The sequence below is a fragment of the Herbaspirillum sp. alder98 genome, from assembly GCF_020179755.1.
Taxonomy (GTDB): domain Bacteria; phylum Pseudomonadota; class Gammaproteobacteria; order Burkholderiales; family Burkholderiaceae_D; genus Herbaspirillum.
In genome coordinates this window covers 628,926-743,726 of record NZ_JAIUCY010000001.1, presented here as the reverse complement: position 1 = coordinate 743,726, position 114,801 = coordinate 628,926, and the positions used below count along the sequence as shown (strand labels likewise).

General features: G+C 62.7%; 101 protein-coding genes (2 of these 101 running past the window's edge). 64 read left to right on the top strand and 37 right to left on the bottom strand.

Features of this window, described 5'->3' with window-relative positions; translation table 11 throughout:
- A protein-coding gene (locus LBW87_RS03510) for a calcium-binding protein (protein ID WP_225200033.1) crosses the window boundary here: on the top strand, window positions 1–723 show its 3' portion. It extends 213 nt beyond the left edge of the window; the window shows 723 of its 936 coding nt (coding positions 214–936); its start codon lies beyond the left edge, outside the window; it ends in the stop codon at window positions 721–723.
- Between the two features lie 125 nt (window positions 724–848).
- Here the strand turns inward: LBW87_RS03510 and LBW87_RS03505 are convergent, their stop codons facing one another.
- The 7 genes from LBW87_RS03505 to LBW87_RS03475 form a co-directional block, all read right to left on the bottom strand.
- A complete protein-coding gene (locus tag LBW87_RS03505) occupies window positions 849–1,730 on the bottom strand; it encodes a carbohydrate ABC transporter permease (RefSeq protein ID WP_225200032.1) in 882 nt (293 codons plus the stop codon).
- Window positions 1,730–2,629 (bottom strand): carbohydrate ABC transporter permease, encoded by a 900-nt coding sequence (locus LBW87_RS03500; protein ID WP_225200031.1) that lies wholly within the window; start codon window positions 2,627–2,629, stop codon window positions 1,730–1,732. The genes LBW87_RS03505 and LBW87_RS03500 overlap by 1 nt, the downstream gene beginning before the upstream one ends.
- A gap of 201 nt (window positions 2,630–2,830) precedes the next feature.
- Window positions 2,831–4,162 carry an ABC transporter substrate-binding protein gene (locus tag LBW87_RS03495; RefSeq protein ID WP_225200030.1) on the bottom strand — a complete coding sequence of 444 codons (1,332 nt, stop codon included), beginning with the start codon at window positions 4,160–4,162 and terminating at the stop codon, window positions 2,831–2,833.
- 98 nt (window positions 4,163–4,260) lie between these two features.
- Window positions 4,261–5,346, bottom strand: a complete 1,086-nt coding sequence (locus tag LBW87_RS03490; RefSeq protein WP_225200029.1) for an ABC transporter ATP-binding protein — start codon at window positions 5,344–5,346, stop codon at window positions 4,261–4,263.
- Between the two features lie 202 nt (window positions 5,347–5,548).
- A complete protein-coding gene (locus LBW87_RS03485; RefSeq protein ID WP_225200028.1) occupies window positions 5,549–6,508 on the bottom strand; it encodes a C-terminal binding protein in 960 nt (319 codons plus the stop codon).
- A 115-nt stretch (window positions 6,509–6,623) separates the two neighbouring features.
- Window positions 6,624–8,354, bottom strand: coding sequence for an IlvD/Edd family dehydratase (locus LBW87_RS03480; RefSeq protein ID WP_225200027.1), 1,731 nt, complete (start codon window positions 8,352–8,354; stop codon window positions 6,624–6,626).
- A 159-nt stretch (window positions 8,355–8,513) separates the two neighbouring features.
- The gene (locus LBW87_RS03475; protein WP_225200026.1) at window positions 8,514–8,705 is read right to left on the bottom strand and encodes a hypothetical protein; all 192 of its coding nucleotides are present in this window, start codon (window positions 8,703–8,705) and stop codon (window positions 8,514–8,516) included.
- A gap of 371 nt (window positions 8,706–9,076) precedes the next feature.
- Between LBW87_RS03475 and LBW87_RS03470 the strand changes: the two genes are divergently transcribed.
- From LBW87_RS03470 to LBW87_RS03445, 6 genes are all read left to right on the top strand, one after another.
- Complete coding sequence (locus LBW87_RS03470; RefSeq protein ID WP_225200025.1) at window positions 9,077–9,313, top strand: hypothetical protein; 237 nt, start codon at window positions 9,077–9,079, stop codon at window positions 9,311–9,313.
- Between the two features lie 13 nt (window positions 9,314–9,326).
- Window positions 9,327–10,310 carry a Bug family tripartite tricarboxylate transporter substrate binding protein gene (locus tag LBW87_RS03465; RefSeq protein WP_225200024.1) on the top strand — a complete coding sequence of 328 codons (984 nt, stop codon included), beginning with the start codon at window positions 9,327–9,329 and terminating at the stop codon, window positions 10,308–10,310.
- A gap of 107 nt (window positions 10,311–10,417) precedes the next feature.
- Window positions 10,418–10,948: a tripartite tricarboxylate transporter TctB family protein gene (locus tag LBW87_RS03460; protein ID WP_225200023.1), complete on the top strand. Its 531-nt coding sequence runs from the start codon at window positions 10,418–10,420 to the stop codon at window positions 10,946–10,948.
- A gap of 10 nt (window positions 10,949–10,958) precedes the next feature.
- On the top strand, window positions 10,959–12,455 hold the full coding sequence (locus LBW87_RS03455; RefSeq protein WP_225200022.1) for a tripartite tricarboxylate transporter permease: 1,497 nt from the start codon (window positions 10,959–10,961) through the stop codon (window positions 12,453–12,455).
- 42 nt (window positions 12,456–12,497) lie between these two features.
- Entirely contained in the window at window positions 12,498–13,562 is a 1,065-nt protein-coding gene (locus LBW87_RS03450; protein WP_225200021.1) for an Ldh family oxidoreductase, read from the top strand.
- A 65-nt stretch (window positions 13,563–13,627) separates the two neighbouring features.
- Window positions 13,628–14,524, top strand: coding sequence for a FadR/GntR family transcriptional regulator (locus LBW87_RS03445; protein WP_225200020.1), 897 nt, complete (start codon window positions 13,628–13,630; stop codon window positions 14,522–14,524).
- On the opposite strand, the gene LBW87_RS03440 is transcribed toward LBW87_RS03445, so the two are convergent.
- From LBW87_RS03440 to LBW87_RS03430, 3 genes are all read right to left on the bottom strand, one after another.
- Window positions 14,521–15,066, bottom strand: coding sequence for a C40 family peptidase (locus LBW87_RS03440; protein ID WP_225200019.1), 546 nt, complete (start codon window positions 15,064–15,066; stop codon window positions 14,521–14,523). The two genes, LBW87_RS03445 and LBW87_RS03440, sit on opposite strands and share 4 nt — an antisense overlap.
- A 4-nt stretch (window positions 15,067–15,070) precedes the next feature.
- Entirely contained in the window at window positions 15,071–16,273 is a 1,203-nt protein-coding gene (locus LBW87_RS03435) for an acetylornithine transaminase (protein WP_225200018.1), read from the bottom strand.
- 355 nt (window positions 16,274–16,628) lie between these two features.
- The gene (locus LBW87_RS03430; RefSeq protein WP_225200017.1) at window positions 16,629–17,672 is read right to left on the bottom strand and encodes a CDP-6-deoxy-delta-3,4-glucoseen reductase; all 1,044 of its coding nucleotides are present in this window, start codon (window positions 17,670–17,672) and stop codon (window positions 16,629–16,631) included.
- Window positions 17,673–17,708: 36 nt separating this feature from the next.
- Here LBW87_RS03430 and LBW87_RS03425 point away from each other — a divergent pair, with 36 nt between their 5' ends.
- The 6 genes from LBW87_RS03425 to LBW87_RS03400 all read left to right on the top strand — a co-directional run bounded on the left by LBW87_RS03425 (window position 17,709) and on the right by LBW87_RS03400 (window position 22,978).
- Window positions 17,709–18,593, top strand: coding sequence for an NAD-dependent epimerase/dehydratase family protein (locus LBW87_RS03425; RefSeq protein WP_225200016.1), 885 nt, complete (start codon window positions 17,709–17,711; stop codon window positions 18,591–18,593).
- Between the two features lie 280 nt (window positions 18,594–18,873).
- A complete protein-coding gene (locus LBW87_RS03420; RefSeq protein WP_225200015.1) occupies window positions 18,874–19,647 on the top strand; it encodes an ABC transporter ATP-binding protein in 774 nt (257 codons plus the stop codon).
- Entirely contained in the window at window positions 19,644–20,645 is a 1,002-nt protein-coding gene (locus tag LBW87_RS03415; protein WP_225200014.1) for an ABC transporter substrate-binding protein, read from the top strand. Before LBW87_RS03420 ends, LBW87_RS03415 begins: the two co-directional genes overlap by 4 nt.
- A gap of 268 nt (window positions 20,646–20,913) precedes the next feature.
- Window positions 20,914–21,687: an ABC transporter permease gene (locus LBW87_RS03410; protein ID WP_225200013.1), complete on the top strand. Its 774-nt coding sequence runs from the start codon at window positions 20,914–20,916 to the stop codon at window positions 21,685–21,687.
- 18 nt (window positions 21,688–21,705) lie between these two features.
- The gene (locus LBW87_RS03405) at window positions 21,706–22,494 is read left to right on the top strand and encodes a transporter substrate-binding domain-containing protein (protein WP_225200012.1); all 789 of its coding nucleotides are present in this window, start codon (window positions 21,706–21,708) and stop codon (window positions 22,492–22,494) included.
- A gap of 217 nt (window positions 22,495–22,711) precedes the next feature.
- Window positions 22,712–22,978 (top strand): hypothetical protein, encoded by a 267-nt coding sequence (locus LBW87_RS03400; protein WP_225200011.1) that lies wholly within the window; start codon window positions 22,712–22,714, stop codon window positions 22,976–22,978.
- A gap of 77 nt (window positions 22,979–23,055) precedes the next feature.
- On the opposite strand, the gene LBW87_RS23960 is transcribed toward LBW87_RS03400, so the two are convergent.
- The 6 genes from LBW87_RS23960 to LBW87_RS03360 form a co-directional block, all read right to left on the bottom strand.
- Window positions 23,056–27,426, bottom strand: a complete 4,371-nt coding sequence (locus LBW87_RS23960; protein WP_320442707.1) for a calcium-binding protein — start codon at window positions 27,424–27,426, stop codon at window positions 23,056–23,058.
- Between the two features lie 116 nt (window positions 27,427–27,542).
- Window positions 27,543–28,100, bottom strand: a complete 558-nt coding sequence (locus tag LBW87_RS03380; protein ID WP_225200010.1) for a DUF5625 family protein — start codon at window positions 28,098–28,100, stop codon at window positions 27,543–27,545.
- A 587-nt stretch (window positions 28,101–28,687) separates the two neighbouring features.
- Window positions 28,688–30,037, bottom strand: a complete 1,350-nt coding sequence (locus tag LBW87_RS03375; RefSeq protein ID WP_225200009.1) for an MFS transporter — start codon at window positions 30,035–30,037, stop codon at window positions 28,688–28,690.
- A gap of 36 nt (window positions 30,038–30,073) precedes the next feature.
- Window positions 30,074–30,838: an aldolase gene (locus LBW87_RS03370; RefSeq protein WP_225200008.1), complete on the bottom strand. Its 765-nt coding sequence runs from the start codon at window positions 30,836–30,838 to the stop codon at window positions 30,074–30,076.
- Between the two features lie 123 nt (window positions 30,839–30,961).
- Window positions 30,962–31,951 (bottom strand): AraC family transcriptional regulator, encoded by a 990-nt coding sequence (locus tag LBW87_RS03365; RefSeq protein WP_225200007.1) that lies wholly within the window; start codon window positions 31,949–31,951, stop codon window positions 30,962–30,964.
- Between the two features lie 97 nt (window positions 31,952–32,048).
- Window positions 32,049–33,722 (bottom strand): Na+/H+ antiporter, encoded by a 1,674-nt coding sequence (locus LBW87_RS03360; RefSeq protein WP_225200006.1) that lies wholly within the window; start codon window positions 33,720–33,722, stop codon window positions 32,049–32,051.
- Between the two features lie 164 nt (window positions 33,723–33,886).
- On the opposite strand from LBW87_RS03360, the gene LBW87_RS03355 reads away from it, so the two are divergent.
- Window positions 33,887–34,840, top strand: coding sequence for an aldo/keto reductase (locus LBW87_RS03355; RefSeq protein WP_225200005.1), 954 nt, complete (start codon window positions 33,887–33,889; stop codon window positions 34,838–34,840).
- 72 nt (window positions 34,841–34,912) lie between these two features.
- On the opposite strand, the gene oxlT is transcribed toward LBW87_RS03355, so the two are convergent.
- From oxlT to LBW87_RS03340, 3 genes are all read right to left on the bottom strand, one after another.
- Window positions 34,913–36,190 carry an oxalate/formate MFS antiporter gene (gene oxlT, locus LBW87_RS03350; protein WP_225200004.1) on the bottom strand — a complete coding sequence of 426 codons (1,278 nt, stop codon included), beginning with the start codon at window positions 36,188–36,190 and terminating at the stop codon, window positions 34,913–34,915.
- Between the two features lie 240 nt (window positions 36,191–36,430).
- The gene (locus tag LBW87_RS03345) at window positions 36,431–37,204 is read right to left on the bottom strand and encodes a GntR family transcriptional regulator (RefSeq protein ID WP_225200003.1); all 774 of its coding nucleotides are present in this window, start codon (window positions 37,202–37,204) and stop codon (window positions 36,431–36,433) included.
- Between the two features lie 76 nt (window positions 37,205–37,280).
- Window positions 37,281–38,270, bottom strand: a complete 990-nt coding sequence (locus LBW87_RS03340; protein WP_225200002.1) for a LysR family transcriptional regulator — start codon at window positions 38,268–38,270, stop codon at window positions 37,281–37,283.
- 314 nt (window positions 38,271–38,584) lie between these two features.
- On the opposite strand from LBW87_RS03340, the gene LBW87_RS03335 reads away from it, so the two are divergent.
- The 5 genes from LBW87_RS03335 to LBW87_RS03315 all read left to right on the top strand — a co-directional run bounded on the left by LBW87_RS03335 (window position 38,585) and on the right by LBW87_RS03315 (window position 44,107).
- A complete protein-coding gene (locus LBW87_RS03335) occupies window positions 38,585–39,799 on the top strand; it encodes a M20 aminoacylase family protein (RefSeq protein WP_225200001.1) in 1,215 nt (404 codons plus the stop codon).
- Window positions 39,800–39,833: 34 nt separating this feature from the next.
- Entirely contained in the window at window positions 39,834–41,156 is a 1,323-nt protein-coding gene (locus tag LBW87_RS03330; RefSeq protein WP_225200000.1) for an MFS transporter, read from the top strand.
- Between the two features lie 125 nt (window positions 41,157–41,281).
- Window positions 41,282–42,349, top strand: coding sequence for a porin (locus LBW87_RS03325; protein ID WP_225199999.1), 1,068 nt, complete (start codon window positions 41,282–41,284; stop codon window positions 42,347–42,349).
- A 219-nt stretch (window positions 42,350–42,568) separates the two neighbouring features.
- Complete coding sequence (locus LBW87_RS03320) at window positions 42,569–43,288, top strand: FadR/GntR family transcriptional regulator (RefSeq protein WP_225199998.1); 720 nt, start codon at window positions 42,569–42,571, stop codon at window positions 43,286–43,288.
- A 57-nt stretch (window positions 43,289–43,345) separates the two neighbouring features.
- Window positions 43,346–44,107, top strand: a complete 762-nt coding sequence (locus LBW87_RS03315) for an SDR family NAD(P)-dependent oxidoreductase (RefSeq protein ID WP_225199997.1) — start codon at window positions 43,346–43,348, stop codon at window positions 44,105–44,107.
- Window positions 44,108–44,167: 60 nt separating this feature from the next.
- Here LBW87_RS03315 and LBW87_RS03310 read toward each other — a convergent pair whose 3' ends face one another.
- Both LBW87_RS03310 and LBW87_RS03305 read right to left on the bottom strand, forming a co-directional pair.
- Window positions 44,168–45,508, bottom strand: coding sequence for a type II toxin-antitoxin system HipA family toxin (locus LBW87_RS03310; protein WP_225199996.1), 1,341 nt, complete (start codon window positions 45,506–45,508; stop codon window positions 44,168–44,170).
- The gene (locus LBW87_RS03305; RefSeq protein WP_225199995.1) at window positions 45,502–45,804 is read right to left on the bottom strand and encodes a helix-turn-helix transcriptional regulator; all 303 of its coding nucleotides are present in this window, start codon (window positions 45,802–45,804) and stop codon (window positions 45,502–45,504) included. The genes LBW87_RS03310 and LBW87_RS03305 overlap by 7 nt, the downstream gene beginning before the upstream one ends.
- 188 nt (window positions 45,805–45,992) lie before the next feature.
- On the opposite strand from LBW87_RS03305, the gene LBW87_RS03300 reads away from it, so the two are divergent.
- The 8 genes from LBW87_RS03300 to LBW87_RS03265 all read left to right on the top strand — a co-directional run bounded on the left by LBW87_RS03300 (window position 45,993) and on the right by LBW87_RS03265 (window position 53,559).
- Window positions 45,993–47,165 carry a PAS domain S-box protein gene (locus LBW87_RS03300; RefSeq protein WP_225200336.1) on the top strand — a complete coding sequence of 391 codons (1,173 nt, stop codon included), beginning with the start codon at window positions 45,993–45,995 and terminating at the stop codon, window positions 47,163–47,165.
- The gene (locus LBW87_RS03295) at window positions 47,162–47,815 is read left to right on the top strand and encodes a response regulator transcription factor (RefSeq protein WP_225199994.1); all 654 of its coding nucleotides are present in this window, start codon (window positions 47,162–47,164) and stop codon (window positions 47,813–47,815) included. The genes LBW87_RS03300 and LBW87_RS03295 overlap by 4 nt, the downstream gene beginning before the upstream one ends.
- Before the next feature lie 242 nt (window positions 47,816–48,057).
- Window positions 48,058–49,455: a CmpA/NrtA family ABC transporter substrate-binding protein gene (locus LBW87_RS03290; protein WP_225199993.1), complete on the top strand. Its 1,398-nt coding sequence runs from the start codon at window positions 48,058–48,060 to the stop codon at window positions 49,453–49,455.
- A complete protein-coding gene (ntrB, locus tag LBW87_RS03285; RefSeq protein WP_225199992.1) occupies window positions 49,455–50,303 on the top strand; it encodes a nitrate ABC transporter permease in 849 nt (282 codons plus the stop codon). The genes LBW87_RS03290 and ntrB overlap by 1 nt, the downstream gene beginning before the upstream one ends.
- Window positions 50,304–50,316: 13 nt before the next feature.
- Entirely contained in the window at window positions 50,317–51,192 is an 876-nt protein-coding gene (locus tag LBW87_RS03280; protein WP_225199991.1) for an ABC transporter ATP-binding protein, read from the top strand.
- A 49-nt stretch (window positions 51,193–51,241) separates the two neighbouring features.
- Window positions 51,242–51,685 (top strand): cyanase, encoded by a 444-nt coding sequence (gene cynS, locus LBW87_RS03275; RefSeq protein WP_225199990.1) that lies wholly within the window; start codon window positions 51,242–51,244, stop codon window positions 51,683–51,685.
- A gap of 120 nt (window positions 51,686–51,805) precedes the next feature.
- Window positions 51,806–53,200 (top strand): TAXI family TRAP transporter solute-binding subunit, encoded by a 1,395-nt coding sequence (locus LBW87_RS03270; RefSeq protein WP_225199989.1) that lies wholly within the window; start codon window positions 51,806–51,808, stop codon window positions 53,198–53,200.
- 128 nt (window positions 53,201–53,328) lie between these two features.
- Window positions 53,329–53,559: a hypothetical protein gene (locus tag LBW87_RS03265; RefSeq protein WP_225200335.1), complete on the top strand. Its 231-nt coding sequence runs from the start codon at window positions 53,329–53,331 to the stop codon at window positions 53,557–53,559.
- 170 nt (window positions 53,560–53,729) lie between these two features.
- On the opposite strand, the gene LBW87_RS03260 is transcribed toward LBW87_RS03265, so the two are convergent.
- On the bottom strand, window positions 53,730–54,803 hold the full coding sequence (locus LBW87_RS03260; protein ID WP_225199988.1) for an ABC transporter ATP-binding protein: 1,074 nt from the start codon (window positions 54,801–54,803) through the stop codon (window positions 53,730–53,732).
- Window positions 54,804–54,885: 82 nt separating this feature from the next.
- Between LBW87_RS03260 and LBW87_RS03255 the strand changes: the two genes are divergently transcribed.
- Together LBW87_RS03255 and gorA are read left to right on the top strand one after the other, a co-directional pair.
- Window positions 54,886–56,505, top strand: a complete 1,620-nt coding sequence (locus LBW87_RS03255; RefSeq protein ID WP_225199987.1) for an ABC transporter permease — start codon at window positions 54,886–54,888, stop codon at window positions 56,503–56,505.
- 58 nt (window positions 56,506–56,563) lie between these two features.
- The gene (gene gorA, locus LBW87_RS03250; protein WP_225199986.1) at window positions 56,564–57,931 is read left to right on the top strand and encodes a glutathione-disulfide reductase; all 1,368 of its coding nucleotides are present in this window, start codon (window positions 56,564–56,566) and stop codon (window positions 57,929–57,931) included.
- A gap of 78 nt (window positions 57,932–58,009) precedes the next feature.
- On the opposite strand, the gene LBW87_RS03245 is transcribed toward gorA, so the two are convergent.
- Window positions 58,010–59,326 (bottom strand): phospholipase A, encoded by a 1,317-nt coding sequence (locus LBW87_RS03245; protein WP_225199985.1) that lies wholly within the window; start codon window positions 59,324–59,326, stop codon window positions 58,010–58,012.
- Between the two features lie 373 nt (window positions 59,327–59,699).
- Here LBW87_RS03245 and LBW87_RS03240 point away from each other — a divergent pair, with 373 nt between their 5' ends.
- Both LBW87_RS03240 and LBW87_RS03235 read left to right on the top strand, forming a co-directional pair.
- Entirely contained in the window at window positions 59,700–61,817 is a 2,118-nt protein-coding gene (locus LBW87_RS03240) for a putative bifunctional diguanylate cyclase/phosphodiesterase (protein ID WP_225200334.1), read from the top strand.
- A 240-nt stretch (window positions 61,818–62,057) separates the two neighbouring features.
- Complete coding sequence (locus LBW87_RS03235) at window positions 62,058–63,611, top strand: methyl-accepting chemotaxis protein (RefSeq protein ID WP_413927607.1); 1,554 nt, start codon at window positions 62,058–62,060, stop codon at window positions 63,609–63,611.
- Window positions 63,612–63,674: 63 nt separating this feature from the next.
- Here LBW87_RS03235 and LBW87_RS03230 read toward each other — a convergent pair whose 3' ends face one another.
- Genes LBW87_RS03230 through wrbA form a run of 3 tightly spaced genes read right to left on the bottom strand, consistent with a single transcriptional unit; the run spans window position 63,675 to window position 66,148 of the window.
- Window positions 63,675–65,105, bottom strand: coding sequence for an FAD-binding oxidoreductase (locus tag LBW87_RS03230; protein ID WP_225199984.1), 1,431 nt, complete (start codon window positions 65,103–65,105; stop codon window positions 63,675–63,677).
- A gap of 15 nt (window positions 65,106–65,120) precedes the next feature.
- A complete protein-coding gene (locus LBW87_RS03225) occupies window positions 65,121–65,516 on the bottom strand; it encodes a DUF2069 domain-containing protein (RefSeq protein WP_225199983.1) in 396 nt (131 codons plus the stop codon).
- Window positions 65,513–66,148: an NAD(P)H:quinone oxidoreductase gene (gene wrbA, locus LBW87_RS03220; RefSeq protein ID WP_225199982.1), complete on the bottom strand. Its 636-nt coding sequence runs from the start codon at window positions 66,146–66,148 to the stop codon at window positions 65,513–65,515. Before wrbA ends, LBW87_RS03225 begins: the two co-directional genes overlap by 4 nt.
- Before the next feature lie 364 nt (window positions 66,149–66,512).
- Between wrbA and LBW87_RS03215 the strand changes: the two genes are divergently transcribed.
- On the top strand, window positions 66,513–67,859 hold the full coding sequence (locus tag LBW87_RS03215) for a YihY family inner membrane protein (protein WP_225199981.1): 1,347 nt from the start codon (window positions 66,513–66,515) through the stop codon (window positions 67,857–67,859).
- Here LBW87_RS03215 and LBW87_RS03210 read toward each other — a convergent pair.
- Window positions 67,851–68,177, bottom strand: a complete 327-nt coding sequence (locus LBW87_RS03210; RefSeq protein ID WP_265112838.1) for a DUF962 domain-containing protein — start codon at window positions 68,175–68,177, stop codon at window positions 67,851–67,853. The two genes, LBW87_RS03215 and LBW87_RS03210, sit on opposite strands and share 9 nt — an antisense overlap.
- A gap of 196 nt (window positions 68,178–68,373) precedes the next feature.
- On the opposite strand from LBW87_RS03210, the gene LBW87_RS03205 reads away from it, so the two are divergent.
- From LBW87_RS03205 to trpA, 14 genes are all read left to right on the top strand, one after another.
- Complete coding sequence (locus LBW87_RS03205; RefSeq protein ID WP_225199979.1) at window positions 68,374–68,826, top strand: CBS domain-containing protein; 453 nt, start codon at window positions 68,374–68,376, stop codon at window positions 68,824–68,826.
- A 95-nt stretch (window positions 68,827–68,921) separates the two neighbouring features.
- On the top strand, window positions 68,922–70,811 hold the full coding sequence (locus tag LBW87_RS03200) for an MFS transporter (RefSeq protein ID WP_225199978.1): 1,890 nt from the start codon (window positions 68,922–68,924) through the stop codon (window positions 70,809–70,811).
- Between the two features lie 75 nt (window positions 70,812–70,886).
- Entirely contained in the window at window positions 70,887–71,975 is a 1,089-nt protein-coding gene (aroC, locus tag LBW87_RS03195) for a chorismate synthase (protein WP_225199977.1), read from the top strand.
- Between the two features lie 186 nt (window positions 71,976–72,161).
- Entirely contained in the window at window positions 72,162–72,986 is an 825-nt protein-coding gene (locus LBW87_RS03190; protein WP_225199976.1) for a M48 family metallopeptidase, read from the top strand.
- Window positions 72,987–73,176: 190 nt separating this feature from the next.
- On the top strand, window positions 73,177–74,577 hold the full coding sequence (leuC, locus tag LBW87_RS03185; RefSeq protein ID WP_225199975.1) for a 3-isopropylmalate dehydratase large subunit: 1,401 nt from the start codon (window positions 73,177–73,179) through the stop codon (window positions 74,575–74,577).
- A gap of 21 nt (window positions 74,578–74,598) precedes the next feature.
- On the top strand, window positions 74,599–74,730 hold the full coding sequence (locus tag LBW87_RS03180) for an entericidin A/B family lipoprotein (protein ID WP_225199974.1): 132 nt from the start codon (window positions 74,599–74,601) through the stop codon (window positions 74,728–74,730).
- A 105-nt stretch (window positions 74,731–74,835) separates the two neighbouring features.
- Window positions 74,836–75,483, top strand: a complete 648-nt coding sequence (leuD, locus tag LBW87_RS03175) for a 3-isopropylmalate dehydratase small subunit (RefSeq protein ID WP_225199973.1) — start codon at window positions 74,836–74,838, stop codon at window positions 75,481–75,483.
- A 75-nt stretch (window positions 75,484–75,558) separates the two neighbouring features.
- A complete protein-coding gene (leuB, locus tag LBW87_RS03170) occupies window positions 75,559–76,626 on the top strand; it encodes a 3-isopropylmalate dehydrogenase (RefSeq protein ID WP_225199972.1) in 1,068 nt (355 codons plus the stop codon).
- A 73-nt stretch (window positions 76,627–76,699) separates the two neighbouring features.
- Window positions 76,700–77,812 carry an aspartate-semialdehyde dehydrogenase gene (gene asd, locus LBW87_RS03165; protein WP_225199971.1) on the top strand — a complete coding sequence of 371 codons (1,113 nt, stop codon included), beginning with the start codon at window positions 76,700–76,702 and terminating at the stop codon, window positions 77,810–77,812.
- A 424-nt stretch (window positions 77,813–78,236) separates the two neighbouring features.
- Window positions 78,237–81,002, top strand: a complete 2,766-nt coding sequence (locus tag LBW87_RS03160) for a FimV/HubP family polar landmark protein (protein WP_225199970.1) — start codon at window positions 78,237–78,239, stop codon at window positions 81,000–81,002.
- A gap of 110 nt (window positions 81,003–81,112) precedes the next feature.
- Entirely contained in the window at window positions 81,113–82,030 is a 918-nt protein-coding gene (locus tag LBW87_RS03155; protein ID WP_225199969.1) for a tRNA pseudouridine synthase A, read from the top strand.
- A 4-nt stretch (window positions 82,031–82,034) separates the two neighbouring features.
- Window positions 82,035–82,757, top strand: a complete 723-nt coding sequence (locus tag LBW87_RS03150) for a phosphoribosylanthranilate isomerase (protein ID WP_413927606.1) — start codon at window positions 82,035–82,037, stop codon at window positions 82,755–82,757.
- A gap of 14 nt (window positions 82,758–82,771) precedes the next feature.
- Window positions 82,772–83,995 carry a tryptophan synthase subunit beta gene (gene trpB / locus LBW87_RS03145; protein ID WP_225199967.1) on the top strand — a complete coding sequence of 408 codons (1,224 nt, stop codon included), beginning with the start codon at window positions 82,772–82,774 and terminating at the stop codon, window positions 83,993–83,995.
- A gap of 21 nt (window positions 83,996–84,016) precedes the next feature.
- Window positions 84,017–84,814, top strand: coding sequence for a tryptophan synthase subunit alpha (trpA, locus tag LBW87_RS03140; protein ID WP_225199966.1), 798 nt, complete (start codon window positions 84,017–84,019; stop codon window positions 84,812–84,814).
- A gap of 82 nt (window positions 84,815–84,896) precedes the next feature.
- Here the strand turns inward: trpA and LBW87_RS03135 are convergent, their stop codons facing one another.
- Window positions 84,897–85,310, bottom strand: coding sequence for a NirD/YgiW/YdeI family stress tolerance protein (locus LBW87_RS03135; RefSeq protein ID WP_225199965.1), 414 nt, complete (start codon window positions 85,308–85,310; stop codon window positions 84,897–84,899).
- 108 nt (window positions 85,311–85,418) lie between these two features.
- Between LBW87_RS03135 and accD the strand changes: the two genes are divergently transcribed.
- The 6 genes from accD to LBW87_RS03105 all read left to right on the top strand — a co-directional run bounded on the left by accD (window position 85,419) and on the right by LBW87_RS03105 (window position 92,216).
- Window positions 85,419–86,291: an acetyl-CoA carboxylase, carboxyltransferase subunit beta gene (accD, locus tag LBW87_RS03130; RefSeq protein ID WP_225199964.1), complete on the top strand. Its 873-nt coding sequence runs from the start codon at window positions 85,419–85,421 to the stop codon at window positions 86,289–86,291.
- 79 nt (window positions 86,292–86,370) lie between these two features.
- Window positions 86,371–87,684 (top strand): bifunctional tetrahydrofolate synthase/dihydrofolate synthase, encoded by a 1,314-nt coding sequence (gene folC, locus LBW87_RS03125; RefSeq protein ID WP_225199963.1) that lies wholly within the window; start codon window positions 86,371–86,373, stop codon window positions 87,682–87,684.
- A gap of 101 nt (window positions 87,685–87,785) precedes the next feature.
- The gene (locus LBW87_RS03120) at window positions 87,786–88,748 is read left to right on the top strand and encodes an SPOR domain-containing protein (RefSeq protein WP_225199962.1); all 963 of its coding nucleotides are present in this window, start codon (window positions 87,786–87,788) and stop codon (window positions 88,746–88,748) included.
- Window positions 88,749–88,782: 34 nt separating this feature from the next.
- Window positions 88,783–89,283, top strand: coding sequence for a CvpA family protein (locus LBW87_RS03115; RefSeq protein WP_225199961.1), 501 nt, complete (start codon window positions 88,783–88,785; stop codon window positions 89,281–89,283).
- A gap of 80 nt (window positions 89,284–89,363) precedes the next feature.
- Window positions 89,364–90,881, top strand: a complete 1,518-nt coding sequence (gene purF / locus LBW87_RS03110) for an amidophosphoribosyltransferase (RefSeq protein WP_225199960.1) — start codon at window positions 89,364–89,366, stop codon at window positions 90,879–90,881.
- 93 nt (window positions 90,882–90,974) lie between these two features.
- Window positions 90,975–92,216: a cystathionine gamma-synthase family protein gene (locus tag LBW87_RS03105; protein ID WP_225199959.1), complete on the top strand. Its 1,242-nt coding sequence runs from the start codon at window positions 90,975–90,977 to the stop codon at window positions 92,214–92,216.
- A gap of 216 nt (window positions 92,217–92,432) precedes the next feature.
- Here the strand turns inward: LBW87_RS03105 and LBW87_RS03100 are convergent, their stop codons facing one another.
- The gene (locus tag LBW87_RS03100) at window positions 92,433–93,029 is read right to left on the bottom strand and encodes a TIGR00730 family Rossman fold protein (RefSeq protein ID WP_225199958.1); all 597 of its coding nucleotides are present in this window, start codon (window positions 93,027–93,029) and stop codon (window positions 92,433–92,435) included.
- Between the two features lie 219 nt (window positions 93,030–93,248).
- Between LBW87_RS03100 and LBW87_RS03095 the strand changes: the two genes are divergently transcribed.
- The 10 genes from LBW87_RS03095 (at window position 93,249) to LBW87_RS03050 (ending at window position 102,825) form a co-directional block, all read left to right on the top strand.
- Window positions 93,249–94,268, top strand: a complete 1,020-nt coding sequence (locus LBW87_RS03095) for a patatin-like phospholipase family protein (protein ID WP_225199957.1) — start codon at window positions 93,249–93,251, stop codon at window positions 94,266–94,268.
- Window positions 94,269–94,340: 72 nt separating this feature from the next.
- Complete coding sequence (locus LBW87_RS03090; RefSeq protein ID WP_225199956.1) at window positions 94,341–95,228, top strand: alpha/beta fold hydrolase; 888 nt, start codon at window positions 94,341–94,343, stop codon at window positions 95,226–95,228.
- 70 nt (window positions 95,229–95,298) lie between these two features.
- Complete coding sequence (locus LBW87_RS03085; RefSeq protein WP_225199955.1) at window positions 95,299–96,141, top strand: 3',5'-nucleoside bisphosphate phosphatase; 843 nt, start codon at window positions 95,299–95,301, stop codon at window positions 96,139–96,141.
- Between the two features lie 81 nt (window positions 96,142–96,222).
- Window positions 96,223–97,098, top strand: a complete 876-nt coding sequence (gene htpX / locus LBW87_RS03080; RefSeq protein WP_225199954.1) for a protease HtpX — start codon at window positions 96,223–96,225, stop codon at window positions 97,096–97,098.
- A gap of 86 nt (window positions 97,099–97,184) precedes the next feature.
- The gene (locus LBW87_RS03075; RefSeq protein ID WP_225199953.1) at window positions 97,185–97,820 is read left to right on the top strand and encodes an L-threonylcarbamoyladenylate synthase; all 636 of its coding nucleotides are present in this window, start codon (window positions 97,185–97,187) and stop codon (window positions 97,818–97,820) included.
- 30 nt (window positions 97,821–97,850) lie between these two features.
- Entirely contained in the window at window positions 97,851–98,513 is a 663-nt protein-coding gene (locus LBW87_RS03070; RefSeq protein ID WP_225199952.1) for a site-2 protease family protein, read from the top strand.
- A 22-nt stretch (window positions 98,514–98,535) separates the two neighbouring features.
- Window positions 98,536–99,735 carry a tryptophan--tRNA ligase gene (locus tag LBW87_RS03065; RefSeq protein ID WP_225199951.1) on the top strand — a complete coding sequence of 400 codons (1,200 nt, stop codon included), beginning with the start codon at window positions 98,536–98,538 and terminating at the stop codon, window positions 99,733–99,735.
- A gap of 151 nt (window positions 99,736–99,886) precedes the next feature.
- Window positions 99,887–100,765, top strand: coding sequence for a 4-hydroxy-tetrahydrodipicolinate synthase (gene dapA, locus LBW87_RS03060; protein ID WP_225199950.1), 879 nt, complete (start codon window positions 99,887–99,889; stop codon window positions 100,763–100,765).
- 56 nt (window positions 100,766–100,821) lie between these two features.
- Window positions 100,822–102,006: an outer membrane protein assembly factor BamC gene (gene bamC, locus LBW87_RS03055; protein ID WP_225199949.1), complete on the top strand. Its 1,185-nt coding sequence runs from the start codon at window positions 100,822–100,824 to the stop codon at window positions 102,004–102,006.
- A 33-nt stretch (window positions 102,007–102,039) separates the two neighbouring features.
- Window positions 102,040–102,825 (top strand): MBL fold metallo-hydrolase, encoded by a 786-nt coding sequence (locus LBW87_RS03050; RefSeq protein WP_225199948.1) that lies wholly within the window; start codon window positions 102,040–102,042, stop codon window positions 102,823–102,825.
- A 373-nt stretch (window positions 102,826–103,198) separates the two neighbouring features.
- Here the strand turns inward: LBW87_RS03050 and LBW87_RS24045 are convergent, their stop codons facing one another.
- Window positions 103,199–103,450 (bottom strand): hypothetical protein, encoded by a 252-nt coding sequence (locus tag LBW87_RS24045; protein ID WP_413927615.1) that lies wholly within the window; start codon window positions 103,448–103,450, stop codon window positions 103,199–103,201.
- Between the two features lie 330 nt (window positions 103,451–103,780).
- Window positions 103,781–104,899 (bottom strand): cupin domain-containing protein, encoded by a 1,119-nt coding sequence (locus LBW87_RS03040; protein WP_225199946.1) that lies wholly within the window; start codon window positions 104,897–104,899, stop codon window positions 103,781–103,783.
- Between the two features lie 212 nt (window positions 104,900–105,111).
- On the opposite strand from LBW87_RS03040, the gene LBW87_RS03035 reads away from it, so the two are divergent.
- A complete protein-coding gene (locus LBW87_RS03035; protein ID WP_225199945.1) occupies window positions 105,112–105,651 on the top strand; it encodes an FKBP-type peptidyl-prolyl cis-trans isomerase in 540 nt (179 codons plus the stop codon).
- Window positions 105,652–105,720: 69 nt separating this feature from the next.
- On the opposite strand, the gene LBW87_RS03030 is transcribed toward LBW87_RS03035, so the two are convergent.
- From LBW87_RS03030 to LBW87_RS03010, 5 genes are all read right to left on the bottom strand, one after another.
- Complete coding sequence (locus LBW87_RS03030; protein WP_225199944.1) at window positions 105,721–106,641, bottom strand: hypothetical protein; 921 nt, start codon at window positions 106,639–106,641, stop codon at window positions 105,721–105,723.
- Between the two features lie 50 nt (window positions 106,642–106,691).
- Window positions 106,692–109,379 (bottom strand): DNA mismatch repair protein MutS, encoded by a 2,688-nt coding sequence (gene mutS, locus LBW87_RS03025; protein WP_225199943.1) that lies wholly within the window; start codon window positions 109,377–109,379, stop codon window positions 106,692–106,694.
- A 219-nt stretch (window positions 109,380–109,598) separates the two neighbouring features.
- Entirely contained in the window at window positions 109,599–111,176 is a 1,578-nt protein-coding gene (locus LBW87_RS03020) for a DHA2 family efflux MFS transporter permease subunit (RefSeq protein WP_225199942.1), read from the bottom strand.
- Between the two features lie 31 nt (window positions 111,177–111,207).
- Window positions 111,208–112,425, bottom strand: coding sequence for an HlyD family secretion protein (locus tag LBW87_RS03015; protein WP_225199941.1), 1,218 nt, complete (start codon window positions 112,423–112,425; stop codon window positions 111,208–111,210).
- Between the two features lie 5 nt (window positions 112,426–112,430).
- Window positions 112,431–113,879 (bottom strand): efflux transporter outer membrane subunit, encoded by a 1,449-nt coding sequence (locus tag LBW87_RS03010; protein WP_225199940.1) that lies wholly within the window; start codon window positions 113,877–113,879, stop codon window positions 112,431–112,433.
- A 258-nt stretch (window positions 113,880–114,137) separates the two neighbouring features.
- Here LBW87_RS03010 and LBW87_RS03005 point away from each other — a divergent pair, with 258 nt between their 5' ends.
- Window positions 114,138–114,740: a TetR/AcrR family transcriptional regulator gene (locus LBW87_RS03005; RefSeq protein ID WP_225199939.1), complete on the top strand. Its 603-nt coding sequence runs from the start codon at window positions 114,138–114,140 to the stop codon at window positions 114,738–114,740.
- A gap of 25 nt (window positions 114,741–114,765) precedes the next feature.
- Here LBW87_RS03005 and guaD read toward each other — a convergent pair whose 3' ends face one another.
- A protein-coding gene (guaD, locus tag LBW87_RS03000) for a guanine deaminase (protein ID WP_225199938.1) crosses the window boundary here: on the bottom strand, window positions 114,766–114,801 show its end. The gene runs 1,266 nt beyond the window's last position; only the last 36 of its 1,302 coding nucleotides appear in the window; its start codon lies beyond the right edge, outside the window — the gene reads right to left on this strand; its stop codon occupies window positions 114,766–114,768.

The following is a 114,801-nucleotide window of genomic DNA, read 5'->3' as shown; positions in this document are numbered from 1 at the left end:
CCTGCGCGCCATGACAGTTCCCTGATGCTGGGTTCGCCAATGGATGATGTGATGCTGGGCAATGACGATGACCTGCGCATTCTCGCTGACGAAGGCGATGACGTCGTGGTGGCCTTTGCCGGTGCGGATTATCTCGACGGCGGGGCGGGTCGTGACTGGCTATACGGTGGCGCCGGTACTGACATCCTGGAAGGCGGCAAAGGAAATGACCGGCTCTATGGCGAAACCGGCGACGACAAGCTCCTCGGCGGGGAGGGCCGCGACATGCTGTTCGGGGGGGCAGGCAATGATCTGCTGTACGGCGGTAAGGGAGATGACGCCCTCGGTGGGGGGAAAGGCAATGACACCTATGAGTACCAGAGGGGCGACGGTCAGGACCGGATATTCAATCAAGGCGGTGCTGCCGACCACGACGTCATGCGGTTCACCGGTGATATCACCGTCGAGCAGTTATGGTTTCGCCGGATCGGCAATGACCTGCGGGTGAACCTGGTGGGGACCGAAGAGGGCGTCACCTTCGTCAGTTGGTACGTCAATGATGCCCAGCGCGTGGATGAATTGGTACTGTCTAACGGTGAGTCCATCCAAACGCTGGATAAAACTGGCGTCGAGGCGCTGGTCGACGCGATGTCCTCATTTGCTCCCCCTCCGCCGGGAAGCACCTTCTTGCCGGACGAATACAGAATGGCTCTCAGCCCGACGCTGGCGGCCCATGTGACATAAGCCAGATCCTGCTCATGTCGTGGGTGGACTCTGCCGCCAAGTCGCTGCAAAAAAATCCCGCGTGGTTGCCAGCCACGCGGGATTTTTCGTGGTGGCCGGCCATATCGCCGACCTGGACCGTCGGTTTATTCCTTGACCGCTCCCGTCATGCCCGAGACGTAGTATTCGACGAAGAACGAATACACCACCGCCACCGGCAACGACCCCAGCAGGGCGCCGGCCATCAGCGCGCCCCAGTGGTAGACGTCGCCATCGACCAGTTCGGTGACGATCCCCACCGGCACCGTCTTGACCTCGGAGGACGAGATGAAGGTGAGCGCATAGATGAACTCGTTCCACGACAGCGTGAAGGCGAAGATGCCGGCCGAGATCAGGCCCGGTACCGCCAGCGGCAGGATGATCTTGACCAGGATCTCCCAACGGGTGGCGCCGTCGATGAGCGCGCACTCTTCGAGCTCATACGGGATCGAGCGGAAGTACCCCATCAAGAGCCACGTGCAGAACGGGATCAGGAAGGTCGGGTAGGTCAGGATCAGCGCCCAGCGGGTATCGAACAGGCCCAGCTTGAACACGATCGCCGCCAGCGGGATGAACAGGATCGACGGCGGGATCAGGTACGCCAGGAAGATGCCCAGGCCGACCTGCTTGGAACCCTGGAAGCGCAGGCGCTCGATCGCATAGGCGGCGAACACGCTGGCCGCTAGCGAGACGAAGGTCGACACCACCGACACGATCACCGTGTTGAGCAGCCAGGCCGGATACTGCGTGTCGAACAGCAGTTTCTTGAAGTGCGCCAGGGTCGGTGCGATCACCCAGAACGGATTGCCGCTTTGCGACAGCAATTCGTTGTCGGGCTTGAAGGCCGTGATCACCATCCAGTAGAACGGAAACAGCAGCACGAACAGGAAGATCAGCAGCGGAATGTAGATCGTCACCCAGCGGCGCGGTGTCGACTGCAGATAGTCCATGCCCTGGTTTTCGATTGCGTCATCTTTGGTCTTGGACATTATTTGTCACCTCCCTGTTGCCAGCCGCGACGTTGCAGGCCGAAGTACGAGAACATGATGGCTGCCAGCAGGAACGGGATCATGTAGGTTGCCATGGCCGCGCCTTCGCCCAATGCGCCACCGGGGATCGCACGCTGGAACGACAGCGTTGCCATCAGGTGCGTGGCGTTGAGCGGACCACCGCGTGTCAGCACATAGATCAGCTGGAAGTCGGTGAAGGTGAACAGCACCGAGAACGTCATCACCACGGCGATGATCGGCGTCAGCAGCGGCAGCGTCACGTAGCGGAACTGCTGCCACGGCTTGGCGCCATCGATGGCCGCCGCTTCATACAGCGAAGGCGAGATGGTCTGCAGGCCCGCCAGCAGCGAGATCGCCACGAACGGAATACCGCGCCAGACGTTGGCAAACACGGTCGACCAGCGTGCATTCCATGGGTCGCCCAGGAAGTCGATGTAATGATCGATCAGGCCCATCTTGACCAGCGCCCAGCTGATCACCGAGAACTGCGCGTCATACAGCCACCAGAACGCCAGCGCCGACAGGGCGGTCGGGACAATCCAGGGCAGCAGCACGATGGCGCGGAAGAAGGTCTTCAGCGGCACGTTCTTGTTGAGCAGCACGGCCAGCCACAGGCCCAGCGCAAACTTCAGGATGCTGGCGCTGATGGTGTAGAACAGGGTATTGAACAACGACAGCTGGGCCAGTGAATCGCCCAGCAGATAGGCATAGTTGTCCAGGCCCACGAAGCTGCCTTCGCCACCGATCTTGGTATCGGTGAAGCCCAGCCAGATGCCGAGCCCCAGCGGGTAGGTCAGGAAGACCACCAGCAGGATCACGGCCGGGGCCATGAACAACATGCCCAGGACGTTACGGTTATTCAGGAAACGGGATAGCATGATTAGCCTCTGTTTTATGCCGCATGCAACATGACGGCGGATGCTTTTTTCGCTTTTTTCATTTCTTCATGCAATGCATCGCATGCGTCGGCCGGCCCTGACAACCGGCCCGATTCGCCCCACGGGGAACGCATGGCGCAACGGATGCGACCGGCGTCCAACGACGACCCCGGCCGCACCGAATGCCGCATCAGGACTGCATCAAGTCTTGTAGTAGCGCTTGGCGCGATCGGACGCGCGGTCGATGGCCTGCTGCACCGTCTTCGAGCCGCTGGCCGCTTCGGCCACCATGTCGACCACCACGTAGTCGGCCATGCAGGCCGCCGACGCCTGGCCCAGCGGGCCTTCGTGACCGTGGTCGATCATGATCGAGGCCGAGTCGCGGTACACGGTCGCCTTCGGGTCTTCGGTCCAGATCGGGTTCTTCTCGTAGGCCTTGAGCGGTTGGCTGACGTAGCCGATGGCGGCCTTCATCCATGGGTTGTACTGGTCCGGCTCGAACATGAACTGCACGAAGGCCTTGGCCGCATTGGGGAACTTGGTGTGCTTGAAGACCATCATCTGCGTGATCTGCATCAGCTCGGTCGGCTTGCCGGCCGGGCCGATCGGAAAGTGCGCGTGCTGCGTATCCTTGCCGATATCCTGCAGTTTCGCATCGGGCGAATTCTTGGCCGCGTAGTACACCGAGATGCCATTGGCCGTCATGCTGATCTGGCCATCCAGGTACGCCTTGTTGTTGGACGGATCCTGCCACGACAGGGTGCCCGGCACGAAGGTCGCGTACAACTGCTTGGCGTATTCGAGAGCAGCCTTGGTCTCTGGCGAATTGATGGCCACCACGCCCTTCTTGTCGACCAGCTTGCCGCCGTGCGACCACAGCAGCCAGTGCGCCCAGTTGTTGGCGTCGCCGACCGCCTTGCCCAGCGCAAAGCCGACCGGCGTGTTCTTGGCCTTGAGCGCCTGGCACAGCTTCAGGAAGCCGGCGGTGTCCTTGGGGATGGTCTCGAAGCCGGCTGCCTTGATCTGGCTTTCACGGTACACCAGCGCATTGCCGATCACGCCCAGGGGCATGGCGATCCACTTGTTGTCCTTGGTGCCGTACTTGCGGCAGACGTCATACCAGCCGCCGTAGCGCTTGCCGAGCGAATCGGCCAGGTCGGTCAGGTCCAGCAGCTTGGTCGGATATTGTTGCGGGTCATCGAACCAGCCCAGCACGATGTCCGGTCCGCTGCCGACGTTGGCCGCCACCGCCGCCTTGGGGCGCACGTCTTCCCAGCCTTCGCTGTCGGTGCGCACGGCCACCCCGGTCAGTTCGGTGAATTTCTTGACGTTGGCATTCCACAGGTCTTCGTCGCCCTGCACGAAGCGCTTCCAGCGCAGCACGCGCAAGGTCGCGCCCTGTTCGATGGGGTATTTGATACTGTCGGCCGCACCTGCCCCCGCCGGTGCGGCGAAGGCGTTCATGCCTACGCTCGATGCGGCGGCAGCGGCGGCGCTGCTCACCAGGAAGTCGCGTCTTGTCAGCTTGCTCATGTCTCCTACTCCTTCGGTTGAAAGTCGAATGGACCGCACTGTGGCGGGTTTTCTTTTCTTCTTGTTGCTGCAGGTGCTACAGGTAATGCCTTGCCGGCTCAGCGACGCACCAGCGTCTGGCCCGATTCGGTGTCGAACAGGTGCGTGCGGGTGTGGTCCGGCACCAGGTGGATCGTGTCGCCCGCACCAAAACCATGACGCTCGCGGAAGATCGACGTCAGGCTGGCTTCGTTGAAACGGCTGAACACTTCGGTATCGGCGCCGGTCGGTTCGACCACGATCACCTTGGTGGCAATGCCGTCGCCGGCGGCGCCGATGGACAGGTGTTCGGGACGCACGCCATAGGTCACGCGCTGGCCGTCGTTGCCCAGCAGTTGCTGGCCGTATGGCGCCGGCAGGCGGGTGCCGTCGGCGAACTCGACTTCGGCGCGCTCGCCATTGCGACGCAAGGTGCCGGGGATGAAGTTCATCGAGGGCGAGCCGATGAAGCCGGCCACGAAGATGTTCGATGGATAGTCATACAGGTCCAGCGGACGGCCGCGCTGTTCCACCAGGCCATCGCGCATGACCACGATCTGGTCGGCCATGGTCATGGCTTCGATCTGGTCGTGGGTCACGTAGACCGAGGTGGTCTTCAGGCGCTGGTGCAGTTCCTTGATCTCGGTGCGCATCTGCACCCGCAGCTTGGCGTCGAGGTTCGACAGCGGTTCGTCGAACAGGAAAACCTGCGGATCGCGCACGATGGCGCGGCCCATCGCCACCCGTTGCCGCTGGCCGCCGGACAACTGGCGCGGATAGCGTTCCAGCAACTGCGTCAGGCCCAGGATGTCGGCCGCTTTCTTGACGCGCTCCTCGATGAACGGCTTGTCCTTCTTGGCCAGCATCAGCGAGAAGGCCATATTGTCCTTGACCGTCATGTGCGGATACAGCGCATAGTTCTGGAACACCATGGCGATGTCGCGATCCTTGGGCTGCACATCGTTGACCACGGTGCCGCCGATGAGGATCTCGCCATCGCTGATTTCTTCCAGCCCGGCCAGCATGCGCAGGAGGGTCGACTTGCCACACCCGGAGGGGCCCACCAGCACCGCGAATTCGCCATCGGCGATGTCGATGTCGACGCCGCGAATGACCTGGGTGCTGCCGAATTGTTTCTTGACTGCGCGAATCTGTACTGATGCCATGCAAATGCTCCTCGTGTGTATCCTCGTCTGATGCCGCGCACCGGTCTCGGTCAGAGGCCGGCGTCGGCTCTTTCTTTTTAATTCATTGTGGATGCGGGGATCTCGGGCGTCCCCTCTACACCTGGTGCTGCTGCCGGGCGGCATGACCGCCGGCGGTGTTGGAATTCCCCTCAGGCTCAAGGGGCTTGGTCTCTGCTGTCAGTTATTTTTTGTTGCCTTCGACCACGACGTAGGAGGGTCGTCCAGTGCGGTCCCAGTCGATCAGGTTCTGGGCCGCCTTGCGACGCAATTCCTGCGCCGCAACGTCGGAGTAGAAAGCTGCGTGGGGCGACAATAGCACACGCTTGTGCTGGACGATAGCCGATGCGGTCTCGGGTGGTTCGACCGGCAATACGTCCAGTGCGGCGCCCTTGAGCTGGTTCGATTCGAGCGCCGCCAGCAGGTCGTCGATGTTGATCAGGCCGCCGCGTGCCGAGTTGACCAGGTAACTATTGGGCTTGAGCAGCTTGAGCAGCGAGCCGTTGACCAGGTTGCGCGTGTCGTCATTGAGCGGGGTGTGCAGCGACACCACATCGGCCTGGCGGAACAGGTCTTCGCGACCGACCCGTTCGACATAGGCGGGGAAATCGCCGTCGATGATGTAGGGGTCATAGGCGATGACGCGCTTGAATACATTGCGGCTGATGTGCGCCATGCGCTTGCCGATACGGCCCAGGCCGATCAGGCCCAGCGTCATCTCGGAGGCGCGCGGGATGATGCCGGCGGTGGTGTAGTGCCACTCGCCCGCTTTCACGGCGCGGTCGTAGACGGTGATGTTGCGGATCAGGTCCAGCGCCATGGCCAACGCATGGGTCGATACCTCGCCCACGCCATAGTCGGGAGAATTGCCGACCCACACGCCGTACTTGGCGGCGTCAGCGGTATTGATGGTGTCGAAGCCGGCGCCGTAGCGGCTGGCGATCCGGATCTCGGGGCGCGCCGCGAACACCTTGGCGTTGACCGGCGCATATTGCACCAGCAAGCCCTGGCAGCCGGCGGCGGCGGCGATGACCTCGTCCTCGGTGCGGCATTGCGCCGTCACCACTTCTACACCGGCGGCCTTGTAGAGCGCCAGTTCGAGATCGACGTCGGGAAAATCGTAATCGGTAATCAGTACTTTCATTGCCTGTCTCCATGATGGTTGTCTGTTTCCACCTGATGCAATTACTTCTGAAGCGGCGCGTCCGCGTTATTTTTTGCTGATCCGCGCGCTTCAGACCTACTGATGTTGCATTTTATTAGTGGTTATCCTTTGGTACATAAGCGCCGCTCTTGCCCACCAGGAAATCCAGGTCGGCGCCCAGGTTGGCCTGTTGCACGTGATCGACGTAAAGCTTGATCCAGCCGCGGGTGGCAGCCGGTTCGGGTTGTTGCCAGGCGGCGCGGCGACGGGCCAGTTCTTCGTCGCTGACGTCCAGGTGCAGCCGGCGCGCCTCGACGTCGAGTTCGATGAAGTCGCCGTTCTGCACCAGCGCCAGCGGACCGCCGGCGGCCGCTTCCGGCGCCACGTGCAGCACCACGGTGCCGTAGGCGGTGCCGCTCATGCGGGCGTCGGACACCCGGACCATGTCGGTGATGCCTTTGCGCAGTACCTTGGGTGGCAATGGCATGTTGCCCGCTTCGCCCATGCCCGGGTAACCCTTGGGGCCGCAGTTCTTCAGCACCAGCACGCAGGTTTCATCCACGTCCAGGTCTTCGTCGTCGATGCGGCGGTGCAGGTCGTCGCTGTTCTCGAACACTACCGCGCGGCCGCGATGCTTGAGCAATTCGGGGGTAGCCGCCGACGGCTTGATGACGGCGCCGTCGGGCGCCAGGTTGCCCTTGAGGATGGCGATCCCGGCGGCTTCCTTGAAGGGCGCGTCGAAGGTGTGGATGACGTCGGCATTCCAGTTGGGCGCGTCCTTGCAGTTATCCCACAGGGTGTTGCCGTTGGCGGTCAGCGCGGTCTTGTCGATCACGCTTTCCATCTGCCGGATCACCGCCGGCAGGCCGCCCGCGTAATAGAAGTCTTCCATCAGGTACTTGCCGGACGGCTGCAGGTCGACCAGGCACGGCAGTTGCTGGCCGATATGGTCCCAGTCCTTCAGGTCCAGCTTGACGCCGATGCGACCGGCGATGGCCAGCAAGTGGATCACGGCATTGGTCGAGCCGCCGATGGCGGCGTTGACGCGAATGGCGTTCTCGAAGGCCTGGCGGGTCAGGATCTTGGACAGCACCAGGTCTTCCTTGACCATGTCGACGATGCGGCGACCGGCGCTGCGGGCCAGTACATTGCGGCGCGCATCCACGGCGGGAATGGCGGCGTTGTGCGGCAAGCCCACGCCCAGCGCCTCGACCATGCTGGCCATGGTGGAAGCCGTGCCCATGGTCATGCAGTGCCCGTGCGAGCGGTGCATGCAGCTTTCGGCTTCGAAGAATTCTTCCTGCGTCATCTTGCCGCCGCGCACGTCTTCCGACATCTGCCATACGCCGGTGCCGGAACCGATTTCGCGACCACGGTATTTACCCGACAGCATCGGGCCGCCCGACACGCCGATGGTCGGCACGTCGACCGATGACGCGCCCATCAGCAGCGCAGGGGTGGTCTTGTCGCATCCCATGAGCAGCACCACGCCGTCGAGCGGGTTGGCGCGGATCGACTCCTCGACGTCCATGCTGGCCAGGTTGCGGTACAGCATGGCGGTAGGGCGCAGCAAGGTCTCGCCCAGCGACATCACGGGAAACTCGAGCGGAAAACCACCAGCTTCCCAGATGCCGATCTTGACCTGTTCGGCCAGGGCGCGGAAGTGCGAATTGCAGGGTGTCAGTTCAGAGTAGGTATTGCAGATGCCGATCACTGGACGACCATCGAACTGGTCGTGCGGGATGCCGCGGTTCTTGACCCAGGAGCGGTAGATGAAGCCATCGCGGTCCTGCCGGCCAAACCAGGCCTGGCTGCGACGGGTAAGTTTTTTTGTTGCGTCAGTCATTTGGGATTGCCTCGATGACGGGCGCGACCATGCCTCAACGGACGTGGTCGACCTCAGGTGCATCAATATGCCGTTCGCGGTGCGAAACGGCGCTGTCTTCAGTTGCCGTGCGTGTCGCTGCGCGCCGGTTGCACGCGCTAGCGGGGTCGCCTCGGGGCGTCAGGATTGCCTGTCGCCCTGGTCAAAGAAATAGCGGGAAAAGTCGATCAGCATGTAAGCCAGCAACGAACCGAACGACGAGGCGCGATGCAGTGCGCGACGTGCACGCGTGGTCGTCGGCAGGGTCGCCACGACAGCGTGGGTCCAGCTGCCATGCGACCAGGGATGCGCGGTCATTGCTGCAGTTGCCAAGATTGTCTCCATGCCTGATGCCGGTGGCTTGCGCTACCGCCTGGGTCGTGGTGCCGTCTGTTCCTCGCATCGCTCAAGGCGTTTGCGGGACAGGACTTTGTTCGATTGGCTGCGAGTCTATTGCACCGTTTCCGGTTTGGTCAAGTGGTAATACCAAAACCCAATGATGTGCTTGCAACGCTGCAATTACTCGCATTTTTTATTGCGTCGATGCAGCATCGGATCGAATCCGGGCTCGCTAGTGGAGGCAGGCCAATCATCGCTTCAGAGAAGACTTTCTGCGATGCATGATTTGTTGCGACGCGGTATCGATGAATCTTTCGCCGCGTTTTTTTCGTCCTTGACACTCGCTATCGGATGTGAAATTCTCAATGCGCTGGTCTGACCACATGACCGCTGGCGCATTACTCGTTGCTGCCAGCGCAATGTTGGAAAAATGTTCCAAAGGGTACAAGCGCCTGCTGGCCAGCGATAACAAGAAATACCGAGACAAACACAATAACAAGCTGCAAGGCACCGGAAACCTGCGCAATACCGCTATCACAATCCACGCAGGTCACAGCTGCAGGGAGGCAAAGTCCTACGCCAAAGCCTTTCTGCGCCCCTGATACCGGAGGAGACATGACTTTTGCACGCAGAACGTTGATCAAGACGATGGTGGCGATGGCCGTTGGCTGTAGCCTGGGCGCAGCATTGCCGGCCTATGCCGCGTGGCCGGAGCGACCGGTGACGCTGGTGGTGCCATGGGGCGCCGGCGGCGGTACCGATGCCACCGCACGCATCATCGGCACCTTGCTCGAGAAGGATCTGGGACAACCGGTCAATGTGGTCAATCGCACCGGCGGCAACGGCGTGGTGGGACATCAGGCGATTGCCGGCGCCGCACCCGACGGCTACACCATCGGTATCGCCACGGTCGAGATCGCGATGATGCATCACCAGGGCCTGACCAAGCTCAACCCGCGCGATTTCACGCCCCTGGCGCTGATGAACTTCGATCCCGCCGCGCTGACGGTGGCCGCCGATTCGCCCTACAAGACCTTCGATGACCTGTTCAAGGCGATCCAGGCCAACAAGGGCAAGCTTAAGGCCTCCGGCACCGGCCTGGGCGGCATCTGGCACCTGGGGCTGTCGGGCATGCTGAAGGACTTGAAGCTCGATCCCAAGGACGTGCGCTTCGTGCCCTCCAACGGCGCCGCCCCCGCGATGGTCGACCTGGCCGCCGGCGGGGTTGAGATCGTGGCCGCTTCGCTGCCCGAGGCGCGTTCGCTGATCGATGCCGGCAAGGCGCGTCCGCTGGTGGTGATGGCCAACGAACCGGCCGCGCTCTATCCCAAGGTGCCGACCCTCAAGAGCCTGACCAACAGCACCTGGACCAATGGCGCCTGGCGCGGCATCGTCGCGCCCAAGGGCTTGCCGGCCGATATCCAGGCCAAGCTTTCGGCCAGCCTGAAGAAGATCTATGACAGCCGCGAATACAAGGACTTCATGAGCGGGCGCGGCTTTGGCGTGACGTATGCCGATTCGGCAGAGTTCGGCAAGTTCATGGACAAGAGCGACGCCGACATGGGCACCATCCTCAAGACCTTGGGCATGGCGAAGTAAGACGCGCTGCATGGTGCGACGCCCCTGCCGGAGAAGACAGGGCGTCGCGTTTTTTAAGCGCTTGTTCCCAATGGTTTTTCCACTCGATTTTTCGGACCCTCGCCATCATGAAAATCAACGATGCCTTATCGGGATTGCTGGTCGCCCTGTTTGCGATCGCGATCTACGTCTATGCCGATACGCTGCCTGCCATGGGCCAGCAGATCGGCCCCAATGTCTTCCCGCAGATGCTGGCCGGCGGCTTCATGATCTGCGCCGTGCTGCTGGTGTTGAAGGGGCTGCGTGGCTTGCGACGGAGCGCCGCCAACACGTCGCACGGCACGCGCATCCCGACGGTCGGTCACGATGACGACGACGCACGCTGGTTTTCGCTGCCGCCGTGGCTGCACAGCGGCCGCTCGGTATTTGCCTTCCTGCTGATTCCGGCGTCGCTGGTGTTCTACATCTGGGTCTCCGAGCCGCTCGGTTTCCTGCCGACGTCGTTCATCCTGCTGACGCTCCTGTTCCTGACCTTTCGCACCCGCGTGGTGGTGGCCTTGCCGGTGGCGGTGCTGAGCGCGCTGGTGATCCATGCGCTGTTCTACAAGTTGCTCAAGGTGCCGCTGCCCTGGGGCATCCTGCAACCGCTGGCCTGGTAAGGAGACCGACATGCTTGCCAATATCTATGCCGCCTTCGCGATGGTGTTCGATCCATATGTGCTGGCGGTGATCCTGGGGGCCTCGATATTCGGGCTGTTCATGGGCGCCATTCCCGGCTTGTCGGCCACCATGGCCGTCGCGCTGCTGGTGCCGGTGACCTTCTTCATGCCGCCGGTGCCGGCCATCGCGACCATGGTCTCGGCCACCGCCATGGCCATCTTCTCGGGTGACATCCCGGGTTGCCTGCTGCGCATTCCCGGCACCCCCTCGTCGGCGGCCTATACCGACGAAGCCTATGCCATGACCATGAAGGGGCAGGGCGAGATCGCGCTCGGCGCCAGCCTGGTGTTTTCGGTCATCGGCGGCCTGTTCGGCACCATCGTGCTGATCCTGGCTGCGCCCGCGCTGGCCGAGCTGGCGCTGAAGTTCTCGTCCTTCGAATACTTCTGGCTGGTGCTGCTGGGCTTGACCTGCGCCATCTTCATCGCCTCCGAGAATCCGCTCAAGGGCTTCGTGTCGCTGTTTCTCGGCATGTTCATCGCCTCGGTCGGCATGGGCAACCCGGCCGGCGTGCCGCGCTTCACCTTCGACCATCCCGACCTGCTGGGCGGGGTCTCGCTGGTGCCGCTGATGGTGGGCATGTTCGCCATGTCGGAAGTGCTGCGATTCGCGGTATCGAAAGACTTCACGATGAAGATCGCCGATGGCCAGGTCGGCAACGTGTTCAAGGGCATGTGGGGTCTGTGCCTGAAATATCCGCGTTCGGTCTGGCGCGGCAGCGTGCTGGGCACCCTGGTGGGAGTGTTGCCGGGAGCCGGCGCCGACATCGCTGCCTGGATGTCGTATGCGATGAGCAAGAAGATGTCGAAGGAGCCGGAGAAGTTCGGCACCGGTCATCCCGAAGGCATCGTCGAGTCGGGCGCGGCCAATAATTCGGCGCTGGCCGGCGCCTGGATCCCGGCGCTGGTGTTCGGCATCCCGGGCGACTCGATCACGGCCATCGTGATCGGCGTGCTGTACATGAAGAACCTCAATCCGGGCCCGATGATCTTCATCGAGAACCCGGTATCGATGTACGCCATCTTCATCGTCTTCGTGCTGGCCAACCTGCTGATGCTGCCGCTGGGTTACTGGTGCATCAAGGCCTCCAAGCGTATCCTGACGATCCCGCGCGGGGTGCTGATGCCGCTGATCCTGCTGTTCTGCGTGGTCGGTTCCTACGCCACCAACAACAGCGTCACCGACGTGGCGATCATGCTGGCCTTCGGCATGCTGGCCTACTTCATGGAAGAGAACGGTTTTCCGGTGGCGCCTGCGGTGCTGGGCGTGGTGCTGGGCGGCATGCTCGAAGAACATTTCGTCACCTCGATGATCAAGGCCGATGGCGAGTTCCTGGCCTTCTTCAGTCGGCCCATTGCTGGTACGCTGGGCGTGATCACCATCGTCCTCTGGTTCCTGCCATTTGCGTTGAAGGCGTTACGCCGTCGCGCAGTGGCCCCGGCCTAGCCGGACTTCCCGATTCACCTCAATGAAAGGATGGTTGTTTGCATGGCTTCACCTGAACGTTTTTCTGCCGATGAACTGACCCGCTTCGCCAGCACCCTGCTGCAAAAGGCCGGTCTCGACGCGCCCAAGGCCGACAGCGTGGCCTCGACCCTGGTCGACGGCGACCTGCTGGGACACGACACCCATGGCCTGGCCCTGCTGGCGCCCTACGTGAAGGAGCTCGAGAAGGGCAGCATGACCAAGACCGGCGCGCCGCAAGTGCTGTCCGAACGCGCCGCCGCCCTGGCGTGGGACGGCCGTCGCCTGCCGGGCCCGTGGCTGGTGCATCAAGGCATCGATGCGCTGATCCCCAAGGCGCGCGACTACGGCACGGCTTCGCTGACCATCCACCACAGCCATCACATCGCCTGCCTGGCCGCTTATCTGCTGCGCGCCACGCAAGAGGGGTTCGTGATGGTGCTGGCCAGCTCCGACCCGGCGGTGCAGAGCGTGGCGCCCTTTGGCGGCACCCGTGCGGTGTTCACGCCGAACCCCATCGCCGCCGGCATTCCGACTTCGGGCACGCCGTTCCTGATCGATATCTCGGCCTCGGTCACCACCAACGGCATGAGCAACCGCCTGCACAAGGCCGGTCGCCAGTTCGATGAAGAGTGGCTGATCGACGGCCATGGCAATCCCAGCCGCGACCCGGCGGTGCTGGCGCAGGATCCGCCCGGCACCATCCTGCCGCTGGGCGGCCTGGCGGCAGGCCACAAGGGCTTCGGGCTGGCGGTGCTGATCGAGGCGCTGACCGGTGGCCTGTCCGGCTATGGTCGTGCCGATCCGCCTTCGGGATGGGGCGCCACGGTGTTCATGTCGCTGTACGATCCGTCGGCCTTCGGCGGCACCCAGGATTTCCTGCGTCAGATGGATTTCGTGGCCGACGCCTGCCGCACCAATCCACCGCGCCCGGGCGTGGAGCAGGTGCGCATGCCGGGCGACCGTGGCATGCAGCGGCGGGCGCAACAGTTGAAAGAAGGCGTGGCCTTGCATCCGACGATTGCCCCGGCGCTGCGCGAGGCCGGGTCGTCGTATGGCCTGGATTTCCCGACGGCGCTGTCGGCATGACGGGCAGGTCCGGGCGGCCGAGGCGGCCCGGACCTGGAAGATGAACTACTTTGAACGGATCCTTCATGCCGATTGAAGCGATTGAGCCGCAGCGCCTGTACCGCCAGATCAGTGACCAGTTGAGGAAGCTGATCGTCGATGGCGAGTTCCAGGTCGGTTCGCGCCTGCCCTCCGAGCGCGACCTCGCCGTGCAGCTGGGGGTGTCGCGGCCATCGCTGCGCGAGGCGTTGATCGCCCTCGAAGTCGAGGGCTATATCGAAGTGCACATGGGCTCGGGCATTTATGTGCGACGGCCTTCGACGCTGGTCGAGGGCGAGATCGACCTGTCCACCGAGGAAGGCCCACTGGAGCTGATCCGGGCGCGCGAGATGATCGAGGGCGAGGTGGCCCACGCGGCCGCCCAGCATGCCAGCGATGCGCAGATCACGGCCATCGACGACGCCTTCCAGGCCATGATTGCCGATACCGCAGCAGGCATCAATCCGCTGCAGGCCGATCGCCTGTTTCATATCCGGGTGGCCGAGGCGACCGGCAACAGCGTTCTGGTCGGACTGGTGACGCAATTGTTCGATGCCCGCCTGGGGCCGCTCTTCAAGCGTCTGCACAGCCACTTCGACAGCAAGGTGGTGTGGCTGGAAGCGATCGATGAACATGCGCAGGTGATGCAGGCCTTGCGCGCGCGCGACCCGGCGGCGGCGCGCGAAGCGATGCGGCGCCACATGGATATCTCGTTCAAGCGTTATTCGGCCAACCTGACCCTGCGGGAATCCGTACGTGAATCCGTGCGTGAGGCAGAAGAGCCGGCGCCTGCCGGCCGTGCCCGCAAGGCGCCGCGTGCGCGCAAGCCTTCGGTGGCGTCGGCCAAGGCGGGAGCGGCCAAGCTGCTGGCCAAGAACAAGGCGACGCTGGCGGCCAAGCCGGCCATCAAGGTCGGTGCGCGCAAGCGCTCGTCAGGAATCTAGTTGAAATAGCTGCGCGCCATTTCGAAGCGGCGCGAAAAGTAGGGATTGTCCATGCGCGTGATATGCACCCGGCCGTTGGTCGACGGTGCATGCACGAAGCGGCCGTCGCCCAGGTAGATGCCGACGTGCGAGAAGGGCTTGTTCATCGTATTGAAGAACACCAGGTCGCCGGCCCGCAGTTGCGCCGGGTCGATCTGGCGCCCGCGCCGGGCGATGTCGGCGGCGCTGCCGCTGATGCGATAGTTGGCCGCCTGCCCGAAGATGTACGACACCATGCCGCTGCAGTCGAGACCGGCGGACGGGTTCTTGCCGCCGAAGCGATAGCCGGTGTCGATCAGCGACAGCGCATAGATGGCCACCTCATTGCCCGCCTCGGTGGCCGGCAATGCCGGCTGACTCGATGGCTCGGCTCCCGGCAGGCGTTCGATGGGCGGCGCCACCGGATTGCTGCCGCAGGCCACCAGCAGCAACGCCGCGCACAAGGCGGCGATGCTGCCGGCGCCTTGTGCGCGAACCAACGACACGGCGTCGTGCACCCGCATCGGCTTAGTGACCCAGTTTGACCAGGACGTCCGACAGCATGGCGAACATCTGGTCGATTTCGTCGTTGGTCACGTTCAGTGCCGGCATGAAACGCAGCAGGTTGGGACGCGGCGCATTGAGCAGCAGGCCGACCGGTTCCATGTTGCGTGCAGCCTCGACGATCTGCGGGCCGATGTCGCGACCCAGTTGCAGCGCGCGCAGCAGGCCTTCACCGCGCTCGCCTTCGAAGCCATGCTTCTCGGACAATTTCAGTGAACCGGCGCGCAGGTAGTCGGCGCGTTCGCGCACGCTCTGCAGGAAGCCGGGCTTGAGCAGTTCCTTCATCACGGCCACGCCCACTGCGGTCATCAATGGATTGCCGTTGTAGGTGCCGCCCTGGTCGCCCGGCTCGAAGCAGGCGATCTCTTCACGCGCCAGCAGGGCTGCCAGCGGCACGCCGCCGCCGATGCCCTTGCCCAGCGTCATGATGTCGGGTTCGACATCCGACAGCTGGTAGGCGAACAGTTCACCGGTGCGGCCCATGCCGCTTTGCACTTCATCCACGATCAGCAGCAGGCCGGCCTGCTTGGTCAGGCGACGCAGGCCCTGCATGAATTCGCGGCTGGCCGGGATCACGCCGCCTTCGCCCTGCACCGGTTCCAGCATCACCGCCACGGTGTGCTTGGTGATCAGCGCCTCGACGCTGGCCAGGTCGTTCAGCGTGGCCTTGGGGAAGCCCGGCACCTGCGGCGCGAACATGGTGTCCCAGCCGTCCTTGCCGCTGGCCGACATGGTGGCCAGGGTACGGCCATGGAAGCTGTGCTTGAAGGTGATGATCTCGAAGCGGGCGTCGCCATTGGAGGCCGGATTCTTCTTGCCCCACTTGCGGGCCAGCTTGATGGCGCCCTCATTGGCTTCGGCGCCGCTGTTGGCGAAGAACACGCGGTCGAATACCGAGTTGGCCGTCAGCAGGTTGGCCAGTTCGATCGAAGGCGCGTTGTAGAACGCCGGCGATGGATTGAGCAGCTTGCCGCCTTGCGCGACCAGTGCATCGCTGATGCACTTGGGCGAATGGCCCAGCGCATTGACGGCCCAGCCCTGCAGGTAATCCAGGTAGCGCTTGCCGTTGTGATCGGTCAGCCACATGCCCTGGCCTTCGGTAAAGACCAGTTCAGGACGGTTGGTGACGTACATCAGCTTGTTGGCGTCGAATTCTTGGTATTGCATCGAAGGCTCCTGGGGCAAATAAGGTTGAACGGGAAGGGGCATGGCGGCGGCAGATCAGCTACGCAAAATGCACGGACAATCCCGATGGCGAATAAAAAAAAGCCACAGGGTTTGCCTGTGGCTTCGCGATTCGTTTCACTTCACGCGCACAGCGGCAAACCTCGTTGAGGGTGGCTGCGACGTCGTAAAAATGTGGCGTTGGCGATCATGCGGTCAATATTAGGACGTTTTACTACTAGCGTCAAAAAGATTCGGCCCTGATTTTGCCCTAAATGGCGCCACGTTGTATTTTGCCGCCGCACGGATGGTCATCATGGCAGGTCGTGATGACCGCCAGATGACCGCCCGGGGGGAGTTAGACGGCGTTGGTGACCGGTGTCGCCAGGTCGGCTTCGGAGGTGAACGAGTCGGCATAGAACTCGTCGGCCGGCAACTGGCACTGGGCGACGAAGTCACGCTGCGCCGATTCGACCACGATCGGGGCGCCGCAGGCATAGACCTGGTGGCCCGAGAGATCGGGGAAGTCGGCCATCACGGCCTGGTGCACGAAGCCGCTGCGGCCGCTCCAGTTATCCTCGGGCGCCGCGTTCGACACCACCGGCACATAGGTGAAGGCCGGCAGGCTGGCCGCCCATTGCTGGCACAGCTCGCTCATGTACAGGTCCTGCGGGCGGCGGCCGCCCCAGTACAGCGTGACCGGACGGGTCGAGCCGGCGTGTTCGAGCTGCTCGATGATCGCCTTGATCGGGGCAAAGCCGGTGCCGGAGGCCAGCAGCACGATGGGCTTGTCGGAATCCTCGCGCAGGAAGAAGGTGCCCAGCGGACCTTCGATGCGCAGGATGTCGCGTTCCTTCATGGTGCTGAAGACCTGGTCGGTGAACAGGCCGCCCGGCAGGTGCCTGATATGCAGGCTCATGGGGCCTTCCACATGGGGCGCGGTGGCCATGCTGTAGCTGCGACGCTTGCCATCGCGCAGCATGAATTCGACGTATTGCCCGGCCTTGTACTGCAGGCGATCGTTGGCCGGCAATTGCAGCGACAGCACGATCACGTCGTCGGCCTTCTTTTCGAGCCCGGCGACCCGCACCGGCAGCTTGCGCACCGGGAATTCGCCGACGCCGGCCACTTCGCGTGCCTCGATGACGACGTCCGAAGACGGTTTGGCACAGCAAAACAGCGAGAAACCGAGTTTTTCTTCGTTGGCGGGGAGGGCACGTTCCTGATGCGGGCCATGCTCCACTGCGCCTGAAATCAGCTTGCCCTTGCACGAGCTGCAAGCGCCGTTCTTGCAGCCGTAAGGCAGGCCGACACCGGCACGGATGGCGGCGGTGAGGATGGTTTCGCCTTCATCGCAGGAAAACTGGCGACCGCTGGGCTGTACTGTGACTTGGAAACTCATACAATTCGTGAACTGAACTAGGGTGATTGGAAAACCATGAAAAAACTGGGCATGCCGCGGGTACTGATCATCGGTTGTGGCGACGTCGGGCTGCGCTTGTTGCCGCTGCTGACCCCGCGCTATCGGGTGCTGGCCGTGACCAGCAACCCGCAACGCTGCGCCGAACTGCGCGCCGCCGGTGCCGTGCCGATCGTGGCCGACCTCGACCGCCCGCTTTCGCTGGGCCGCCTGGGCCCCCTGGCCGACCGCGTCATCCACCTGGCGCCACCGCCGTCGGAAGGTCCCGTGGACCGTCGTACCCGCAATGTGGCCGCCATTTTACCCGAGGGCGCGCGCGTGGTTTATATCAGTACCACCGGGGTGTATGGCGATTGCGACGGTGCCTTTTTCGACGAGACCCGCACCGCGCGTCCGCGTACTGCCCGCGCCGTGCGCCGGGTCGATGCCGAAAACGTGCTGCGGGCCTGGGCGCGGCGGCGCGGCGGGCGCTTGTCTATCCTGCGGGTGCCCGGTATCTATGCCGCCGATCGGCTGCCGGCCGAGCGCCTGCGCAAGGGGACCCCGGCGCTGGCGGTGGCCGACGATGTCTATACCAACCACATTCATGGCGACGACCTGGCGCAGGCCACGCTGGCGGCCATGCGACATGGGGCGTCCAACCGGCTCTACCATGCGGTGGACGATACCGATCTGCGTACCGGCGACTTTCTCGATGCCGTGGCCGATGCGCTGGCGCTGCCGCGCCCGCCACGCATGCCGCGCGCCGACATCGGCGCGAGCGTGTCGCCGATGATGTTGTCGTTCATGTCAGAGTCGCGCCGGCTCGATAATCGCCGCCTGCGTGAAGAACTGGGGGTACGACTGATCTGGCCCGATGTGCAGTCGTTGCTGGCGACGCTGAAAAATAATGCCGGGGAGTAAGTTTATTCTTATGCAATTTTCGAGGTTTCTATATTCGAATTTCGAATAAGTATAAGAATTTAAAGTTGTTGTCTTGCCTAGGCGGCAACAGTAAAGTCCAGCCTGACAAGGTGTAAGGGGCGCCTCGCCTGCAACCTTCGGTTCAAGACGAACAATTAGCCGTCGTCCTGACCTTCGCCGGGACGACGAACGATGGATCCGGGGGTTGACTGACGGCATTGACATCCCGCCCATCGCTTCTTTTATCTTTCCACCAACGCGGGCTGTTCCGCAGGACGACATGAAGTTATCTTTCAAGAACGTCGCCAAGCATTTCGGCGGCCTGCACGTGATCGAAGATTTTTCGCGCGATATCGAATCGGGTGAACTGGTGGCGCTGGTCGGCCCATCCGGTTGCGGCAAGTCGACCTTGCTGCATATCGCCGCCGGCCTTGAACGCGCCAGTTCGGGCGCCGTCACCGGCGACGGCGTCGACATCCGCAGCCCGCATCCCGAGCGCACCCTGATGTTCCAGGAAAACGCCCTCTACCCGTGGCTCACGCTGGAGCAGAACGTGGCGCTGGCGCTCGAATTCCAGCAGATCGACAAGAAAGAAGCCGCCCAGCGTGCGCGCGTGTGGCTCGACAACGTCAAGCTCAAGGGCTTCGAAGCGTATTACCCGCATCAGGTGTCGGGCGGCATGCGTCAGCGCGCCGCGCTGGCCCGCGCGTTCATCTCCGAGCCGCGCGCGCTGTTGCTGGACGAGCCGTTCGGCGCGCTCGATGCGCTCACTCGCATGACCCTGCAGGATGCGCTGCGCGACCTGATCCGCCAGCAGGGGCCTACCGTATTGCTGGTAACGCACGATGTGGACGAGGCGCTGTTCCTGGCCGACCGCATCTTCGTGTTCAGTCCGCGCCCGGCCACGGTGCTCAAGGAATTCAATCTCGTGCATCACGAAAAGACGCACGATCTGTCCGAATTCGCGGCCATCCGTCGCGAGATCCTGTGCCTGCTCGGTATCCATGCCGAACAGGACGAATTAGCTAAAACATTGGAAGGGGTGGGAGTATGAAGCTCAAACTGGCACGCATCGTGATTCCGGCGCTGGCGGCGCTGGCATTTGCCAATAACGCGTTCGCACTGGAAAAGTTCAAGATCGGTTATCTGCGCGTGATGGACGACGCCCAGGCCATGGCCGCCTATGAGGCAGGCCTGTACAAGAAGTACGGCCTGGACGTGGAACTGATCGAATTCAAGTCCGGCACCGACCTGGTCAAGGCCATCGTCGGCGGCCAGCTCGATAGCGGCGTGTTCGGTTTCTCCAATGCGGTGGCCTGGGCTTCCAAGGGCGCCGACCTGAAGGTGGTGGGCGGTGCGCAACTGGGCTACCACGCCCTGGTGGCGCGCGAAGATTCCGGCATCAACAAGGTCGCCGACCTCAAGGGCAAGACCCTGGCATCGCAAGCCGAGGGCAGCACTGCCGACACCGTGCTCAAGGGCGTGGTGCTGAAAGATGCCGGCATCAAGGCCGACGATGTGAACGTGATGGGCGTGTCGCCGCAGGTGGCGGTGCAGTCGCTGGTCGGCAAGCGGGTTGATGCGGCCTTCCTGTTCGAGCCGCAGGCACGCATTGCGCAATTGATCGCACCGGTCAAGCAGATCTATGAAATCGGCGAAGTCTGGCCTTTCCCGTGCATGGTGGTGATCACCTCCGGCGAAACGCTGAAGAAGCGCCGTGATGCCGTCTGGAAGTCGCTCGACGCCCAGCGCGACGCCATCACCCTGCTGCAGAAAAAGCCGGGCGAAGCCTCCAAGCTGATCGCCGGTTATTTCATCGCCGAGCCGACCCTGAAGACCCTGAAGCACGGCGAGCTGCTGCGCGAAGACGTGATCCGCGACGCCATCAAGAGCCAGACCTTCACCCCGAAGATCTCCAAGCGGGACCAGGATCGCATGCAGGAAATCTCTAACATCCTGCAAGATCAAGGTTCGTTGAAGACCAAGGACGGCAAGCCTTTCGACGTGAATTCGATTACCGACCTGTCGTGGCAGACCGCCCGCAAGTTGTAATCGGTGGTCGTAAAGCGGCGCGAGCAGCCCAATCACGCCTCTGCGATGCTCGCCGTACATCCGTACGGCTGCGCTTCTCGAGACGAGCTTGAGCCGCTCGCACCACTTTCCAACTCACCGCACAAAGTGATCTGATCGCCTTTCGTAGCTTCGCTGCGCTCGCTACGTTGTGTCGGTACAGTTGCTGGTTGTAGCATCGCTTTGCTCGCTACTTTCGGTACCCATCATTTTTGGCCGGGATTCCGGCTTTTGTCATTTATAAGCAAGCATGAGCTCCCAGCGTCGCGTTACCGGTATTCGCAAGAAGCTCGCCATGGTCATGGCGATCGCATTCATCCTGTTGATGTGGCAGATTGCCGCGTGGTCGTTGCCGTCCTTCCTGATGCCGGGCGTGCCATCGGTGGTGGTGCGGCTGTGGGAAGAGGTGCAATCCAACAATTTCCGGCTGGCGCTGTTCGGCAGCCTCTATCGCCTGGGGCTGGGATATGGCTCGGCGCTGCTGTTCGGGATCGGCTTCGGCCTGATCGGCGCGGTGCTGTTCTTCTTCCGCGAGGTGCTCAAGTCGGCCATCGTGATCCTGCAGTCGATCCCGTCGATTGCCTGGGTGCCGTTGTTCCTGATCCTGATGGGGTTCGGCAACCTGCCCATGATCGTGGTGGTCGCGATTGCCGCCTTCTTCCCGGCCGCACTGTCGGTGATGAATGCCACCGAGAGCGTGCAGCAGGTGCATGTGTCGGCCGCGCGCGTGATGGGCGCTTCGCGCATGGGCTTGCTGCGCCGGGTCTACCTGCCGGCGGTGATGCCTGAATTGATCACGGGCGCCCAGCTGGCCTTTGGCAATGCGTGGCGGGCGCTGATCTCGGCCGAGATGCTGGTCGGGTTTGGCAAGGGCCTGGGGCGCACGCTGGCCTATTCGGGCGAGACCGCCGACATGGTCGGCGTGATGACCAACATCCTGACCATCGCCATCCTGGCGGCCTTGATCGACCAGGTGATCCTCGAAAAACTCAAGCAGCGCCTGCTGCGTTATCAATACGTGTAACCGGCGAGGTCCGACGCGATGCGCTTGCCTGTCATTGTCCCGCTGTTGCTGATGTGCGCCGCCGCCAGTGCCGGCGCATTGGACAGTGCGCGCCAGAACGGCACATTGCGGATTGGCCTCGATTACGTGCCACCGGTGTACAAGGGCGGCATGAAGTTTCGCACCCCCGAAAGTATCGACACGGTGCTGGCCGATGATCTGGCCGCGCAACTCAAGCTCAAGTCCGCCTCCCTCAAGAACAATCCCGTGGCCGACGCCATGCAGTCGCTCAAGAGCGGTCACGCCGACGTCGTGCTGACGCTGGCGCCTGCTGGTGAAACGCTGGCCGCCGATACGGTGGCGATCCCCACCGGTTATAGCGCCGGCGGCATGGCCATCATGCGCACCGATACCACCATCAAGAAATGGGAAGACCTGAAAGGGCGCACCGTATGCGTGTCCGAAGGGGCCCCCTATGTAGGGACATTGGCATCGCGCTATGGCGCTATCGAAAAAGTGATGCGGGCTCCCGCCGATTCGTTATTGGCGGTGCGGGTCGGCGATTGCGACGCGGCAGTGCACGACGACACGATGATGAAAGAGCTTTTCAAGTTGCCCGAGTGGAAGAAGTTTTCTGCGCAGTTGGCACCCACCAGTCGCCAGCAGCTGGTGCTGAAAGTGCGTGGCGCCGACGCGGCCGATCTGGTTCTGTTACGCCAGGCTGCCGCCCGCTGGAACGAAACTTACTGGGCAGGTGTAAAAAAGAAGTGGGCCAACAACGTGGCCTTCGAGGTTTATCTCGACCAGAACGTACCGGATTGCCATTGAGAGCAATTGATTGCCACTGATTCAACTAAGTTGTTGATTTGAAATTCCTGGCAGAAACTAATTGTCAGAATAAGAATAAAACTGTCGCCAAACGACTAATTTAATGAATTTCCTGAATGGCAGAGTTCGTTGGCTGGCGTAAGATGGAGGCTGATTGCGGTAGTGATCCTGCCGCGTCACCTGTATCAAAACACAAACACCGCAACAGGAGTCTACCGTGCCCGTCGATATCGCCAGCGCAGTGAGCGCAGTCGTTCCCACACCCACCGATAGCAGCACGCCCTACGGTGCGCCGAACGCAGACCAGGTCCGCAAGGCCGACGAAGCACGCATGCAGCAACTGGCCGAACAGCGTCGTCTGGAAGAAATCCAGGCCGACCAGCAGCGCGCCGATACGGCCCGCCAGCAACGCGACGAGCGTGCGCAGATTTCGCGCAATGCCGATGGCGAGATGATCGGGACGATTGTCAGCACCACTGCTTGATCGTTGGACAGCCGTCATTGAGACGGCTTGGCTGGCTTGAGGTGTGCGGGATGCACGACCCTCGGCTGGCGTGGGCGTCAACGCCAGTTGGCGCCGGCTGCTGCTGCCATGGTGAATTTCTGGTCAGCAGACAGATCGGCCAGGCGGCTGCCTGGCTGCAGCAAGGTCGCAAATGCGCCGACCATGCTATCTACCTGATTGGCCAATAACTGCTTTCCGTTTTGTAGCTGGAAGGCGCCTATCTGATAAGTGCTTCCGAGATACCAGTTGCGGACGGTGAGCTTGTCGTGCGTTTCGAGTAGTTGCAATTCGAGGTCGTAACCTGAGCGTTGCAGCCAGATATGCTGTTCTGATATGTCGTCGCCGAACAGGACGGTATCGAACTCATCTATTCCGTGGCGGTTATGAGAGATGACATCGGAATTGCTGTCTCGGCTGAATATATAAGTGTCGTTGCCTGTCCCGCCGTTCAGGAAGTCGTCTCCGGTTCCTCCGTCGAGCAGGTCATCACCCGAATCACCATATAGTGAATCATTTCCGTCGCCGCCATTCAGTCGATCATTGCCGCCACCGCCGACCAGATTGTCATTGCCGTCGCCACCGTCGAGAGTGTCATTGCCGCCTGCACCCCGTAGCCAGTCATCGCCGGCGTTTCCATGGATGATGTCATCGGTGCTGTAACCCCATATCGAATCGTTAGCGTCGGTAGCAATCATGGCCATCTTCTTGATGGTATCGATATCCCACGTCGTGCCGTCGGCGAAGCTGATGTTTTCCAGCGCAGTGGCGGTGTTGCAATCTGCCGTGAAGTAGCGTTGAACGGTAAAGGAATCATCCGTACCGTTTACTTTTAGAATCAAGTCGTCGGAATAGTTCCGGACGATGGAGATATCTTCGGGGGCAATGTTTGATCCGAAGAGGATGGTGTCATTATCGGTGCGCGGTCTCTGGTAATACGGATCTCTGATGATGTCTTGACCATCGCCTTTGTCGAACAGATAGACATCATCTCCAGCGCTGCCCGTGAGGTCGTCGTTACCTTCCCCTCCATTGAGAATGTCATCGCCGGCGCCGCCAATTAGGACATCGTTTCCTGCTCCGCCGTTGAGGATGTCGTTGCCTGATTCGCCAGAAAGTGAGTCATTTCCCTCGCCACCATGCAGTTGATCATTGCCACTACCGCCGACCAGATTGTCATTGCCGTCGCCACCGTCGAGAGTGTCATTGCCGCCTGCACCGCGTAGCCAGTCATCACCTGCGTCTCCGTGGATGACATCATCGGTGCTGTAACCACATATGGAATCGTTAGCGTCGGTAGCAATCATGGCCATCTTCTTGATGGTATCGATATCCCACGTCGTGCCGTCGGCGAAGCTGATGTTTTCCAGCGCAGTGGCGGTGTTGCAATCTGCCGTGAAGTAGCGTTGAACGGTAAAGGAATCATCGGTACCGTTTACTTTTAGAATCAAGTCGTCGGAATAGTTCCGGACGATGGAGATATCTTCGGAGGCAATGTTTGATCCGAAGAGGATGGTGTCATTATCGGTGCGCGGTCTCTGGTAATACGGATCTCTGATGATGTCTTGACCATCACCTCTGTCGAACAGATAGACATCATCTCCAGCGCTGCCCGTGAGGTCGTCGTTACCTTCCCCTCCATTGAGAATGTCATCGCCGGCGCCGCCAATTAGGACATCGTTTCCTGCGCCGCCGTTGAGAATGTCGTTGCCTGATTCGCCAGAAAGTGAGTCATTTCCCTCGCCACCATGCAGTTGATCATTGCCACTACCGCCGACCAGATTGTCATTGCCGTCGCCACCGTCGAGAGTGTCATTGCCGCCTGCACCGCGTAGCCAGTCATCACCTGCGTCTCCGTGGATGACATCATCGGTGCTGTAACCACATATGGAATCGTTAGCGTCGGTAGCAATCATGGCCATCTTCTTGATGGTATCGATATCCCACGTCGTGCCGTCGGCGAAGCTGATGTTTTCCAGCGCAGTGGCGGTGTTGCAATCTGCCGTGAAGTAGCGTTGAACGGTAACGGAATCATCCGCACCGTTTACTTTTAAAATCAAGTCGTCGGAATAGTTCCGGACGATGGAGATATCTTCGGGGGCAATGTTTGATCCGAAGAGGATGGTGTCATTGTCGGTGCGCGGTCTCTGGTAATACGAATCTGTGATGGTGTCTCGGCCATCACCTCTGTCGAACAGATAGACATCGTCTCCGGAGCCGCCCTTGAGTTTGTCGTTGCCGGTACCTCCTGCGATAAGGTCGTCACCGGATTCGCCAAAGAGTGAGTCATTTCCCTCGCCGCCATAAAGCCTGTCATTACCGCTGCCTGCGAATAGCTGGTCGTTGCCCGACCCGGCATCAAGGACATCATTGCCTGCACCGCCCATAAGATGGTCGTTCCCGCTTAGGGATATAAGCGTGTCGTTCCCACTGCCGCCGTCAAGACTACTATTTCCTTGGTTAGAAACAAGAACATCATGAGATTGTGAACCTGTTAGCGCTCTCTCATGAGTGCCTGCAAATTGAGCTGAGAAATTGCCGAGTGTCATCCGCTGTTCAGTCTGACTTGTTGAATTTCTCAGTTGATCGATGAGAAAGCGTTGATAGTCCCAGCCGGAATTCGTAAAACGGGTTCGTGAAATGCCACCAATAAATTCAAGAACGTCTGCAATGCCCAGTAATTTATCAATCTTGATTGCCTGCGAAAAGGCATTTTCTAATTCGGAAAAATCGGAATTTATGCTTCCGCTCAAAAGAGCGAAGTAATACCTTCTTAGCCTCGTCATCGGTACGAGGGATTCGTAGATGTCGCCCTTGAATCGTTCGTAAGCCGTAGTGATGTTTTCGATTTGACGCGCTGAAAAACGTACGATCAAGTTCCTTTCGTCACCCTTCATATTTTCGGTGTTGACCTGTCCGCGTCCACTTCTGTAAGTGAATCCCATGAATCGCTCGACGATGCCTAGCTTGAGCAGGAAATTACTGGTTTCCTTGGTGTCGTTCTGTATCCCGTCCAAATGGTATTCCAGGATCGTCCCATGAGCAGCATGTTCGCTTGCCTGCATGCGTAGCGATTTCATGTCTGATGTTTCTGCCCAGCTCTCGATGAATTCATCCAGTAGATTGATCTGCTCCTGACGGCCTGACAGTGCGACATATTTTTGCATGATCTTGGTCAAGGTCGGTGAAAGGCTGATGGCTTCTGACAGATCGCGAACACGTCCAGAACCTCGAAGATCGGGCAGGAACGCGGCATCATTCGAGCGAGCAATAGACGTTGTGAAGATTCTTTGAAAGCTGTCCGTAGCAAGATCGAGATTGCTGACTGTACCGACAGAGCCATCCAGTCGAGAAAACGATGCGTTGGCGCGCTGCATGTTTCCATTGCCCAGCCACTTGTTTGCATTGATGGCTTGAAGTTGAATGGTCTTGATCTCCAGCGCAGCCAGTGAGGCCAGTTCGTTGGCCGGCGATACGCCGTCCTGATTGAGGTCGCGCCAGACGCGTAGCCGTGTGAAAATTTCATCATCGACATCGATCTGCTTGTCGCTGTTGGTATCGAAATCTGATAACGCATCAAAACCATCGCGTGCCAGCAATCCATTTTTCTTGACGGTATTCACACCGAACAGTTCGCTGCCGGAATCGATCGTGCCGTTGCCATCACGATCCAGGACCAGCCACCCGTCATCCGGCTTCAACCAGCCTGTACCGGTCCTGATCCCGTCGCCAGTGTGATCGAAGAGCGGCGCAATCTCGCTGCCTTCGGTTTCGATGCCATCGCCATCCAGGTCCAGGGCAAGAGGATCGATAGTTTCGTTCTGGATGGCGGCGCGAGCGCTTTCGGCGCCTGAGTTGCTGATCCCTGGCATGCCCCGCTTGTTAGAAGTGGCGCCGTCAGTTTCTATTCCCATGATTGGCCAAGGCAGACCGGACATGGGATCTTCCTGCCACATTGGTAGCCCCTGGATCGGGCCACGACCTATGCTCTCCACATTGTCTTTGTTATGCTGCGGCCAGAGATCACCTTCGAAGTTAGTCGGGTTGATGTCGGCTGCGCGCAGTGCCGCCCAGACGAAGTCGATGCAGCTGTTGGTGAAGGCGTTGTAATGTTTGCTGAAACCGGCAGCTTCGGGGTTTTCGCTGAATTTCTTGATGGAGTCGTATTGCTCTTGCGTCAGTTCTATAGTCCTTGAATAACCCGGATCTTTATATTTTTCTCCATCATCAAAATAGAAATTGCCTTTTGAAAAAAGCTTTTTGAGCGGATTGGCATCTTCAGGAACGTAATTTGTATCTTGGTAAAAACTGAAATGTCTCGATTCTAATTTGTCATCGGCTATCGAGTACCACATATGCCCAACCATGGCAGGCTCGCCATTTGTTCTAGTGGTACCTCGATCTGCAATGTATATAGTAACGGATGGCATGTCCTGCTCCTTTGGGTGGGTGAGAATGCGGAGGGACATGCCAGATCAACGTTTCAAGATATCCTGCTCGAATCGTGATTCGCGAGGGTAGTCCGATCGAATAGTTCTTAGGCGTGTTATTTCGGCGGTGCGGTGTTGTGAAAGCCAATCATGCCTTTCAATTGGAACAGCTCGCGAGCGCCTTCTAGATAGTTGAAACGGATGGTGTAGGTCCCCGGGGGGAGTTCTTGCTGAGCCAAATAGGTATACCTCCCCATGTAGGTTCCGCCTGTCCAAGGCCGTGTTATCAAACGGTCATACAACTGATGTTTGTCTGAATTGCGAAATAAGCGAACTCTGAAGGTCGCTGGGATGCCGATCGATACCCACTCGCGAGTGCCAGGATCGTATTTCGATCCCATCATCTTCATTAGGAAAGCGGATTCTTCACGGGTTTCTTTCTTATCAAAAAAATGGGAATACTCGTTTAAATCTCTTAAGTACAAAGATAGGCTGATTGCATACATCCCCGGTTTCCCCACCTTCACCTGAAACTCATAACCCGCCCCCACATCCCACAAATCGAATTTCATCCGATAAGGCAGTGCATGCGGCCCATCGCCTGTCGGTGATTCGCATCCGGCCAGGCAACTGATTTCAATGAGCAAGAGAAGCAGGACGAATAACTTTTTCATGGCCGTTCTCCCGCATTGCCTGAGTCCTCAGCACCGTCCATGCCCGGCCATGGGAGGCCGGAAAAGGGATCGACTTGCCACAGTGCTTCCTCCGACGGGATTGTTTCCACAATTTTCCCGGCCTCATCGAGGTCGCGCTGAGATGCTCCGTGTCGCTTGATCGAGTCTTCGCAACCGCACCCCAGTGCAGCTACCAGTATCAGTAGCGTGAGTAACAACACCGGTCTGCGAAGCCATTCCCGGTTGTTGTCCGGGTGCGCCGCGCGGGCGCAAGGCGTTCTGTCATTCATCGTGCAATCCATTAGTCCATCACTGCCAGTTACAAAGAACTGGCAATGCGCGGTAATCCGCAAGATCAATCAGAAATGAAATTCAGCCGAGGCCTGGCACACGAAACGTGAGAGCGGGGATGATGACGGCAGGAGGACAGGCGCAACCAGCGCTGTCGTTGAGGGAGGAGCGTAAGCGCGCAGCCGCGCCCATAAAAAAAGCAGGGAGGTTAATCCCTGCTTTTCAACAATTGCTTAGACCTTGAAACGCCATGCCGACTTTGGTGCGCAGGCAGGGCAACTGCGATCGTCAGCCAGTCATTGCGACGAACCTCGCAACGTCAACTCCACGGTGCGCTGATCAGCCGATTCAGGTTCTTCGGTATTCCGCATCGCCCGCGCAGCAATCCCCGCCACCAGCGCAAACACGGTAATGAGCAAGGCCACCATCCAAGGGCTGCCGCCACTGCGTGCCAGCAGCAGGGCCGACAACACCGGCGTGATCCCGCCACCTACCAACGCCCCGATCTGGTGGGCAATGCCGACGCCGCTGTAACGTACCCGGGTACCGAACAGTCCTGCGAACAATGCGCCCTGCGGTCCATACATCATCGGGTGGATCACGCCCAGCGCGATGGCCACGGCTGCGCCCACCAGCAGCGGCTGCGCCGTGTTGATCATCATGAAGTACGGCCACACGCCCACGGCGGCGCACAGCGTGCCGATGACGTACATGCGGCGGTGACCGATGCGGTCTGACAAGAGCGCGAACAATGTGTTGCCAACGATCGAGATACAGGCGCCGATCAGGATCGCATTGAGAAACATCGGCTTGGCCATGTGCAACTGGGTCACCGCGTACGAGGTGGTGAATACCAGCACGTTGATCGGCCAGGCGATCTCGCCGGCACGCGCCAGCGCCGCCAGCATGATCTGCTTCTTGTGATGCGCCATCAAGGTCGACAGCGGCGTCTTGCTGACGGTGCCGGCACGCTTGGCCTGTTCGAATTCTGCCGATTCCGGCAGGCGCAGGCGCGACGCCACGCCAATGATCACCAGCACGATGCTGAACAGGAACGGCAAGCGCCAGCCCCAGGACAGGAAATCGGCCTCCGGCAGCTTGGCCGTGAGCGACAGGGCCAGCGTCGACAGCACCAGCCCGGCCATGCCGCCCGACGAACTCCAGCTGCCGAACAGCCCGCGCCGTTTGGCCGGCGCATTTTCGACCGCGATCAGGATCGCGCCGCCTTGCTCGCCGCCCAGCGCCACGCCCTGGATCAGGCGCAGCACGCACAACATCACCGGCGCCCAGATGCCTGCGGTGGCATAGGTGGGCAACAGCCCGATCAGCGTCGAGGCCGCGCCCATGGCGATCAACGTGGCCAGCAGCACCGACTTGCGGCCGTAACGGTCGCCCAGGTAGCCGCACAGGATGCTGCCCAGCGGACGCCCCAGATAGCCGGTGGCGTAGGTCGCGATGGCCGCCAGCGCGCCGGTCAGCGGATCCAGCGTGGGGAAGAACAGCTTGTTGAAGACCAGTGCGGCGGCGGTGCCGTAGAGCAGGAAATCATATTGTTCCAGCGCGGTTCCCATGAAGCTGGAAAAGAACACGACCAGGCGATGTGGTTTCCTGGGCGGCGATGCGTCGATCGATGGTGTGGCAGACATGTCCGGCTCCGGTTGAGCAGATCGGTGGAAGAAAGGTCAGGCGCGCTGGCGTTGGCGCAGCACGCGGCGGGCGAACATGGCGAAGCTGGCGCGCACGATGCTCGATGACAGCAGAAAGTCGTGCGACTCCTTGGCCAGTGCCGGATCAAGCCGCTTCAGCGTTCCATAGGCGGCCATCGCTTGCAGCTGGTTGCGCGCGGCGCGTTCGATCAGCACCGACAGATACAGGGTTTCCTCGACGCTGGCGGTGGCCGCCAGAAAACCATGGTTGACCAGCAGGATGCTGCGCTTGCTGCCCAGTGCATTGGAGATGATCTCGCCTTCGTCATCGGCAATCGGCAGGCCCGGCCATTCGGCCAGGAAGGCGCAGTCGTCATGGAACGGGGTGGCGTCCATGTGGGCCACTTCCAGCGGCTGCCCGGTCATCGACAGGGTCGATACGAAGGGTGGGTGAGTGTGAATGATGCAATTGACGTCGGGCCGCTGCCGGTACACCCACAGGTGAAAGCGGATCGCCGGGTTGGGCACGCCGCGTCCTTCCAGCACCTGCAACTGGTCGTCGATGCGGATGATGTCATCGGCGTCGAGTTCGTCGAATCCCCGAGCCAGGGGCGTGGTGAGGAAAGTGCCGTCGTCCTGGCGTACGGTGATCTGGCCGGCCAGCGTTTCCGAATGTCCTTCGGCGGCGAGGATGTTGCAGGACAGGGCAATCTTTTCCTTGATTGTCCAGTCTCCAAAATCGAGTCCGGCCGACATGCGGCGCAGCGCCTGGCTGGAGAGTTCTTCCTTGGCTAAGGTCATGGGGGTTCCCGGTGGTTGAAGTCGGGAACCAGATTAACGGCGTCGTCCGGAATGCAATGTCACCAGAGTGCCTGGCGTGATGACTGTGCCTGCCGCTGCGCGCGGCCGCACTGCAGCAAAGAATCAGGCGGCGCCGGCCTGCCGGACCGCGGAAGGCGACAAGCCATAGCGCTGGCGGAAGGCGCGGCTGAAATGACTGGCATTGTTGAAGCCGCAGCGGTAGGCGATGTCGGCCACCGACAGGCGAGCATGGCGGGGATTGCCCAGCTCCGCGTGAGCGCGCTCCAGGCGGCGCTCCAGCAGGTAGCTGCCGTAGCGCAGGCCGCGCCGTTCGAACAGGCGGTGCAGCAGGCGCGGTGATATGCCCATGGTGCGCGCCACTTGCGCCACCGTCAGGTCGGGTTCGCATAACAAGGCGTCGAAGGTGGCCGCCAGCAGGTTCCAGCGGGTGTCGTCGGGGGCTGGCGCGATCGGTGGCGCCAGGGGTTGCTGGGATTCCGAATAAGCCGCCGAGAGCATCGAAACGAAAGCCTGCTCGGCGTGATAGGCGGTGTCGGCCGATTGGCCTGCCAGTTGCGGCAGCGACGGCAAGACCTGTTGCGCGTAGTGCCATACCGCCTGGCGCAGGGCCGAGTCGCGGCGCGCCATGGTCGGCACGAAATGCTGGAAGCGGCTGGTGTGGGCGCCGTGAAAACGGCTGAATGAAAAACGCAGCAGCAGGAAGCGACAGGCACTGTCGTTACGCACCGTGGAGGGGATCCGTGCCTTGCGATAGAACACATCGCCGCTGGCGAACTGCAATGCCACGCCATTCTGCTCGACGCAGCCACTGCCTTCGAGCACGATGCTGGCCAGCACATCGTCGGACTCCAGTTGCGCCACATGCTGCCAGTCGTGGCGCACCACGGTGCCGTGCGGCAATTCAGCCATCAACATGACGCCGCCACCCATCAAGCGGCAAGCCGACAGGCTGCCGGGAAAGTTCTGCGACTGGCACAGTTCTCCCGGCCCCACCAGGTCGTCCAGCACATATTTCATGTGGTGCAGCGACAGTGCGTCGACCGGCTGCAACGCCGGCATGTAGGGCAGTGCGGCAAGCAGCGATGTCGGCATGGCGGGTCCTCCTGGAAGACGGGCGTTGGGCTATCCGATCATACAAGCAATTAGCGTGCTTGCCTGGGGGCGCCTGCTCGCCTGTGCCATGCGCGCCCTAGTCCGACGCGTTGAGCGACCCCAGCAGCCAGGTCTCGGCCATGTCGATCTGGTTGATCAGCATCAGGAAGGTCTCGTCGTTGATGCGTTGCTCGGCGCGCAGATAATGCACCTCCAGCCTTTCGGCGCGGATCGCCTCCAGCCGCAGTTCGCGTTCGAACTGCTTGAAGCGGTTGGCGGCGCGTTGCGTTTCTTCCGAATCGCTCTCGGCATTCATGCGCATGCGATAGGTGGCCAGCAGGCTGCCGCTGACTTCGGTCAACAGCGCCAGGTCGCTCTCGTCGAGCTTGGCGCCGATGCGCTCCTGGGCGCTTTCGATGGTGCGCACGGCAGCCTCGGACAGGCGCGTGCGTGCGCTCATTTCCTCGGCGCGGCGGCGCTTGACCTCGGCGTCCAGCTGCAGATCCTTGAGCATCCACGGCAGCAGGAAACTGCCAAACAATAACGAACAGATGATCACCCCGGTGGCCAGGAAGATCAGCAGATCGCGCGCCGGGAACGGGGTATGCGCTTTCAGCAGCAGCGGGATCGACATCACGCCGGCCAGCGTGATCGCGCCGCGTACCCCCGACAGGGCGGCGATGCTGATGAGGCGCAGGTCGAACTTGCGCTGGCGTCCGGTCTGGCCGCGCACCGCCTTGGCAAAGCGGCGCATGCGCAGGTTGATCCAGACCCAGATGAAGCGCAGCACGATCAACGCTACCGTGATGGCCAGGATGTACATGAACAAATGCCACACCGGCACGTCGCCGGCGGTCTTGGCGTCGGCGTGGGCCAGGCTGACGATGCCCGGCAACTGCAGCCCCAGCAGCAGGAACGACATACCGTTGAAGATGAATTCCATCATCGTCATGATGCTGCGGCCCTGCATCCGGGTGGCGGCCGACTCGCCGCCGGCGGTCTCGATATACGGCATCAGCATGCCGGCCGCGACCGCCGCCAGGATGCCGGACAGGCCGAAATGCTCGGCAAAGATATACGCCGTAAACGGAATCAGGATCAGCAGCACCACCTGGATGCCCGGCTCGTCGCCGGCCCATTCGATGACCTTGCGGCGGATCAGGCCGAAGCCCCACGCCACGATCAGGCCCACGGCAATCCCGCCCACCGCAATCAATACGAAGCTGACGCTGGCGTCGACCAGCGAGAATGTGCCGGTCACCACCGCGGCGATGGCGAACTTGAAGGCCACCAGACCGGAAGCGTCGTTCATCAGCGCTTCGCCTTCGAGCACGTGTTGCATCGATGCCGGCAAGCGCCCCTTGCCGACGATGGACGACACCGCCACCGCATCGGTGGGCGAGAGCACCGCCGCCAGCGCAAAGGCGGCCGGCAACGAGATGACCGGCACCATCCAGTGAATGAAGTAACCCACGCCGACCACCGTAAATAACACCAGCCCGAGCGCCAGCGCCAGGATGGGTTGCGCCAGCCGGAAGAATTCGCGCTTGGGCATGCGCCAGCCGTCGGTAAACAGCAGGGGCGGAATGAACAGCAGCAAGAACAGTTCAGGGTCGAAGCTGATGTTCAAGCCGAAGATGGGCAGCGCCAGCAATGCGCCCAGGGCGATCTGGAACAGCGGCAACGGCAACTTGAACGGCGCTAGGCGCGCCACGACACCAGAGACGGCAACTGAGAGCAACAGGATGAGGACGGTGAAAACAATTTCCATTGGGGGGCGGCGGTGAGTTTCTTATATTGTTGGCGAAGCACTAACTGACTATGACGCCAGTCCTAAGTTGCAAGTATAGAAGACGCGGGGCCTCAGCAGATATTGCGGCGCAGGAATAAAATCGTGCCCTGCAACGATCAGCCCACCACCTGGAGGAACATCCCATGCAACAACGCAAGCTTGGCAAGTCCGATATTTCCGTAGCGCCACTGGCCTTCGGCGGCAACGTCTTCGGCTGGAGCATCGATGAGAAGACCTCGTTTTCGATTCTCGATGGTTTCGTCGACGCCGGACTGAACCTGATCGATACCGCCGACGTGTATTCGCGCTGGGTGCCGGGCAACCAGGGCGGCGAATCGGAGACCATCATCGGCAAATGGCTGGCGCAGGGCGGCCGGCGCGACAAGGTGGTCATCGCCACCAAGGTCGGCAAGGACATGGGCGATGGCAAGGTCGGTCTGAAAAAAGCCTATATCCAGCGCGCCGTCGAAGATTCGCTGCGGCGCCTGCAGACCGACTACATCGATCTGTACCAGTCGCACGACGACGACAAGAGCACGCCTTTCGAAGAAACGCTGGAAGCCTATGGCGCGCTCATCAAGGCTGGCAAGGTGCGCCTGATCGGCGCCTCCAACTACGACGTCAAGCGTCTGGCCGAGGCGCGTGAAGTCGGTGAAAAACTGGGCCTGCCGCTGTACCAGACCCTGCAACCCGAATACAGCCTGATCGAACGTGGCGCCTTCGAGCGCGAGCTGGAACCGTATTGCCTGCAGCACGGCGTGGGCGTGATCGGTTTCTATTCGCTGGCCAGCGGTTTCCTGAGCGGCAAGTACCGCAGCGAAGCTGATCTGGGCAAGAGCGCCGCGCGTGGCGCCCGGGTGAAAGGTTATCTCAATGAGCGTGGCCTGAAGATACTGGCGGCACTCGATACCGTCGCCCAGCGCCAGTCCAGCACGCCGGCCGCCGTGGCCCTGGCATGGCTGATTGCGCGTCCCAGCGTGACGGCGCCGATCGCCAGCGCGACCTCGTTGCAGCAACTGGAGGCGCTGGTGGCGGCCACGCAATTGACGTTGACGCCGGCCGATGTGGCGCTGCTCGATGAGGCCAGCGCTTATTGAAGCGACAATGCAAGACGCTGGGCCCTGATGGAAGTCAGGGCCCAGCGTCTTTTTGCGGGATAGAAGAACGGTTTATTTCATCGCCACGCGTTTCAGGTAACGCGAGCGCCACGGCTTCAACACCATCAGCGCCAGGAATGCGGCCAGGATATCGAGCGTGATGGCGGTGCCGAACACCGGGTGCCAGCTGCCGGTCTTCTCGTGCATCATCGCCGCCAGCGGGCCGCCGAAGATCGAACCGATGCCCTGCGAGATATACAGCCAGCCGTAGTTGGCGGTCGCGTGGCGGGTGCCGAAGGTGTCGGTCAGGGTGGAGGGAAACAGCGAGAAGATCTCGCCCCAGCCAAAGAACACCACGCCCGACAGCAGCACGAACAGGACCGCGTTCTCGCGCGTGGCCAGCCACAGCGCCATGGCTACCCCTTCCAGCGCGAAGGCGATGAACATCGTGTTCTCGCGGCCGAACCGGTCCGATACCCAGCCGAAGAACGGGCGCGTGAGGCCATTGGTCAGGCGGTCGATGGTCAGCGCCAATGGCAGCGCGGCCAGGCCGAACACCATCACGTTGGCCACGCCGAAGTCGCGCGCGAAGGTCGCCATCTGCGAGGTGACCATCAAGCCCGAGGTCGACATCATGGTCATCATCACGAACATCAACCAGAACAGGGGCGTGCGCAGCATCTGGCGCGGCGCCAGGTCGTGCGTGCTGGCGGCGATGGCCGGCGCCGGCAAGGCCGCGGTTTGCGCCGCGTCCGGCGAGCGCAGCGCCTGCGAGGCGATCACGCCGATGACGGCAAATACCAGGCCAAACTGCCAGAGCGTGGTTTCCAGCCCGGCCGTGGCCAGCGACGACGAGATGGGAAAGGTGGTCAGGATCGCCCCCATGCCGTAGCCGGCCGCCACCATGCCGACCGCAAAGCCGCGACGATCCGGGAACCAGCGCACCATCTGCCCGACCACGCCGACATACACGATGCCGGTGCCAAGGCCGCCAACCAGGCCATAGGCCAGGTAGAACATGCCGATGCTCGTGGCCTGCGCCGCCAGCACCCACGACAGCCCGGACATGAAGGTACCGATGGCGATCAGGCGGCGCGCGCCGTAGCGTTCGATCAGGCTGCCCTGGAACGGCGAGAAGAAGGTCTGCAGCACGATCAGCATCGAAAAGGTGATCTGCAGTTCAGACAGCGGCACGCCCAGCTTGGCCGTGAGCGGTTTGGTCAACAGTGTCCAGACATATTGCGGACTGGAAATGGCCATCATGCAGATCAGGCCGATCAGCAGCTGGAACCAGCGATTGCGTAGCAGGCCCGGCGCGGCGGCAGGGGCGGTGTGGGTGAGGGTGGACATGCGTTTCTCCTGTACTTGTGTGCCATGGGGGCCGCATCGACATGGCGTCGAGCGGGACAGTGACGTAACTCGGAATGCAGGGCATGGACGACCGGTGATGAGGTCGCCGGGATTTATGCATACATAAATCTGGGCAACTAAAAGCAGATTCCATGCCATTGGCATGACGGCGAGGCGCCAGAGGGAGAGGGGATGGAAAAGGCGTGCAACCGGGGTGCCGGTTGCACCAGATGCGGGAGATCAGCCGAAGCGCTTGCGCCGTGCTTGTGCCGATCCGGCGGCTTGCACCACGGCGGCGGTGGCGGCGGCACGTACCTGTTCCAGCCGTTCGATGGTGATGCGCTCGACCACGGTGTGGCTGTCCTCGATATGGCGGGCGATCAGTTGTGCTGCCAATGTGGCGTCGGATTGCCGCACGGCATCGAGAATGGCTACATGTTCGTCGTAGGTGTCGCCGATGCAATCGCCATAGGCAAAGTCGAGTCGGCGCATGATGCGCAGTTGTTCAGTCACCTGGCGATAGACGACGTCGGTCTCGGGGTTGCCCGCCGCGTGCACCAGCGCGCAGTGAAACTGCTCGTCGCGGGCGGCCACTTGCAGCCCGTCGCGCAGCCGTCTGGCCTTTCCGACCTGCCAGAAGCGACCCAGCTCCTTGACCAGCGTCAGGCGTGTGGCCTCGGGCATGCGCGGCGAACATAGCTTGGCGACGGCATGCAATTCGATCATCTCGCGCAATTCGTACAGCGACGCGAAGCGCGCCAGGTCGATCGGCACCACTTCCCAGCCGTTGCGGAAGTGGCCTCGCACCAAGCCTTCGCTTTGCAGCCGCATCAGCGCCTCCCGCACCGGCGTGCGCGAAACCTGCAACCGTTCGGCGACATCGTTCTCGGCGAAGCGGTCGCCCGGCAGCAGCCGGAAAGCGAAGATGTCTTCGCGCAGGCTGTTATAGACGGTATCGGTCAGTCTGCCGGCAGGGCGGGCGTCGATCTCGGCGGGCAGGGCGCTGGGCTTCATGGGGTCGATGGCTAAGGCGCGAAGGGCGACCAGGGGATGTTATCGCATGTGGGCCTGGTCGCGCCGCTCAAGTGCGCTACTTGCTGCGGATGATGTCGAGCGAGCGCAACACGCGCGGGTGGACGTATCTGCTGCGTACCGATTCTTCGGACAGGGCCTGCATCATGGCCTCGATGAAGTCGCCGATGCAGCCGTTGGCTGCGGTGTTCTTGCGCGTCACATAGCAGGTGGTGCTGGCCGGCAGCCGTTCCTTGAGGGTCAAGGCCTCCACCGGGTAGCGCTCGCGGCTGGCTTCGATCACCGGCCAGGGGACCACCGTCAGCAGGTCGCTGTTGCAGATCATTTCCATCATGTGCATCGAGCGATAGATATGCACCTGGCCCCGCAGTGGCGTGTCGGCCGCCGGTTCGGCGGCGTAATGGGTCATGAAGAAGTCGCGCAGCGGCGGCTTGTACTGCGTGATCTCATGGCTGAGCAGCCACGATTGACCCGCAAGTTCTTCCAGGTGACGCGCCTGCTGGCGCGGGTGGCCGCGACGGCAGGCGATGGTGTGCTCGTAGGAAAACAGCGGGCGCGCGCTGAGTTCATTGCCGGCCTGTTCCGGCGGCGCCAGTCCGATCGCCATGTCCATGCTGCCGTCGCGCAGGCCGGCATAGTCCGAACCGAAGACATCGAGCAGGCGCAGGTTGACGTCGGGCCGCATGGCGGTAAAGCGCAGCATGGTCGGCGCCAGCAGCGTGAGCGACACCCATGGCGTGATGCCGACGGTAAAGCGGATGCGGGTGGCAGCCCGGGCCGCGCCCAGTTCGAGCACGGCCTGGTCGACCTCGCCCTGGATCAGGCGTGCCCGCGCCAGCAGATTGCGACCGGCGGCGGTCAACTGCAAGCCTTGCGCCTGGCGCTCCAGCAGGCGCGTGCCGGCCGTGTTTTCGAGTTCCTGCAAGCCTTTGCTGACGGCGGCAGCGCTGACGCCCAGCATCTGGGCGGCCGGACGCAGGCCGCCATGATCGGCGATGGCGATCAGGTATTGAAGTTGCTGCAGCTTCAATTCGGGAGGACGCGACATGGTAGGCGGCAAGGGGCGAAATGTATCAGCGGCGAGCATAAACGGTGCATCGGTGGCGTGCATCCTTTTTTGCATTCAACCGCGGCTTTTCATGTCAACCAACCGTTGACACGACGTTCGACCGTTCGGTCGGTAGACTTGCTGCGCCAGGGCTGGAGCGGCTTTGCCGTCGATCGTGCGGTCCGTTTGAGCGTCTTGTGGATGCTTGCCGCCGTCTCCTGGCGTCCTTGTGCCAGCGCCAATGGTACGGATGCTGCAACCGTTGCAGCATTGCCGGCGCGGTGCGTCGCGATCAACGTAATGAAGAGAGTGCAATGACAACACAGTTGAACAATCAGTTTCTGGTGCCAGGCATCGTCGAACATCTCGGCGACAGCATCGCGCTGCGCCATCACATCCACGCTCATCCCGAACTGGCCTACCAGGAACACGCCACCAGCGACCTGGTCGCTGAAAAACTGGCGGCCTGGGGCTATAGCGTGCACCGCGGCCTGGGCGGAACCGGCGTGGTGGGCACGCTGAAGAAAGGCAGTGGTACGCGCAGGCTGGGCTTGCGCGCCGACATGGATGCCTTGCCGATCACCGAGCAGACCGGCTTGCCCTATGCCAGCAAGCATGGCGGCACCATGCATGCGTGCGGTCACGACGGTCATACCGCCACCCTGCTGGCGGCGGCCCGCACCTTGAAGGACCTGCCCTTCGATGGCACCCTGCACCTGATCTTCCAGCCGGCCGAAGAAGGCCTGGGCGGCGCCCGCAAGATGGTCGAGGACGGGCTGTTCCAGCTGTTTCCGTGCGATGCCATCTTCGCCTATCACAACATGCCCGGTTATCCGACCGGCAAGATCGGCACCTTGCCGGGCGCGTTCATGGCGTCGTCCGATACCGTCATCATCAAGATCGCCGGCCATGGCGGACACGGCTCGATGCCGCATATCACGGTCGACGCGGCGCTGGTGGCGTCCTATCTGGTGGTCGCCCTGCAAAGCGTGGTGGCGCGCAACGTCGATCCACGCCAGATGGCGGTGGTGACGGTGGGTTGCCTGCAAGCCGGCAATGCGCCCAACGTGATCGCCGAGACGGCCGAGTTGCGGCTGTCGGTGCGGGCCTATTCGCCCGAGGTGCGGGCCGCGCTGCGCGAGCGCATCACGGCGCTGGCGCATGCGCAGGCGCAGGCATTCGGCGCGCGCGCCGAGGTCGACTATCAATGGCGCTATCCGGCGCTGCAGAACGATCCCGCCATGACCCGCTTCGCCGAAGGCGTGGTGCGCGACTGGCTGGGGCCGGAGGGGTTCATCGACAACGTGCAGCAACTGACCGGCAGCGAAGACTTCTCGTTCATGCTCGAGCATTGTCCCGGCTGCTACCTGATCATCGGCAATGGCGAAGGTGAGCAGGGCGGTTGCATGGTGCACAACCCGCGCTACGACTTCAACGACAGCATCCTGCCGGTCGCCGCCAGCTACTGGATCAAGCTGACCGAGCGCTTCCTGTCGTCGGCCTCGCTGGAACCCGGCGAGCAGCCCTGAGCAAGATCAACCGAATCCATTACAGATCACATCCATGAACAGCAAAAGTTCGTCCCCGGCAGCGGGCAGCGCAGGCGCGGTGAGCGCGCCCTCCAAGGCCAAGAAGATCGCCGCCATCACGGTCGGCAACGGCCTGGAATTCTTCGATTTCTCGATCTATACGTACTTCGCCGCGATCATCGGGCGCCAGTTCTTTCCCAGCACCTCCGAATGGGCGTCGCTGATGATGTCGCTGGCGACCTTTGGCGTAGGTTTCCTGGTACGCCCGCTGGGCGGCATCGTGATGGGGCAACTGGCCGATCGTCGCGGGCGCAAGCCGGCCATGACGCTCAGCCTGTGGCTCATGGCGCTGGGTTCGGCGATCTTCATCGTGACCCCGACCTATGCCCAGATCGGCCTGGCGGCGCCCTTGCTGATGATCGTCGGGCGCATGATCCAGGGCTTTGCCGTCGGCGGCGAGGTCGGCGCATCGACCTCGATGCTGCTGGAATATGCCGATGACAAGACGCGTGGTTTCTACAGCAGCTGGCAGTTGTTCAGCCAGTCCCTGAGCACCCTGGCGGGGGCCGGCGTGGGGCTGCTGCTGACCTACAGCCTGAGCACCGAGCAACTGGAAAGCTGGGGCTGGCGCCTGCCGTTCGTGCTGGGGCTGTTGCTGGTGCCGATCGGTAACTACATCCGCCGCTTCCTGGACGAGACCGGTGAAGTCGTGCAGGCGCCGGCGTCGGGCAAGCGCAAGCATGCGCCCGGCGCGCTGTCGGAAATCCTGCGCCTGTATCGCAAGCCGCTGTTGCTGGGCACGGCCATCGTCATCGGCGGCACCTCGGCCAACTACATCGTCATGCACTACATCACGACCTACGCCAAGGCGATCCTGCACATGCCGTTTTCGCTGGCCCTGTGGGCGTCGTGGATTGCGGGACTCATGCAGTTGCTGCTGTGCGCGCCGGCCGGCATCCTGGCCGATCGCCTGGGCCGCAAGCCGGTCGCCACCTGGTCGCGCCTGTTGCTGATTGTGCTGGTGTTCCCGGCGTTCATGCTGATGGATAGCCTGCGCAGCGGCACCGGCCTGTTCGTGGCGGTGGTGATGATGGTCATACCGCTGGTATTTACGTCGGTGTCGAGCATCGTGATGATGTCCGAGCTGTTCCCGCGCCGGGTGCGCGCCACCGGCCTGGCGCTGTGCTACGGACTGGGGGTATCGATCTTCGGTGGCTTCTCGCAATTCATCGCCACCTGGCTGGTCAAGGCGACCGGCTCCAACCTGGGGCCGGCCTGGTACGTCATCGGCACCGGCCTGATTTCGCTGGTGGCCATCGCCATGACGCCCGAGACCGCCGGCCGCAAGCTGGACTGACGCCACCTTCCGCCGCCCACCTGCGGCTTGCTTTTCACACCAACCCAGCAGCATTTCACGTGTACGCGCTAAGGCGCGTGCCGGGGACTGCTGCGCCTTCGATCATCAACACGGGGAACCCTAAAATGAAAAAACTTGCAACGCTGACCTGGCTGGCAGCCTGTTCCACCCTGGCCCATGCCGCCAGTGCCGACAATGTCACGCTGTACGGCGTGGTGGATATGGGCGTGGCCTATGTCAATGGCGGCAGCACCACCATGAAAGCCATCAGCGGCGCCGGCTCGACCTCGCGCATCGGCTTCAAGGGCCATGAAAACCTGGGCGGCGGCTGGTTTGCCGGGTTCATGCTCGAAAGCGGGCTGCAGGCCGATACGGGCGTCGCCGGCGGCACCACGCTGCAGGGCGAGCAGAGCCTGTTCAATCGCGAATCCAATATCTGGATCGGCTCGGACAGTGTCGGCACCGTCAAGCTGGGACGGCAGTACCCGGCCATGATTTCACTGGCGCTGGACCCGTTCCTGGGGGTCTCCGGTTTTTCGCCCTATGGCACCGTGATCTCGTCCAATGCCGACCTCGGACGCGGCGCCACGCTGGGCGATTCGCGCATCAGCAATGCCGTCTCGTACACCACGCCCGATCTGGCCGGCGTAATGGCCCAGTTCCTGTATGCGCCGCGCGAGAGCACGGCGGCAGGCTATCCGCGCGCCGCCGACTATGGCGTCGAGGCGCACTACAGCCGCGGCAACCTGCTCTATCTCGGAGCCCAGTACAACGTGGTCAATACCGATCCCACCGCGACCCTGGCCTCGGTCAAGAACATCTGGTCGGGGGTTGGGGTGCAAGTCAAGCTGGGCGATGCGATCCTCAGCTACGAGCTCAACAACGTGGCGCCCCGCGCCGTCGGTTCATACGTCGCCCAGAGTCATATGCTGGGCATGACCCTGGCGCCGAACACGCGCGACTATTATCAGTTGGCCTTGCTGTATCGCAATGTGGCCGGGGCCCATGACAAGAATTCGTTTACGGTGGGTTTCGGCTATGGCTACAACCTGTCTCGCGCCAGCACGCTCTACACCCGCATCGGCCGCGTGTTCAACCGTAGCAATGGCGTTTCGTCACTGTCCGGCACCACGGTGACCCAGGCCGGCGACGATGTGTCGGTGCTGGCGGTGGGTTTGCGCTATCGCTTTTGAGGCAGCGCAACATCGGGTCAATAAAACGGGGCGCAACGGCCCCGTTTTTTCTGGCGCGCAGATATGCTGCAGGGCACAGTTTCTCGTGGCTTGACACTTGGACGGGGGATACCTATCCTCCACAGCCATTGGTCTTACCATTGCCGACGCCCTGCAGCATAGCGTGTCGACAGGGGAGGGCTCCGATCCAGTCTCTCCACAGGCACTCAAGACGACGCCATGTCATTTGATCCCATTGTCCAGAAATCGATTTCCGAGCAGGTTGCGCAACGCTTGCTGACCATGATCCGTAGCGGCTTGCTCAAGCCCGACCAGCAATTGCCGCCCGAGCGCGAACTGGCGGCCATGCTGGGCGTCGGCCGGCCGGCGGTGCGCGAAGCGATTCGCGGGCTGGCCTTGCTGGGGCTGTTGCGCATTCGCCAGGGCGAGGGCACCTTCGTCAGTTCGCTCGAAACCCGCGAATTGCTCGAACCGCTGGAAATGATCATCGACCTCAACCCCGGCACGCTGGAGGCCTTGTTCGATGCGCGCCTGATCATCGAGACCGGCGTGGCCGCCCTGGCGGCGACCCATATGGATGACAGCGAATTGCAGCGCCTGGTGCGCAACGTCGAGGACGAGGCGCGGCTGCTGTCCGACCCGGTGGCCTTTGCCGCTGCCGATGTCGAGTTTCACGAGGCCATCATCGAGGCTTGCGACAACCCTTTCCTGCAGAGCATTGCCGGCAGCCTCTACATGCTGGGCAAGAAGAGCCGCACCATCACCTCGCGCATCCCGGCCACGCTCGAACGCAGCCTGCAGGACCATCGCGAGATCCTCGATGCGCTGCAGGCGCGCGATCCGCAGCGGGCCTCCGACGCCATGCGCAGCCACTTGCAGCATGTGCGCGCGGCCTATCGCGGGGCCGCACCGAACAAGGACGAGTCGGTCCACGACTGACGCCGGCACGCCATCGAACGACACATAACGAACGACGCATACACAAAGGAGAACACCATGCTTGATCTGGCAGGAAAAGTTGTCTTCATCAGTGGCGCAAGCACCGGCATCGGGGCCGCCGCGGCGCGTGCCTTCGGCGCCCGTGGGGCGCATGTCGTGGTCCACTACAACAGTTCGGCCAAGGAAGCCGAACTGGTGGCCGCCGATGTCCGCGAAACCGGCAGCCGAGCGATCACCATCGGCGCCGACGTGCGCGACAGCGCTGCGATCAATCGCGCGGTGTCCACGGCAGTGGAGCAGTTGGGGCGTATCGACATCCTGATCAACAATGCCGGCAGCCTGGTCAAGCGCGAGGCGCTGGAAAAAGTCAGCGACGAATTGTTCGACGAGATCGTGCAGATCAACGCCCGTTCGGTGGTGGCCTTCACACGCGCAGTGATCCCGGTCATGCGCAGCCAGGGCGGCGGCAACATCATCAACGTCACCTCGGTGGCGGCGCGTCATGGCGGCGGCCCCGGCGCACTGATCTATGCGGCCTCGAAGGGCTTCGTGAGCACCATCACACGCGGCATGGCCAAGGAACTGCTGGCCGACAAGATCCGCGTCAATGCGGTCGCGCCGGGCGTGATCATGACGCCGTTCCAGGAACGCTTCACCACGCCGGAACAGCTGGAAGCCTTCCGCAAGACCATTCCCATGGGCCGCATCGGCGACCCGGACGAATGCAGCGGCGCATTCCTCTACCTGGCCTCGGAACAGTTGTCGGGCTATGTGACGGGGCAGATCATCGAAGTCAATGGCGGGCAGTACATGCCTTGAGTGAGACGGTCGTCTGACAGGAGTCAAGAATGCCGACGTCCTTGCGTCGGCATTTTTGCATCAGGTCCTTGATAACAGCGCCGCCTGGTCGCGCAAGCCGCGGGCGATCGCCTCGAACAGGTCTGCGGGAAATCCCGGTGGCAGTTGCGCGCCCGCCGTCTCGATGACGGCGGGCACCTGGGCGATGGACTCGTCGATGATCTGTTGCGCCAGCGCTTCTCCCAGCCCGGTCTGGGCTGCGTGCGCGAGCCAGTGGTTTCTGCGGATATCCCTGAGCACGTAATGATTGGACTTGCCCCGTACTGCCATTGCCAGCCTTGCCCGTTGCGCAGCGATCATGTTTGCCTTGTTGCCAATGACCGGGTGGGCGGACAGAACGTCGTAGAGTGGGGTGGCCCTGAACTGGCGTTGCGGCAGATGGACGATGCTGAAGTTCTTTGCGTGACCATCGGTGGCCGCCAGTAACCAGAACACCACTTGAGCCTTGAAGAAATGCGTTCGGTCTTCGATGGCCCGCGTCGAACCCGCAAGTATCTGCATGACATCGCTTATGCCGGGGCCGCCGTCTGCCTGGTATTTCCGCGTCGCCGACGTGCCTGTGGCCTGGCAGAAATCTTCCTGGGGCAGACGAATGATCCAGCTGCCGTCATCGGCCAGCCGGCGGTCGAAGCGTGACACCACCAATACTTTCTGTTCTTCGAACTGCGCCATGTCGCAATGAGCAACGGGCAGGCCGAAGGCGGCGATCATCTTCGAGCATAGCCATTCGTTTTCGACCGAGGTGCGCATGTCTGCCTGCATCGCACCTACCAGCCCCAATGGCAGTTTGAGGATGTGAGTGGTCGGCGTGCTGGCGAGCGGAAGCCGCCATTTGCCGTCCTGCTGCAGGAGCGCCGTTTTCTCCTGTGCGCCGGCAATCGACAGACGCAGATCGGCGAGCTCTTCACGCTGCCCAAGGGGCCGGTCTGATACGGCGCGGCGCAGCAGCGCTGCGATATCGGCTTGACCAAGCGCCTCGCTGCGGATCGAGAACAGATGGGTGGGTTGTCCGTCCTGCGGCAGTAACTGGAGCGCGCCTACGCAATCACGACCGACAGCGGCCAGCAATTCATGGGCTGCGACACCGCCGGTGCCGAAATGGTCTGCCATGCGTCGCCGGATGGCATCACTGTCCGGCAGCAGGTTGTCGAAGTAATTTCTGACGACATCGCCACGATAGGGGGCATTGCCCGCCGTGATCGGCAGGGAAAGCGAGATGGGCCGGCATTGCTCGTCGGCCAGCCAGTCGTCGAAGTAGGTCAATGAATGTTCGCCGTTGCGGATATCCCAACGGGCCACCGGCGTGCCGTTGAGCCACAGGTTCAACCGGTTTGTGGCCGATCTGCGAAAACGCGTCACCATGATTGCTTCGTGCCCGATGGCGGGACCAGCTTCGGCGGAGCCGGATTTTTTGGTGACTGAACTGGCGCGGGTGTCCCGTCATTTTTCTGTGCGAGTACGACCTCCACATCCAGCAGTCTGAGAATCGTGATCAACCGGCCGAGGTTGGTGGCGGTCGGATTGGCCTCGATTCTGGCGTAGCTTTGCTGGCTGATTCCCAGCAATGCAGCAACCTCGGCTTGCGACTTGCCGGCGCGCTTGCGAAAGCCGACCAGCAAAGGCTTCAATTGCTGCTGAGTCTTGACCGGATAGTCCATAGTGATGTGTTTTACAGTTTTAAAGATGTAATCTCAATATACATCCTATATGTTGTAAATTGCAAATACAGCTTTTATGATGTATTTAGAAAATACAACATATGTAGTGTATTTTTGATGTTGAACATGCCTCCCTGGCATGGCCCTTGCAGCATTTCTCGTTCATTTCCCGACCCGACACCGGCCCGATGGACATCGTCGAAAGCGACCTTCTACGCGACAAGCTGACCCTCCTTCTCGATTCCACCGGCGAAGGCATCTACGGCATCGACCTTGAAGGCCGTTGCACCTTCATCAATCGGGCCGGTGCCAACATGCTGGGCTATGCGGTGGAGCAGGTGCTGGGCATGAACATGCACGAACTGGTGCATCACAGTCACGAGCATGGCGGTCATTACCCCGAGCACGAGTGCCCGATCCTCAAGGCCTATCGCAACGGTGAATCGTGCCGGGTCGACCAGGAAGTGTTCTGGCGCGCCGACGGCAGTTACTTTGCCACCGAATATTCGTCGCACCAGATCGTCGACGGCGGCCAGGTGCGCGGGGCGGTGATCACCTTCAGCGATATCTCCAAGCGGCGCCTGGCCGAAGAGCAGTTGCAGCGCGCCAAGGCCGAACTGGAGCAGCGGGTGGCCGAACGCACCCGCGAACTGTCGGCCGCGTTGCGCCAGGTGCGTCAGTTGTCGGCCCATGCGCATTCGGTGCGCGAAGACGAGCGCACCCGCATCGCGCGTGAAATCCATGACGAACTGGGGAGCCTGCTGGTGGCCCTGAAGCTGGACGTGAACTGGATGGCCAGCCGGGTCAGGGAGATTGAGCCGGTGGCCCGCAAGTGCGCCACGATGAACCGCCTCATCGAGACGGCAGTCGACAACGTCGGACGCATCATCACCGACCTGCGGCCCAGCATTCTCGATCACCAGGGCTTGATCGCGGCCCTCGAATGGCAGGTGCAGGAGTTCTCGGAAGCCACCGAGTTGCCCTGCGAGGTGAATTTCGATATCGCCCCGCAAGCCTTCGTGCCGGTCGGCGCCCAGGCTACCGCCGCATTCCGTATCTTCCAGGAAATGCTGTCCAACGTGGCGCGGCATGCACGCGCCACCCGGGTTCGCATTGCCGTGATGCTGACCCCGGCCGAACTGGTGATGGAAGTCGAGGACAATGGCGTGGGCGCCAGCGGCGATGCGCTGGCGGCGGCGACGTCGTATGGCGTCATGGGCATGCGCGAGCGCGCCATGCACTTCGGTGGCGCATTGAGCATCGCTGGTGCGCGCTTTGCACCAGCACACGACATGGCGGGCATGCCGGGTACGCTGGTCTGCCTGCGCCTGCCGTTACGCCCCAGCCGGGAGCCGTCATGAACGACACCATTCGCATCCTCCTCTGCGACGACCATCGCATCGTGCGCGAGGGCTTGAAGCAGATCCTGGCCGATACCCCCGACATCGAGGTGGCGGCCGAATGCGCCAGCGGTCCGGAGGTGTTGCAGAAGGCCCGGGTCGAAGCCATCGACCTGGTGCTGCTGGATATCGCCATTCCCGTGCAGGACGGGCTGGACGTGCTGCGCCAGATCAAGCAGGAGATGCCGCGCCTGCCGGTGCTGATGCTGTCGACCTATCCCGAAAAACAGTACGCGGCGCGCTGCTACAAGCTGGGCGCGGCCGGTTACGTCAACAAGAGCGCCGACACCGAGCAACTGGTGGCGGCCATCCGCAAGGCCGCCGGCGGCGGCATCTATGTCAGCCCGCAGATGGCCGAGACGCTGGCCTCGCGCCTGGGCGCACGCTCGGCGGCCGAACAGCCGGCCGCGCACGAAAGCCTGTCGCATCGCGAATACCAGGTGTTCAGCCTGATCGCGGCCGGTCGCAGCGTCAAGGAGATCGCCGATCAACTGGGGCTGAGCCCCAATACGGTGAGCACCTATCGCAGCCGCATCCTGGAAAAGACCGGGGCGTCAAACGATGTCGGTATCGCCATGTATGCGGTCAGGCATCAGTTGATGCCGGTGTAGCGCGTCGTCCCGGCACAGGCCGGGGCCAGTGGCTATCGGGGCGCATTCGACATACGTTGAACGACGCTGGGTCCTGACTTTCGTCAGGACGACGGCGGTCTGATAGAGCGACGGCGCGGGATTTTGTAGTGCAATCACTACAGGCCGTCGTCACACGATGACGTCATGGCCCGGCTGGCAAAACCCTTGCAGGGGAGTACCGGTGTCGCACACGCACCTCAAACTCACCAAACGGGGGAATCATGCCGAAAGCACCAGAACACAACGTCTTTCATACCTATGACGCCGATGGCGCCGGCCAGGGCTGCTCATGCGGTCGTCATGGCAGCCAGCGCCAGCACGATGCCGACAGCGAGGCGCAGCGCCTGCAGCGGGGCCGGCAGGTCGAGACCCTGACCGAGGACGTGATCGAGGAATCGCTCATGCGCGCCTTGTTCCCACGGTTGTCGCAGCGTCGCGATTTCCTGCGCGCGGTCGGCAAGAACACCGCCCGCGCGGCCATCGCCAGCGTGTTGCCGCTGGGGGCCTTGCAGGCGATGGCGCAGGAAAAGAATGGCGCGCTGGAAAAGAAGGACCTCAAGATCGGCTTCATCGCCATCACCTGCGCCGCGCCGCTGATCATGGCCGATCCGCTGGGCTTCTATCGCAAGGAGGGGCTCAACGTCTCGCTCAACAAGACGGCTGGCTGGGCCCTGATCCGCGACAAGATGATCAACAAGGAACACGACGCCTCGCACTTCCTGTCGCCGATGCCGCTGGCCATGTCGATGGGCGTGGGCAGCAACCCCACGCAGATGCGCATCGCAACCATCCAGAACATCAACGGCCAGGCCATCACGCTGCACGTCAAGCACAAGGACAAGCGCGATCCGAAGCAGTGGAAGGGCTTCAAGTTTGCGGTGCCGTTCGAGTATTCGATGCACAACTTCCTGCTGCGCTATTACCTGGCCGAGCACGGACTGGACCCCGATCGCGACGTGCAGATCCGCGTCACGCCGCCGCCCGAGATGGTGGCCAACCTGCGGGCCGGCAATATCGACGGTTTCCTCGGGCCGGACCCGTTCAACCAGCGTGCGGTCTACGACGAGGTCGGCTTCATCCACCTGCTATCCAAGGAAATCTGGGACGGCCATCCCTGCTGCGCCTTCGGCACTTCCGAAGAATTCGTCAGGCAGAACCCGAATACCTTCGCCGCCTTGTTCCGCTCGGTGCTGACGGCGGCGGCCATGGCGCGCGACCCGGCCAATCGCTCGCTGGTGGCCAAGGTGATTTCGCCGGCGGCTTACCTGAACCAGCCCGAGACGGTGGTCGAGCAGGTGCTGACCGGCCGCTTTGCCGATGGCCTGGGCAACGTCAAGAATGTGCCGGGACGGGCCGACTTCGATCCGGTGCCGTGGGATTCGATGGCGGTCTGGATCCTGTCGCAGATGAAGCGCTGGGGCTATATCAAGGGTGACGTCGACTACAAGGGCATCGCTGAACGGGTGCTGCTGCTGACCGACGCCAAGAAGCACATGAAGGAGCTGGGCCAGCCAGTGCCCGCGGGCGCCTATCGCAAGTATTCGATCATGGGACGCGAGTTCGATGCCGACCGCGCCGAGGCCTACGCCAACAGCTTCGCCATCAAGAGGACCAGTTGATGAAGCCCGACCGGACCGGCTGGCGCGCCGCACTCATCTCGCTGGTGCTGCTGGCGTGCCTGCTGGCAGTGTGGCACCTGGCGACCCTGCCGCGCGAAAGCGCCGCCGGCGGCGCCCAGGACGAATACGCCAAGCTGATGGGCAAGAGCGGCGGCGCGGCCAAGAGCGACGGCTTTCCCGGGCTGGCGCAGATGGGCCAGACCATCGTGCGCGAATTGTCCAACCCGTTCTATGACAACGGTCCCAACGACAAGGGCATCGGGATACAGCTCGGGCATTCGCTGGGACGGGTCGGGCTGGGGTTTGGCATCGCGGCGCTGGTGGCGATTCCGCTGGGCTTCCTGCTGGGCATGTCGCCGCTGATGCAGCGCGCCCTCAATCCCTTCATCCAGATCCTCAAGCCGATCTCGCCGCTGGCCTGGATGCCGCTGGCGCTCTACACCATCAAGGATTCGTCGGTGTCGGGCGTGTTCGTCATCTTCATCTGCTCGGTATGGCCGATGCTGATGAACACCGCCTTCGGCGTGGCCTCGGTGCGGCGCGACTGGCTCAACGTCGCCAGGACGCTGGAAGTCGGGCCCTTGCGGCGCGCCTTCCTGGTGATCCTGCCGGCGGCCGCGCCGACCATCCTGACCGGGATGCGCATTTCGATGGGCATCGCCTGGCTGGTGATCGTGGCCGCCGAGATGCTGGTGGGCGGCACCGGCATCGGCTACTTCGTCTGGAACGAATGGAACAACCTGTCGCTGACCAGCGTGATCTTCGCGATCCTGGTCATCGGCGCCACCGGCATGGTGCTCGACCTGATCTTCGCGCGCCTGCAGAAATGGGTGACCTATGTCGAATGAAGCAAGCGCGCCCATGGAAAAGGCATTCCTGAGCGTCGAAGGTCTCAGCAAGCACTACGCGCCCGACGCGCCGCCGGTCTTCGAGCACGTGTCGTTCGGCCTGCAGCGTGGCGAGTTCGTGTGCGTGATCGGCCATTCGGGCTGTGGCAAGACCACCATCCTCAATGTGCTGGCAGGGCTGGAAGCGGCCAGCGGCGGGGTGGTCATCATGGACGGCCGCGAGGTCAAGGGGCCGAGCCTGGACCGGGGTGTGGTGTTCCAGAGCCACGCGCTGATGCCCTGGTTCTCGGTGCTGGGCAATGTGGTATTCGCGGTGCGCTCGCGCTGGCCGCAGTGGCCGCGCGACAAGGCCGAGCAGCAGGCGCGGCGCTTCATCGAGATGGTCGGCCTGAAGGGGGCCGAGCACAAGAAGCCGTCCGAGCTGTCGGGGGGCATGAAGCAGCGGGTAGGGATCGCCCGGGCGTTTGCGATCGAGCCCAAGATGCTGTTGATGGATGAGCCGTTCGGCGCGCTCGATGCCCTCACGCGCGGCGTGGTGCAGGACGAATTGCTGAAGATCTGCGGCGCCACGCACCAGACCGTGTTCATGATCACGCACGATGTCGACGAAGCGATCCTGCTGGCCGACAAGATCCTGCTGATGTCGAACGGACCGCGTGCCTGCATCGCCGAGATGGTGATCAACACCATGCCCAAGACCCGCACGCGGGAATCGATGCATCACGACCCGCAGTTCTATCGCATCCGCAATCACCTGGTCGATTTTCTGGTGCACCGTTCCAGGCAGATCCAGGCGGCGCAGGCGGATGGCGCGGCCGTGCCCGTCACGCGGGTGGTCCGGCCAGGACTCGAACCCGCTTTACCGCCAGGCGCGCAGGCAGCGGCCTGAGTTTTATCCACATCACTGTCGTATCACCGTCCCATTCAAGGAGAGCAGCATGGACCGCAATCAAGTCACCCAGAAGATCATCGCCGCCAAGGTCAGCAACAAGCTGAGCTGGGCGCAAATCGCCGAGAGCATCGGCCAGAGCAAGGAGTGGACCACCGCCGCCATGCTGGGGCAGATGACCCTGACCGCGCGCCAGGCCGCGGTGGCGCAGGAACTGTTTGCGCTGACCGACGAAGAGACGTTGTGGCTGCAGATCGTGCCCTACAAGGGTTCGCTGCCCACGCCGGTGCCGACCGATCCATTGATCTATCGCTGGTACGAGATCGTCAGCGTCTACGGCAGCACCATCAAGGAACTGATCCATGAAGAGTTCGGCGACGGCATCATGAGCGCGATCGACTTCAAGATGGATATCCAGCGCCAGGCCGATCCCAACGGCGACCGGGTCAACGTGATGTTGTCGGGGAAGTTCCTGCCCTACAAGACGTATTAAGGTCGTGGAAGACGCCAGGGCGACAAAGTGAAGAAGTTTCTTCGCCGCCCTGACGAAATCCAGGGCCCGGCGTCTTTCGCACTGAAGCTGGTACCGGTGCGTCGCAGGTAGAATAGGCGCATGCCAAACGATAAAAAATTCTCCGCCTACAAGCCCTCTGCGCAACGCATCAAGGCCCGCTTCGTCGCCATCTCGTGGCGTGACCTGGCCGTCAGTTTCGGGCCGTTCGTCTTGTTGGTGCTGGTCGGCGCCTGGCTGGCGATCTGGCTGATCCGGCCGGCGCCGCCGTCGTCCATCACCATCGCCGCAGGTCCCGCCGACAGCAATTTCTGGCGCGTGGCCGAACGTTACCGGACCATCCTGGCGCGCGATGGGATCAAGCTCAATCTGGTCGAGACCGGCGGCTCGCTCGACAATCTCAAGCGCCTGGCCGATCCCGACCAGGATGTGGACGTCGGTTTCGTGCAGGGCGGGCTGGCCGACAGCGTCAAGGGCAGCGACGCCCTGGTGTCGCTGGGCAGCATCTCGTATGTGCCGGTGACGGTGTATTACCGCAGCGTACCGCGCGAGGACGGGCGGCCATCGCCGCCACTGCGGCAATTGTCGGAACTGGCCGGCAAGCGCATCGCCATCGGTGGCGCCGGCAGCGGCTCCAGCGTCCTGGCGGCGAGCTTGTTGAAGGCCAACGGGGTGGAGCCGGGCGCGCATACCGAGCTGCTCAATCTCGGTGGCGACGAGACCGCCCAGGCGCTGACGTCCGGCAAGATCGACGCCGCCTTCCTGATGGGCGACTCGGTCTCGCTGGCCACCATGGGCCGCCTGCTGCGCGCGCCCGGTGTGCGGCTGCTCGATTTCACCCAGGCCGAGGCCTATGTCCGACGCTTTCGCTATCTCAATGCCCTGAACATGCCCATGGGGGTGTTCGACCTGGCGCGCAACCTGCCCGCACGCGATACCAAGCTGGTCGCGCCGACGGCCGAACTGGTGGCGCGCGATGATTTGCATCCGGCGTTGTCGGACCTGCTGATCGAAGCCGCCCACGAGGTGCATGGCAAGGCCAGCGTGATGCAGAAGGCCGGCGAATTTCCGGCGCCGCTGGAGCACGAGTACCGGATCAGCGACGATGCGGCGCGCTACTACAAGTCAGGCAAGACCTTTGTCTACCGTACCTTGCCGTTCTGGCTGGCCAGCCTGGTGGACCGGGCGCTGGTCATCGTGCTGCCGGTGATACTGCTGTTGATCCCGGGGATCCGGCTGGTGCCGATGCTGTACGGCTGGCGCATCCGTTCCCGCATCTATCGCTGGTATGGCGAGCTCATCGCGCTTGAGCGCGGACTGGCGCGCGACAGCGCCAGCGAGCAGGCGGAGACCCTGCAACGGTTGGACGAGATCGAGGCCGCGGTCAATCGCATGAAGATGCCGCTGGCCTTCGCCGACCAGTTCTATGTGCTGCGCGAACACATCGGATTCGTCCGGACCAGGCTGGAGCATGCCGTGGCGCCGCCGGCCGCTTGAGTCAGGCTTGCCTTTTGGCAAGTCGTCGCGGCAAAACCACTGTATGAAAAATACTGGGTATTTGTACAGTGATCGTGCTACAGTGAAGCCTCTTAACGACAAGAAGAGGAACCACTGCCATGAGCTCCATGACCCAGTTCGATCTCGCGTCCAACGCGCGTTTTGCCATCGCTTCGTCCAGCCCGTCGTCGTTCAGCGTGCGTCTGGGCCGTCGCGAAATCTTCGTCTGCCGCGACAGCTATGTGCGCCGCTACCGTGTCAATCCCGTGATCGAATGCAGCGCCGGCATCGAGCCGGGCCATGTCGAAATCCTGCTGCTGCGCCGCTGGCTGGTGGTGTTGTCGAAAGCCCGTATTTGATGCGTCGTGCGCTTGACTGGCTGGTGGTGGATGGGCACGGTCGCGCCCTCCCTATCGTGCCTTCTGATTTATCTGTTGATTCTGATTCAACTACCGTTTCGGCCTTGTCTGCCGTTTCAGGTGCGTCCGGTGCTTCAGGCACGTCCGGTGTTGCGGGCGTGGCCGGTGTTTCAAGCGTTCACGCCCCGGGCGTCGAAGCTCACCAGGTGCTTGACCTCGAGGCGAATGCCGATCCATTCACCGATGGCATGATCATGGTGCGACGGCACCAGTGACAACAGGCGCTGGCCGCTATCGAGCTCCAGCGTATAAAGAAACTCCGCACCCCTGAATGACTTGCGCACGACTTGCGCCTTGAACGACGAATCGTCGTCATGGATCACGTCGTCGGCGCGCAGCAGGACTTCGACCGGACGCGCTTCGCCATCTCCCGCCAGGGGAGACGGCACACCGCGCAATACGCCGGCAGCGGTATCGACTTCGATGCCGTCGCCCTGGCGGCGCGCATGGCCGTCGATCAGCACGCCATGGCCGATGAAGTCGGCGACGAAGCGCGTGGCGGGGCGGTGATAGAGGGTGTAGGGGGCGTCCCACTGCTCCAGTTTTCCATCGCGCATCACGCCCACGAGATCGCCCACGGCGAAGGCTTCCATCTGGTCGTGCGTGACCATCAGCGCCGTGGTGCCGGTGCGCTTGATGATCTCGCGCACGTCGGCGGCCAGGCGTTCGCGCAATTCCACATCCAGGCTCGAGAACGGTTCATCCAGCAACAGCAGGCGCGGTTGCGGCGCCAGTGCGCGGGCCAGTGCCACGCGCTGCTGCTGGCCGCCGGAGAGCTGGTGCGGATATTTGCGATGCGCATCCGGCAAGCCGACCAGGGTCAGCATCGCCTCGACCGTCTGCCGGCGTTCGGCGCGGCTCTGGTGGCGCAGGCCGAAGCCGACGTTGGTGGCGATGTCCAGATGCGGGAACAGCGCGAAGTCCTGGAATACCATGCCGATGCGACGCTCTTCGGCCGACACCCGCTGGCCATCGCCGTCGAGCACGCGGCCATCCAGCAGGAGGCGACCGGAAGCCGCCTGTTCCAGCCCCGCGATGGCACGCAGCAGGCTGGTCTTGCCGCTGCCGGACGGGCCGATCAGCACCCCCAGCGCGCCTGCAGGCAATTGCAATGACAGCGCGCTCACGGCGTCCGCATGCGCACGTGGATAACGGATGCTGACCTGATCGACTTCCAGAAACATGAGGGGCTCACTCAAATGGTTACAATTCGCGTTTGCGTGAAGTTTAGCGCATGCCATTGAACCCATCATCCTTATCCCTCCCATGCACCTTATCGGATTGCTCGCCGTTCTCATTGCCTTGCCCCTGATCGGCATCCTGTCCGCCTGGTTCGGGCTGGATGCCGCCGGACTCGATACCCTGCGTCAGCAGGCCGCCACCGTGCTGCCCGGTTACCTGGCTACATCCGGCTGGCTGGCCTTGATGGTGACGCTGGGCGTGATCGTGGTGGGCGGCGCCACGGCGGTGACGGTGGCGCTGTTCGAGTTTCCGGGCAAGCGCTGGATGTCGTGGGCGTTGCTGCTGCCGATGGCGATGCCGGCCTACGTCTCGGCCTATGCCTATACCGATTTCCTGCAATACGCCGGCTGGGTGCAGAGCATCCTGCGCGGCTGGTGGCCCGGTTTCAGGTTCGATGTGCGCGGTTTGCCCGGGGCGATCTTCCTGTTCGTCTTCACGCTCTATCCGTATGCCTACCTGCTGGCGCGCAACGCGCTGGGCGAACGCGGTATGCACCTGATGGAAGCCGCGCGCATGCTGGGTACCCCGCAGCACCAGCGCATCCTGCGGGTGGCATTGCCACTGGCGCGCCCGGCCCTGGTGGCCGGCGCCGCGCTGGCGTTGATGGAGACCCTGGCCGACTATGGCGTGGCCGCCTATTTTGGCTTGACCACGTTCACCACCGGCATCTACAAGGCCTGGATGGTCATGGACGACCGCCTGGGAGCAGCCCAGTACGCCTCGATGTTGCTGCTCTTCGTGGCCGTGCTGTTGTGGCTGGAGCGGCGCGAGCAGCGCCGCATGCGTTTTGCCAGCACCCGTGGCCAGCGCGGCGGCGACGGCGCCGAGGCGCGGCTGCCGCAACTGGGCGGCCCGCAGGCGGCCCTGGCCTGGGCCATCTGTATCCTGCCGATCGTGCTGGGTTTTGTGTTGCCGGTGGCGATCCTGCTGCAATTGTGGTGGGGCGAAGCGGGCGGCGATGCCGTGCCGGGCGCCGGCGCGCGCTATTTTGCGTGGGTCTGGAACAGCTTCCGCTTCGGCGGCATTGCCGCCGCCGTCGCCGTGGTGCTGGCCCTGGCGCTGTGCTTCGCGCAACGCGCCAGTGGCTTGCCGCGCATGATGGCGCTGGCCCTGGGGTTCGTGGCGCGCCTGGCGTCGATGGGGTATGCGGTGCCGGGGTCGGTGATCGCGGTCGGCATCCTGTTGCCGCTGGCCTGGTTGCAGGCGCAGTGGCCGGGCGTGGGGTGGGGGGTACTGCTGACCGCCAGCTCGGTGGGCGTGATCTATGCCTATCTGGTACGCTTCACGGCGGTTGCGGTGCAGTCGATCGACGCCGGTTATACCCGTATCGCGCCCAGCATCGATGAAGCTGCACGTACGCTGGGCTGCTCGCGCGGGGCAATCGCGTGGCGCCTGCATGTGCCGCTGCTGTGGCGCTCGCTGGCGACCGCCGCGCTGATGGTATTTGTCGATGTGGTCAAGGAATTGCCGGCGACCTTGCTGCTGCGCCCCTTCGATACCGACACGCTGGCCGTGATCGCCCACAATCTGGCGCGCGATGAGCGCCTGGGCGAGGCGGCGTTGCCGTCCTTGTCGATCGTCGCCGTCGGCCTGGTGCCGGTGCTACTGGTGATGCGGGCGCTGGACGGCCGGCGACGGACTTGAAAGAGTCGTCCCCAGGCCCACATGGCAGACAACAATGAATGCAACAGAGGAGATGAGCATGAGCCAGTACGATTTTGACCTGTTCGTGATCGGCGGCGGGTCCGGCGGCGTACGTGCGGCGCGCTTTGCCGCCCAGGCCGGCGCCCGCGTCGGCCTGGCCGAGAGCAGCGACCTGGGCGGAACCTGCGTCAATGTCGGCTGCATTCCCAAGAAGCTGATGTCGTACAGCGCGCATTTCCACCAGGATTTCCAGGACGCGGCCGGTTACGGCTGGAGCCTGCCGGCCAGGCCGGAATTCGATTGGGGGCAATTGATTGCCAACAAGGACCGCGAGATCAAGCACCTGAACGACATCTACCTGCGCCTGCTGGATGGCGCCAAGGTAACGCTGCATCGCGGCTTTGCCACGCTGGTCGACGCCCACACGGTGGCCGTGGGCGAGGCCCGCTTCAGCGCCCGGCATATTCTGGTGGCAACCGGCGGCACCCCGCAGCGCCCGGACATTCCCGGGCGCGAACTGGGTATCGTGTCGGACGATTTCTTTCATCTCAAGGGTTTGCCGCCACGGGTGGTGGTACTGGGCGGCGGCTATATCGCCGTCGAGCTGGCGTCTATCCTCAATGGCCTTGGCAGCGATGTCACGCTGGTGTATCGCGGCGAGCGGCTGTTGCGCACCATGGATGCCGATCTCGGCGTGTTCCTGGCCGGCGAACTGGTCAAGAAGGGCATCAAGGTGGTGTTCGGCGCCACCATCGATGCCATCGAGGCGCCGCAGGCAGGCGAGGCCGTTGCCAAGACGGTCCGGTTGAGTAACGGCGACGCTCTGCAGGCCGAATGCGTGCTGTTTGCCACCGGCCGCGCACCCAATACCGCCCGGCTTGGCCTGGAGCAGGCCGGCGTGGCGCTGGAGAAGAACGGCGCCATCAAGGTCAATGACGATTTCGAAAGCAGCGTGCCATCGATCCTGGCGGTGGGCGACGTGATCGATCGGGTGGCGTTGACCCCGGTGGCGCTGGCCGAGGCAATGGCGGTGGTGTCGCGCCTGTTCGGCCAGGGCGAGCGGGTGATGTCGTACCAGAATATCCCCACGGCGGTATTCAGCCATCCCAATGTCGGCACCGTCGGCTTGACCGAGGAACAGGCGCGCAAGGAAGCGGGGCAGGTGAAGATCTTCAAGACCGACTTCAAGCCGCTCAAGAACACCTTGTCGGGCAACACCGAACGTACCCTCATGAAGCTGGTGGTCGATGCCGACAGCGACCGGGTGCTGGGCGTGCACATGGTGGGCCCCGAGGCCGGTGAAGTGATCCAGGGTTTTGCGGTGGCCTTGCAGTGCGGCGCGACCAAGGCCCAGTTCGACCTGACCATCGGCATTCACCCCACCGGCGCCGAAGAATTCGTGACGATGCGTACGCCGGTGGCCTGACGGCAGGGCGTTTTCCGGAGATCAATGCAACGGGGAGGCATCGCGCCTCCCCGTTTCATTTGGCCAGCGCCGGAGGCATCAACGCCAGAAGGCGTAGCCGATGCGAAACTGCGCGCGCTCCTTCTGGTTGTAGGTCAGCAGGCTCTCGCCATAGCCATAGAAATAACTCGCCACCAGATAGCCGGCCGTGCCGGGAATCAGGCGCGACAGCGGATACGACAATTGCGTATCGACGCTGCCGGTGTTGCTGCGCTGGCCCTTGCGAATGGTGCTGGCCAGTTCCCAGCCGTCCGGCTTGCCATAGGCCAGTTTCAGGTCGAGGTGGCCGCGATAGGCGCCGATGTCGCGATTGTCGCGGGTCGGGCCGAGGTAGGCATAGGCCTTGGGGGCGAGGGTGAAGTGGTAGTCGTTCAGGTTGCCGAAATTGACCGTCGGCTGCACGAAGTAGGTGTTGACGCTGCGCGACTCGGCGCCGTCCTTGCCATTGGATTCATGTTCGAGGCCAGTGGCGATGCCGACCCGGCTGACGACGCTGTTGTGGATGCCCAGGTCGGGCAGGTAATAGAACAGGCTGGGACGATAGCTGGTGTCGCGGAACGGCGCCGATGGCGCGCCCAGGTCCCACAGCGAAAACTGGGTATAGCCCAGGTACAGGTTGTCCAGCAGGCCGCGCGAGCGCGGGTCGTCCGGCATGAACAGCCGGAACTTGAGACTGAGCTGGAACTTGGCATTGGCATTGTCGCCGCTGTTGCCCACCGTAAAGAACATCGGCTCGTGGAACGACAGCCGGTTGCCGTTGGACAAGATGTCTTCTGCCGCCGGGGCGGTGGCGCTGGCCGCTGCATTGGTGCCCGGGGTAATCACCGAGGCCGACGGCGCCACCGGTGCGGTCTTGCTGCCGGAGTCGGCCAACGGCGCGTTGAGCAGTGTCGGGCCGGGTTCCAGCGGCGGCTGATTGGGGCCGGGCCGAACCACCGCCACCAGCACCGGCGAGGCATCGATGCCGATCGGCTCGATGCGCACCATGCCGCGCAGCCGGTCAGGCAAGCTGCCCTGGTAGCGCACCTTGCGGAACTCACCCTTCTTCAACGTAATACTCTCGGCGCCGCTGCCGTCGACCCGGGTCAGGGTGATCTGCACCGGCGCGATCATGTCGGCCGAGGCCGCCACCAACACCGTGGGCGGCAACGTATAGGACTGTTCCTGCTGTTCGTCTTCGCTCACCAGCAGTGTCAATTCGAGCGGCTTGCTGGCGTCGATTCGCTTGGGCGGCTGCAGTACCGAGATCGCCGCCTGCGACATGGTCGGGGCCAGCAAAGCCAGGCTGCACAGTGCGAGGGCCATCGAACGTGGTCGCAGGCGGGGCGTGACGGATAAATACAGGGGGCGGCGCATGGTGTCCTTTGTCAGTAGTATTGTTCGGGCCGGTTGCGTCCTGGTGCGCGAGTTCTCGCGCGCCCGGGGCGGGGGGACGTCTTCCGAAGACGCCCCACCATGGTGTTAAGAGATCAGCGAGTCCGGATAAAGTTGCGAGGCTCGCATCTGCCGCCGCAAGCATATTCCATTATCAATCTGACAAGGGGTATTTCCTGATTGTGACGGCGGGGCGCGCCTTATAAGCTCTGACTGCCTCAAGGACTTTTTGTCCGGGTGGGGCAGGGTTCCCCGGCGGGATGGGGAAAGAGGAGGGTGCAGGCGGCATGGGGCCGGTTGTGCCACAACATAATTTCCGAAAAACGGGTGTTCCCGGTTCGACTGGGTCATGGCCATGTTAAGCGCTTCCTACGACAACTCATTGGTGGTGATTTCCCTGCTGGTGGCAATTCTGGCGTCCTTCACGGCGCTCGACATGGCCGAGCGGGTCAATACCACCGGCAGTGTGCAGAACCGCGCCGGGCGTTACTGGCTGGCCGGTGGCGCGGTCGCCATGGGCATCGGCATCTGGTCGATGCACTTCGTGGGCATGCTGGCGTTCCGCCTGCCGATCGAGCTGGGTTACGACGCTGCGATCACCCTGCTGTCGCTGGCCATCGCCATCGCCGTCTCGGCCTATGCGCTGTGGAGCGTGTCCCAGCCCGAGCTGCCGTTGCGCCGGCTCTTGAACAGCGCCCTGGTCATGGGCGCCGGCATCGCCGCCATGCACTATACCGGCATGGCCGCCATGCGCATGAACCCCGGTATCGAATACGACCCGCTGCTTTTCACGATCTCGGTGGCCATCGCCATCCTGGCATCGGCCGCCGCGTTGTGGATCGCCTTCCACCTGCGGCGCAATACACCGCATGTCAGGGCCGCCCGGGTGGGCGCCTCGGTCGTCATGGGCGTGGCCATCGTCGGCATGCACTATACCGGCATGGCCGCCGCCAATTTCCCGATGGACTCGATCTGCCTGTCCGCGCGCGGCGGCGTCAGCCCCGGCTGGCTGGCGATCCTGATCGTGGTGGTCACGCTGGCGGTGCTGTCGATCGCCTTGCTGACCTCGGTGCTGGACGCGCGGCTCGAGTCGCGCACCGCCAAGCTGGCGCGCTCGCTGGCGCAGGCCAATGAAGAACTGACCCAGATGGTGCTGCACGACCACCTGACCAAGCTGCCAAATCGCTCGTTGCTGGATGATCGCCTGAGCCAGGCCATCAACAAGGCGGCGCGCAACAAGAGTTATTTTGCGTTGATGTTCATGGATCTCGACGGTTTCAAGACCATCAACGACTCGCTCGGTCACCATGTCGGCGACCGCCTGCTGGTGGCGGTGGCCAACCGCCTGGCCGAGACCATGCGTGCGCACGACACGGTGGCGCGCCTGGGCGGGGATGAATTCGTGATCCTGGTGGACCTGGAAAAACCGGACGACGCCATGGCGGTCGCCGAAAAACTGGTGGAGACCGTCAACCGGCCGTTCATGGTCGAAAAGTACGAACTGCGGGTGTCGGCCAGCATCGGCATTGCGATCTATCCCGCCGATGGCAGTACCCGGCACGACCTGGTGATCAATGCCGACGCCGCGATGTATCACACCAAGCGCAGCGGGCGCAACGGCTACAACTTCTTCGAATCCTCGATGAACGCGAATGCCCACAACCAGCTGCAATGGCTGCAGGATCTGCGCGCGGCGCTGGAGCGCAAGCAGTTCAAGCTGGTCTACCAACCCAAGTTCCTGGCCCCGTCCGGCGCCGTCATCGGCGCCGAGGCCTTGTTGCGCTGGCAGCATCCGGTGCACGGCCTGGTGGGGCCGGACGACTTCATCGCGCTGGCCGAACGTTCCGGCCTGATCATCCCGATCGGCGCCTGGGTGTTGGACGAGGCCTGCCGCCAGATGCGCGAATGGCTGGACCAGGGACACGACGACTGGACCATGGCAGTCAATCTGTCGGCGCTGCAGTTCGGCGATCCGCATCTGTTGCAGGTGGTGCAATCGACGCTGGACAAGCACCAGTTGCCGGCCCGTTGCCTGACGCTTGAGATCACCGAATCGACCGCGATGCAGGATACCGAAGCCAGCTTGCGCACCTTGCACAAGATTGCCGGCCTGGGGGTGGAGATTTCGATCGACGACTTCGGCACCGGCTACTCGAGCCTGCTGTACTTGAAGCGCCTGCCCGCCAGCGAATTGAAGATCGATCGCGGTTTCGTGCGCGACCTGACCGACGGCACCGAAGATGCGGCCATCGTCTCGGCCATCGTGGCCCTGGGCCGCGCGTTAAATCTGCGCATCGTGGCCGAAGGGGTCGAAACCGAAATGCAGCAGGACTTCCTGACCTCGGTCGGTTGCGAAGCGATGCAGGGTTTCCTGATCGGTCGCCCCATGGCGCCGGAGCAGTTCATCCGTGCCGTCGACCCACCATCGACGCCGCTCGAGTTGCTGCCGCAAGCACTAGCCCGCCACGGCTGACCGGCACGCGTCAACTCACCCTGCGGGAAGTTTGCCCACGGCAAACTTCCCGCTTTTTCGTTGCAGTGACTCATCCTTGAAATTAAGTGTTTCGACCGGGGTTATTCCTTGGATGCCGCCGTCTTGCTTGATGCAAGATGGCGGCATCGCCTGGGGCCGGCGGTAGCCGCATGGTCGTTATAAACATCAACTATAAACATCAACGAGAGAGAGTCGGACAGCATGATAAGCATTGGCAACATGAAGATCGGGAACCGCCTGGCGCTGGGCTTCAGCATCATCCTGGGGCTGTCGGTGCTGATTGCCGGCGCGGGCATGTGGCGGCTGGTGTCGATGGCGCAGTCGATGCAGACCATGATGGACAAGCCGATTGCGAAGGAGCGCTATATCTCCGACTGGTATCTGCACGCGTATTCCGGCATCCGTCGCGCCACGGCCGTGGCCAAGAGCAGCGACCGTTCGCTCGGCCCGTTCTTCCAGGCCGAGACGAACGAGGCTACGCGTATCTCCAGCGGCCTGCTCAAGCAGATCGAACCGCTGCTGGTCAGCGACGAAGAAAAGCAGCTGTTTGCCCGTATCGATACCCTGCGCAAGGGTTATCTGTCGACGCGCGACGCACTCTACAACGAACAGAAGAAAGAAGCGCCTGACGCGGCAGTGCTGCAGAAGACCTTCGAGAACGAATTTATTCCTGCCGCCAAGGCTTATACCGACGCCATCGCAGCGTTGATCGCGTTGCAGCGCAAGTCGCTCGATGCGCTGGCCGCCGAAAACACCGACATCGCCCGCCAGAGCGCCTTGATGCTGGCGGTGCTGGAGGCCTTGTTGCTGGCCTTCGGCATCGCTTGCGCCTGGGTCCTGACGGTCGGTATCACGCGGCCGCTGGGCACCGCCGTGAAGGTGTCGCGCCAGGTGGCACAGGGCGACCTGAGCGCCGAGATCGCGGTGCGCGGCAAGGATGAGACCGGCCAGTTGCTGCAGGCGCTGCAGGATATGAACCTGAACCTGCGCAATATCGTGGGCAATGTACGCACCGGCACCGACACCATCAATACCGCCTCGACGGAGATCGCCAACGGCAACCTCGACCTGTCGGCCCGCACCGAACAGCAAGCCGGCGCGCTGGAGGAGACCGCTTCGGCCATGGAGCAACTGACCTCGACGGTCAAGCAGAATGCCGACAACGCACGCCAGGCCAATCAGTTGGCGGCATCGGCCTCGGAAGTGGCCGAGCAGGGCGGCACCGTGGTCAACCAGGTGGTGCAGACCATGGCGTCGATCAACGATTCGTCGCGCAAGATCGTCGACATCATCAGCGTGATCGACGGCATCGCTTTCCAGACCAATATCCTGGCCTTGAATGCAGCAGTGGAGGCGGCGCGCGCCGGCGAGCAGGGCCGCGGCTTTGCGGTGGTGGCGTCGGAAGTGCGCTCGCTGGCGCAGCGTTCGGCGGCCGCCGCCAAGGAGATCAAGTCGCTCATCGACGATTCGGTGATCAAGGTCGGTACCGGCAGCGAGCTGGTGTCGCAGGCCGGGCGCACGATGGACGAAGTGGTGGCCAGCGTGCGCCGCGTCACCGAGGTGATGGGCGAGATCACCGCTGCCAGCAGCGAACAGAGCACCGGCATCGAAGAGGTCAATCGCGCCATCACACAAATGGATGAAAACACCCAGCAGAATGCCGCGCTGGTCGAACAGGCAGCGGCCGCCGCGCAGTCGTTGCAGGAACAGGCCGGCAAGCTGACCGAACTGGTCAGCGTGTTCAACCTGCAGGGGCAGAAACGATTGAATTAAGACGAGATGCAGCAGCAGGGCAGGTTGGGCGAACCGTGACTTCAGTGCACGGTTCGCCTTTTTTCATGGCGCCGGCAGGTCGATCAGCTTGCCCGGGTTCATCAGTCGCTGGGGATCCAGCGCGGCCTTGATGGCGCGCATCAGATCGAGTTCGACGGCCGACTTGTAGCGCGTGATTTCGTCGATCTTCAATGCCCCCAGCCCGTGCTCGGCCGAGATCGAGCCGCCGAAGCGGTCCACGCTGTCGTACACCACCAGGTTGATGGCGTGCTGGCGCGCCAGGAAATCACCGTCGTCCACGCCCGGTGGCGGCGATACGTTGTAGTGCAGGTTGCCATCGCCCAGATGGCCGAAGGTCACCATGCGGCAGCCAGAGGCGGCCTGCTGCACCAGCAGGTCGGTGATCTCGATGAATTCGGCGATACGCGAAATCGGCACCGAGATGTCGTGCTTGATGTTCTTGCCTTCGTGCGCCTGCGCCATCGAAATGCTTTCGCGCAGTTGCCACAAGGCCTTCGATTGCGCCAGCGACGAGGCAATCACCGCGTCGTCGATCAATTGCGCCTCGAGCGCGCCGGCGATCAGGTCTTCGAAGATGGCGCGGGCGTGTTCTTCGGATTCGCTGTCGGACAGCTCCAGCAAGACATACTGGGGATGGCGCTGGCCAAACGGCAGGCGATGCTGCGGAAAATGTTTATGCACCAGTTGCAGGCACATGTCCGACATCAATTCGAAACCGGTCAGGGCGGCGCCGCAACGCGATTGCGCCAGCTGCAGCAGGGCCAGTGCCTGCGATGGCGTGGCCAGCGCGGCCAGCGCCGTGACCTGCGCCCGCGGTTGCGCAAACAGCTTGAGCACGGCGGCGGTGATGACGCCCAGCGTGCCCTCGGCGCCGATGAACAGGTCGCGCAGGTCGTAACCGGTATTGTCCTTGCGCAGGCCGCGCAGGGCGCTCATGACTTCGCCGCGGGCCGTGACCACTTCCAGCCCCAGGCACAATTCACGGGCATTGCCGTAGCGCAGCACGCCGGTGCCGCCGGCATTGGTCGACAGGTTGCCGCCGATGGTGCAACTGCCTTCGGCCGCCAGCGACAGCGGAAACAGCCGGTCGGCCGCCAGCGCCGCCTGCTGCACGTTTTGCAGGATGCAACCGGCCTCGACGGTGATGGTGTTGTTGAGCGGATCGACGGCGCGGATGCGGTCCATGCGGCGCAGCGACAGCACCACCGCATTGCCCACGGTGTCGGGCACGCTGCCCAGCACCAGGCCGGTGTTGCCGCCCTGGGGCACGATCGGCACCCGGTATTGCGCGCACAGCCGCACCAGCGCCGCCACTTCGTCGGTACTGCCGGGGCGCAGGGCGGCCAGCGCGCGGCCGGTGAAGCGACCGCGCTGGTCGGTCAGGTAGGCGGCAGTATCGGCCGCGTCGGTCAGGACGTGCGCCGGGCCGATGGCGGCCCGGCAGGCTTGCAGGAATTCATGTGATTCATTCATGACGCACCGAGCCGTTTACTGGGAGGCCTTCTGGATCGCCTGGCGGGCGATTTCGCGGGCCGCCTTCTTGAACGGATGCAGGTACAGCAGGGCGCAGGTGAAATAGATGCTGGACAGGGCGACCTCGGCCCAGCCCAGCAGCATCGAGGTCGAGGACGCATCGCTGGTGGCGCGCACCAGGCCTTCGGCCAGATAGACCAGCATCAGCATCGACGACCATTGCAGAGTATAGACGTCGCGCTTGAGCACGCCGCGCAGCGGCAGCAGCAGCGGCAACACCTTGAGCACCATCCACGAACCGCCCGGGCGCAGCGGCGCCAGCACCAGTTCCCAGGCCAGGCACAACAGGATCAGGGCGACCAGGCTGGTCAAGGCTGCTGCATGGGTCGCGCGCGCGTGCTGATTGTTCATGATGGTCTCCGTAATTGTTTGGCGGTTTCTGCCAGCCTTTTCCCTAGTGCGATGGCCAGGGTACGCGAGTCGTCCGACAGCGGCTGGTTGCCATTGACGCCCGCCCAGTGACTGGCGCCGTAGGGCGTGCCGCCACTGTGGGTATTCATCAGTTCCGGATGGGTATAGGGCAGGCCGACCAGCAGCATGCCGTGATGCAGCAGCGGCAGCATCATCGTCAGCAGGGTCGATTCCTGGCCGCCGTGCAGGCTGCCGGTCGAGGTGAACACGGCCGCCGGCTTGCCCGACAACGTGCCCGAGAGCCATTGCGGCGCGGTGCCGTCCCAGAAATATTTCATGGCCGAGGCCATGTTGCCGAAACGGGTCGGCGACCCCAGCGCCAGGCCGTGGCATTGCAGCAGGTCGTCGGCATCGACATACGGCGCGCCGCTGGCCGGTACCTCGGCCTCGACCGCCTCGGTCACGGTCGATACCGCCGGCACCGTGCGCAGCCGGGCATCACAGCCGGCCACGCTTTCCACGCCCTGGGCGATCAATTCGGCCAGCTTGCGGGTGGCGCCATGGCGCGAGTAATACAGCACCAGGATGGTGGTGGCGGAGGAGGTCGGGTTCAGGGCAGGGGCGAGTGTCATGCGGCCTATTATATTTCCGATTTTTCGCTGGCCGCATTCTGTTATCTGCTGCCGGCGGCGATGAGCGCCGGGGAACAGTCGCTGTCGCCGTCCAGCCCCTTTTCCGGTGTTGCAGTTAAAAATAGAATTGCTTTTTATTCGAGCTGTTTTTACTAAAAATAGCGATAATTGCGAGAAATTGCGGTTGTTCGCCGCTGCCTCCCTATCCTGGCAGCGCAAAAATAGCCAGCATGCCGAGGCCGCAGGCGCGATGCAGCGCTGGCGGACGGGACCGGCCCCGCAGCAACCCGGCCCCGTGGCGTAGTCCAGTGGTGTTTCTATCTGAAGTGGTCCGATGTCTCCTTTTCGACTTTCCTTGTCCCGTATGCGTGGTCTGAACCGTCAGCAATTGCGCGATCTGTTTCGTTTTGCCATCACCCGGCTGCGCGAGGATCGCTTGCCGCAGGTAGCCGGCAGCCTGACGTTTACTACCATCCTGTCGCTGGTGCCGATGATCACCATCGCGCTGGCGCTGTTTACCGCTTTTCCGTTGTTCAGCACCTTCCGGGCGTCGCTGGAAGCCTATTTCGTCGACAACCTGATGCCGCGCGGGGTGGCCAATACCATCCTCGGCTACCTGAACCAGTTCGCCTCGAAGTCGGCGCGCCTGTCGGCGGTGGGGGCGGCGGCGCTGATCGTGACGTCGGTATTGACCATGTCGACCATCGAGAGCGTGTTCAACCAGATCTGGCGCGTCAAGAAGGCGCGTCCGCTGCTGCAGCGGGTGCTGGTGTACTGGGCCATCATCACGCTGGGCCCGCTGTTGATGGGCATATCGATCAGCGTCACGTCATACCTGTCGACCGCCACCGGCGGCGCCGTCAGGAGCCTGCCGCTGATGGGCGCCGGGTTCTACACGCTGGTGTCGGTGCTGATCTCGACGGCGGCCTATACCTTTCTCTACAGCAGCGTGCCCAACCAGACGGTCGACTGGCGCGATGCGGCCGCGGGCGGCCTGCTGGCGGCGGTCGGGGTCGAAATCTCCAAGCGCCTGTTTGCGATCTACATCCTCAAGTTTCCGACATACACCATGGTGTATGGCGCGGTGGCGGTGCTGCCGATCTTCCTGGTGTGGATCTACATGATGTGGATGATCACGCTGATGGGGGCATTGTTGACCGCCGCGTTGCCGGTGGTGCGCTACGAGCGCTGGTGGCATACCTCGTCGCCGGGCGCGGAGTTCGTCGATGCCATCGCGGTGCTGCGGTTTCTGAACCAGGCCCGCGAAGGCGTGGACACGGCGGTGGTCGACATGGACACGATGCGCCGCGAAACCCGCCTCGGCCTGGGCGAGCTGAACGATTTGCTGCGCCGCATGGCCGAGGCCGGCTGGGTGGCGTCGATCCGCCCCGAGACGTCGCGTCGCACCGGCTGGAACAAGCGCGTCACCGACGGCATGGACCGCTGGGCGCTGGTGATCAATCCGGCCAACCTGCATCTGGCGGATGTCTATCGCCTGTTCGTCTTCGATAGCGCCTCCCTGGCCGGTTCGGGTGAAGAGCCGCTGGTGCAGCGCGTGGGGCAGGCGGTGGATGTGGCGCTGGAACAGTCGCTGCAGGATTATTGCGTCGCAGCAGACGCCGGCGCCGAACTGGTCTCGGTGGTGGCGGCAATACCGTACGAACCGGTGCCGCTGGCGCAGCGCCGCAAATTGTGGGAACGCTCAGAATGACAATTGGCCCGTTAGCATCTGCCAATACATGACCCAGTCGCCGGCGAACGACCAGAGCGGATGACGGAAGGTGGTGGGCTGGTTCTTCTCGACCGCGAAATGGCCGATCCAGGCAAAGCCGTAACCGCAGGCCAGCGCCACCGGCAACCACCACCACTGATGGGTCACGGCCAGCAACAACAGGCTCAGCAGGGCCAGCGTCGACCCCAGGAAATGCAGCTGGCGATTGACGCGATGCGAGTGTTCGCTCAGGTAAGCCGGATAGAATTCGGTGAAGCCGGCAAACTCACGCTGTTCAACGGTGCTGGACACGATCATCTCCGGTGAGGGCGATAGTGACAGCTTAGTACACGGTGGCCGATAATCAATAAAATCGCCAGGCGGTTGCTCAAACCTCGCCATTGCTACTACCATGCTGCTTTAAGGGGCAAGTGCGCGGTCAGGCTCCCTGGTTGGACCAAGCGACCGCCCCTGGCTACAGTCAAAACAGCACCATCACATTTAGGATGACATCATGAAAGTCTCTGAAATCCTCAAGGTCAAAGGCAACATCCTCTTCACGGTCACGCCTGAGACCCCGATCCAGGAGGCGGTGGCCGCCATGGCAGAGAAAGACATCGGTTCGCTGGTGGTCATGGAATACGGCGACCTGGTCGGCATGCTGACCTTCCGCGAGGTGCTGCTGGCGTTGCACAAGAACAGCGGCGCGCTGGGTGGCGCGACCGTGCGCCGTCATATGAACGATGCGCCGATCACGGTCACGCCCGACACCGATCTCAACGAAGTGCGCCGCCTGATGCTCGAGCAGCACGCGCGCTATGTGCCGGTGATGGAAGCCAAGACGGTCCTGGGCGTGATGTCGTTCTACGACGTGGCCAAGGCGGTGCTGGATGCGCAGGGCTTCGAGAACAAGATGCTCAAGGCGTATATCCGCGACTGGCCGGCCGAAGAAGAAAACAATACCTGAGCAAACCCTGAGCGGACTTCCATCCATGATCAAGCCGTTCCCGTTGGGAACGGCTTTTTATTGCCCGTCAAATTAGATTTCCAATCCGAAGCGCCATGCAAAAGAACAACCAGTTTTCGCTTTTTTCCCAGCGGCGATTTGCGCCATTCTTCTGGACCCAGTTTCTCGGGGCGCTCAATGACAATGTCTTCAAGACCGCACTGCTGACGATCCTCACCTATGACGCGCTGTCGTGGACCACGATGGACACGGCGCTGCTCAACAACCTCATCCCGGGTTTGTTCATCCTGCCGTTCTTCCTGTTCTCGGCTACCGCCGGCCAGCTTGCCGACAAGCTGGAAAAGGGCCGGGTGGCGCGCTTCGTCAAGTTGATCGAGATCGCCATCATGGGCGTGGCCGCGTTCGGCTGGATGACGCATCACCTGTGGCTGCTGGTCGCCGCCGTGGTCGGCATGGGGCTCCACTCGACGCTGTTCGGACCGGTCAAGTACGCCTATCTGCCGCAGCATCTCAAGCGGGAGGAACTGGTGGGCGGCAACGGCGTGGTCGAGATGGGCACCTTCGTCGGCATCCTGCTGGGCGAGATCATCGGCGCCGTGCTGGTGGTGCACAAGCCCTGGGGCTTGCCGCTGGTGGCCGGGACCACGCTGGGCCTGGCGGTGCTGGGCTGGCTGGCCAGCCTGCGCATTCCGCATTCGCCGCCGCCGGCGCCCGAACTCAAGGTCAACTGGAATCCGTTTTCGGAGACGGTGCGCAATCTCGGCTTTTCGCGGCGCAACCGGCCGGTCTTCCTGTCGCTGCTGGGTAACTCCTGGTTCTGGTTCTATGGCGCCATCGTGCTGGCGCAGTTTCCGCTCTACGCCAAGAATTATCTGCACGGCGACCATGGCGTATTCGTGCTGCTGCTGGCGGTGTTCTCGGTTGGTATCGGCGCCGGCTCGCTGCTGTGCGAACGGCTCTCGGGCAACAAGGTCGAGATCGGGCTGGTGCCGTTTGGCGCCATCGGACTGTCGGTGTTCGGGCTCGAATTGTTCCTGGCCAGCCAGGCATACGTGGCGCCGGCGGCGGCGGTCGACATTGCCGGTTTCCTGGGGCAGGGCGGCAGCTGGCGCATCCTGTTCGATTGCCTGGGCATCGGGGTCTTCGGCGGGCTCTACATCGTGCCCTTGTTTGCGCTGATCCAGACCCGCTGCGACCCGGCGCACGTCTCGCGCACGATCGCCGGCATGAACATCATGAACGCGTTGTTCATGGTCGGCGCGGCGCTGGTGGCGATGGTGCTGCTCAAGGCGGGCCTGACGATTCCGCAGATATTCCTGGTCACGGCAATCCTCAATGCCCTGGTGGCGCTGTACATCTTCTCGCTGGTGCCCGAGTTCCTGATGCGCTTTCTGGCCTGGCTGATGATCCACACGTTCTACCGGGTGCGCATCACCAATGGCCAGGCGATTACCGCTCACGGCGCCGGCGTGCTGGTGTGCAATCACGTCAGTTATGTCGACGCCATCGTCATCATGGCCGCCAGCCCGCGGCCGATCCGCTTCGTGATGGATCATCGTATCTTCCGCATTCCACTGCTGTCGTGGGTGTTTCGTACGGCGCGGGCGATCCCCATCGCGCCGGTCAAGGAAGACCCGTGGCTGACCGAGAAGGCCTTCGTCGATATCGCCCAGGCCTTGCATGAAGGCGAACTGGTGTGCATCTTCCCCGAGGGGCGGCTGACCCGCGACGGCGAGCTGAGCGCTTTCCGGGGCGGCATCCAGAAGATCATCGAGCGCAGCCCGGTGCCGGTATTGCCGATGGCGTTGCGCGGCTTGTGGGGCAGCCTGCTGTCGCGCGACCCGACCAATCCGTTTGCGCGGCGCTTCAAGCGCGGGATGTTTTCGCGGCTGGAACTGGTGGTGGGCGAGCCGATCGCCGCCGAGCAGGTGACCCCGGCCTTGCTGCAGGAAAAGGTCGCTGCCCTGCGCGGCGACTGGAAGTGATGGGCGCCGAGGTTCTCGGGAGGACGTGGGACTGGTAAAATCCCGGTCTTCCACGTCTTTCTGCGCGAAACCATCATGTCCGGCAATACCCTTGGCACGCTTTTCACGGTTACCACTTTTGGCGAATCCCACGGCCCGGCCATCGGCTGCGTGGTCGACGGCTGCCCACCGGGACTGGCGCTGTCGGTCGACGACATCCAGCCCGAACTGGATCGCCGCCGCCCCGGCACATCGCGTCATGTGACCCAGCGCCAGGAACCCGACACGGTCGAGATCGTGTCGGGTGTCTATGAAGGTCGCACCACCGGCACCCCGATCATGCTGCTCATTCGCAACCAGGACCAGCGCAGCAAGGACTACGGCAATATCCTCGATACCTTTCGCCCGGGCCATGCCGACTACACCTACTGGCAGAAGTACGGCATTCGCGACCCGCGCGGCGGCGGACGTTCGTCGGCGCGCCTGACCGCGCCGCCGGTGGCGGCGGCAGCCATTGCCAAGAAGTGGCTGCTGGAGCAATACGGCACGACCTTCGGCGGCTGCATGAGCCAGCTGGGCGAGATCGCGATCCCGTTCGAATCGTGGGACCACGTGCCGCACAACCCCTTCTTTGCCGCCAACGCCAGCATCATCGGCCAGCTCGAGGATTACATGGATGCGCTGCGCCGCGACGGCGACTCGTGCGGCGCCCGCATCGACGTGGTGGCGCGCAATGTGCCGGTCGGGCTGGGTGAGCCGCTGTTCGACAAGCTCGACGCCGATATCGCCTATGCGCTCATGGGCATCAACGCGGTCAAGGGGGTCGAGATCGGCGCCGGCTTCGCCTCGGTCGCGCAGAAGGGCTCCGAGCATGGCGATGCCCTGACGCCAGGCGGCTTCGTGGGCAATAACGCCGGCGGCGTGCTGGGCGGCATTTCGACCGGCCAGGACATCACGGCTTCGATCGCCATCAAGCCGACCTCCAGCATCCGCACGCCACGCCCTTCGATCGACAAGAGCGGCCAGGCCATCGAGGTCGAGACCCACGGTCGTCACGATCCCTGTGTCGGCATCCGCGCCACGCCAATCGCCGAAGCCATGCTGGCGCTGGTATTGATGGATCACGCGTTGCGCCACCGGGCGCAATGTGCCGACGTGCGGGTCGAGACCCCGCAGTTGCGCTGAATGCGAACCTGTTCATGATCACGGCCTTGCCGTTGTCGTGAAGCGCAGCCTGGCCGGCCATCGTCACGCGATGACCGGCCTTTGTTTTTTTGCGAACCATCCGCTTGCTCGGCTGGTCGAAAAACTCGCTCAGTGACGGAAGAGGCGCCGTCGCATTATTCGAAAACCAACGAGGAGGGTGGCGCAATGCCGATCAAACCAATCATCAAGAGCAGTATCCTGTCGGTCGCCCTGCTGGGCGTGGTGGCGTGCGAGAGCGTGCAAACCACGCAGGGTGGTGCGGTGGGCGTCGATCGCCGGCAGCAGATGCTGGTGTCGTCGCAGGAAATCGATGCCGCCGCCAGCAAGGAATACGCGCAGGTGCTGGCCGAAGCCAAGAAAAAGAACCTGCTCAATCGCAATGCGGCGCAGACCCAGCGGGTGCGTAATATCGCCAATCGCCTGATTCCGCAAACCGGCGTGTTCCGCCCGGATGCGCTGAAGTGGCAATGGGAAATCAATGTACTGAGTTCCGACGAGCCCAATGCCTGGTGCATGCCCGGCGGCAAGATCGCCGTCTATACCGGCCTGATCGACAAGTTGTCCATCACCGACGACGAACTGGCCGCCGTGATGGGCCATGAGATCGCCCACGCCCTGCGCGAGCATGCGCGCGAACGGGCCTCGCAGCAGGCGGTGGCAGGCTCGGCCATTTCGATCGGCGCCGCGCTGCTGGGCATCGGCGACCTGGGGCAGCAGAGTGCGCAGTATGCCTATATGGGGCTGCTGGGCTTGCCCAACTCCCGCAGCAACGAGACCGAGGCCGATCGCATCGGCGTCGAACTGGCGGCCCGCGCCGGCTACAATCCCCAGGCCGCTGTCAGCCTGTGGCAGAAGATGGCCAAGCTGGGTGGCGAGGAGCCGATGAAGTTCATGTCGACCCACCCGTCGAGCGCGGACCGCATCGCCGACCTCACCGTCTACGCGCAGCGGGTAGACCCCTTGTACCAGCAGACCCGCAAGACCCGCTGAGCTGCGTCGTAAAATGCCGATTTTTTGGTTGTAACAGATGGATGTGCGTCGATAACGATAATTTGCAGCATTATTGACTGTTGTGGCCGCACATCGAAAAATGTTCTCGGGAGGGTGAGGCAAGGCGCTTTATGGCATAATCAAATGCTGTTTTCAACGACAAGTGCCCTTTCCTGCACGACTTTGCATCATGCTCAAGACGCTTTACGACAAACTCTGGGAGTCGCACGTCGTACATACAGAAGATGACGGTACCGCCATCCTGTATATCGACCGCCACCTGCTCCACGAAGTGACCAGCCCGCAAGCCTTCGAAGGCCTCAAGCTAGCCGGACGTCAACCTTGGCGTAATTCGGCCAACCTTGTCGTGGCGGATCACAATGTACCCACCACCGACCGTGCCCAGGGCATCGTCGACCCGATCTCGCGACTGCAGGTCGAGACGCTCGACGAGAACGCCAAGACCTATGGCCTGACCTATTTCGGCATGAACGACAAGCGTCAGGGCATCGTGCACGTGATCGGACCCGAGCAGGGCGCGACCCTGCCGGGCATGACGGTCGTCTGCGGCGACTCGCACACCTCGACCCACGGCGCCTTTGCGGCACTGGCGCATGGCATCGGCACCTCCGAAGTGGAGCACGTGCTGGCCACCCAGACCCTGCTGGCGCGCAAGTCCAAATCGTTGCTGGTGCAAGTCGACGGCGCGCTGCCGGCCGGCGTCACCGCCAAGGACATCGTGCTGGCCATCATCGGCAAGATCGGTACTGCCGGCGGCACTGGCTATGCCATCGAATTCGCCGGCTCGACCATCCGTTCGCTGTCGATGGAAGGCCGCATGACGGTCTGCAACATGGCGATCGAAGCGGGCGCTCGCGCCGGCATGGTGGCCTTCGATGATGTCACCCTCAATTACCTGAAGGGTCGTCCGTATTCACCTGCCGGCCCGCACTGGGAACGCGCGGTGAGCTACTGGCGCACCCTGCATTCGGACCCGGGCGCGAAGTTCGACCTGGTGGTCACGCTCAATGCGGCCGAGATCAAGCCGCAGGTGACCTGGGGTACCTCGCCCGAGATGGTGGTGTCGATCGATGCCCGCGTGCCGGACCCGGACAAAGAGAAAGACCCGACCAAGCGCGACGGCATGGAAAAGGCGCTGGCCTACATGGCCCTGAAGCCCAACACGCCGATCGAGGATATCCGGATCGACAAGGTGTTCATCGGTTCCTGCACCAACTCGCGCATCGAAGACCTGCGCGAAGCGGCGGCGGTGGTGCGCGGACGCTTCCGCGCCTCCAACGTCAAGCTGGCGATGGTGGTGCCGGGTTCCGGGCTGGTCAAGGAACAAGCCGAGCGCGAAGGCCTGGATCGCATTTTCCGCGATGCCGGTTTCGAGTGGCGCGAACCGGGCTGCTCGATGTGCCTGGCCATGAATGCCGACCGGCTGGAGCCGGGCGAGCGTTGCGCCTCCACCTCCAATCGTAATTTCGAAGGCCGTCAGGGCGCCGGTGGCCGTACGCACCTGGTCAGCCCGGCGATGGCTGCTGCGGCCGGCATTGCGGGCCATTTCGTCGATATCCGTTCCCTTTAACTGTCAACTCGAGATCACATCATGAAAAAAATCTCCGCTCTGGTTCTGTTGGTGGCTGCACTCGGCGCACTGGCTGGTTGCAACACGGTCGACGGCTTCGGCAAGGACGTGCAGCACGTCGGCGAAAAGATGCAGGATTCTTCCAAGAAGTAAGCAGGCCGCGGTCGGCCGGTCGATGACCTTGCCGCCCGCGCCAGTTGATCTGTAAAAAGGAAAGGAGCGCTCGGCACAGGCTGCCGTTTGCACCGACTCAGCACCATGAATAAATTCAATGTCCACGAAGGGTTGGTCGCGCCGCTGGATCGCGCCAACGTCGATACCGACGCGATCATTCCCAAGCAATTCCTCAAGTCGATCAAGCGCAGCGGCTTCGGCCCCAACCTGTTCGACGAATGGCGTTATCTCGATCACGGCGAGCCTGGCATGGATAACTCCGTGCGTCCGCTGAATCCCGATTTCGTGCTTAATCAAGAGCGCTATCAGGGCGCCTCGATCCTGCTGGCGCGCAAGAACTTCGGTTGCGGCTCCTCGCGTGAACACGCGCCGTGGGCGCTTGACCAGTTCGGCTTCCGCGCCGTGATCGCCCCCAGCTTTGCCGACATCTTCTTCAACAACTGCTACAAGAACGGCCTGCTGCCGATCACCTTGTCGGAGTCGCAGGTCGATCACCTGTTCAACGAGGTCAAGGCCTTTCCGGGTTTTCGGCTGATCGTCGACCTGGAAAAACAGGTCGTGACCACCACCACCGGTAGCGAGTCGTACCCGTTCGACATCAGCGAATTCCGCAAGTACTGCCTGTTGAATGGCTTCGACGATATCGGCCTGACGCTACGTCGCGCCGACACCATTCGCGCCTATGAAGAAAAACGGCTGTATGACCAGCCCTGGTTGAGTAACACTATCTAACGATAGTCGACACACAGCAAAGGGCGGTCAGATGACCGCCCTTGTCTTTATTACCCTTACAAAAAAGAGAGTGCCATGAAGATTGCAATTCTGCCGGGTGACGGCATCGGTCCGGAAATCGTCGATCAGGCGGTTCGCGTCCTCAATTCGCTGGGCGAACAGTTCGAAATGGAAACCGCACCGGTCGGTGGCGCCGGCTATGAAGCCCACGGGCACCCGCTGCCGGATGGCACCCTCAAGCTGGCCAAGGAAGCCGACGCGATCCTGTTCGGCGCAGTCGGCGACTGGAAGTACGACAAGCTCGAACGCGCGCTGCGTCCGGAGCAAGCCATTTTGGGCTTGCGCAAGCACCTGCAACTGTTTGCCAACTTCCGTCCCGCAATCTGTTATCCAGAGCTGACCGGCGCCTCCTCGCTCAAGCCTGAACTGGTGGCCAACCTGGATATCCTGATCGTGCGCGAACTGAATGGCGATATCTATTTCGGCCAGCCGCGCGGCATGCGCGAAGCGCCGGACGGCCCCTTCAAGGGCGCCCGCGAAGGTTTCGACACGATGCGCTACAGCGAACCCGAGATCCGCCGCATTGCGCACGTGGCGTTCCAGGCTGCAGCCAAGCGCGGCCGTCGCCTGTGCAGCGTCGACAAGGCCAACGTGCTGGAAACCTTCCAGTTCTGGAAAGATGTCGTCACCGATGTCGCCAAGGAATATCCGGACGTCGAGCTGTCGCACATGTACGTCGACAATGCCGCGATGCAACTGGTCAAGGCGCCCAAGAACTTCGACGTCATCGTCACCGGCAACATGTTCGGCGACATCCTCTCGGACGCGGCGGCCATGCTGACCGGCTCGATCGGCATGTTGCCCTCGGCCTCGCTGGACGCCAACAACAAGGGCCTGTACGAGCCATCGCACGGTTCGGCGCCGGACATCGCCGGCAAGGGCATCGCCAACCCGCTGGCCACGATCCTGTCGGCAGCCATGATGTTGCGCTTCTCGCTGAACCGCGCCGAGCAGGCCGACCGCATCGAGAATGCGGTCAAGAAAGTCCTTGCGCAAGGCCTGCGCACCGCCGATATTTATGAAGAAGGCACCACCAAGGTCAATACCCAGCAGATGGGCGACGCCGTGGTGAAGGCGCTCTAATCGTCTTAGTGCATAATGGAGTGTTCGATTTAAGTGTAGTAATAACCATGGAAGTTCTAGACAGGGAAAGATGATGAAACTGGTTGGTTTGGTAGGCTGGCGCGGTATGGTGGGTTCGGTCCTGATGCAACGCATGCAGGACGAGGGTGATTTCGATCACATTGAACCAGTATTTTTTTCGACTTCGAATGCGGGCGGTAAAGCACCGGCGTTTGCCAAGACGGCAACCACGCTGAAAGATGCCAACAGCATTGAAGAGCTGAAAAAATGCGACATCATCATTACCGCGCAGGGCGGCGACTACACCAATGACATCTTCCCCAAGCTGCGCGCTGCCGGCTGGGACGGTTACTGGATCGACGCGGCCTCGTCGCTGCGCATGAAGGACGATGCGGTCATCGTGCTGGACCCGGTCAACAACAACGTCATCAATGATGCGTTGGCGCGTGGCGTGAAGAACTACATCGGCGGCAACTGCACCAATTCCATCCTGCTGATGGGTGTGGGCGGCCTGTTCAAGGAAGGCCTGGTCGAGTGGGTCAGTTCGATGACCTACCAGGCGGCCTCCGGCGGCGGCGCCAACCACATGCGCGAACTGTTGAAGGGCATGGGCGTGATCAATGCGGCAGTCGCGGACGAACTGGCGACGCCATCGTCGGCCATTCTCGACATCGATCGCAAGGTTGCCAAGACTATCCGCGAAGACGTGCCGACCGAGTTCTTCGGTGCGCCGCTGGCGGGTGGCCTGATCCCATGGATCGATGCGCAACTCGACAACGGCCAGTCCAAGGAAGAGTGGAAGGGCCAGGCCGAAGTCAACAAGATTCTCGGCAACGAGAAGGTGATTCCGGTCGACGGCCTGTGCGTGCGTATTGGCGCGATGCGTTGCCACAGCCTGGCGCTGACCATCAAGCTCAAGCGCGACCTGCCGCTGGCCGAGATCGAAGCGATCATTCGTGGCGGTAACCAGTGGGTCAAGTGGGTGCCTAACGAACGCCCGGTCACCGTCAAGGAACTGACCCCGGCGGCCATTACCGGTGGCCTGGAAATCGGCGTGGGCCGGGTGCGCAAGCTCAATCAGGGACCCGAGTACATTTCGGCCTTCGTGATTGGCGACCAGTTGCTGTGGGGTGCTGCCGAACCGCTGCGCCGCATGCTGCGTATCATTCTCGGCAACCTGAAATAATGCCGGGATTGCACGGCCGAAAGCGATAGGGGGCTTGCCTTTGTCGTTGTCAGTCTGCAACAATAGCCCGCCCGTGATCATGCAGATGGTCGCCGGCGGGTTTTTATCGTCTTGAGAACTTGGTTACACTTGCGAGTGTAAGTTCTTGATGATAAGTTGAAAATCTGGGATTCTTCGCATAAATAAGATGCGATGGGTTTCAAATTCATTTCATGAAAGCCAACATAATCGGAGCGCAAGGTTCACAGCGTTCTAGCGTGTGGGTGTGCTGGCATTGATGAAATGGGTCTGTCGTGGGCTCTTCGCGGTTCAGGGACGGCTGTCCCAGACCGCGGTTTCCGAGCAGCACATGCCCCAACACGGCTCCCCCTATAACGAGCGTGACGGGTTCTTTGCGGAACGTTTCACTACGCCATAAAAAAACATGCCTCTGAACACCAAGCTCCCTTCGTCGCAATCCAAGCAGATCAAGCACCTCAAGAAACTCAGTGCCGCCGTGGCGCTGGCATTGGCCTTTCCACTGGCGGCCCAGGCTGCAGCGCTGGGCAAGCTGACCGTGCTGTCGTCGCTGGGGCAGCCATTGCGCGCAGAGATCGAGGTGACGGCAGTGAGCGCCCAGGAAGCCGGCAAGCTGGCGGTGAAACTGGCGCCGGCCGAGGCATTTGCCCGGGCCAACGTCGAATTCAACCCGGTGCTGGCATCGCTCAGTTTTGCGGTCGAGCAACGGGGCGGACGTCACTTCGTGCGCATCAGTTCGGCGCAACCCGTCAGCGATCCCTTTGTCGACCTGCTGTTGGAGTTGTCTGCCGGCAATGCCAAGGCGGTGCGCGAGTACACCTTCCTGCTGGACCCGGCCGACAGCCGCACCCCGCGCAACGCGCAAGTCACGCCACTGACGCCGTCGCGCAATCCGGTACCGGCCGCTGCCGCCGCAGCGACACCACCGGCCGCAGCGACACCACCGGCAGCCGCTGCACCTGCAGCGCCGGCGGCAACACCGCCTGCCGCGCCAGCTGAAGCGGCACCTGCGGCGGCTCCCGCCCCGGCGCCTGCAGCCAGCGCCCCGATGGCGGCGACGGCGGCGCCCGCAACGCCTGCTCCCGCAGCACCGATCCCGGTCAGCGGCGAAGAGCCGGTATCGACCATCGTGCAGCGTCCGGCGCCATCGGCCCTGGCCGAAGAATTGATTCGTCGTCAACAGGCCGCACCAGCCGATACCCCGGCCGCAGCCAGCCCGACCGACGCTGCGCCAGCGCCGGCAGTGCAGAGCGCCAGCGGCAGTGTCTCGCGGCCTGATGCGGCTGCCACACCGGGCGCTGCGGCCGCCCCGGCAGCCCCGGCTGCGGGCAAGGCTGGCGACTATCGCGTCAAGCAGGGCGACACGCTGGGCGGCATCGCCGCGCGCAACAAGCAGACCGATGTCTCGCTGGACCAGATGCTGGTGGCGCTGTACCGGGCCAACCCGGATGCTTTCGAAGGCAACAATATCAACCGCCTGCGGGCCGGACGCGTCCTGTCCATCCCGGATCAGCCGGCAGCGGCGGCGGTGGACCAGGGCGAGGCACGTGGCATCGTCGTGGCCCAGGCGCAGGATTTCAATGCCTATCGCAACAAGCTGGCGTCGCAAGTCGCCAATGCGCCGGCACGCCGCCCAGGCGGCGCCAGCCAGAGCGGTAGCGGCAAGATCACGACCCGGGTCGAAGAGCGCAGCGGCAATGCCCAGGCGCGCGATCGACTGGAGCTGTCGCGCGGTGGTCGTGCCAAGGGTGAAACCGGCAATGCCGGTTCGGCCGAGGACCGTGCTGCCTCCGAACGGGCGCTGGCCGAAGCCAATGATCGGGTCAAGGCGCTCGAAGAGAACGTCGGCAACCTGCAAAAGCTGCTGGAACTGAAGAACAAGACCATCGCCGACCTGAGCGAGCAACAGAAGGCGCCGGCTGCGGCAGCCCCTGCTACTGCGCCGGAACCGGCCAAGGCGGAGGCCGCTCCGGCGGCCGATGCCAAGCCGCAAGAGCAAGCTGCTGCGCCGGCCCCGGCTACGCCTGAACCAGCACCGGCCCCAGCTCCAGCACCAGCACCGGTGGTAGCGCCGCCAGCCGCCAAGCCGGTCGAGGCGCCGGCGGCCAAGGGTGGTTTCATCGAGTCCTTGCAGCACAGCCCGTATACCTTGCCGGTCATCGGCGGTGTACTGGCGCTGCTGGTGGTGGGTGCGGGCGGCGTGATCGCCACTCGTCGCCGCAAGAAAAAGGCCGAAGAGCCGGCGGCGGAAGCCGCCGCCGAGCCTGAGCCTGCGCCCGCGGCTCAAGCCGCTGCCGTTGCTGCCATCGCCGCAGCCGAGCCTGAACCAGAGCCAGAGCCAGAGCCAGAGACGGTCGTCGCGCCGGTGCCGGTTGAAGAACCCGTGGCCGAGGCGCCGGTCGACGCCATCGCCGAGGCCGATATGTACATTGCCTACGGTCGTGACGAACAGGCCGAAGACATCCTCAATCTGGCATTGCAGACCGAACCGGAACGCGAGGCCTTGCACGGCAAGCTGCTGGAGATCTATGCCAAGCGGCAGGATGTTGCCAACTTCAACCGGACTGCGCTCGAATTGCACCAGATCAGCGGCGGACTTGGCGAAGAATGGCAAAAGGCCGCAGCGCTGGGCATCGTCCTGGATCCCACCAACGCGCTGTATGGCGGCAAGCCCGAAGAGCCTGTCGCGCCCGAGCCGGAACCGGAAGAGCAGGGCCTGGACTTCGATCTCGACGACTTCAAGAGCGCCGAGATCCAACCTGCGGCACCGGCAGCGCCGACCACACCGGTCGATCTTGGCCGTGATATCGATTTCGACCTCGATCTCGAAAACGGCAGCAAGCCGGCCGACGACGAGCCTATCCTGCCGGCCTCGACTTCGGCATCGATGCTGCTGGATGGCGGCGATGACGGCAAGCCACCGGTGAGCCTGGCCGATCTCGATCTCGACCTGGCGGCTGACGCCCCGGCGGCGCCTTCAGCGGTCAACTTGCTGGATGAAGACGAAGAGTCTGCCTTCGAAGCCGAAATGACCACCAAGCTCGACCTGGCGGCGGCCTACCAGGAAATCGGCGACAAGGAGGGTGCGCGCGAGCTGCTCGAGGAAGTCATGCGGGGCGGCAACGATGCGCAGATCGCCCGTGCCACCGACATGCTGTCCAAGCTGACCTGACCGAATCACCGGCGGCGCATACAATAGTGTCTTCTCGCGGGCACCTCGCATGAGGTGCCCGCCTTGTTTTTGGCCGTCCGGCGGCCCGTACCTGTAATGCAGAGATCGACATGAACGACAACATCGCTCCCTTCCATTCCGCTCAGCCTGAAGGCCCGGGCCTGCGGCGCGTGGTGCTGGGGGTGCAGTACGACGGTGCGTCATGGCAGGGCTGGCAGACCCAGCCGCATCGCCAGACCGTGCAGGACCAGCTCGAGCAGGCCCTGCAACGCTTCACGCTCCAGCGCATTGCCACCACCTGTGCCGGGCGCACCGATTCGGGCGTGCATGCGCTGGAGCAGGTGGTGCATTTCGACACCACCATCGCCCGCGACCTGTTTTCGTGGGTGCGCGGCGTCAATGCCTTCCTGCCGCCCTCCATCGCTGTGCGCTGGTCGTGCGAACAGCGCCACGTGGACGACGCGGCGGTGGCGGCGCAACTGGCCGGGCAGGCCGAAGCGCATGGCAGCGAGCGCGCCGACAGCGCTGCCGACTTCGGCTTTCATGCCCGCTTCTCGGCGGTGGCCCGCACCTATCATTACGTGCTGTACAACCATCCGGTGCGTTCGCCGCTGCTGGCCGGCCGTGCCGGTTTTGCGTTTCGCCCGCTGGATGCGCAGCGCATGCACCAGGCGGCGCAGCACCTGATCGGCGAACACGATTTCACCAGCTTTCGCGCCGTCGAATGCCAGGCCAAGTCGCCGGTGCGGCGCATGCAGAGCATTGCCGTGCAGCGCCAGGGCGATGTCATCATCTTCACGCTCAAGGCCAACGCCTTCCTGCATCACATGGTGCGCAACATCGTCGGCTCGCTGATCTTTGTCGGGACCGGCAACCAGCCTCCCGAATGGATCGGCCAGCTGCTGGCCCAGCGCGATCGCAGCCGCGCCGCGCCGACCTTCATGCCGGACGGCCTGTACCTGGCGCGGGTCGACTATCCCGACACCTGGAGCTTGCCGCAGGAGCAGCGCCAGTGGCCATGGATGTGAGGGGATGTATGATGGCGCGACGACAACTTTCCAATGGGAAACAATGATGACGCAACGTACCCGCATCAAGATCTGCGGCCTGACCCGCGAAGAGGACGTGGCCGCCGCCGTGCAGGCCGGCGCCGACGCCATCGGTTTCGTGTTCTATCCCAAGAGCCCGCGGTTCGTGACGGCGGCCCGGGCGGCCGAACTGATGCGCGCGGTGCCGCCCTTCGTCAGCACGGTGGGCTTGTTCGTCAATCCGACACAAGACGAGGTGCGGCAGGTGCTGGCGCAGGCGCCATTGACGCTGTTGCAGTTCCATGGCGACGAGACGCCGCAGCACTGCGCCGAGCTGGCCGCAGCCGCGGTGCGCCCGTTCATGCGCGCCGCCCGCATCGGGGCCTCGACTAAGCCCGCCGATTTGTTAGAATACGAACGTGCATATCGCTCTGCCAGTCCGTTCTTCAACGGGCTCCTGCTCGACACCCTGGTCGAGCAGTACGGCGGTAGTGGAAAGGTCTTCGATTGGTCTCTAATCCCAAAAGAACTCGCGCCTCGGGCCGTTTTGAGTGGTGGCTTGAGCGTACACAACGCCACTGAGGCGGTGGTCGGCGTTCGCCCTTACGCGGTAGACATCAGTAGCGGTGTCGAAGCGGCCAAGGGCATCAAGGATGCCGCAAAGATCGAAGCCTTCATCGATGCGGTTCGCCTGGCCGACGCTGTGCCATTGCCAGCGTCCAACTGAATTCAGGATTTCCCATGACAGAATTGAACACGGCTGCCTCCGGGCAGGCTGCACCCTATGACCTGCCCGACGCACGCGGCCACTTCGGCCCCTACGGCGGCAGTTTCGTTGCAGAAACCCTGACCCTGGCGCTCGACGAGCTGCGCCTGGCCTATGAGCGTTACCAGCATGACCCCGAGTTTCTGGCCGAATTCCATACCGAACTGAAGCATTTCGTCGGTCGCCCCAGCCCGGTGTACCACGCCAAGCGCTGGTCGGAGCAGGCCGGTGGCGCGCAGATCTATTTCAAGCGCGAAGACCTCAACCACACCGGCGCCCACAAGATCAACAACGTGATCGGGCAGGCCTTGCTGGCCCGCCGCATGGGCAAGAAGCGCATCATCGCCGAAACCGGCGCCGGCCAGCACGGCGTAGCCACCGCCACCATCTGTGCCCGCTTCGGCATGGAATGCATCGTCTACATGGGCAGCGAAGACGTCAAGCGGCAGTTGCAGAACGTCTATCGCATGAACCTGCTGGGGGCCAAGGTGATCCCGGTGGAGTCGGGCTCCAAGACCCTCAAGGACGCGCTCAACGAAGCCATGCGCGACTGGGTCACCAATGTCGAGTCGACCTTCTACATCATCGGCACCGTGGCCGGACCGCATCCCTATCCGATGATGGTGCGCGACTTCCAGTCGGTGATTGGCAACGAATGCATCGTGCAGATGCCCGAGATCGCGTCGCGCCAGCCGGACTACGTAGTGGCGGCGGTCGGTGGCGGTTCCAACGCCATGGGCATCTTCTATCCCTACATCGACTACAAGGATGTGCAACTGGTGGGCGTGGAAGCGGCCGGCGACGGCCTCGACAGCGGTCGCCACTCGGCTTCGCTGACGCTGGGTTCGCCCGGTGTCCTGCACGGCAACCGCACCTACCTGTTGCAGGACGAGAACGGCCAGATCATCGAGACCCATTCGGTCTCGGCCGGGCTCGACTACCCCGGCGTCGGTCCCGAGCATGCCTGGTTGAAGGATAGCGGTCGCGCCACCTATGCCTGCATCACCGACGACGAGGCGCTGCAGGCTTTCCATACCTGCTGCCGCATCGAAGGCATCATCCCGGCGCTGGAGTCGAGCCATGCGCTGGCCTATGCGGCCAAGCTGGCGGCGACCCTGCCACGGGACAAGATCGTGCTGGCCAACCTGTCCGGCCGGGGCGACAAGGACATGCACACCGTCCAGCAGCGCCTGGGTTGAGTTTCTATAAAGATCAATATCATGTCCAGAATCCAACCGACTTTTTCCAAGCTGGCCGAGCAGAAGCGCAAGGCCCTGATCACCTTCATCACCGCCGGCGATCCATCGCCGGAATTGACCGTGCCGCTGATGCATGCGTTGGTGGCCGGCGGCGTCGACATCCTTGAACTGGGCGTGCCGTTCTCTGACCCGATGGCCGAAGGGCCGGTGATCCAGCGGGCCTGCGAGCGCGCGCTCAAGTTCAACGTGTCGACCCGCGATGTGCTGGGTTATGTGCGCGAATTTCGTAAGACCAACGCCCATACCCCGGTGGTGCTGATGGGATATGCCAACCCGATCGAGCGCTTCGGCGTCGATGCTTTCATCACCGCGGCCAAGGAGGCCGGGGTAGATGGCACCATCGTGGTCGATTACCCGCCGGAAGAGTGCGAGGAGTTCGCCCGCAAGATGCAGGCGCAGGAGCTCGATCCGATCTTCCTGCTGGCGCCGACCTCGACCGAGGAGCGCATTCGCCAGGTGGCGCAGTTCAGCAGCGGCTTCTCGTACTACGTTTCGCTCAAGGGCGTCACCGGCGCTGGCAACATCGATACGGCCGAAGTGGCCGAGCGCATCGCGGCCATCCGTCGCCATGTGAAGCTGCCCATCGGGGTCGGCTTCGGCATTCGCGATGGCGCCACTGCCAAGGCGGTGGCGGCCGTGGCCGATGCGGTGGTGATCGGCAGTCGCATCATCGCCGAGATCGAGAACACGCCACCGGCGCAGGCGTGCGCGGCGGTGCAGGCGTTCGTGACCGATATCCGCCAGGCGCTCGATTCCTGATCCGCAGCATCGCTCAGGCGTGTAAAAAAAAGAAAGCCTTCCGATCGGAAGGCTTTTTTTCATGGCGACGCAGGCGGCGCGCTTATTGCAGTACCGTGACCTGCTTGACGTCGATGGTGGCATTGCTGCCGAAGTCCTTGTCGACCTCGCCCTGCAGGCGGACCCGCGTCTTTTCGCTCACCGGCGTGGCGGGAAAGCGCTTGTGGTCGATCTCGACCTCGATGCTGCCGGTCTGGTCCTCGAAGGTGTAATGCTCGTCGCGCACCTTCGACGTAAGGTGGCCTTCGAGCGACACCTGGCTCTTGTCGGCGGCCTTGCTGGCGCGTGCGACATCGGTGATGGCCGGGTTTTGCGAAGGGCCCGTGTATTGGGCTGCGGCCTGGCCGGCGACCAGGGCCAGCACAGTCGCGCCCAGCAGGCTGGATACTTTCATGAATGTGTCCTTGAGGTTGAGCTTGATCCTGCTTGACTGGTGGTAGCCGATTTGGTTCGCCATGGGCATTCCGAAGTCCAATATTTCTCCGGGGAAATGAAAGCGGCAGGGGGCATATACCGGTGATCGGCTCTGGTACAATTCGCCACCGGAAATTTGAAAGAGGATTCTATGAGCTGGCTTGAGAAGTTGTTGCCACCCCAGATTCAACGCAGCGGTTCCGCAAGTCGCAAGTCGATCCCGGAAGGCTTGTGGGTCAAGTGCCCCTCCTGCGAAGCCGTACTGTATCGTACCGACCTGGAGTCCAATCTCCACGTCTGCCCCAAGTGCAGCCACCACATGCGCATTCGCGCCCGCGCTCGTCTCGATGCCCTGCTCGACGAAGGCGGCCGCTACGAGATCGGCCAGGAAGCGCTGCCGATCGACACCCTGAAGTTCAAGGACAGCAAGAAGTACCCCGATCGTCTCAAGGATGCCATGGAGTCCACCGGTGAAACCGATGCCATGGTCGTGCTGGGCGGCGCAATCATGACCCTGCCGGTCGTGGTGGCCTGCTTCGAATTCGAATTCATGGGCGGTTCGATGGGTTCGGTGGTGGGTGAGCGCTTCGCGCGTGGCGCCCAGGCCGCACTCGAACAGAAAGTGCCGTTCATCTGCATTACCGCCACCGGCGGCGCCCGGATGCAGGAAGGCTTGCTCTCGCTGATGCAGATGGCCAAGACCACCTCGATGCTGACCAAGCTGGCCGAAAAGAAACTGCCCTTCATCAGCGTGCTGACCGATCCCACCATGGGTGGCGTGTCGGCCTCGTTCGCCTTCATGGGCGACGTCGTGATGGCCGAGCCGCGTGCCCTGATCGGTTTCGCCGGCCCGCGCGTCATCGAGAACACCGTGCGCGAGAAGCTGCCGGAAGGTTTCCAGCGCTCCGAGTTCCTGGTGACCAAGGGCGCCATCGACATGATCGTCGACCGTCGCAAGATGCGCGAAGAAATCGCCCGTCTGCTGGCATTGCTGCAAAACCAGCCGGCCGAAACGGTTTCCTGATAAACGCTATACTTCAGGCCCGGATTTGCTGACTGGCAAATCCGGGCCTTGTTTTTTTCCTCTCGACCCGAGCGGCGCCATGACATCGCAAGTACCCACCACTCCCACCACGCTCAACGAATGGCTGGCCCTGCTGGAGCAGCGGCATTTCAAGCAGATAGACATGGGGCTGGAGCGCGTCCGCGCGGTCAAGGAACGGCTCGAATTAAGCTTCTCCTGCCCCGTGATCATGGTCGCCGGCACCAACGGCAAGGGCTCGACCTGCGCCATGCTGGAGTCGATCCTGATGCGCGCCGGCTATCGCGTCGGTCTCTACATCAAGCCGCATTTCCTGCATTTCAATGAACGTGCCCGGATTGGCGGCGACATGGCCACCGACGCCCAGCTGGTGGCCGCCTTCGATGCCGTCGAAGCGGTGCGCGGCGACATTTCGCTGACCTATTTCGAATTCACCACGCTGGCCATCATGAAGTTGCTGGCCGCCGCGCCGCTGGATGTGGTGATCCTCGAAGTGGGCCTGGGCGGACGCCTGGATGCGGTCAACGTGATCGACGCCGATGTCGCCATCGTCACCAGCATCGACATCGACCATACCGAATACCTGGGCGACACGCGCGAAGCGATCGGTTTCGAGAAGGCCGGTATCTTCCGTCCCGGCAAGGTGGCCGTCTGCGGCGACCCGTTGCCCCCCCAGTCGCTCATCGACCACGCCGAAAAGATCGGCGCCGACCTGTGGCTGATGGGGCGCGACTTCAATTATCAAGGCGACAAGCAGCAGTGGGCCTATGGCGGACGCGGCCAGCGCCGCAATTCGCTGGCCTATCCAAGCTTGCGCGGCGCCAACCAGATCCTCAACGCCTCGGCTGCGCTGGCCGCGCTCGAAGCACTGCGCGAGGTGTTGCCGGTGGGCGCGCAAGAGGTGCGCACGGGGCTGGCCACGGTCGAATTGCCGGCGCGGTTCCAGGTGTTGCCCGGCCAGCCGGTGGTGATCCTGGATGTGGCGCATAACCCGCACGCCGCCGCCACGCTGGCCCAGAACCTCGATAACATGGGCTTCCACCCTTATACCTATGCGGTGTTCGGCTCGATGCTCGACAAGGATATCGAAGGCGTCATCGGTCATCTGAAAGACAAGATCGACCACTGGTGCGTGACCGACTTGCCGCTGCCGCGCGCGGCCAGCGCCAAGCAGTTGCGCGATGTCCTGCTGGAGGCTGGTGTGCAGCCCGAATTCAGGCGCGACGCGGCGCGCAGCATCGAGACCTTCGACACGCCTGCGGCGGCCTACGCAAATGCGCTCGGCAGGGCAGGCGAGAATGATAGAATTGTGGTTTTTGGATCCTTCCTCACGGTGGCCGGCGTCATGCAGGCGCGCAGGCCGGGTTTGCACTGATTTTCGATCCTGGTGGCATGCTGTGAGCAGCGCCAATGTGTTTTTCAGGAACCGCGATGTCTGCCGGTTCTTGCCTTAAGATCACTCAACTTGACTGTCGCATGGGCTTGTTCTCGTTTTTCCGTAAAAACAAGCAGGAATCTGCTTCCGACCAAGGCGAATTCCGTTCGCGTTCCGCAGAGGAAACCTCGGTCTTGCGCAGCCGCACCAGCCGCGCCGCCAACACGACCGGACGCGGCCCTGCGCGCGGCAAGGCCGGCAAGGAAGGCGTCGATCCCCTGTTGCCCGAGAAGAAACGCGCGCGTCGCCGCCTGATCGGCGCCGTGGCGCTGGCGCTGGCGGTGGTGATCGTGCTGCCGATGATCCTCGATTCCGAGCCGCGTCCCCTCAATGACGATATCGCCATCCAGATTCCTTCCAAGGATCAGGGTGCCAATAGCAGTTCCAGCGTGGCCCAGCCGGCTGCTGCAGCGGCTGACGCCGGCCGGGTGGCCTCCAATGCCGCCCTGGACCAGAAGGAAGAAATCGTCGAGCCGTCGGCCGTGACTCAGGCGCCGACGCCAGCGCCGACTCCGGTCCCGGCTGCCGCGCCCCCGGTGGCTGCGGTCGCGCCGCCCAAGCCGGTCGAGAAGCCGGCCGCCAAGCCGGAAGAAAAGAAACCCGTCGTCGAGCACAAGGAAGACCCCAAGAAGACCGCCAAGGTCGAGCCGCCCAAGGTGAAGGAAGCGCCCAAGCCGCGCGCCACCGAGACCGGCGACGATTCGGCACGGGCCCTGGCCATTTTAGAGGGCAAGTCCGCCAACGCCCCGGCTGACAAGAAGCCGGCCGCCACCGGCGGCAAGTTCGTCATCCAGGTCGCCGCGCTGGCCACCCAGGACAAGATCAACGAACTGCGCAGCAAGCTCAGCGGCGCCGGCATCCATTCGTACACCCAGAAGATCTCGACCCAGTCGGGCGACCGCACGCGGATTCGCGTCGGCCCCTTCAATGGTCGGGACGAGGCCGAACGCACCGCCGCCAAAATCAAGAAGCTTGGTCTTAACGCAACCATCGTTCCGGCTTGAATTTGAGACCAACTAGCTACATATTGTTGTCATCGTGACGATTTTTGACTACTTAGTGTTGCTGGTGATGGTCTGTTCGGTAATCATCAGCACCTTGCGAGGTCTGGTTCGCGAAGTATTGTCATTGGCCAGCTGGATTGTGGCGTTGGTGGTTGCCAACACTTACGGTGAAGCATTGGCGAGCATGTTGCCTGAGATGGTGCCGGGCGAGTCGACCCGGCTGATCGTGGCGTTCATCGCCTTGTTCATCGGCACCAGGTTGTTGATGGCGCTGGTGTCGCGGACCTTGAGCGAGGTGATCAAGGTCAGCGGGCTGACCCTGCTCGATCGTGCCCTGGGCAGTCTGTTCGGCGTGGCGCGGGGCGTGTTGATCGTGCTGGCGGTGGTGTTGCTCTGTGGCACCACATCCATCCCGCAGCAGCCGTTCTGGAAGGATGCAATACTGAGTCCCTGGGCCGAGCAGGCCGCGCTGGAGGTGATGCAGTTCCTGCCTGGCAAGTTTGCCGAGCATGTCAGTTTTTCTGCCCCGGTCTGATGGCGCTTTGTTGCCGGTCCGGGGTTCAAGTAGTGCCTGGTTTGTGGTTTTCGTCGTTTTCGTTTTGTTAGGAGTCCACCATGTGTGGCATCGTCGGTATCGTCTCTCATAGTCCCGTCAACCAGATGTTGTATGACGCGCTGCTGCTGCTGCAGCACCGCGGCCAGGACGCAGCGGGTATTGCAACCAACCACCAGCAGGGTTTCTCGATGCACAAGGCCAATGGCCTGGTGCGCGATGTGTTCCGGACCCGCAACATGCGCTCGCTGCCCGGTAACACCGGCATCGGCCAGGTGCGTTACCCGACCGCCGGCTCGTCCAGCGAGGAAGAGGCGCAACCGTTCTATGTCAACGCACCGTTCGGCATCATCCTGGCGCATAACGGCAACCTGACCAATGCCGACCAGCTCAAGATCGAGATGTTCAAGAACGATCGGCGCCACCTCAACACCGACTCCGATACCGAAGTCCTGTTGAACGTGCTGGCGCACGAGCTGCAACAGGCCACCACCGGTTATTCGCTCGATCCTGCGGCACTCTTCAAGGCCGTGACGATGGTCCACAAGCGGGTGCGCGGTTCGTACGCCGTGGTGGCGCAGATCGCCGGTTACGGCTTGTTGGGTTTCCGCGATCCGTACGGTATTCGTCCGATGTGCCTGGGTTTCAACGAGAGCGAACGCGGCATCGAATACATGATGGCCAGCGAATCGGTCGCGCTGGAAGGCATGGGCTTCCGCTTCCTGCGCGACGTCATGCCGGGCGAGGCGATCTTCATCGATCTCGATGGCAAGCTGTACAACCAGCAATGCGCCGAAAACCCGACCCTCAACCCATGTGCCTTCGAATACGTCTATCTGGCCCGTCCTGACTCGGTCATCGATGGCGCTTCGGTGTACGGCACGCGCCTGAAGATGGGCGAGTTCCTGGCCGACAAGATCCGTCGCGAATTCAAGTCGGGCGAGATCGACGTGGTCATGCCGATTCCCGACTCGTCGCGTCCGGCTGCCATGGAGCTGGCCTTGAAGCTGGGTATCGAATACCGCGAAGGCTTCATCAAGAACCGCTACATCGGCCGTACCTTCATCATGCCTGGCCAGGCGCTGCGCAAGAAGTCGGTGCGCCAGAAGCTCAACGCCATCGTCAGCGAATTCAAGGGCAAGAACGTGCTGCTGGTGGATGACTCCATCGTGCGTGGCACCACCAGCCGCGAGATCGTCCAGATGGCGCGCGAGTCCGGCGCCAAGAACGTGATCTTCGCCTCGGCCGCGCCGCCGGTGATGTTCCCCAACGTGTATGGCATCGACATGCCGACCCGTGACGAACTGATCGCCTACGGCCGCACCACCGAGGAAGTGTGCCGCGAAATCACCGCCGATGCGCTGGTGTACCAGGATGTCGAATCCATGAAGCGCGCCATCGCCGAATGCAATCCGGCGCTGAAGAACTTCGAGGCTTCGTGCTTCGACGGTCACTACATCACCGGCGACATCACGCAGGACTATCTCGACCGCATCGAACTGGCCCGCAAGAACCCGCAGCCGGTGATCGAGGACGTGGTGCGCTCGCAACTGAACCTGAACCTGGCGCGCGTGGAGTAATGACAGGCCACGCCTGACCCACACCTGCCAACGCCGGCTGCCCGACCGCAGTCGGCGTTTGTCTATCTGCACTTATAGATTTAGATTTTTGCGATGAACGATAAAAAGACCTACGGCTTTACCACGACCATCCTGCACGGCGACCGCCAGAAAGACATCGAGCACGGTTCGCTGCACAAGCCCATCCATACCTCTGTCACCTTCGGCTACAAGGACGCGCGCCAGCTGGCCGAGGTATTCCAGGGCAAGCAGCCGGGCTATCGCTACGGCCGCCAGGGCAATCCGACGGTGTCGGCGCTGGAAGACAAGATCACCCGCATGGAAGGCGGCAAGTCGAGCATCTGCTTCGCCACCGGCATGGCCGCCATCGGCGCCATCGTGCAAGGCCTGTTGCGCGAGGGCGACCACGTGGTGTCGTCGGCTTTCCTGTTCGGCAATACCAATAGCCTGTGGATGACGGTGGGCGCGCAGGGCGCCGAGGTGAGCATGGTCGACGCCACCGACGTGGCCAATGTCGAAGCCGCATTGAAGCCGAATACGCGGCTGGTGTTTGTCGAGACCATCGCCAACCCGCGCACCCAGATCGCCGACCTGAAGCGCATCGGCGACTTGTGCCGCGCGCGCGGCATCCTATACGTGGTGGACAACACCATGACTTCGCCGTACCTGTTCCAGCCCAGGTCGGTGGGCGCCGGCCTGGTGGTCAATTCGCTGACCAAGTCGATCGCCGGTCACGGCAATGCGCTGGGTGGCGCGCTGACCGATACCGGCGAATACGACTGGACCCGTTATCCGCACATCGCCGAGAACTACAAGCGCAATCCGGCGCCGCAATGGGGCATGGCGCAGATCCGTGCCAAGGCCTTGCGCGACTTCGGCGCTTCGCTGGGCCCGGAAGCGGCGCACCACATCGCCGTCGGCGCCGAGACCATCGCACTGCGCCAGGAGCGCGAATGCCGCAATGCCCAGGCCGTGGCCGAGATGCTGGAAGCCGACGAGCGCGTCGCCGCCGTGTACTACCCCGGCCTGGCGTCGCATCCGCAGCACGCGCTGGCCAGCGACCTGTTCCGTTCATACGGCAGCTTGCTGTCGTTCGAGTTGAAGGAGGGCATCGACTGCTTCGATTACCTGAACCGGATGCAACTGGCGGTCGCCGCCAGCAATCTGGGCGACACCCGCACGCTGGTGATCCCGGTGTCGCATACCATCTTCTACGAGATGGGCGCCGAGCGGCGCGCGGCGATGGGCATCGCCGAGTCGCTCATCCGGGTGTCGATCGGGCTGGAAGACACCGATGACCTGGTGCATGATTTCCGCCAGGCGCTGGATGCCTGATGGCTCGATGAGTTAGTGATGTAAATGAAAATGCCTGCGCTCGTCGAGTCGCAGGCATTTTTTATTGGGGGCGCAAATGAAGTCGCTGGGTCCCGGCCTGCGCCGGGACGACGGGATAGTTATTTATAACTTCCTTGTCGTCCTGACGAACGTCAGGACCCAGCGACTTTCGTGGCATGACTTTCGTTGCACCTTAACCTGACTGCAGAGCGCAGCTTACGGCACCAGGTTGGCCACGGCCTCGCGATCGGCCCACTTGGTCTTGTAGCTGGGGCTGAAGGTCTTGAAGCGTTCGATCAGTTGCGCCGGATCGGACTCGTGCATCATCAGGCCCGACTGGTCGTTGCTGACGAAGCGCTGCGACACCAGATGATCGACGAAGGCGATCAGGTTGTCATAGAAGCCCTCGACGTTGTACAGGCTGATCGGCTTGTAGTGAAAGCCCAGCTGCGCCCAGGTCAGCACTTCGAACAGTTCTTCCAGCGTGCCCATGCCGCCCGGCATCGCCACGAAGCCGTCGGCCAGTTCGGCCATCATGGCCTTGCGCTCGTGCATGTCCTTGACGATGTGCAGGCGGGTCAGGCCGTGATGGCCCAGTTCCTTGTCCAGCAATGCCTTGGGGATCACGCCGGTGGCTTCGCCGCCCAACTGCATGATCTCGGTGGCGATGATGCCCATCAGGCCGACGTTGCCGCCGCCATACACCAGCGCGATGTTGTTCTTGACCATTTCACGCGCCAACTGGCGGGCCGCTTCGGCATAGGCCGGCGATGCGCCGGGGGAAGAGCCGCAATATACGCAAATCGATTTCATGTTTCCTCTGCAATAACCATCGCTACAATGCCGCTGGGGAGTTGCACCACAAGCCGACAGGGCAGGCGAAATGACAATATTGTCGCGTTGTTAATTTTTCGGCCGAAACCGCTTTCATGTTATACCATGACCGTGGTGCGGTGCAGCATAAAGCGCCCCGATGACAGCCCGGTGACAGCAATGATAACGGCAGGGCGGTGCGCCCTGCAAAAGGACATCATGGCCAACAAGATCATTAGTCTCGCCCTGCAGGGTGGTGGTTCGCACGGCGCCTTTACCTGGGGCGTGCTGGATCGGCTGCTGGAGGATGGCAGGATTGACCTCGAAGGCATCAGCGGCGCCTCCGCCGGCGCCATGAATGCGACGATCCTGGCCCAGGGCTATGCGCAGGATGGGCGCGACGGCGCCCGGGCGGCCCTGGAGCGCTTCTGGAGCAGCCTGTCGACCCGCGAACCGTTTGGTTTCTCGCAGCCCGACTTCGGTGCTGCGCCGGTGACCAATCCGGCCACCATGCCCGGCATGCAGGCGCTGCTGGCGATGACGCGCTTCTTCACGCCGGCCCAGCTCAATCCGCTCGATATCAATCCGCTGCGCGATATCCTCAACGAGCAGATCGATTTCGAGCGCCTGCGTCAGCAGCGCGACATTCGCCTGTTCATCGCTGCCACCCAGGTCAGTACCGGCACGCTGAAGATATTTCGCAACCCCGACCTGTCGGTCGACGTGTTGCTGGCGTCGGCCTGCCTGCCGTCGCTGCATCGGCCCATCGAGATCGACGGCGAGGCCTACTGGGATGGCGGGCTGACCGCCAATCCGCCGATCTTCCCGCTGTTGCAGGCCTGTGCCTCGCGCGACGTGATGGTTGTGCTGCTGCACCCGAGCCGCCGTCCGGTCACGCCCACCACTAGCGACGAGATCGGCCAGCGGCTGTCCGAGATCAGCTTCAGTTCGGCCTTCTTCACCGAGTTGACCGGGCTGGCGATGGTCAAGCGCGAAGCCGAGAACGCCAGCTTCGCCTTCGGTTCGCTGGAGCGTCGCCTGCGTCAGCTGAACATGCACCTGATCGACGCCGACGAGCTGATGGGGCAGTTGACCAACATGAGCAAGCTCAATACCCAGGGCAGTTTCATCCGCAGCCTGCACCAGCAGGGGCGCGCGCGTGCCGGTGAATGGCTGGAGCAACACTTCGAAAGCATCGGCCAGCGTTCCACCTTCGATCTCGGGCGCTTCCTGCCCTGAATTCACCCGGTAGGCGCACGGTCGTTCGGTTTTGACTATACTTGCCGGCTTCATCCTCCAGAGCAGACTGTCATGACCCAGCCCGGCAAGCCATCCCGATCCGAATTCCTCGCGCTGCGCGGTCTGCGAACCCACATCCGGCATTGGGGCGACCAGGGCGCGCCCAAGCTGTTCATGCTGCATGGCTGGATGGATGTCTCGGCCTCGTTCCAGTTCGTGGTCGATGCCCTGCAACGCGACTGGCACGTGATCGCCCCCGACTGGCGCGGCTTTGGCCTGTCGGCGCGCAGCGGCGCCGATACCTACTGGTTCCCCGACTACCTGGCCGATCTCGAGGCCATCCTCACGCATTACGCCGGCGACGACGCCGTCAACCTGCTGGGCCATAGCATGGGCGGCAACATCGTCGGCCTGTATGCCGGCGTGCGCCCCGGGCGCGTGGCGCGTCTGATCAACCTGGAAGGCCTGGGATTGCCGCCGACCCGTCCCGAGCAGGCGCCAGGGCGCTTTGCCGAATGGCTCGACAGCGTGCGCAGTCCGCCGCTGATGCGCGGCTACGACAGCGTCGACGAGGTCGCTGCCCGGCTGCAGAAGAACAATGCCCGCCTCACCGACGCCCGGGCCGCCTTCCTGGCGCCGCACTGGGCCCAGCCGGACGCCAACGGCCAGTGGCAGATCCTGGGTGACCCGGCCCACAAGCAGGTCAGTCCCCTGCTGTATCGCGCCGACGAGATGACCGCCTGCCTGGCCCGCATCACTGCGCCGGTGTTGTGGGTCGAGGCGCGCCAGAGCGATATCTGGCGCTTTTTCGGCTCCAATGCACTGGTGCGCGAAGAGATCGACCGCCGTATCGCCTTCATTCCCAAGGTGCAGGTCGAGATGATCGACGACGCTGGCCACATGCTGCACCACGACCAGCCCGAACGGCTGGCGCAACTGATCGAGGCCTTCCTGGCCTAGCCGGCAGCGGCAGGCGATGAGGCGTACAATAATGCTCGGTTGCAGCTTGCATCCGACTCCTCGCGATTTTATGTCTCAACTCAAGTTCGATCTGCATTGCCATTCCAACGTCTCCGACGGCCTGCTGCCGCCCGAAGAGGTGGCGGCGCGCGCGCATGCGCATGGCGTCGGGGTGTGGGCATTGACCGACCATGACGAACTGGGCGGCGTGGCACGCGCCCGCGCCGCCGCTGAAGCGCTGGGCATGCACCATGTCGGCGGCGTCGAGATTTCGGTGACCTGGGCCGGGCAAACGGTGCACGTGGTGGGGTTGCGCGTGGATGAAACCAATCCGGCCCTGATCGCCGGCCTGGCGGCTACCCGTAACGGCCGCGAGCGGCGTGCGCGCGAGATTGCCGAAGGACTCGACAAGGTCGGCATCTGCGGCGCCTACGAGGGCGCCTTGCAGCATGTGGGCAATCCCGACCTGATCTCGCGCACGCACTTCGCGCGTCACATGGTCGAGCATGGTCACTGCAGTAACACCAAGGAAGTGTTCGCCAACTACCTGACCGAAGGCAAGCCCGGTTACGTGCCGCACCGCTGGGCCAGCCTGAGCGAGGCGGTGAGCTGGATCCTGGGCGCCGGCGGGGTGGCGGTGATCGCCCATCCGGGCCGCTACCAGTACAGCCCGGTGCAGTTCGGCGCGCTCTTCGACGAATTCAAGCAGCTCGGCGGAGCCGCCATCGAAGTGACCACCGGCAGTCATTCACCCGAGCAATACGAAGAATATGCCCAGGTCGCACGCCATTACGGTTTCCTGGCGTCGATGGGTTCGGACTTCCACGGCCCCGGCGAATCGCGGGTCGACCTGGGCGAATTGCCGCCACTGCCCCGTGGCCTGACGCCGGTCTGGCACGACTGGGGCTTCTAGCCGCCTGCGGCTGCTGCCGCGCTCTTGAATTCGGCCCCGGCAATCCTATCTAATACCCACTTTCCCGATAGGAGTTTTCCGATGAAACGCATCTTGCTGTTTGTTGCTACCAACATTGCCGTGCTGGTCGTGATGAGCGTCATTTTGTCGCTGTTGGGCGTCGACCGCTTCCTCACCAATGCCGGCCTCAACCTGCCGATGTTGCTGGTGTTTTCGCTGGTGGTCGGTTTCACCGGATCGATCATCTCGTTGCTGATGAGCAAGCCCATGGCCAAGTGGTCTACCGGCGCGCGCGTCATCGACACGCCCGGCAACGGCACCGAAGCCTGGCTGCTGCAAACGGTCGGCAAGCTGGCCCAGCGCGCCGGCATCGGCATGCCCGAAGTCGCGGTGTACGAGGGCGAGCCGAATGCCTTCGCCACCGGCGCCTTCCGCGACTCGGCCCTGGTGGCCGTGTCGACCGGCCTGTTGCAGGGCATGACGCAGGAAGAAGTCGAAGCCGTGCTGGGGCACGAAGTGGCCCACATCGCCAACGGCGACATGGTCACCATGACGCTGATCCAGGGCGTGGTGAACACCTTCGTGGTGTTCCTGTCGCGGGTGGTCGGCTATTTCGTCGACTCGGCCCTGCGTCGCAACAACGACCAGTCCGGTCCCGGCATCGGCTACATGGTGACGGTGATGGTGTGCCAGGTGGTGTTCGGCATTGGCGCCTCGATGATCGTGGCCTGGTTTTCGCGCCATCGCGAGTTTCGTGCCGATGCGGGCGCTGCGCGCCTGATGGGGTCGCCCCAGCCGATGATCCATGCGCTGGCGCGCCTGGGCGGTTTTTCGGCGCAGGGTTTGCCTAACTCGATGGCGGCGCTGGGCATCAGCGACAAGCCCGGCATCATGGCGCTGTTCTCGACGCACCCACCGCTGGAAGAGCGCATCGCGGCATTGCGCGGCCAGCGCTGAATAAGCGATCGGTAGCCGAATGGCGGCGGTGGCGACACCGCCGTTTTGCATTGATTGAACGAAAATAAGCGAATACGGAAATAGTCATGAGTCAATTTTTTGAGATCCATCCCGACAATCCGCAACTGCGATTGATCAAGCAGGCGGCCCAGATCATCCACAAGGGCGGCCTGGTGGCCTTGCCCACCGACTCCTGTTATGCGCTGGTGTGCCAGCTCGATAACAAGGATGCGGTCGAGCGCGTGCGTCGCATTCGCGGCGTCGACGACAAGCACCATCTGACCCTGCTGTGCCGCGACCTGTCCGAGATTGCGGTCTACGCCAAGGTCGATAATCGCCAGTACCGCCTGCTCAAGGCCGCCACCCCGGGCGCCTACACCTTCATCCTGGAAGCCACCAAGGAAGTGCCGCGGCGGCTGTCGCACCCTTCGCGCAAGACCATCGGCCTGCGGGTGCCCGAGAACCGCATCGCCCACATGCTGCTGGAAGAACTGGGCCAGCCGCTGCTGGGGACCACGCTGATCCTGCCGCACGACGACTTGCCGCTGACCAGCGCCGACGACATCCGCGCCAGCCTCGAGAAACAGATCGACCTGGTCATCGACAGCGGCGCCTGCAGCCTGGAGCCGACCACCGTGATCGACCTGTCCGACGACAGCCAGGCGGTACTGGTGCGTCAGGGCCGGGGTGACGCCGGCCTGTTCGGCCTGCAGGCCGCATGATGCACGCCCGGCTCTGTTAGAATCCCGCCCATGAACGATCTCATCCAGACTGTCGCGGTGTATGCGCTGCCGGTTTTATTTGCCATTACATTGCACGAGGCAGCCCATGCCTATGCAGCAAAATTCTTCGGTGACAACACGGCTTATTCGATGGGGCGCATGAGCCTCAATCCGATACGCCACATCGACCCCTTCGGCACCATCCTGATCCCGGTGATGCTGTACTTCGCCACCAGCGGGGCTTTCCTGTTCGGTTATGCCAAGCCGGTGCCGATCAACTACAGCCACCTGCGCAAGCCACGTCGCGACTCGGCCTGGGTGGCCCTGGCCGGACCGGGCGCCAACTTCTTCATGGCGCTGATCTGGACCCTGGTGATCTATGGCCTGGCCATTGGCGGCGTGCAGGAAGAATTCTTCATGCTCATGGCCAAGGCCGGCGTGCTCACCAACCTGGTGATGTTTGCCTTCAACCTGTTTCCGATCCCGCCACTCGATGGTGGTCGCATCCTTACCAGCCTGTTGCCGCCGCGTTATGCCTACAAATTCGCGCAGATCGAGCCGTATGGCTTCTTCATCGTCATGGCGCTGGTGCTGCTGAAGGTGATCTATACCTGGTGGATGGCGCCGGTAATGTACCTGGCCAGTGTATTGTTGCAGCTGATCACCTATCCGCTGACCCTGTTTTTCCACTGACCGATAGCGCTAGCCAACCGCCATGTATCCCGACCGCGTCGTCTCCGGCATGCGCCCCACCGGCGCGCTGCATCTGGGCCACTACCATGGCGCGCTGAAGAACTGGGTGCGCCTGCAGTCCGAGCAGCCGTGCCTGTTCTTCGTGGCCGACTGGCATGCCCTGACCACGCACTACGACGATCCCTCGGTCATCGAGACCAGCACCTGGGAGATGGTGATCGACTGGCTGGCCTCGGGCGTGGACCCGTCGCAGGCGACCCTGTTCATCCAGTCACGCGTGCCCGAGCATGCCGAACTGCACCTGCTGCTGTCGATGGCCACGCCACTGGGCTGGCTGGAGCGGGTGCCGACCTATAAAGACCAGCAGGAAAAACTCGCCGACCGCGACCTCGCCACCTACGGTTTCCTGGGCTATCCGCTGCTGCAGGCGGCCGATGTGCTGATCTACCGCGCCAGCAGCGTGCCGGTGGGCGAAGACCAGGTGCCGCACGTCGAAGTCATGCGCGAGATCGCGCGTCGCTTCAATCATCTGTACGGCAAGGAAAAAGGTTTCGAGGAAAAAGCCCGGGCCGCCACCAAGAAACTGGGCAGCAAGCGGGCCCGGCTGTACCTGGAGCTGCGCACGCAGTTTCAGGAGCAGGGTGACGACGAGGCGCTGGAGCAGGCCAAGGCCATGCTCGACGACGCCCAGAACCTGTCGATGATCGATCGTGAACGTTTGTTCGGCTACCTCGAAGGCAGTCGCAAGTTGATCCTCAGCGAGCCACAGGCGTTGTTGACCGAGGCGGCGCGGCTGCCGGGGCTGGATGGCGCCAAGATGTCCAAGAGCTACGGCAATGCGATCGGCTTGCGCGAAGAGGCCGATTCGGTCACGCGCAAGGTGCGCACCATGCCGACCGATCCGCAGCGGGTGCGCCGCAGCGATGCCGGCGAGCCCGACAAATGCCCGGTCTGGCAGTTTCATCTGGTGTATTCGCCGCCCGAGGTGCAGCAATGGGTGCAGCAAGGCTGCCGCTCGGCAGGAATCGGTTGCCTGGAGTGCAAGCAGCCGGTGATCGATGCCATATTGCACGAACAGCAACCCATGCTGGAGCGCGCCCAACCTTACCTGGACGACCCCTCGCTGGTACGGGCGATCGTCGCCGACGGCTGTGAAAAGGCGCGCCGGCTGGCCCAGGAAACCATGCGGGACGTGCGCGAAGCGATGGGGCTGGGCTATTGATCGGGTGCAACTGTGGCTTCGTGCGGCCTTCGCAGCAGGCATTTTTTTACCAACGGTTGCACCTGTGAGGGTACCGACTTGACCTCTGCTGGCGTCTATCCGCTACAATCAGTCTTTTCTTCCCGACCCAACCTTCAAAAGCACGCACATCATGATCAAGGGTAGCATTGTTGCAATCGTCACTCCCATGCATCCGGACGGCAGCCTCGATTTCGACGGACTGCGCAAGCTGATCGACTGGCACATCGCCGAGGGAACCGACAGCATCGTCATCGTCGGCACGACCGGCGAATCGCCCACCGTTTCGATGGAAGAACACTGCGAACTGATCAAGGTCGCGGTCGAGCATACGGCCAAACGCATCCCAATCATCGCCGGCACCGGCGGCAACTCGACGGCGGAAGCCATCGAACTGACCGCGTTCGCCAAGAAGGTGGGCGCCGATGCGTCGCTGCAGGTCGTGCCTTACTACAACCGGCCCACGCAAGCGGGCATGGTCCAGCACTTCACGAAGATCGCCGAGTCGGTCGACCTGCCGGTGATCCTGTACAACGTGCCGGGCCGCACCGTGGCCGACATGAGCAACGAGACCATCCTGCGCCTGGCGCAGGTCAAGGGCATCGTCGGCGTCAAGGATGCCACCGGCAATATCGCGCGCGGCACCGACCTGATCCGCCTGGCGCCGAAGTCGTTCGCGATCTATTCGGGTGACGATGCCACGGCCATCGCCCTGATGCTGTACGGCGGCGCCGGCAACATCTCGGTGACGGCCAACATCGCGCCGCGCGACATGCACGAACTGTGCGTGGCGGCCATGAGCGGCAATGTCGCGCGCGCCATCGAATTGAACAACAAGTTGCTGCCACTGCATAACAAGTTGTTCGTCGAACCCAATCCGGTGCCGCTGAAGTGGGCCATGCAAGAGGTCGGCATGATCGGCCCCGGCATGCGTTTGCCGCTGGCTCCGCTGGGCAGCGAGTTCCACGATACCGTGCGCGCGGCTTTGCGCGAGTCGGGTGTATTAAAATAACGGACTTGGCTTTTGGCCGTCTTCTGAAAATCGAACCCGCTTTCAACAGTAACGATATGACTAATAGCAAGAACGCACGTCCCGTGGTCCGCACCGCGCGCAGCACCTTCACCCAACGCACTGTCGTCGTCACGCTGGCGCTGGCCGGATTGGCGGGGTGTTCGTCCATCGGCAACATGCTCGAGGGCGACCGTATCGATTACAAGAGCGCAGAGAAGGCACGTGGCCCGCGCCTGGAAGTCCCGCCCGATCTGACCCAGCTGCAGCGCGACAACCGCTATGCGATTCCCGAGTCGGGCAAGGGTGTGGCCACTGCTTCCGGCTATAACCTCGAACAGCAGACCAAGCCGGCCAACGATATCAGCTCGGTGGCGCCCAAGGGCAACGGCGCCGATATCCGTATCGAGCGTGATGGTTCGCAGCGCTGGCTGGTGATCCAGCAGTCGCCTGAGGCGCTGTGGTCGCAGATCAAGGATTTCTGGCAGGACAGCGGTTTCCTGATCAACGTCGAATCGCCTGATACCGGCGTGATGGAAACCGACTGGGCCGAGAACCGCGCCAAGATTCCCCAGGACTTCGTGCGCAGCACCCTGGGCAAGGTATTCGATTCGCTGTATTCCACCGGTGAGCGCGACAAGTTCCGCACCCGCCTGGAGCGCGGCCCCAACGGCAGCACCGAAGTCTTCATCAGCCATCGCGGCGCCGAAGAAGTGCTGACCGGCTCGGCCAAGGAAACCTCGGTCTGGACTGCGCGTCCGTCCGATCCGGGCCTGGAAGCCGAATTCCTGTCGCGCCTGATGGTGCGCCTGGGCGCCGAAGAGACCAAGGCCAAGGCGGCCGTGGCCAATGCGCCGACGCTGCAGGCACGTTCCAAGCTGCTCAAGACGGCAGCAGGTTCCAGCGTGCAGGTCGACGAGAGCTTCGATCGCGCATGGCGTCGCGTTGGCCTGGCGCTGGATCGCGTCGGCTTCACCGTGGAAGATCGTGATCGCAGCAAGGGCCTGTACTTCGTGCGTTACGTCGACCAGAACCAGGACGCCAAGGACAAGAAGGAAGACGGCTTCTTCTCGCGCATCTTCTCCAGCTCCAAGGACAAGGAAAAATCTGCCGTCAAGTACCGTATTGCAGTCGCAGGCAGCGGCGATACCAGCAATATCGTGGTCCAGAACGCCGACGGCAAGCCAGAAGTATCGGCCACTGCCGACAAGATCCTGGGCTTGCTCAACGAGCAACTGAAGTAAGGTTCTCATGCAGGTCCCAACCCGAGGCTGCCAATGAAGTTCGCCAGCCTCGGTAGTGGCAGCGAAGGTAACGCGCTGCTCATTTCAGCCGCAGCCAGTGCCGGCGGTCCAGCGTCAAGGACCACCGTGATGCTGGACTGCGGCTTTGCTTTGCGCGAAACAGAACGACGCATGCTGCGGCTGGGGCTGGATCCGTCCGACGTCTCGGCCATTGTCGTGACCCACGAGCATTCCGACCACGTCAGCGGCGTGTTCAAGTTTGCGCGTCGCTATCGGATACCGGTCTGGCTCAGTCATGGTACCCACCAGGCGGTGGCGGCGCATGCCAGTGACGTGGATATCCGCATCTGTGCCGATGGCCAGGCCATCGCCATCGGCGATCTGCAACTGACTCCTTATACGGTGCCGCACGATGCGCGCGAACCGGTGCAGTATGTGGCCAGCGACGGCGATCGTCGCCTGGGCGTATTGACCGATGCCGGCCAATCCACGGCGCACCTGATCCAGGCCCTGGGCGCGTGCGACGCGTTGCTGCTGGAATGCAATCATGATCGCGCGATGCTGGACAACTCCCCCTATCCAGCCTTCCTCAAGCGCCGCATCGGCGGCGCCTATGGTCACCTGGCCAATGAAACCAGCGCCGAGATCCTGCAAGCGCTGGATCGCAGCAAGTTGCGTCGCGTCGTCGGCGCCCACCTCAGCGCACAGAACAACACGCCCGAGCTCGCCCTGGCGGCGCTGCAGGCGGTCATGGGCGATACCTTCGGCGGGCTTCACATCGCCTGCCAGGAGCAGGGATTCGATTGGCTGGAAGTCTGACTGAAAATGCGAGTAGGTCAGTGTTTTGTCAGGCTGTTCGATGAGGCCTTCTTCGGTATCCACTAACAAAATGCATCGATGCTGCTGGCTGGCCCATCGATCGCTGCTGGGATGGTTGACGTCCTCCACATAGCCAGGTGGTCTCACATCGTATGTCAGTGCAATGTCATGACGATGTCATGTACGCGTCAGGTCAACGCCTGTGGCGGCCGGCTTGACGGTCGTAAAATCTAAATAAATCAAAGAGGCGGGGAGGGGGATTCAGGCGCACTGCATGTGGTGCAGTGAGGGGCGCGGAGCGGGCCGATGGCGGAAAGACAGGCGAAAAAAAACCGGCCGCTAAGGCCGGTTCTTTTAGAAAATAATCTTTCGATTACTTTGCAGGTGCAGCGTCAGCTGGCTTTGCATCAGCGGCCGGAGCGGCAGCAGGAGCTTCAGCAGCAGGAGCAGCGGCAGCAGGAGCTTCAGCAGCAGGTGCTGCAGCAGCAGGAGCTTCAGCAGCTGGTGCTGGTGCGGCAGGAGCTTCAGCAGCTGGTGCTGGTGCAGGCGCAGGAGCTTCTTCCTTCTTACCGCAAGCAACCAGGGCAACAGCCAACAACGATGCGATCAACAGGGACTTTGTCATGAATATTCCTTCAATATTTGAAAAATTGTGCGATGAATAATTACCGGTAATTATCGCTCTACAGGAGGCTCTCGCCGTACGCTCGAACCTTGCGGTTCGTATTTCGGTTGTTGCTTCTTTTTTGCTGCCGAAACAAACCGGACAACGAAAACTTTCCAGCCCGTTATTATATCGATTTTTTGGCAAATTCGCAGCGGATCGATTCTTTTTAGTAAGAATTTGTAAGTTCTTACATCTAAGTCCCTACTGCCGGAAGGCCTTTGTCGGCGCAGCTTTCCGGCTGATCGCGTCGTCGCGGTCATGACGATTCTCGTCAAATTCCAATACATTTCAATTTAGTTCGAGCCAGCCACTTTCATGCCATTGGTGAAAGGCTTCGAGCAGATCTTCGGATGCGGTCGAGAAGTCGGCCTTGGCCAGCTTGCGCTCGTCTGCCAGGCGGGCCAGTATCGCTTTATCCGCGCGACCGACTTCAAACGACTCGCCGTTGATGAATACATGCGTGCCACGATACAGCATCTGGGTCTTGCGGTGCAGTCGAAGACCACGTTTCCGGGCCTCCTGGAAAAAGCGAGCAAATGAGATTTCGGCAGGCGCATCGAAGGTCACGCTCAACTTCGGTTCCGACAGGTATTCACCGAGGAAAATGGTGATGTCATCGTCGGTGAAGCGAATCTTGTTGAGTTCGTCGCGCAGGCGCTTGACCATGTCCACGGGCAGTTCCGCCGGCTTGGTGGTGGCCTTGAGTTCGGGGTCGGCGAAACGGCCGGGCAGATCGATGCTGTCGAGCATGTACTCGAGGAAGGCCTCGCCCAGCTCCTGGTGGGCCGGTGCGCGAAAGCCGATCGAATAGGTCATGCACTCGCCCACGGCCACGCCGTCGTGCGCGTACTGCGGCGGCAGGTACAGCATGTCGCCCGGTTCCAGCACGAACTCCTGCTCGGCCTCGAAGTGGCTCAGGATCTTGAGCGGCACGCCTTCTTCGAGGGTCAGGTCTTCCTGGGCGCTGATGCGCCAGCGGCGCTGGCCATGCGCCTGCAGCAGGAACACATCGTACGAATCGAAATGCGGGCCGACGCCGCCGCCATCGGTGGCGAAGCTGATCATCAGGTCGTCCAGCCGGGCATCGGGAATGAAGCGAAACTGGCGCAGCAGCGCGTCGGCGGCATCGTCATGCAGGTTGACGCCCTGCACCAGCAGGGTCCAGGCCTTCTGCTTGAGCGCCGGCAATTTGGCCAGCGGGCCGTGTTCCATATCCCAGCCATCGCTGCGGTGGGTGATCAGGCGCGACTCGACATCGTCCCGCTGGGCCAGGTCGAACAGCGCCTGACGCGATAAGGGGGCCTGGAAGGCAGGGATGGCCTGGCGAATCAGCAGGGGCTTCTTGTGCCAGTAGTCACGCAGGAATTGGGCGGGCGTGATGCCGCCGAGCAAGGCAAGTTTTGTCATGGCGACATTATAGGCGCGCAAACAGTTAGGGAGCAGTGGCGCAGCATCCGGGTTTGATGCAGGTATAATTCTGACCTGATTCAAAAGAGTCCTTGTCATGCAACCTCGGCAAGGTGGAACGCTCTCTGCCCACTGGTTTGCCGGTGTCCCGCAGCAGATGGAACAAGTACAGCGCGGTCGCTCCCGCAAACATTGATACGAGGACATTCACGATGAAGATCGAAAAGAACACGGTAGTTTCCGTGAAGTACAAGCTGTCGGACGCCCAGGGCAACCTGATCGAAGAAAGCAGCGAGCCGATGGTGTACCTGCACGGTGGCTACCAGAACACGCTGCCCAAGATCGAAGAAACGCTGGACGGCAAGGACAATGGTTTCTCGACCATCATCCAGGTCGAACCTGAAGACGCCTTCGGTGAATACGACGCCGCTCTGGTCAAGATCGAACCGCTGTCGCGCTTGCCGCAGCCAATCGAAGTCGGCATGCAATTCGAAGGCTCGCCCGACGACGACGATGAAGAGTCGGTCATCTTCACCGTCACCGAAGTGGCGGACGACAAGGCTGTGCTGGATGGCAATCATCCGCTGGCCGGCATCGCATTGCGCTTTGACCTGTCCGTGATTGACGTGCGTGCCGCTTCCGATGAAGAAATCGCGCACGGTCACGTGCACGGCGCCCATGGTCATCACCATCATCACGAAGAAGATGACGGCGAGCAGGGCGACCACTTCCGCAGCCAGCCGCTGAACTAACAAGTGCTTGCTGACGCAAAAACGCCCGCCAGGATATTCCCGGCGGGCGTTTTTCGTTGCGGGCGACGCTTATCGCCGTTCGCCGTCGGCGTCGGCGACTGCAAACAATTGCGGCAGATGGTCGTCCACCACCACCTTGAGCCAGCGCTCGCCCACGCCGACCACGCCGACATTGCCGGTCCACAGGATGCGTGGCGGCGCCTTGCCCGAGGCGACATCGCCATGCACCATCAATACCCGTCCGGGAAAACGTCCCGCCAAGTCGGAGAAGCTGCGCCGGATCTCGGCGAAGCCATCGCGCTGGGTGCGGAAGAACGAGCGTTTCGGCGGCGTCGAGAACAGGTTGCCGTCGGCCACGAACACGACTGCGCTGACCTTCTTCAGGGCGGCAAAGGCGAACAGGTGCTGCAGCCAGTTGCGGTTGGCGATGAGCCGGTCCTCGAATTCGTTATTGCGCCCGCCATCCAACAGGAAGTGGTTATTCGCGGCGGGCAGGTTGATGGTGGCAAACAGCACGTTGCCGACTTCCCAGCGGGTATTTTCGGCATAGCTGCGAAACTTGGCCGTGAGCGACTGGCGCAGCAGCGGCAGCTTGCTGGCGCCCAGCGAGAATTCACCGGAATGAAACTGCTCGCGCACCAGCGTCAGCCGTTCACTGGTGCTGGCCTTCTGGCCGCTGGCGCTGCAGTTCAGCCAATCGCTGGCGGCCAGCGACATGATCACCCCATTCTGGGCGTGCGAGACGATATCGCGGCGCTGCGCATACAAGCTGTCGTCACACGGTTCGGTCGGCGACTTGACGCCATTGACCACCACGAAGGCCAGGTTGTCGGCATCGGTTTCGGTGATGGACTTCTGCAGCAGGGCGGTGCCGTCGGTGCCGCCGCGCGCATGGCCGATCACGGCAAATGCAAAATCCTGCGGCGCTGCCAGGGCCGGGGCCGTAGAGCAGGCTAGCAGGGCAATGGTCAGCAGTCGCGTGATCGACATCAGGTGCCAATGTGGAGGAGTCGGATGCCGGTCTTGAAGTGCGCCGGCGTTTATTTGGATTGCAATTGTTTTAGTTGATACAGCGCGTCCAGCGCCTGGCGCGGGGTCAGCGCGTCCGGGTCCAGTTGTTGCAGTTGTTCTAATACGGCCTGGGCCTGCGGATCCGGTTGGACTGCGGCCAGCCCCGCTTGTTCATTAGTTTCTGACGGCCCTGTGTCAGCTGCCTCGTCGTGCGACTGATAAGGCGCTGCATTGAACAGGTCGAACTGCGGCGTGGCCTGCACCGACTGATTCTCCAGCTGGCTCAGGTGACGGCGCGCAGCGCGGATCACCGCCGCCGGCACGCCGGCCAGTTGGGCCACCTGCAAGCCGTAGCTTTGCGAGGCCGGGCCGTCCTGTACCGCATGCAGGAAGACGATGCTGTCCTTGTGCTCCACCGCCGACAGATGCACGTTGGTGGCGCTCGGGTGGATTTCGGGCAGTTGCGTCAACTCAAAGTAATGGGTGGCGAACAGCGTGAAGCTGCGGGTGACGTCGATCAGGTGCCGCGCAATCGCCCACGCCAGCGCCAGGCCGTCGAAGGTCGAGGTGCCGCGACCGACTTCATCCATCAACACCAGCGAATGTTCGCTGGCATTGTTGAGGATGGCGGCCGATTCAGTCATCTCGACCATGAAGGTCGAACGGCCGCCCGCCAGGTCGTCGGCGGCGCCGATACGGGTGAAGATACGGTCGATCGGCCCGATGGTCGCGCTGGCGGCCGGCACGAAGCTGCCGACATAGGCCAGCAGCGTGATCAGCGCCACCTGACGCATGTAGGTCGACTTACCGCCCATGTTGGGGCCGGTGATCAATAACAGCTTGCGCTCGGCGGAGAGCTGGCAATCGTTGGCGATGAAGCGCTCGATCTGGTTCTCGACCACAGGATGGCGTCCCTGCTCGATCTGGATGCTGGGCTCGGTCACCAGCAGCGGCGCGCACCAGTTGTTGCGGGCGGCGTGGTCAGCCAGCGCCACCAGCGTGTCGAGTTGCGCCGTGGCATGGGCGATCGATTGCAGGCGGGGGATATGCTGGCCCAGCTCGCCCAGCAGTTGCTCGTACAGGAACTTCTCGCGCGAGAGCGAACGCTCCTGCGCCGACAAGGCCTTGTCTTCGAATGCCTTGAGTTCGGGGATGATGTAGCGCTCGGCATTCTTGAGGGTCTGGCGCCGGCGATAGTCGTCCGGCACCTTGTCGGTCTGGCCGTTGGTGACCTCGATATAGAAACCGTGCACCTTGTTGTATTCGACCCGCAGGTTGGCGATGCCGGTGCGTTCGCGCTCGCGGCTTTCGAGGTCGAGCAGGTATTGCCCGGCGTTCTCGGACAGCCCGCGCAACTCGTCCAGCTCGGCGTCGTAGCCGCGCGCAATCACACCACCGTCGCGCACCAGCGCTGCCGGTTCCAGCTGAATGGCGCGCTCCAGCAGGTCGACGCACTCGACCGGCGTAGCCAGCGCTTCGTGCAGGGCCTGCAGCAGGGGGGCGGCGGCGTCGCGGGCGCACATCTCGACATAATTGCGCAGCGAACCCAGTTGTTGCAGGCCGGCGCGCAGCCCGGCCAGGTCACGCGGACGGGCCGACAGCAGGGCGATGCGGGTGGTGATGCGTTCGATGTCGGGTACCGCAGCCAGCGTCGCCGACAGGCCCGAGCAGGCATCGGCCCGCATCAGCGCATTGACTGCCGCATGGCGCTCGCGGGCCACCGACTGGTCGCGCAGCGCGTGGTGCAGCCAGTGACGCAGCAGGCGTGAGCCCATCGCCGTGCGGCAATGGTCGAGCGTCGAAAAGAGCGTGGGCGAGAGCGCATTGGCGTCTTGCGCGCGGATGGTCTCGGTCAGTTCCAGGTTGCGCCGGGTCGAGGCGTCGAGCCCGATGAATTCGTTTTCGGATTCCACCGTCAGTGCGCGCACATGCTGCAAGCCGCGGCCCTGGGTCGATTGCGCATAACGCAGCAGGGCGCCGGCGGCGCCGATGGCGGCATCCAGGCCCTGGGCGCCGAAGCCGTGCAAGGTCGCCACGCCCAATTGTTCGAGCAAGGCCTTTTCGCTGCTGGGCAGGTCGAAATGCCAGTCGGGCACGTTCACGGCGCGGCCGGGCAGGATGTCGGCCCAGTGTTCGAGCTGGCCATCGGCCACCAGCACTTCGGCCGGCGAGATGCGTTCCAGCTCCTGCTTCACGCGGGTCTCCAGCAAGGCGCTGTCGACGGTGAATTCCATCAGCTTCAACGCGCCGCTGGCCATCGACAGCCACGACAGGCCGACCTGCATCTGCTTGCGCTGGCGCCCGGCCACGATCTGCAAGGCCAGCAGGCAGCGTTCGGACTTTTCGGGCAGCAGGTCGGAGTCGCTCAGCGTGCCGGGCGTAACCACCCGCACCACCTTGCGCTCGACCGGCCCCTTGCTGGTGGCAGGGTCGCCGATCTGTTCGCAGATGGCCACCGATTCACCCAGCTTGATGAGTCGTCCCAGGTACTGCTCCATCGAATGGAAGGGCACCCCGGCCATCTTGATCGGGGTGCCATTGGACGAGCCGCGCTGGGTCAGCGTCACGCCCATCAGGCGCGAGGCTTTTTCGGCGTCCTCGAAAAACAGTTCGTAGAAATCGCCCATGCGATAGAACACCAGCGTGTGCGGGTGGTCGGCCTTGATGCGCAGGTATTGCTGCATCATGGGCGTGTGAGCGGCGAGGTCTTTGGTCATCAGGCTATCGGGAAGTGCGGCGCGGCAGGCGCATAAATCAAAATGCGGACCGGGGGTCCGCATGCATGAGCCGGAATTGTACGCGCAAGGGGAGGGGCCGCCAAGCGCATTGCGCCCGGGTAATTTTTGTGATTGGGCAATAAAAAACCGGCGGCCGCCGAAGCGACCGCCGGTCCGATCCGTCAGGGGAGCTGAGCAGATCTTGGGAGAACGTTGATGTCAGTGCGCCGACGAGGTATCGGCCACCCGTGTCGGCTTGGGCGCAAACCAGACCGCCATGGCCGCCAGCGAGAACGAGATCGCGGCCATCATGAAGATATGGTTGGTGGCCAGCATCACCGCCTGGTTCTGCACCGTCTGCGCCAGCGAAGCCGTGGCCTGGTCGACCGACATGCCCGATTGCGTCATGCTGCCCACCGCGTCACCCATGCGGTCCGCCAGGCCCGACAACTCGGCGTGGAAGTAGGTGCTGTCGTTTTCCCAGCTGGTGTTGACGATGGACGTTGCGATGGCGCCGGCCATGGTGCGGCAAAAACTCATCAGGCCAGCCGCCGAAGCGGTCTCTGACTCGTTCACCGATGACAAGGCCAGGCCGGTCAGCGGTACGAAGAACAGCGGCAGGCCCACGCCCTGCAGGAACAGCGGCCAGCCAATCTGCACCATGGTCATGTCGGTGGTGTTGAAGGCGCGCACGAAGGTCATCAGCCCCAGCCACACCACGCCGATGCAAACTAGCTTGCGGGCGTCCACGGTGGTCGACATCTTGGCCACCATCGGCGCTGCAATCACGGCCAGGATGCCGGTCATGGCCGACACCAGGCCCGAGGAGGTGGCGGTGTAGCCCATATAACCCTGCAACCAGAGCGGGGTCAGCACCACCGAGCCGAAGAACGCGCCGAAGGCCAGGCAGATGGTGACCACGCTGGCGGTGAAGCCGCGATGGCGAAACACCCGCAGATCGACGATCGGATTGCGTTCGGTCAACTCCCAGATCAGGAAGGCGATAAAGAACACCACCGCAATGACTGCCAGCACCACGATCTCGGTGGAGGCGAACCAGTCTTTTTCCTTGCCCTCATCGAGCATGAACTGCAACGCGGCGACCCACACCACCATCAGCAGCATGCCGACCCGGTCGATCGGCAACTTGACCGTGGGCGACTCGTAGCGGCTGAGCATGCGCCAGCCGATGTAGCCGCACACCAGCGCCACCGGCACGTTGATCCAGAAGATGTAGGGCCAGCTGTACTGGTCGCACAGCACCCCGCCCAGGATCGGGCCGGCAATCGGCGCCACCAGCGTGGTCATGGCCCACAGGCCAATCGCGGCGGGCGCTTTTTCCTTGGGGAAAATACGCAGCAGCAGGGTTTGCGACAGCGGCATCAAGGGGCCGCCGGCGAAGCCTTGCAGGATACGGAAGAAGATCAGCATGCCCAGCGAATTGGCCAGCCCGCACAGGGCCGAGAAGACGCCGAACATGATCATCGACAGGATGAACACGCGCACCGTGCCGAAGCGATTGGCGAGCCAGCCGGTCAGCGGCACGGTGATCGCCTCGGCCACCGCATAGGAGGTGATGACGTAGGTGCCCTGGCTGGTCGACGAGCCCAGCGCGCCGGAGATGGTCGACACCGAGACGTTGGCGATGGTGGTGTCGAGCACGGCGATGAAGTTGGCCGCCGCCAGCAGGATGCCGGCGCCGACCAGCTTGCCGCCGGTCAACGGCGCTTCGAACAATCCCGGCGCCGGCGTCGGGGCCGATGGCGAGCCGGCCTCGGCAGTAAGAGTGGATGACATGAGTGCCTCTTGTAATCAGGATGCCGGTGGCTTACAGCGCCTTGGCACTGGCCTGTTCGTTGCTGGCCGTGCGCGGCTGGACGTCGCCCGCCTGCATCTGGCCGCGGGTATCGATCTCGACCATCATCGACAGGCCCACCGACAGCGGACGCTGCGCCAGTTCCTTGGGATCGATCGAGATCCGCACCGGCAGGCGCTGCACCACCTTGATCCAGTTGCCGGTGGCGTTCTGCGCCGGGATCACCGCAAAGGCCGAACCGGTGCCGCCCGACATACCGGTCACGACGCCGTGGTATTCGACCGAGCCGCCATACAGGTCAGCCTTCATGGTGACCGGCATGCCGATGCGTACCTTGGTCAATTGGCCTTCCTTGAAGTTGGCGTCGACGTGCATCTGCTGCAGCGGCACCAGCGACAGCAGCGAAGCGCCGGTCTGCACGCGCTGGCCGACCTGCACCTGGCGTCGCGCCACCACGCCATCGACCGGGGCGCGCAAGACGGTGCGCTCCAGGTCAAGCTTTGCCTGGTCGCGCTTGGCACGCGCCAGCAGCACTTCGGGGTTGTTCTCGACGGTGGTGTCGGCGGTCAGCACGGTGCTGGCCTTTTGCGCGCCCAGGGTGGCGCGGGTGTTGGCGCGCGACTGGATTTCGCTGGCTTCGGCGGCCTTCTGGTTGGCCTGGGCGGTGAGCAGGGCGGTGCGCGCATTGCTCAATTCCTCACCCGACACCGACCCCGACTTGGCCAGCGCTTCGCGTCGCTGCAGGTCGATCTCGGCCCGCTTCAGGTCAGCCTGGGCCGACAGCAGCTGCGCCGCGGCGCGCTTCTGTTCGGCTTCGCGCGCCAGCACCTGGGCCGCCAGGCCGGCATCGTTGGCGAAGAAGCCTTGCACCCGGCGCTCGGTGCGGTTCAGGTCGGCTTCGGCCTGCAGCAGTGCCAGCCTGGCGTCGCTGTCGTCAATCGTCACCAGGACATCGCCCTTCTTGACGGCCTGGGTATCGACCACCTTGACCTCGGCCACGATGCCGTTGATGGCCGGTGTCAGCACCGAGATCTCGGTGGCCGTATAGGCATTGTCGGTCTCGACATAGCGCGAGCCGATCAGGTACCAGTAGGCGCCGTAGCCGATGCCGGCGATCACCAGCACTCCGCCCAGGATGGTGAAGAGCTTCTTGCGCTTCTGGCCATTGGCGGCATCGGTGGCGGCGTCTGCGGCCGCATTGTTGGAGATGGGGGATTCGTTCTGGGACATGATGTTCAACCTTTCGCTTGCTGTTCTGTTGTTGTCGTGGGTGCTGTCGTGGCCTGGTAGCCGCCGCCGAGTGCGCGCACCAGCGCCACGTCCAGCGAGAAGCGGCGCGAGCGCAGGGTCGACAGTTCGCGCAGGTTGCTGATCAGCGTGTCCTGGGCGTTGAGCACATCGAGGTAAGTGGCCAGGCCGCCGTTGTAACGGTTGCTGACGATGCGATAGGCCTCTTCGGCTGCATCGGCGGCGTCTTGCACCTTGTCCAGCCGGCCGGCCAGCGCTTTCTCGCTGACCGTGACGTCGGCCACGTCCTGCAAGGCTTGCGTGACGGCCTGGTCGTAATTGGCCACGGCTTCGTCATAGCTGCCGCTGGCGCTGCGGAACTGGCCGCGCAATTGACCGCCATTGAAGATCGGCAGCGAAATCGCCGGCCCGATGCTGCCGATGTCCGAACCGTTCTTGGTCAGCAGGTCCAGCCCCAGCGACTGGAAGCCGAAATAGGCCTTGAGATTGACGTTGGGGTAGAACGCGGCGCGCGCCACCTTGATCTGCTTGCCCGCCGCTTCGGCGCGCAGGCGCGCCGCCACGATCTCGGGACGACGGCCCAGCAGGTTCACCGGAATCTGCTCGGGCAGGGCGAATGGATGCGACAGGTCAATCTTCGGACGCACCAGCAGCAGGCCGCGATCCGGGCCTGCGCCGGCCAGCGCGGCCAGCTTGTTGCGTTGCAGGGCGATCGATTCATCGGTGGCCTTGAGATCGGCTTCTGCCATGGCGCGGCGCGCCTCCATCTGCTTGACCGTGCCGCGCGTTTCCAGGCCGTTGGCAAAACGCTGGTTGAACAGGTCGAGCGAGGCCACGCGCACGGTCAGCGCGGCGGCGTTGGTATCGCGCTGGTTGTACAACTGGTCGAGCTCGGCGTAGGCCGATGCGATCGAGGCGGCCAGCGTGATGCGGGCCTGTGCCGCATCGGCCTGGGCGGCGTCGAGTTCGGAAGTGGCGGCCGCCAGCGCGGCGCGGTTCTTGCCCCAGAAGTCGATCTCGTAGCTGAAGTCCAGCGTGGCGCGGGCTTCGTTGTTGTAGTTCTTGGGAACGTACTCGGCCGGCATGCCGTTGTTATAGCTCTGCTTCATATGGTCGACCGACGCATTGGCGCTGATCTGCGGATACAGCGCCGCACCTTGCTGCTGCGCCACCCCCTGGGCCTTCAGCAGCCGCGCCTGCGCCAGCGCCATCGACGGCGCGCCTTGCAGCGCTTCCCCGATCAGGGCGTCGAGCTGGTCGTCGCCATACACGCGCCACCATTGATCGGCAGGCCAGGCCGCCAGCGGCGTGGCGCCAGCCAGTGCCTGGCCGCTCTGGTAGCGGTCGATGGACTTGGGTTCGGCGCGGGGGCCGAGATCGGTAAAGCCGGCGCAACCGGCCAGCGCCAGCGTGGCCAGCACGACGGCCGCAGCCATTGCCGTGCGAGGCACCGCGCTGCGCGTTGCAAGAGAGTTGGGAGGGTTCATGACGTGGATGACAATGAGGTTTTTAAACTGTACAGTTCAGTATAGTATTGAGAAAAAGCTGTCGTCAAGATGAATTGCGAAAATTTGCTCGCATCTTTTTTGAAATGATGTATTTCTGCTTTTGTCGTTGAAGTGGTCGTCTTATGACGCTAACTTCGCCTACAATTGCATAATTGCAACGGTGTCTCGTGCACCCGGGAAAAAGGCATGCGAAAGAAAAGTGAAGAACGACGGCAGGCGATGATCGATACCGCCGCCGAGGTATTCAACGAGATCGGCTTCGAAGGGGCGTCGATGGCCGAGATATCGGCCCGCATCGGCGGCTCCAAGGCCACGCTGTACAACTACTTCAACTCGAAGGAAGAAATCTTCGTCGAGGTGATGCTCAAGCAGGTCGGTTGCCAGTTCGAACAGGCGTTCACTGCTCTCGACGACGAAGACGATATACGCGCAGGTTTATTGCGACTGGCCAAACATTATTTGGAGATCGTGCTCAAGCCGGAGGTGATCGCCGTCAAGCGTTTGACGATGTACTACGCCGGCAAGTCGGAACTGGGCCCGATGCTGTACGAGCGCGGCCCCAAGCGCGGATGGACGCGCATCGCTGCATTTCTGAAGGTGAAGATGGATGCCGGACAGCTGCATGCGTCGGATGCGTGGATCGCCGCGTTGCAGTTCCGCTCGTTGATCGAATCGGAGTGGATGGACGTGCGCATGCTCAATGTCGTCACCGAAGTCGACCCCGACCAACTGGCGGCGTCGGCCGAGCGGGCGGTGGACGCTTTCGTGTACCTCTACCAGCCGCGCTGAGGCGGCGGTTGGACGCTGCGGTAAATCAATCGCGACTGTGCACCAGCCGCCCCGCCGAATA

Bases quoted from the DNA above. Each gene is read 5' to 3' on its own strand.
- LBW87_RS03230 (WP_225199984.1), bottom strand. From the start codon at position 65,105: ATGAATGAATCACATGAATTCCTGCAAGCCTGCCGGGCCGCCATCGGC.
- leuB (WP_225199972.1), top strand. From the start codon at position 75,559: ATGAAGATTGCAATTCTGCCGGGTGACGGCATCGGTCCGGAAATCGTC.
- LBW87_RS03450 (WP_225200021.1), top strand. From the start codon at position 12,498: ATGGCTTCACCTGAACGTTTTTCTGCCGATGAACTGACCCGCTTCGCC.
- LBW87_RS03260 (WP_225199988.1), bottom strand. From the start codon at position 54,803: ATGTTTCTGGAAGTCGATCAGGTCAGCATCCGTTATCCACGTGCGCAT.
- trpB (WP_225199967.1), top strand. From the start codon at position 82,772: ATGACAGAATTGAACACGGCTGCCTCCGGGCAGGCTGCACCCTATGAC.
- LBW87_RS03320 (WP_225199998.1), top strand. From the start codon at position 42,569: ATGTCATTTGATCCCATTGTCCAGAAATCGATTTCCGAGCAGGTTGCG.
- dapA (WP_225199950.1), top strand. From the start codon at position 99,887: ATGATCAAGGGTAGCATTGTTGCAATCGTCACTCCCATGCATCCGGAC.
- LBW87_RS03085 (WP_225199955.1), top strand. From the start codon at position 95,299: ATGTCTCAACTCAAGTTCGATCTGCATTGCCATTCCAACGTCTCCGAC.
- LBW87_RS03445 (WP_225200020.1), top strand. From the start codon at position 13,628: ATGCCGATTGAAGCGATTGAGCCGCAGCGCCTGTACCGCCAGATCAGT.
- folC (WP_225199963.1), top strand. From the start codon at position 86,371: ATGACATCGCAAGTACCCACCACTCCCACCACGCTCAACGAATGGCTG.
- LBW87_RS03205 (WP_225199979.1), top strand. From the start codon at position 68,374: ATGAAAGTCTCTGAAATCCTCAAGGTCAAAGGCAACATCCTCTTCACG.
- mutS (WP_225199943.1), bottom strand. From the start codon at position 109,379: ATGACCAAAGACCTCGCCGCTCACACGCCCATGATGCAGCAATACCTG.
- LBW87_RS03465 (WP_225200024.1), top strand. From the start codon at position 9,327: ATGACTTTTGCACGCAGAACGTTGATCAAGACGATGGTGGCGATGGCC.
- LBW87_RS03290 (WP_225199993.1), top strand. From the start codon at position 48,058: ATGCCGAAAGCACCAGAACACAACGTCTTTCATACCTATGACGCCGAT.
- trpA (WP_225199966.1), top strand. From the start codon at position 84,017: ATGTCCAGAATCCAACCGACTTTTTCCAAGCTGGCCGAGCAGAAGCGC.
- LBW87_RS03380 (WP_225200010.1), bottom strand. From the start codon at position 28,100: ATGAAAAAGTTATTCGTCCTGCTTCTCTTGCTCATTGAAATCAGTTGC.
- LBW87_RS03325 (WP_225199999.1), top strand. From the start codon at position 41,282: ATGAAAAAACTTGCAACGCTGACCTGGCTGGCAGCCTGTTCCACCCTG.
- htpX (WP_225199954.1), top strand. From the start codon at position 96,223: ATGAAACGCATCTTGCTGTTTGTTGCTACCAACATTGCCGTGCTGGTC.
- aroC (WP_225199977.1), top strand. From the start codon at position 70,887: ATGTCCGGCAATACCCTTGGCACGCTTTTCACGGTTACCACTTTTGGC.
- LBW87_RS03280 (WP_225199991.1), top strand. From the start codon at position 50,317: ATGGAAAAGGCATTCCTGAGCGTCGAAGGTCTCAGCAAGCACTACGCG.
- LBW87_RS03460 (WP_225200023.1), top strand. From the start codon at position 10,418: ATGAAAATCAACGATGCCTTATCGGGATTGCTGGTCGCCCTGTTTGCG.
- leuD (WP_225199973.1), top strand. From the start codon at position 74,836: ATGAATAAATTCAATGTCCACGAAGGGTTGGTCGCGCCGCTGGATCGC.
- LBW87_RS03455 (WP_225200022.1), top strand. From the start codon at position 10,959: ATGCTTGCCAATATCTATGCCGCCTTCGCGATGGTGTTCGATCCATAT.
- LBW87_RS03430 (WP_225200017.1), bottom strand. From the start codon at position 17,672: ATGAGTTTCCAAGTCACAGTACAGCCCAGCGGTCGCCAGTTTTCCTGC.
- LBW87_RS03505 (WP_225200032.1), bottom strand. From the start codon at position 1,730: ATGTCCAAGACCAAAGATGACGCAATCGAAAACCAGGGCATGGACTAT.
- LBW87_RS03050 (WP_225199948.1), top strand. From the start codon at position 102,040: ATGAAGTTCGCCAGCCTCGGTAGTGGCAGCGAAGGTAACGCGCTGCTC.
- oxlT (WP_225200004.1), bottom strand. From the start codon at position 36,190: ATGTCCACCCTCACCCACACCGCCCCTGCCGCCGCGCCGGGCCTGCTA.
- asd (WP_225199971.1), top strand. From the start codon at position 76,700: ATGAAACTGGTTGGTTTGGTAGGCTGGCGCGGTATGGTGGGTTCGGTC.
- LBW87_RS03435 (WP_225200018.1), bottom strand. From the start codon at position 16,273: ATGCAATACCAAGAATTCGACGCCAACAAGCTGATGTACGTCACCAAC.
- LBW87_RS03240 (WP_225200334.1), top strand. From the start codon at position 59,700: ATGTTAAGCGCTTCCTACGACAACTCATTGGTGGTGATTTCCCTGCTG.
- LBW87_RS03095 (WP_225199957.1), top strand. From the start codon at position 93,249: ATGGCCAACAAGATCATTAGTCTCGCCCTGCAGGGTGGTGGTTCGCAC.
- LBW87_RS03065 (WP_225199951.1), top strand. From the start codon at position 98,536: ATGTATCCCGACCGCGTCGTCTCCGGCATGCGCCCCACCGGCGCGCTG.
- LBW87_RS03360 (WP_225200006.1), bottom strand. From the start codon at position 33,722: ATGGAAATTGTTTTCACCGTCCTCATCCTGTTGCTCTCAGTTGCCGTC.
- cynS (WP_225199990.1), top strand. From the start codon at position 51,242: ATGGACCGCAATCAAGTCACCCAGAAGATCATCGCCGCCAAGGTCAGC.
- LBW87_RS03315 (WP_225199997.1), top strand. From the start codon at position 43,346: ATGCTTGATCTGGCAGGAAAAGTTGTCTTCATCAGTGGCGCAAGCACC.
- LBW87_RS03365 (WP_225200007.1), bottom strand. From the start codon at position 31,951: ATGCCGACATCGCTGCTTGCCGCACTGCCCTACATGCCGGCGTTGCAG.
- purF (WP_225199960.1), top strand. From the start codon at position 89,364: ATGTGTGGCATCGTCGGTATCGTCTCTCATAGTCCCGTCAACCAGATG.
- LBW87_RS03345 (WP_225200003.1), bottom strand. From the start codon at position 37,204: ATGAAGCCCAGCGCCCTGCCCGCCGAGATCGACGCCCGCCCTGCCGGC.
- LBW87_RS03330 (WP_225200000.1), top strand. From the start codon at position 39,834: ATGAACAGCAAAAGTTCGTCCCCGGCAGCGGGCAGCGCAGGCGCGGTG.
- LBW87_RS03420 (WP_225200015.1), top strand. From the start codon at position 18,874: ATGAAGTTATCTTTCAAGAACGTCGCCAAGCATTTCGGCGGCCTGCAC.
- LBW87_RS03090 (WP_225199956.1), top strand. From the start codon at position 94,341: ATGACCCAGCCCGGCAAGCCATCCCGATCCGAATTCCTCGCGCTGCGC.
- LBW87_RS03225 (WP_225199983.1), bottom strand. From the start codon at position 65,516: ATGAACAATCAGCACGCGCGCGCGACCCATGCAGCAGCCTTGACCAGC.
- LBW87_RS03040 (WP_225199946.1), bottom strand. From the start codon at position 104,899: ATGACAAAACTTGCCTTGCTCGGCGGCATCACGCCCGCCCAATTCCTG.
- LBW87_RS03375 (WP_225200009.1), bottom strand. From the start codon at position 30,037: ATGTCTGCCACACCATCGATCGACGCATCGCCGCCCAGGAAACCACAT.
- LBW87_RS03075 (WP_225199953.1), top strand. From the start codon at position 97,185: ATGAGTCAATTTTTTGAGATCCATCCCGACAATCCGCAACTGCGATTG.
- LBW87_RS03355 (WP_225200005.1), top strand. From the start codon at position 33,887: ATGCAACAACGCAAGCTTGGCAAGTCCGATATTTCCGTAGCGCCACTG.
- gorA (WP_225199986.1), top strand. From the start codon at position 56,564: ATGAGCCAGTACGATTTTGACCTGTTCGTGATCGGCGGCGGGTCCGGC.
- LBW87_RS03305 (WP_225199995.1), bottom strand. From the start codon at position 45,804: ATGGACTATCCGGTCAAGACTCAGCAGCAATTGAAGCCTTTGCTGGTC.
- LBW87_RS03105 (WP_225199959.1), top strand. From the start codon at position 90,975: ATGAACGATAAAAAGACCTACGGCTTTACCACGACCATCCTGCACGGC.
- LBW87_RS03490 (WP_225200029.1), bottom strand. From the start codon at position 5,346: ATGGCATCAGTACAGATTCGCGCAGTCAAGAAACAATTCGGCAGCACC.
- LBW87_RS03035 (WP_225199945.1), top strand. From the start codon at position 105,112: ATGAAGATCGAAAAGAACACGGTAGTTTCCGTGAAGTACAAGCTGTCG.
- LBW87_RS03470 (WP_225200025.1), top strand. From the start codon at position 9,077: ATGCGCTGGTCTGACCACATGACCGCTGGCGCATTACTCGTTGCTGCC.
- LBW87_RS03265 (WP_225200335.1), top strand. From the start codon at position 53,329: ATGACCCAGTTCGATCTCGCGTCCAACGCGCGTTTTGCCATCGCTTCG.
- LBW87_RS03500 (WP_225200031.1), bottom strand. From the start codon at position 2,629: ATGCTATCCCGTTTCCTGAATAACCGTAACGTCCTGGGCATGTTGTTC.
- leuC (WP_225199975.1), top strand. From the start codon at position 73,177: ATGCTCAAGACGCTTTACGACAAACTCTGGGAGTCGCACGTCGTACAT.
- LBW87_RS03440 (WP_225200019.1), bottom strand. From the start codon at position 15,066: ATGCGGGTGCACGACGCCGTGTCGTTGGTTCGCGCACAAGGCGCCGGC.
- LBW87_RS03100 (WP_225199958.1), bottom strand. From the start codon at position 93,029: ATGAAATCGATTTGCGTATATTGCGGCTCTTCCCCCGGCGCATCGCCG.
- LBW87_RS03370 (WP_225200008.1), bottom strand. From the start codon at position 30,838: ATGACCTTAGCCAAGGAAGAACTCTCCAGCCAGGCGCTGCGCCGCATG.
- LBW87_RS03270 (WP_225199989.1), top strand. From the start codon at position 51,806: ATGCCAAACGATAAAAAATTCTCCGCCTACAAGCCCTCTGCGCAACGC.
- LBW87_RS03295 (WP_225199994.1), top strand. From the start codon at position 47,162: ATGAACGACACCATTCGCATCCTCCTCTGCGACGACCATCGCATCGTG.
- LBW87_RS03405 (WP_225200012.1), top strand. From the start codon at position 21,706: ATGCGCTTGCCTGTCATTGTCCCGCTGTTGCTGATGTGCGCCGCCGCC.
- LBW87_RS03010 (WP_225199940.1), bottom strand. From the start codon at position 113,879: ATGGCTGCGGCCGTCGTGCTGGCCACGCTGGCGCTGGCCGGTTGCGCC.
- LBW87_RS03480 (WP_225200027.1), bottom strand. From the start codon at position 8,354: ATGACTGACGCAACAAAAAAACTTACCCGTCGCAGCCAGGCCTGGTTT.
- LBW87_RS03005 (WP_225199939.1), top strand. From the start codon at position 114,138: ATGCGAAAGAAAAGTGAAGAACGACGGCAGGCGATGATCGATACCGCC.
- accD (WP_225199964.1), top strand. From the start codon at position 85,419: ATGAGCTGGCTTGAGAAGTTGTTGCCACCCCAGATTCAACGCAGCGGT.
- LBW87_RS03245 (WP_225199985.1), bottom strand. From the start codon at position 59,326: ATGCGCCGCCCCCTGTATTTATCCGTCACGCCCCGCCTGCGACCACGT.
- LBW87_RS03235 (WP_413927607.1), top strand. From the start codon at position 62,058: ATGAAGATCGGGAACCGCCTGGCGCTGGGCTTCAGCATCATCCTGGGG.
- ntrB (WP_225199992.1), top strand. From the start codon at position 49,455: ATGAAGCCCGACCGGACCGGCTGGCGCGCCGCACTCATCTCGCTGGTG.
- LBW87_RS03485 (WP_225200028.1), bottom strand. From the start codon at position 6,508: ATGAAAGTACTGATTACCGATTACGATTTTCCCGACGTCGATCTCGAA.
- LBW87_RS03120 (WP_225199962.1), top strand. From the start codon at position 87,786: ATGGGCTTGTTCTCGTTTTTCCGTAAAAACAAGCAGGAATCTGCTTCC.
- LBW87_RS03415 (WP_225200014.1), top strand. From the start codon at position 19,644: ATGAAGCTCAAACTGGCACGCATCGTGATTCCGGCGCTGGCGGCGCTG.
- LBW87_RS03335 (WP_225200001.1), top strand. From the start codon at position 38,585: ATGACAACACAGTTGAACAATCAGTTTCTGGTGCCAGGCATCGTCGAA.
- LBW87_RS03410 (WP_225200013.1), top strand. From the start codon at position 20,914: ATGAGCTCCCAGCGTCGCGTTACCGGTATTCGCAAGAAGCTCGCCATG.
- LBW87_RS03070 (WP_225199952.1), top strand. From the start codon at position 97,851: ATGAACGATCTCATCCAGACTGTCGCGGTGTATGCGCTGCCGGTTTTA.
- LBW87_RS03030 (WP_225199944.1), bottom strand. From the start codon at position 106,641: ATGTCGATCACGCGACTGCTGACCATTGCCCTGCTAGCCTGCTCTACG.
- LBW87_RS03200 (WP_225199978.1), top strand. From the start codon at position 68,922: ATGCAAAAGAACAACCAGTTTTCGCTTTTTTCCCAGCGGCGATTTGCG.
- LBW87_RS03015 (WP_225199941.1), bottom strand. From the start codon at position 112,425: ATGTCCCAGAACGAATCCCCCATCTCCAACAATGCGGCCGCAGACGCC.
- LBW87_RS03340 (WP_225200002.1), bottom strand. From the start codon at position 38,270: ATGTCGCGTCCTCCCGAATTGAAGCTGCAGCAACTTCAATACCTGATC.
- LBW87_RS03495 (WP_225200030.1), bottom strand. From the start codon at position 4,162: ATGAGCAAGCTGACAAGACGCGACTTCCTGGTGAGCAGCGCCGCCGCT.
- LBW87_RS03150 (WP_413927606.1), top strand. From the start codon at position 82,035: ATGTATGATGGCGCGACGACAACTTTCCAATGGGAAACAATGATGACG.
- LBW87_RS03310 (WP_225199996.1), bottom strand. From the start codon at position 45,508: ATGGTGACGCGTTTTCGCAGATCGGCCACAAACCGGTTGAACCTGTGG.
- LBW87_RS03215 (WP_225199981.1), top strand. From the start codon at position 66,513: ATGCGTGGTCTGAACCGTCAGCAATTGCGCGATCTGTTTCGTTTTGCC.
- LBW87_RS03190 (WP_225199976.1), top strand. From the start codon at position 72,162: ATGCCGATCAAACCAATCATCAAGAGCAGTATCCTGTCGGTCGCCCTG.
- LBW87_RS03160 (WP_225199970.1), top strand. From the start codon at position 78,237: ATGCCTCTGAACACCAAGCTCCCTTCGTCGCAATCCAAGCAGATCAAG.
- LBW87_RS03425 (WP_225200016.1), top strand. From the start codon at position 17,709: ATGAAAAAACTGGGCATGCCGCGGGTACTGATCATCGGTTGTGGCGAC.
- LBW87_RS03020 (WP_225199942.1), bottom strand. From the start codon at position 111,176: ATGTCATCCACTCTTACTGCCGAGGCCGGCTCGCCATCGGCCCCGACG.
- LBW87_RS03155 (WP_225199969.1), top strand. From the start codon at position 81,113: ATGAACGACAACATCGCTCCCTTCCATTCCGCTCAGCCTGAAGGCCCG.
- LBW87_RS03210 (WP_265112838.1), bottom strand. From the start codon at position 68,177: ATGATCGTGTCCAGCACCGTTGAACAGCGTGAGTTTGCCGGCTTCACC.
- LBW87_RS03135 (WP_225199965.1), bottom strand. From the start codon at position 85,310: ATGGCGAACCAAATCGGCTACCACCAGTCAAGCAGGATCAAGCTCAAC.
- LBW87_RS03180 (WP_225199974.1), top strand. From the start codon at position 74,599: ATGAAAAAAATCTCCGCTCTGGTTCTGTTGGTGGCTGCACTCGGCGCA.
- wrbA (WP_225199982.1), bottom strand. From the start codon at position 66,148: ATGACACTCGCCCCTGCCCTGAACCCGACCTCCTCCGCCACCACCATC.
- LBW87_RS23960 (WP_320442707.1), bottom strand. From the start codon at position 27,426: ATGCCATCCGTTACTATATACATTGCAGATCGAGGTACCACTAGAACA.
- LBW87_RS03255 (WP_225199987.1), top strand. From the start codon at position 54,886: ATGCACCTTATCGGATTGCTCGCCGTTCTCATTGCCTTGCCCCTGATC.
- LBW87_RS24045 (WP_413927615.1), bottom strand. From the start codon at position 103,450: ATGACAAAGTCCCTGTTGATCGCATCGTTGTTGGCTGTTGCCCTGGTT.
- LBW87_RS03300 (WP_225200336.1), top strand. From the start codon at position 45,993: ATGGACATCGTCGAAAGCGACCTTCTACGCGACAAGCTGACCCTCCTT.
- bamC (WP_225199949.1), top strand. From the start codon at position 100,822: ATGACTAATAGCAAGAACGCACGTCCCGTGGTCCGCACCGCGCGCAGC.